Origin of the sequence: Pseudomonas sp. IT-P258 (assembly GCF_949767825.1) — a bacterium.
Lineage (GTDB): Bacteria > Pseudomonadota > Gammaproteobacteria > Pseudomonadales > Pseudomonadaceae > Aquipseudomonas > Aquipseudomonas monachiensis.
Genome location: NZ_CATKPU010000014.1, coordinates 115344 through 228605, shown reverse-complemented (window position 1 = coordinate 228605; position 113262 = coordinate 115344). Strand labels below are relative to the sequence as shown.

107 protein-coding genes, 4 tRNA genes and 1 riboswitch (2 of these 112 running past the window's edge) are annotated in these 113262 nt (G+C 60.1%); of the genes, 49 read left to right on the top strand and 62 right to left on the bottom strand.

Going from position 1 to position 113262, the window contains the following annotated elements; translation table 11 throughout:
• The 6 genes from alc to ACM6G4_RS04665 all read left to right on the top strand — a co-directional run.
• Positions 1-695, top strand: the 3' portion of a protein-coding gene (gene alc, locus ACM6G4_RS04690) for an allantoicase (protein WP_409078466.1). Its footprint begins 301 nt before the window's first position; only the last 695 of its 996 coding nucleotides appear in the window; its start codon lies beyond the left edge, outside the window; it ends in the stop codon at positions 693-695.
• A 140-nt stretch (positions 696-835) separates the two neighbouring features.
• A complete protein-coding gene (locus tag ACM6G4_RS04685; RefSeq protein WP_007993087.1) occupies positions 836-1339 on the top strand; it encodes an ureidoglycolate lyase in 504 nt (167 codons plus the stop codon).
• Positions 1340-1389: 50 nt separating this feature from the next.
• Positions 1390-2694, top strand: a complete 1305-nt coding sequence (locus ACM6G4_RS04680; RefSeq protein WP_414913146.1) for a urate hydroxylase PuuD — start codon at positions 1390-1392, stop codon at positions 2692-2694.
• Between the two features lie 214 nt (positions 2695-2908).
• Positions 2909-4267 carry a nucleobase:cation symporter-2 family protein gene (locus ACM6G4_RS04675; RefSeq protein WP_414913145.1) on the top strand — a complete coding sequence of 453 codons (1359 nt, stop codon included), beginning with the start codon at positions 2909-2911 and terminating at the stop codon, positions 4265-4267.
• Between the two features lie 87 nt (positions 4268-4354).
• Positions 4355-5140 (top strand): DUF5020 family protein, encoded by a 786-nt coding sequence (locus ACM6G4_RS04670; RefSeq protein WP_056721798.1) that lies wholly within the window; start codon positions 4355-4357, stop codon positions 5138-5140.
• 375 nt (positions 5141-5515) lie between these two features.
• Positions 5516-6301 (top strand): outer membrane protein OmpK, encoded by a 786-nt coding sequence (locus ACM6G4_RS04665; RefSeq protein WP_056721796.1) that lies wholly within the window; start codon positions 5516-5518, stop codon positions 6299-6301.
• A 116-nt stretch (positions 6302-6417) separates the two neighbouring features.
• On the opposite strand, the gene ACM6G4_RS04660 is transcribed toward ACM6G4_RS04665, so the two are convergent.
• On the bottom strand, positions 6418-7590 hold the full coding sequence (locus ACM6G4_RS04660) for a patatin-like phospholipase family protein (RefSeq protein ID WP_056721794.1): 1173 nt from the start codon (positions 7588-7590) through the stop codon (positions 6418-6420).
• A 34-nt stretch (positions 7591-7624) separates the two neighbouring features.
• On the bottom strand, positions 7625-8557 hold the full coding sequence (locus ACM6G4_RS04655) for a lipid A biosynthesis lauroyl acyltransferase (RefSeq protein ID WP_056721793.1): 933 nt from the start codon (positions 8555-8557) through the stop codon (positions 7625-7627).
• 118 nt (positions 8558-8675) lie between these two features.
• On the opposite strand from ACM6G4_RS04655, the gene minC reads away from it, so the two are divergent.
• The 7 genes from minC to ACM6G4_RS04620 all read left to right on the top strand — a co-directional run bounded on the left by minC (position 8676) and on the right by ACM6G4_RS04620 (position 15493).
• On the top strand, positions 8676-9413 hold the full coding sequence (minC, locus tag ACM6G4_RS04650; protein ID WP_056722299.1) for a septum site-determining protein MinC: 738 nt from the start codon (positions 8676-8678) through the stop codon (positions 9411-9413).
• 202 nt (positions 9414-9615) lie between these two features.
• On the top strand, positions 9616-10428 hold the full coding sequence (gene minD, locus ACM6G4_RS04645) for a septum site-determining protein MinD (protein WP_007974946.1): 813 nt from the start codon (positions 9616-9618) through the stop codon (positions 10426-10428).
• 3 nt (positions 10429-10431) lie between these two features.
• On the top strand, positions 10432-10686 hold the full coding sequence (minE, locus tag ACM6G4_RS04640; protein WP_007974947.1) for a cell division topological specificity factor MinE: 255 nt from the start codon (positions 10432-10434) through the stop codon (positions 10684-10686).
• A gap of 91 nt (positions 10687-10777) precedes the next feature.
• Positions 10778-11413 (top strand): RluA family pseudouridine synthase, encoded by a 636-nt coding sequence (locus tag ACM6G4_RS04635; RefSeq protein ID WP_046037585.1) that lies wholly within the window; start codon positions 10778-10780, stop codon positions 11411-11413.
• 215 nt (positions 11414-11628) lie between these two features.
• A complete protein-coding gene (locus ACM6G4_RS04630) occupies positions 11629-12918 on the top strand; it encodes a M18 family aminopeptidase (protein ID WP_223532888.1) in 1290 nt (429 codons plus the stop codon).
• 52 nt (positions 12919-12970) lie between these two features.
• On the top strand, positions 12971-13261 hold the full coding sequence (locus ACM6G4_RS04625; protein WP_056721789.1) for a hypothetical protein: 291 nt from the start codon (positions 12971-12973) through the stop codon (positions 13259-13261).
• 126 nt (positions 13262-13387) lie between these two features.
• On the top strand, positions 13388-15493 hold the full coding sequence (locus tag ACM6G4_RS04620; RefSeq protein WP_414913144.1) for a mechanosensitive ion channel family protein: 2106 nt from the start codon (positions 13388-13390) through the stop codon (positions 15491-15493).
• Between the two features lie 77 nt (positions 15494-15570).
• Here the strand turns inward: ACM6G4_RS04620 and ACM6G4_RS04615 are convergent, their stop codons facing one another.
• Positions 15571-16284 carry a UTRA domain-containing protein gene (locus ACM6G4_RS04615; protein WP_414913143.1) on the bottom strand — a complete coding sequence of 238 codons (714 nt, stop codon included), beginning with the start codon at positions 16282-16284 and terminating at the stop codon, positions 15571-15573.
• A gap of 363 nt (positions 16285-16647) precedes the next feature.
• Here ACM6G4_RS04615 and ACM6G4_RS04610 point away from each other — a divergent pair, with 363 nt between their 5' ends.
• From ACM6G4_RS04610 to ACM6G4_RS04585, 6 genes are all read left to right on the top strand, one after another.
• On the top strand, positions 16648-17715 hold the full coding sequence (locus tag ACM6G4_RS04610; RefSeq protein WP_056721783.1) for an ABC transporter substrate-binding protein: 1068 nt from the start codon (positions 16648-16650) through the stop codon (positions 17713-17715).
• Positions 17716-17847: 132 nt separating this feature from the next.
• Positions 17848-18654: an alkaline phosphatase family protein gene (locus ACM6G4_RS04605; protein ID WP_414913142.1), complete on the top strand. Its 807-nt coding sequence runs from the start codon at positions 17848-17850 to the stop codon at positions 18652-18654.
• A 5-nt stretch (positions 18655-18659) separates the two neighbouring features.
• Positions 18660-19496, top strand: coding sequence for an ABC transporter permease (locus ACM6G4_RS04600; RefSeq protein WP_162252402.1), 837 nt, complete (start codon positions 18660-18662; stop codon positions 19494-19496).
• Complete coding sequence (locus ACM6G4_RS04595) at positions 19483-20283, top strand: ABC transporter permease (protein WP_056721777.1); 801 nt, start codon at positions 19483-19485, stop codon at positions 20281-20283. The genes ACM6G4_RS04600 and ACM6G4_RS04595 overlap by 14 nt, the downstream gene beginning before the upstream one ends.
• Positions 20280-21269 (top strand): ABC transporter ATP-binding protein, encoded by a 990-nt coding sequence (locus ACM6G4_RS04590; RefSeq protein ID WP_056721775.1) that lies wholly within the window; start codon positions 20280-20282, stop codon positions 21267-21269. Before ACM6G4_RS04595 ends, ACM6G4_RS04590 begins: the two co-directional genes overlap by 4 nt.
• Before the next feature lie 34 nt (positions 21270-21303).
• Positions 21304-21957, top strand: coding sequence for an HAD family hydrolase (locus ACM6G4_RS04585; protein WP_056721773.1), 654 nt, complete (start codon positions 21304-21306; stop codon positions 21955-21957).
• A gap of 95 nt (positions 21958-22052) precedes the next feature.
• Here the strand turns inward: ACM6G4_RS04585 and ACM6G4_RS04580 are convergent, their stop codons facing one another.
• On the bottom strand, positions 22053-23015 hold the full coding sequence (locus tag ACM6G4_RS04580) for a zinc-binding dehydrogenase (protein ID WP_056721772.1): 963 nt from the start codon (positions 23013-23015) through the stop codon (positions 22053-22055).
• Between the two features lie 138 nt (positions 23016-23153).
• On the opposite strand from ACM6G4_RS04580, the gene ACM6G4_RS04575 reads away from it, so the two are divergent.
• Positions 23154-25235, top strand: coding sequence for a carboxy terminal-processing peptidase (locus ACM6G4_RS04575; protein WP_223542399.1), 2082 nt, complete (start codon positions 23154-23156; stop codon positions 25233-25235).
• Positions 25236-25380: 145 nt separating this feature from the next.
• Positions 25381-27147 (top strand): bifunctional diguanylate cyclase/phosphodiesterase, encoded by a 1767-nt coding sequence (locus ACM6G4_RS04570; protein ID WP_414913141.1) that lies wholly within the window; start codon positions 25381-25383, stop codon positions 27145-27147.
• 24 nt (positions 27148-27171) lie between these two features.
• On the opposite strand, the gene ACM6G4_RS04565 is transcribed toward ACM6G4_RS04570, so the two are convergent.
• From ACM6G4_RS04565 to ACM6G4_RS04545, 5 genes are all read right to left on the bottom strand, one after another.
• On the bottom strand, positions 27172-27579 hold the full coding sequence (locus tag ACM6G4_RS04565) for a hypothetical protein (RefSeq protein WP_056721766.1): 408 nt from the start codon (positions 27577-27579) through the stop codon (positions 27172-27174).
• The gene (locus tag ACM6G4_RS04560) at positions 27580-27951 is read right to left on the bottom strand and encodes a hypothetical protein (protein WP_007898892.1); all 372 of its coding nucleotides are present in this window, start codon (positions 27949-27951) and stop codon (positions 27580-27582) included. It lies immediately after the preceding gene.
• Positions 27948-28289, bottom strand: a complete 342-nt coding sequence (locus tag ACM6G4_RS04555; RefSeq protein WP_056722297.1) for a helix-turn-helix domain-containing protein — start codon at positions 28287-28289, stop codon at positions 27948-27950. Before ACM6G4_RS04555 ends, ACM6G4_RS04560 begins: the two co-directional genes overlap by 4 nt.
• Before the next feature lie 114 nt (positions 28290-28403).
• Positions 28404-28859 (bottom strand): YkvA family protein, encoded by a 456-nt coding sequence (locus ACM6G4_RS04550; RefSeq protein ID WP_056721765.1) that lies wholly within the window; start codon positions 28857-28859, stop codon positions 28404-28406.
• A gap of 292 nt (positions 28860-29151) precedes the next feature.
• Positions 29152-29868: an FKBP-type peptidyl-prolyl cis-trans isomerase gene (locus ACM6G4_RS04545; protein ID WP_056721763.1), complete on the bottom strand. Its 717-nt coding sequence runs from the start codon at positions 29866-29868 to the stop codon at positions 29152-29154.
• A gap of 268 nt (positions 29869-30136) precedes the next feature.
• On the opposite strand from ACM6G4_RS04545, the gene ACM6G4_RS04540 reads away from it, so the two are divergent.
• Both ACM6G4_RS04540 and ACM6G4_RS04535 read left to right on the top strand, forming a co-directional pair.
• Positions 30137-31939: a di-heme-cytochrome C peroxidase gene (locus ACM6G4_RS04540; RefSeq protein ID WP_414913140.1), complete on the top strand. Its 1803-nt coding sequence runs from the start codon at positions 30137-30139 to the stop codon at positions 31937-31939.
• Between the two features lie 28 nt (positions 31940-31967).
• Positions 31968-33104, top strand: coding sequence for a catalase family protein (locus tag ACM6G4_RS04535; RefSeq protein WP_414913139.1), 1137 nt, complete (start codon positions 31968-31970; stop codon positions 33102-33104).
• 128 nt (positions 33105-33232) lie between these two features.
• Here ACM6G4_RS04535 and ACM6G4_RS04530 read toward each other — a convergent pair.
• The 4 genes from ACM6G4_RS04530 to ACM6G4_RS04515 form a co-directional block, all read right to left on the bottom strand.
• Positions 33233-33309, bottom strand: a tRNA-Asp gene (locus ACM6G4_RS04530).
• 19 nt (positions 33310-33328) lie between these two features.
• Positions 33329-33404: transfer RNA gene (locus ACM6G4_RS04525), tRNA-Val, on the bottom strand.
• Positions 33405-33604: 200 nt separating this feature from the next.
• Positions 33605-33681: transfer RNA gene (locus tag ACM6G4_RS04520), tRNA-Asp, on the bottom strand.
• A 19-nt stretch (positions 33682-33700) separates the two neighbouring features.
• Positions 33701-33776: transfer RNA gene (locus tag ACM6G4_RS04515), tRNA-Val, on the bottom strand.
• Between the two features lie 159 nt (positions 33777-33935).
• Here ACM6G4_RS04515 and rdgC point away from each other — a divergent pair.
• From rdgC to sugE, 3 genes are all read left to right on the top strand, one after another.
• Positions 33936-34856 (top strand): recombination-associated protein RdgC, encoded by a 921-nt coding sequence (gene rdgC, locus ACM6G4_RS04510; RefSeq protein WP_414913138.1) that lies wholly within the window; start codon positions 33936-33938, stop codon positions 34854-34856.
• Between the two features lie 148 nt (positions 34857-35004).
• The gene (locus ACM6G4_RS04505; protein ID WP_414913137.1) at positions 35005-35970 is read left to right on the top strand and encodes a bile acid:sodium symporter family protein; all 966 of its coding nucleotides are present in this window, start codon (positions 35005-35007) and stop codon (positions 35968-35970) included.
• Between the two features lie 118 nt (positions 35971-36088).
• On the top strand, positions 36089-36403 hold the full coding sequence (sugE, locus tag ACM6G4_RS04500) for a quaternary ammonium compound efflux SMR transporter SugE (RefSeq protein ID WP_007977599.1): 315 nt from the start codon (positions 36089-36091) through the stop codon (positions 36401-36403).
• Between the two features lie 65 nt (positions 36404-36468).
• On the opposite strand, the gene ACM6G4_RS04495 is transcribed toward sugE, so the two are convergent.
• From ACM6G4_RS04495 to ACM6G4_RS04480, 4 genes are all read right to left on the bottom strand, one after another.
• Complete coding sequence (locus tag ACM6G4_RS04495) at positions 36469-38343, bottom strand: MFS transporter (protein WP_414913136.1); 1875 nt, start codon at positions 38341-38343, stop codon at positions 36469-36471.
• Positions 38344-38440: 97 nt separating this feature from the next.
• The gene (locus ACM6G4_RS04490; RefSeq protein WP_414913135.1) at positions 38441-39592 is read right to left on the bottom strand and encodes a TDT family transporter; all 1152 of its coding nucleotides are present in this window, start codon (positions 39590-39592) and stop codon (positions 38441-38443) included.
• A gap of 103 nt (positions 39593-39695) precedes the next feature.
• Positions 39696-40007 (bottom strand): cupin domain-containing protein, encoded by a 312-nt coding sequence (locus tag ACM6G4_RS04485; RefSeq protein ID WP_056721754.1) that lies wholly within the window; start codon positions 40005-40007, stop codon positions 39696-39698.
• A 48-nt stretch (positions 40008-40055) separates the two neighbouring features.
• Positions 40056-41246: an MFS transporter gene (locus tag ACM6G4_RS04480; protein WP_414913134.1), complete on the bottom strand. Its 1191-nt coding sequence runs from the start codon at positions 41244-41246 to the stop codon at positions 40056-40058.
• A gap of 148 nt (positions 41247-41394) precedes the next feature.
• Between ACM6G4_RS04480 and ACM6G4_RS04475 the strand changes: the two genes are divergently transcribed.
• Positions 41395-41931: a TetR/AcrR family transcriptional regulator gene (locus tag ACM6G4_RS04475; RefSeq protein ID WP_056721750.1), complete on the top strand. Its 537-nt coding sequence runs from the start codon at positions 41395-41397 to the stop codon at positions 41929-41931.
• Between the two features lie 215 nt (positions 41932-42146).
• Positions 42147-45617: a NahK/ErcS family hybrid sensor histidine kinase/response regulator gene (locus tag ACM6G4_RS04470; protein ID WP_414913133.1), complete on the top strand. Its 3471-nt coding sequence runs from the start codon at positions 42147-42149 to the stop codon at positions 45615-45617.
• Positions 45618-45659: 42 nt separating this feature from the next.
• On the opposite strand, the gene rmuC is transcribed toward ACM6G4_RS04470, so the two are convergent.
• On the bottom strand, positions 45660-47024 hold the full coding sequence (gene rmuC, locus ACM6G4_RS04465; protein WP_162252406.1) for a DNA recombination protein RmuC: 1365 nt from the start codon (positions 47022-47024) through the stop codon (positions 45660-45662).
• A 175-nt stretch (positions 47025-47199) separates the two neighbouring features.
• A complete protein-coding gene (locus ACM6G4_RS04460) occupies positions 47200-47523 on the bottom strand; it encodes a hypothetical protein (RefSeq protein WP_080925238.1) in 324 nt (107 codons plus the stop codon).
• A gap of 1007 nt (positions 47524-48530) precedes the next feature.
• Here ACM6G4_RS04460 and ACM6G4_RS04455 point away from each other — a divergent pair.
• The 3 genes from ACM6G4_RS04455 (at position 48531) to ACM6G4_RS04445 (ending at position 50931) form a co-directional block, all read left to right on the top strand.
• On the top strand, positions 48531-48755 hold the full coding sequence (locus ACM6G4_RS04455; protein WP_414913132.1) for a hypothetical protein: 225 nt from the start codon (positions 48531-48533) through the stop codon (positions 48753-48755).
• 275 nt (positions 48756-49030) lie between these two features.
• Positions 49031-49513, top strand: a complete 483-nt coding sequence (locus ACM6G4_RS04450) for a hypothetical protein (RefSeq protein ID WP_056721742.1) — start codon at positions 49031-49033, stop codon at positions 49511-49513.
• A gap of 146 nt (positions 49514-49659) precedes the next feature.
• Positions 49660-50931 carry an OmpP1/FadL family transporter gene (locus ACM6G4_RS04445; RefSeq protein WP_056721740.1) on the top strand — a complete coding sequence of 424 codons (1272 nt, stop codon included), beginning with the start codon at positions 49660-49662 and terminating at the stop codon, positions 50929-50931.
• Positions 50932-51018: 87 nt separating this feature from the next.
• Here ACM6G4_RS04445 and ACM6G4_RS04440 read toward each other — a convergent pair whose 3' ends face one another.
• The 14 genes from ACM6G4_RS04440 to cobO all read right to left on the bottom strand — a co-directional run bounded on the left by ACM6G4_RS04440 (position 51019) and on the right by cobO (position 62492).
• Entirely contained in the window at positions 51019-51570 is a 552-nt protein-coding gene (locus ACM6G4_RS04440) for a glutathione peroxidase (protein ID WP_056721738.1), read from the bottom strand.
• A 55-nt stretch (positions 51571-51625) separates the two neighbouring features.
• A complete protein-coding gene (locus ACM6G4_RS04435) occupies positions 51626-51748 on the bottom strand; it encodes a hypothetical protein (protein ID WP_007977581.1) in 123 nt (40 codons plus the stop codon).
• Complete coding sequence (locus ACM6G4_RS04430) at positions 51745-52953, bottom strand: MFS transporter (protein WP_409078470.1); 1209 nt, start codon at positions 52951-52953, stop codon at positions 51745-51747. The genes ACM6G4_RS04435 and ACM6G4_RS04430 overlap by 4 nt, the downstream gene beginning before the upstream one ends.
• 52 nt (positions 52954-53005) lie before the next feature.
• Positions 53006-53410: a MarR family winged helix-turn-helix transcriptional regulator gene (locus ACM6G4_RS04425; RefSeq protein ID WP_046037619.1), complete on the bottom strand. Its 405-nt coding sequence runs from the start codon at positions 53408-53410 to the stop codon at positions 53006-53008.
• 56 nt (positions 53411-53466) lie between these two features.
• Entirely contained in the window at positions 53467-54198 is a 732-nt protein-coding gene (locus tag ACM6G4_RS04420) for an adenosylcobinamide-GDP ribazoletransferase (protein ID WP_409078471.1), read from the bottom strand.
• A 2-nt stretch (positions 54199-54200) separates the two neighbouring features.
• The gene (cobC, locus tag ACM6G4_RS04415) at positions 54201-54776 is read right to left on the bottom strand and encodes an alpha-ribazole phosphatase family protein (protein ID WP_409078472.1); all 576 of its coding nucleotides are present in this window, start codon (positions 54774-54776) and stop codon (positions 54201-54203) included.
• Positions 54773-55828, bottom strand: a complete 1056-nt coding sequence (cobT, locus tag ACM6G4_RS04410; protein WP_414913131.1) for a nicotinate-nucleotide--dimethylbenzimidazole phosphoribosyltransferase — start codon at positions 55826-55828, stop codon at positions 54773-54775. The genes cobC and cobT overlap by 4 nt, the downstream gene beginning before the upstream one ends.
• Positions 55825-56346 (bottom strand): bifunctional adenosylcobinamide kinase/adenosylcobinamide-phosphate guanylyltransferase, encoded by a 522-nt coding sequence (gene cobU, locus ACM6G4_RS04405; protein ID WP_414913130.1) that lies wholly within the window; start codon positions 56344-56346, stop codon positions 55825-55827. Before cobU ends, cobT begins: the two co-directional genes overlap by 4 nt.
• A 137-nt stretch (positions 56347-56483) precedes the next feature.
• A complete protein-coding gene (locus ACM6G4_RS04400) occupies positions 56484-57935 on the bottom strand; it encodes a cobyric acid synthase (protein ID WP_414913129.1) in 1452 nt (483 codons plus the stop codon).
• The gene (gene cobD / locus ACM6G4_RS04395) at positions 57932-58924 is read right to left on the bottom strand and encodes a threonine-phosphate decarboxylase CobD (protein WP_414913128.1); all 993 of its coding nucleotides are present in this window, start codon (positions 58922-58924) and stop codon (positions 57932-57934) included. The genes ACM6G4_RS04400 and cobD overlap by 4 nt, the downstream gene beginning before the upstream one ends.
• The gene (gene cbiB / locus ACM6G4_RS04390) at positions 58917-59825 is read right to left on the bottom strand and encodes an adenosylcobinamide-phosphate synthase CbiB (protein ID WP_056721722.1); all 909 of its coding nucleotides are present in this window, start codon (positions 59823-59825) and stop codon (positions 58917-58919) included. Before cbiB ends, cobD begins: the two co-directional genes overlap by 8 nt.
• Entirely contained in the window at positions 59822-60472 is a 651-nt protein-coding gene (gene bluB / locus ACM6G4_RS04385; RefSeq protein WP_223542086.1) for a 5,6-dimethylbenzimidazole synthase, read from the bottom strand. The genes cbiB and bluB overlap by 4 nt, the downstream gene beginning before the upstream one ends.
• Entirely contained in the window at positions 60469-61884 is a 1416-nt protein-coding gene (locus tag ACM6G4_RS04380) for a cobyrinate a,c-diamide synthase (protein WP_414913127.1), read from the bottom strand. Before ACM6G4_RS04380 ends, bluB begins: the two co-directional genes overlap by 4 nt.
• Positions 61881-62492, bottom strand: coding sequence for a cob(I)yrinic acid a,c-diamide adenosyltransferase (gene cobO, locus ACM6G4_RS04375; RefSeq protein ID WP_056721717.1), 612 nt, complete (start codon positions 62490-62492; stop codon positions 61881-61883). Before cobO ends, ACM6G4_RS04380 begins: the two co-directional genes overlap by 4 nt.
• Before the next feature lie 82 nt (positions 62493-62574).
• Positions 62575-62808: riboswitch (cobalamin riboswitch) on the bottom strand.
• Positions 62809-62961: 153 nt separating this feature from the next.
• Between cobO and ACM6G4_RS04370 the strand changes: the two genes are divergently transcribed.
• The gene (locus ACM6G4_RS04370) at positions 62962-63546 is read left to right on the top strand and encodes a hypothetical protein (protein WP_414913126.1); all 585 of its coding nucleotides are present in this window, start codon (positions 62962-62964) and stop codon (positions 63544-63546) included.
• Positions 63547-63612: 66 nt separating this feature from the next.
• Positions 63613-64926, top strand: coding sequence for a PQQ-dependent sugar dehydrogenase (locus tag ACM6G4_RS04365; RefSeq protein ID WP_414913125.1), 1314 nt, complete (start codon positions 63613-63615; stop codon positions 64924-64926).
• Between the two features lie 24 nt (positions 64927-64950).
• Here ACM6G4_RS04365 and ACM6G4_RS04360 read toward each other — a convergent pair whose 3' ends face one another.
• The 6 genes from ACM6G4_RS04360 to ACM6G4_RS04335 form a co-directional block, all read right to left on the bottom strand.
• Positions 64951-65613 carry a class I SAM-dependent methyltransferase gene (locus ACM6G4_RS04360; protein WP_414913124.1) on the bottom strand — a complete coding sequence of 221 codons (663 nt, stop codon included), beginning with the start codon at positions 65611-65613 and terminating at the stop codon, positions 64951-64953.
• 18 nt (positions 65614-65631) lie between these two features.
• Positions 65632-66168 (bottom strand): C40 family peptidase, encoded by a 537-nt coding sequence (locus ACM6G4_RS04355; RefSeq protein WP_008049713.1) that lies wholly within the window; start codon positions 66166-66168, stop codon positions 65632-65634.
• A 165-nt stretch (positions 66169-66333) separates the two neighbouring features.
• On the bottom strand, positions 66334-66966 hold the full coding sequence (locus ACM6G4_RS04350) for a C40 family peptidase (protein ID WP_056721709.1): 633 nt from the start codon (positions 66964-66966) through the stop codon (positions 66334-66336).
• A gap of 222 nt (positions 66967-67188) precedes the next feature.
• A complete protein-coding gene (hda, locus tag ACM6G4_RS04345; RefSeq protein WP_007984552.1) occupies positions 67189-67893 on the bottom strand; it encodes a DnaA regulatory inactivator Hda in 705 nt (234 codons plus the stop codon).
• 231 nt (positions 67894-68124) lie between these two features.
• Positions 68125-69198 carry an AI-2E family transporter gene (locus ACM6G4_RS04340; RefSeq protein WP_056721707.1) on the bottom strand — a complete coding sequence of 358 codons (1074 nt, stop codon included), beginning with the start codon at positions 69196-69198 and terminating at the stop codon, positions 68125-68127.
• A 36-nt stretch (positions 69199-69234) separates the two neighbouring features.
• Entirely contained in the window at positions 69235-70287 is a 1053-nt protein-coding gene (locus ACM6G4_RS04335) for a DUF2066 domain-containing protein (protein ID WP_056721705.1), read from the bottom strand.
• Positions 70288-70673: 386 nt separating this feature from the next.
• Here ACM6G4_RS04335 and purM point away from each other — a divergent pair, with 386 nt between their 5' ends.
• The 5 genes from purM to ACM6G4_RS04310 all read left to right on the top strand — a co-directional run bounded on the left by purM (position 70674) and on the right by ACM6G4_RS04310 (position 74586).
• A complete protein-coding gene (gene purM, locus ACM6G4_RS04330; protein WP_007984558.1) occupies positions 70674-71732 on the top strand; it encodes a phosphoribosylformylglycinamidine cyclo-ligase in 1059 nt (352 codons plus the stop codon).
• A complete protein-coding gene (gene purN, locus ACM6G4_RS04325) occupies positions 71732-72382 on the top strand; it encodes a phosphoribosylglycinamide formyltransferase (protein ID WP_056721703.1) in 651 nt (216 codons plus the stop codon). The genes purM and purN overlap by 1 nt, the downstream gene beginning before the upstream one ends.
• Positions 72383-72390: 8 nt before the next feature.
• Positions 72391-73104 (top strand): DUF3108 domain-containing protein, encoded by a 714-nt coding sequence (locus ACM6G4_RS04320; protein ID WP_056721701.1) that lies wholly within the window; start codon positions 72391-72393, stop codon positions 73102-73104.
• A 142-nt stretch (positions 73105-73246) separates the two neighbouring features.
• Entirely contained in the window at positions 73247-73663 is a 417-nt protein-coding gene (locus tag ACM6G4_RS04315) for an OsmC family protein (RefSeq protein WP_414913123.1), read from the top strand.
• 62 nt (positions 73664-73725) lie between these two features.
• Positions 73726-74586, top strand: coding sequence for a pirin family protein (locus ACM6G4_RS04310; RefSeq protein ID WP_414913122.1), 861 nt, complete (start codon positions 73726-73728; stop codon positions 74584-74586).
• Between the two features lie 147 nt (positions 74587-74733).
• On the opposite strand, the gene ACM6G4_RS04305 is transcribed toward ACM6G4_RS04310, so the two are convergent.
• The 4 genes from ACM6G4_RS04305 to ACM6G4_RS04290 all read right to left on the bottom strand — a co-directional run bounded on the left by ACM6G4_RS04305 (position 74734) and on the right by ACM6G4_RS04290 (position 78441).
• Positions 74734-75462, bottom strand: a complete 729-nt coding sequence (locus ACM6G4_RS04305; protein ID WP_414913121.1) for a dienelactone hydrolase family protein — start codon at positions 75460-75462, stop codon at positions 74734-74736.
• Positions 75463-75529: 67 nt separating this feature from the next.
• The gene (gene htpG, locus ACM6G4_RS04300; RefSeq protein WP_414913120.1) at positions 75530-77434 is read right to left on the bottom strand and encodes a molecular chaperone HtpG; all 1905 of its coding nucleotides are present in this window, start codon (positions 77432-77434) and stop codon (positions 75530-75532) included.
• An 81-nt stretch (positions 77435-77515) separates the two neighbouring features.
• The gene (locus ACM6G4_RS04295; RefSeq protein WP_414913119.1) at positions 77516-77968 is read right to left on the bottom strand and encodes a PaaI family thioesterase; all 453 of its coding nucleotides are present in this window, start codon (positions 77966-77968) and stop codon (positions 77516-77518) included.
• Positions 77965-78441: a PaaI family thioesterase gene (locus tag ACM6G4_RS04290; RefSeq protein WP_056721692.1), complete on the bottom strand. Its 477-nt coding sequence runs from the start codon at positions 78439-78441 to the stop codon at positions 77965-77967. Before ACM6G4_RS04290 ends, ACM6G4_RS04295 begins: the two co-directional genes overlap by 4 nt.
• Before the next feature lie 157 nt (positions 78442-78598).
• On the opposite strand from ACM6G4_RS04290, the gene ACM6G4_RS04285 reads away from it, so the two are divergent.
• Entirely contained in the window at positions 78599-78871 is a 273-nt protein-coding gene (locus tag ACM6G4_RS04285) for a hypothetical protein (RefSeq protein ID WP_056722291.1), read from the top strand.
• 67 nt (positions 78872-78938) lie between these two features.
• On the opposite strand, the gene ACM6G4_RS04280 is transcribed toward ACM6G4_RS04285, so the two are convergent.
• The 12 genes from ACM6G4_RS04280 to sdhC all read right to left on the bottom strand — a co-directional run bounded on the left by ACM6G4_RS04280 (position 78939) and on the right by sdhC (position 93343).
• Positions 78939-79340 carry an MAPEG family protein gene (locus tag ACM6G4_RS04280; protein ID WP_056721690.1) on the bottom strand — a complete coding sequence of 134 codons (402 nt, stop codon included), beginning with the start codon at positions 79338-79340 and terminating at the stop codon, positions 78939-78941.
• Positions 79340-80077: a DUF599 domain-containing protein gene (locus tag ACM6G4_RS04275; protein ID WP_056721688.1), complete on the bottom strand. Its 738-nt coding sequence runs from the start codon at positions 80075-80077 to the stop codon at positions 79340-79342. Before ACM6G4_RS04275 ends, ACM6G4_RS04280 begins: the two co-directional genes overlap by 1 nt.
• 194 nt (positions 80078-80271) lie before the next feature.
• Positions 80272-81585: a branched-chain amino acid transport system II carrier protein gene (gene brnQ / locus ACM6G4_RS04270; protein ID WP_056721686.1), complete on the bottom strand. Its 1314-nt coding sequence runs from the start codon at positions 81583-81585 to the stop codon at positions 80272-80274.
• 400 nt (positions 81586-81985) lie between these two features.
• Positions 81986-82867: a succinate--CoA ligase subunit alpha gene (gene sucD / locus ACM6G4_RS04265; protein ID WP_007919877.1), complete on the bottom strand. Its 882-nt coding sequence runs from the start codon at positions 82865-82867 to the stop codon at positions 81986-81988.
• Positions 82867-84033: an ADP-forming succinate--CoA ligase subunit beta gene (gene sucC / locus ACM6G4_RS04260; RefSeq protein WP_007919879.1), complete on the bottom strand. Its 1167-nt coding sequence runs from the start codon at positions 84031-84033 to the stop codon at positions 82867-82869. Before sucC ends, sucD begins: the two co-directional genes overlap by 1 nt.
• 198 nt (positions 84034-84231) lie before the next feature.
• Positions 84232-85668: a dihydrolipoyl dehydrogenase gene (gene lpdA, locus ACM6G4_RS04255; protein ID WP_007998079.1), complete on the bottom strand. Its 1437-nt coding sequence runs from the start codon at positions 85666-85668 to the stop codon at positions 84232-84234.
• A gap of 98 nt (positions 85669-85766) precedes the next feature.
• Positions 85767-86987 (bottom strand): 2-oxoglutarate dehydrogenase complex dihydrolipoyllysine-residue succinyltransferase, encoded by a 1221-nt coding sequence (odhB, locus tag ACM6G4_RS04250; protein WP_056721685.1) that lies wholly within the window; start codon positions 86985-86987, stop codon positions 85767-85769.
• Positions 86988-87029: 42 nt separating this feature from the next.
• Complete coding sequence (locus ACM6G4_RS04245) at positions 87030-89861, bottom strand: 2-oxoglutarate dehydrogenase E1 component (protein ID WP_223542121.1); 2832 nt, start codon at positions 89859-89861, stop codon at positions 87030-87032.
• Positions 89862-90114: 253 nt separating this feature from the next.
• Positions 90115-90819 (bottom strand): succinate dehydrogenase iron-sulfur subunit, encoded by a 705-nt coding sequence (locus tag ACM6G4_RS04240; RefSeq protein WP_008063297.1) that lies wholly within the window; start codon positions 90817-90819, stop codon positions 90115-90117.
• Between the two features lie 11 nt (positions 90820-90830).
• A complete protein-coding gene (gene sdhA / locus ACM6G4_RS04235) occupies positions 90831-92603 on the bottom strand; it encodes a succinate dehydrogenase flavoprotein subunit (protein WP_414913118.1) in 1773 nt (590 codons plus the stop codon).
• Between the two features lie 3 nt (positions 92604-92606).
• On the bottom strand, positions 92607-92975 hold the full coding sequence (sdhD, locus tag ACM6G4_RS04230; protein ID WP_056721678.1) for a succinate dehydrogenase, hydrophobic membrane anchor protein: 369 nt from the start codon (positions 92973-92975) through the stop codon (positions 92607-92609).
• Positions 92969-93343 (bottom strand): succinate dehydrogenase, cytochrome b556 subunit, encoded by a 375-nt coding sequence (gene sdhC / locus ACM6G4_RS04225; protein WP_032829628.1) that lies wholly within the window; start codon positions 93341-93343, stop codon positions 92969-92971. The genes sdhD and sdhC overlap by 7 nt, the downstream gene beginning before the upstream one ends.
• A 364-nt stretch (positions 93344-93707) precedes the next feature.
• Here sdhC and gltA point away from each other — a divergent pair, with 364 nt between their 5' ends.
• Entirely contained in the window at positions 93708-94997 is a 1290-nt protein-coding gene (gene gltA / locus ACM6G4_RS04220) for a citrate synthase (RefSeq protein WP_056721677.1), read from the top strand.
• A 1083-nt stretch (positions 94998-96080) separates the two neighbouring features.
• Here gltA and ACM6G4_RS04215 read toward each other — a convergent pair.
• The 3 genes from ACM6G4_RS04215 to ACM6G4_RS04205 form a co-directional block, all read right to left on the bottom strand.
• Positions 96081-97739, bottom strand: coding sequence for a cation acetate symporter (locus ACM6G4_RS04215; protein ID WP_414913117.1), 1659 nt, complete (start codon positions 97737-97739; stop codon positions 96081-96083).
• On the bottom strand, positions 97736-98047 hold the full coding sequence (locus ACM6G4_RS04210) for a DUF485 domain-containing protein (protein ID WP_056721673.1): 312 nt from the start codon (positions 98045-98047) through the stop codon (positions 97736-97738). The genes ACM6G4_RS04215 and ACM6G4_RS04210 overlap by 4 nt, the downstream gene beginning before the upstream one ends.
• A 239-nt stretch (positions 98048-98286) precedes the next feature.
• Positions 98287-99138, bottom strand: coding sequence for a glycine betaine ABC transporter substrate-binding protein (locus ACM6G4_RS04205; protein WP_056721670.1), 852 nt, complete (start codon positions 99136-99138; stop codon positions 98287-98289).
• Positions 99139-99427: 289 nt separating this feature from the next.
• Here ACM6G4_RS04205 and ACM6G4_RS04200 point away from each other — a divergent pair, with 289 nt between their 5' ends.
• Entirely contained in the window at positions 99428-101023 is a 1596-nt protein-coding gene (locus ACM6G4_RS04200) for a beta (1-6) glucans synthase (RefSeq protein ID WP_414913116.1), read from the top strand.
• An 82-nt stretch (positions 101024-101105) separates the two neighbouring features.
• Here ACM6G4_RS04200 and ACM6G4_RS04195 read toward each other — a convergent pair whose 3' ends face one another.
• Entirely contained in the window at positions 101106-101474 is a 369-nt protein-coding gene (locus ACM6G4_RS04195; protein ID WP_414913115.1) for a hypothetical protein, read from the bottom strand.
• 225 nt (positions 101475-101699) lie between these two features.
• On the opposite strand from ACM6G4_RS04195, the gene ACM6G4_RS04190 reads away from it, so the two are divergent.
• Together ACM6G4_RS04190 and ACM6G4_RS04185 are read left to right on the top strand one after the other, a co-directional pair.
• A complete protein-coding gene (locus ACM6G4_RS04190; RefSeq protein ID WP_414913114.1) occupies positions 101700-102998 on the top strand; it encodes a serine/threonine protein kinase in 1299 nt (432 codons plus the stop codon).
• Positions 102991-103779: a VacJ family lipoprotein gene (locus ACM6G4_RS04185; RefSeq protein WP_056721662.1), complete on the top strand. Its 789-nt coding sequence runs from the start codon at positions 102991-102993 to the stop codon at positions 103777-103779. Before ACM6G4_RS04190 ends, ACM6G4_RS04185 begins: the two co-directional genes overlap by 8 nt.
• A gap of 156 nt (positions 103780-103935) precedes the next feature.
• Here the strand turns inward: ACM6G4_RS04185 and ACM6G4_RS04180 are convergent, their stop codons facing one another.
• Positions 103936-104850 (bottom strand): DUF808 domain-containing protein, encoded by a 915-nt coding sequence (locus tag ACM6G4_RS04180; protein ID WP_056721659.1) that lies wholly within the window; start codon positions 104848-104850, stop codon positions 103936-103938.
• A 134-nt stretch (positions 104851-104984) separates the two neighbouring features.
• Between ACM6G4_RS04180 and ACM6G4_RS04175 the strand changes: the two genes are divergently transcribed.
• Positions 104985-105593, top strand: coding sequence for a TetR/AcrR family transcriptional regulator (locus tag ACM6G4_RS04175; RefSeq protein WP_015096199.1), 609 nt, complete (start codon positions 104985-104987; stop codon positions 105591-105593).
• 119 nt (positions 105594-105712) lie between these two features.
• Here the strand turns inward: ACM6G4_RS04175 and ACM6G4_RS04170 are convergent, their stop codons facing one another.
• Together ACM6G4_RS04170 and ACM6G4_RS04165 are read right to left on the bottom strand one after the other, a co-directional pair.
• Positions 105713-106171: an REP-associated tyrosine transposase gene (locus ACM6G4_RS04170; RefSeq protein WP_414913113.1), complete on the bottom strand. Its 459-nt coding sequence runs from the start codon at positions 106169-106171 to the stop codon at positions 105713-105715.
• Positions 106172-106398: 227 nt separating this feature from the next.
• Positions 106399-106839: a GlcG/HbpS family heme-binding protein gene (locus tag ACM6G4_RS04165; RefSeq protein WP_056721658.1), complete on the bottom strand. Its 441-nt coding sequence runs from the start codon at positions 106837-106839 to the stop codon at positions 106399-106401.
• A gap of 281 nt (positions 106840-107120) precedes the next feature.
• Between ACM6G4_RS04165 and gcl the strand changes: the two genes are divergently transcribed.
• From gcl to pyk, 5 genes are all read left to right on the top strand, one after another.
• Positions 107121-108896, top strand: coding sequence for a glyoxylate carboligase (gene gcl / locus ACM6G4_RS04160; protein WP_056721656.1), 1776 nt, complete (start codon positions 107121-107123; stop codon positions 108894-108896).
• 137 nt (positions 108897-109033) lie between these two features.
• Positions 109034-109816 carry a hydroxypyruvate isomerase gene (gene hyi / locus ACM6G4_RS04155; protein WP_046037664.1) on the top strand — a complete coding sequence of 261 codons (783 nt, stop codon included), beginning with the start codon at positions 109034-109036 and terminating at the stop codon, positions 109814-109816.
• 131 nt (positions 109817-109947) lie between these two features.
• Entirely contained in the window at positions 109948-110838 is an 891-nt protein-coding gene (locus tag ACM6G4_RS04150) for a 2-hydroxy-3-oxopropionate reductase (RefSeq protein WP_056721654.1), read from the top strand.
• 180 nt (positions 110839-111018) lie between these two features.
• Positions 111019-112299, top strand: coding sequence for a glycerate kinase (locus ACM6G4_RS04145; RefSeq protein ID WP_056721652.1), 1281 nt, complete (start codon positions 111019-111021; stop codon positions 112297-112299).
• Positions 112289-113262: the 5' portion of a pyruvate kinase gene (gene pyk, locus ACM6G4_RS04140; RefSeq protein ID WP_056721650.1), read on the top strand. It continues 442 nt past the right edge of the window; 974 of the gene's 1416 nt are visible here — the first part of the coding sequence; it begins with the start codon at positions 112289-112291; the stop codon falls past the right edge of the window. The genes ACM6G4_RS04145 and pyk overlap by 11 nt, the downstream gene beginning before the upstream one ends.

Sequence of the window (113262 nt, the reverse complement as noted above, 5' to 3'; positions counted from 1 at the left end):
CGTCCCTGGAAGCCTGCTTCCTGGCTTCGGGCGAGCCAGATGACAACACCCAGTGGACTGAAGTGCTGTCCGCCGTCGAGCTGCAAGGCAACAGCCACCACTTCCACGAAATCAACAACGACCAGGCGTTCAGCCACCTGCGTTTCAACATCTATCCGGACGGTGGTGTTGCCCGTCTGCGCGTGTACGGTATTCCGTTCCGCGACTGGTCCGCTGTCGGCGACAACGAGCAAGTCGACCTGGCCGCTGCCCTCAACGGTGGCCGCGCCCTCGCCTGCTCCGACGAACACTTCGGCCGCATGAGCAACATCCTCAACCCGGGCCGTGGCATCAACATGGGCGATGGCTGGGAAACCGCACGTCGTCGTACTCCGGGCAATGACTGGGTCATCGTCGCGTTGGGCCACCCGGGCGAGATCGAGAAAATCATCGTCGACACCCTGCACTTCAAGGGTAACTACCCGGACACTTGCTCGATCCAGGGCGCGTTCGTGAAGGGCGGCACCGACAGCCAGATCGAAACCCAGTCGCTGTTCTGGCGCGAACTGCTGCCAAGCCAGAAGCTGGAAATGCACGCCGAGCACACCTTCGCCGAGCAGATCAAGGCGCTGGGCCCGATCACCCACATCCGCCTGAACGTGTTCCCGGATGGTGGTGTGAGCCGCCTGCGTGTACTGGGCAAGGTCGCGAAGTAATGCTGAGCCTGTAGGAGCTGCCGCAGCCTGCGATCTTTTGATCTTGATCTTACAAAGCAAAGTCAAAAGATCGCAGGCTGCGCCAGCTCCTACAGGTAATGCGGTAAACCGAACATACATTTGAAGAAAAGAAGAACAGCATGCGCACACTGACGATTGAACCGCTGACCAAAGAAGCCTTCGCCCCTTTCGGTGACGTGATCGAAACCGACGGCAGCGATCACTTCATGATCAACAACGGTTCGACCATGCGCTTCCATAAACTGGCTGTGGTCGAAACCGCAAAGCCTGAGGACAACGCGATCATCAGCATCTTCCGCGCCGACGCGCAGGACATGCCGCTGACCGTGAGCATGCTGGAACGCCATCCGCTGGGCAGCCAGGCTTTCATACCGCTGCTCGGCAACCCCTTTCTGATCGTGGTCGCGCCACTTGGCGATGAACCTGTATCAGGCTTGGTCCGCGCCTTCGTCACCAACGGCAGGCAGGGCATTAATTACCATCGCGGCGTTTGGCACCACCCGGTGCTGACGATCGAAAAGCGGGATGACTTCCTGGTGGTTGATCGCAGTGGCACAGGCAATAACTGCGATGAGCATTTTTTCAAAGAGGATGAGCGTTTGATCCTCGCCCCCCACCAATAAGAGAAGGTCTGATCACTCGACAACAGAGTGACAGGCGAGAGGTAAAGACTGTGGAAGCACATCTGTTGGAATGGCTGAACCTGAGCGTGCGCTGGGTTCACATGATTACTGGCGTGGCCTGGATCGGTGCGTCGTTCTATTTCGTATGGCTGGAAAACAACCTCAACCGGGTCAACCCGAAAAGCGGTCTGGCTGGCGACTTGTGGGCAATCCACGGTGGCGGTATCTACCACCTGGAAAAATACAAGCTGGCTCCACCGACCATGCCGGACAACCTGCACTGGTTCAAATGGGAAGCCTACTTCACCTGGATGTCGGGTATCGCACTGCTGTGCGTGGTGTTCTATTCCAACCCGACGCTTTACCTGCTGGCTCCGGGCAGCTCCCTGAGCGGTCCTGAAGGCGTACTGTTGGGCATCGGCTCGCTGTTCGTCGGCTGGTTCGTCTACTCCTTCCTGTGCGACTCGGCCCTGGGCAAACGCCCTGCCCTGCTAGGTGGAATCCTGTTCGTCCTGATCATCGCCGCGGCCTACGGCTTCAGCAAAGTGTTCAGCGGTCGGGGTGCGTACCTGCACGTTGGCGCGATCATCGGCACCATCATGGTCGGCAACGTGTTCCGCATCATCATGCCGGCGCAACGCGCACTGGTAGCGGCGATTGCCGAGAACCGCACGCCGGATCCGGCGCTGCCGGCCAAAGGCCTGCTGCGTTCGCGCCACAACAACTACTTCACCTTGCCGGTGCTGTTCATCATGATCAGCAACCACTTCCCGAGCACCTACGGCAGCCAGTACAACTGGTTGATCCTGGCCGGGATCGCGGTACTGGCGGTGTTGGTGCGTCACTACTTCAACACCCGTCACGACAGCCACAAGTTTGCCTGGACCCTGCCGGTGGCAGCGGTGGGCATGATCTGCCTGGCTTATGTGACCGGTCCGAAGCCGATGTCCAGTGCCCCTGAAGTGGCCAAGGCACCCGCTGCAATCGAATACCAGCCGCTGCCGGAAACCGCAGTGGGCGGTGGATTGAAACCTGCTGAAGCCAAACCTGCACAAGCGCCAGCCGCCGCTCCGGCTCAGGCATCCAATGCCGGCCCGGGTTTCGACAAGGTGCACAGCGTGATTCAGGAGCGTTGCGCGGTCTGCCATTCGGCCAAACCGACCAGCCCGCTGTTCAGCGCGGCCCCGGCCGGTGTGATGCTGGACACTCCCGAGCAAATCCGCCAGAACGCACCGCGGATTCAGGCGCAAGCCGTCACCAGCCAGATCATGCCACTGGGCAACATCACGCAGATGACCCAGCAGGAACGTGACCTGATCGGTGCCTGGATTGTGCAGGGAGCCCAGACCAACTAAGCAACACAAAAGCCTGTGTCTAGCGGGCTTTTGTGGCGAGGGAACTTGCTCCCGCTGGACTGCGCAGCAGTCCCCTGCTCTTAAGGTAAAGAGCGGGGCCGCTTCGCGCCCCAGCGGGAGCAAGCTCCCTCGCCACAGATCCACCTGATTCGAATACAGCTGCCGGTAGCACTGCAGCTGTAAATCACAAGAATAAAAAGATCTGAGGTGTTGCATGTCCGAGCTATCCGCAGCGCGCATCCCCGACGCACCCGCCATTCAGCGTTTGCCCCTCTTACAACTGATCCTGGTCGGTTTGCAGCATGTTCTGCTGATGTACGGTGGTGCCATCGCGGTACCGCTGATCATCGGACAGGCCGCTGGCCTGAGTCGTGAAGAAATCGCCTTCCTGATCAACGCCGATCTGCTGGTGGCGGGTATTGCCACTATCGTCCAGTCCCTCGGCATCGGCCCCATGGGCATTCGCATGCCGGTGATGATGGGCGCCAGCTTCGCCGCCGTCGGCAGCATGGTCGCCATGGCCGGCATGCCCGGTATCGGCCTGCAAGGGATCTTCGGCGCGACCATCGCCGCCGGGTTCTTCGGCATGCTCATCGCCCCGTTCATGTCCAAGGTCGTGCGCTTCTTCCCGCCGTTGGTGACCGGCACGGTCATCACCTCGATCGGTTTGTCGCTGTTCCCCGTGGCCGTGAACTGGGCCGGCGGCGGTGCCAGCGCCGCTCAATTCGGTTCACCGATCTATCTGGCCATCGCCGCACTGGTGCTGGGTACCATTTTGTTGGTGCATCGCTTCATGCGGGGTTTCTGGGTCAACATCTCTGTCCTGATCGGCATGTGCCTGGGCTACGTGCTCTGCGGCCTGATCGGCATGGTTGACCTCAGTGGCATGGCCCAGGCGCCATGGCTGCAATTCGTCACACCGCTACACTTCGGCATGCCGAAATTCGAACTCGCGCCGATCCTGTCCATGTGCCTGGTGGTGGTGATCATTTTCGTCGAGTCCACCGGGATGTTTCTGGCGCTGGGCAAGATCACCGGCCAGGAAGTCTGCCCACGGATGTTGCGTCGCGGCTTGCTGTGCGATGCCGGCGCCTCGTTCTTCGCCGGTTTCTTCAACACCTTCACCCACTCCTCCTTCGCCCAGAACATCGGCCTGGTGCAAATGACCGGCGTGCGCTGCCGTTCGGTGACCATCGTTGCCGGCGGGTTGCTGATCGTGTTGAGCCTGCTGCCCAAAGCCGCGTTTTTGGTGGCGTCGATTCCTCCGGCAGTACTGGGCGGCGCAGCAATTGCGATGTTCGGCATGGTCGCCGCCACCGGGATCAAGATTCTCCAGGAAGCCGACATCGGTGACCGTCGCAACCAACTGCTGGTGGCGGTGAGCATCGGCATGGGGCTGATCCCGGTTGTACGCCCGGAGTTTTTCGCCCACCTGCCCGTGTGGATGAGCCCGATCACCCACAGCGGCATCGCCATGGCCACCCTCAGCGCGCTGACGCTGAACTTGCTGTTCAACATCCTTGGTGGCGCCGAACGCGCGGCCATCAACGACTGCCACGCTCACACCCATTGATCTGACGGATAACCAAGGGGGCCTGCCTGTGGCCAGCCCCCTGGCCACAACCTGCGCCTCAAAAATAAAAACAAGAGGGAGCAACAGATGATTCGGACACAAACCAACCTGCTGTTGAGCGCTGGCCTGCTGGCCGCGAGCCAGGCCATGGCCGGCGATCTACTGCTGTGGCAGACCAACAGCCTGAGCTACCTGTATGGCAAGGATTTCGTGGTCAACCCGCGCATCCAGCAGACGATAACTTTCGAGCACGCCGACCGCTGGAAATACGGCGACAACTTCATGTTCATCGACAGCACCTACTACAACGGCGAGCAGGACCGAAACAAAGGCGTTCATGCCTATTACGGCGAGCTCAGTCCGCGCCTGTCTTTCGGCAAGATCCTCGACCGCCGTTTCGAATTCGGCCCGATCAAGGACGTGTTGCTGGCCATGACCTACGAGAACGGCGAAGACGACACCGAGGCCTACCTGATCGGGCCCGGTTTCGACCTCGCGGTTCCAGGCTTCAACTTCTTCACCTTGAACTTTTATTACCGCCAGACCGAAGGCTCGCGCCCCGGCGATGACGTCTGGCAGATCACGCCGGCCTGGTCCTACACCCTTCCATTGGGCAACTCGAACCTGCTGATCGACGGCTACATGGACTGGGTCGTAGATAACGACCAGAACTCGCACGGCACTTATCACGCCAACCTGCACTTCAACCCGCAAATCAAGTACGACCTGGGCAAGGCCATGGGCTGGCGGGAAAAACAGGTATACGTCGGCGTCGAATACAGCTACTGGAAAGACAAGTACGGCATCGAAAACAGCTCCAACTTCGACACCAACGAAAACACCACCAGCCTGCTGGTGAAGGTGCATTTCTGATGCTGCCCCGCAACCGTGCCCCAAGCCTGTCGTCGGTGCGCCGTTGCGGAGCACTTGAGACCTGGCCGAGGAGTCAGTATTCTCCGCGGCCGCCCGAATCCGGTTTAAAAAAAAGCCCGGATTTAAAACCTGACCAAAAAGCCAACTTATCCCGGCTCTGGCAGGCACCAAGGCACTCCAAAACCCCTCTCAATCGACCGCTCTTGAGCCGCCGAGCGGGAGTTTTTTTGCTTTCTGAAAGCCTTGGCCCAGCTCTTGCTAACAGCATCAAAGCTGACCGAATGGATGATTTTTACCGCTACAGAAAAAGGCGCCACACCAGAGCGCCGACCTTAAAAAATAACGTGGAACCACCTACTTTTTGGGAGCAACCGAATGAAACGTACGTGCACTAGCCTGATGCTGGCGGGATCGATGCTGGCCGGGGGCCAGGCCATGGCCGGCGATTTGCTGCAGTGGCAGACCAACAGCCTGACCTACCTCTATGGCAAGGACTTCCAGGTCAACCCGCGCATCCAGCAGACGGTGACCTTCGAACACGCCGATGGCTGGAAGTACGGCGACAACTTCTTCTTCATCGACAAAATCTTCTACAACGGCAAGGAAGACCACTTCGCGGGCGAGAACACCCATTACGGCGAACTCAGCCCGCGCCTGTCGTTCAACAAGATCTTCGACCAGAAGTTCGAATTCGGCCCGATCAAGGACGTGCTGCTGGCCATGACCTACGAGTTCGGTGAAGACGATACCGAGTCCTACCTGATCGGCCCTGGTTTCGACCTGGCCATCCCGGGCTTCGATTACTTCCAGCTGAACTTCTACAACCGCCACACTGAAGGCGACCGCCCGGGCGACAACATCTGGCAGGTCTCGCCGGTCTGGTCCTACACCATTCCGGTGGGTGGCTCGGACGTGCTGATCGACGGCTTCATGGATTGGGTGGTCGACAACGACGTCAACAGCAAAGGCGAGTACCACGCCAACCTGCACTTCAACCCGCAGGTCAAATACGACCTGGGCAAGGCGCTGAATCTGGGTGCCAAGCAGCTGTACGTCGGTGTCGAGTATGACTACTGGAAAAACAAGTACGGGATTGAAGACAGCCAGGGCTTCAAGACTGATCAGAGTGTGACCAGTTTCCTGGTCAAGGTTCACTTCTGATTTAAGAAGCTTCGCGAGCAGGCTCGCTCACAGTGGAACCTTGTCGAACACAAACTTTGTATACGACGAAAATCCCCGTGGGAGCGAGCCTGCTCGCGAAAGCCTTACTACAAGTCTCAAACCGAAAGCACGGGCTCTTCCAACCCCAGAAACCGGCACAATTCCCCGCGCTTGGCCAACGCATCCCGTCGCCCCAGTTCGATCAACTCGCTGCAATACCCCGCCTCGAACAGCAGGTAACTCAGCACCCCCGCCCCGCTGGTCTTGGTCGCACCCGGCCCGCGCAGAAACAGGCGCAATGCCGCCGGCAATTCCTGGCGATGGCGCGCGGCAATCTCGTCGATCGGCTGGCTCGGTGAAATCACCAATACGTCCACCGGTGCCACGCCCAATGCACGGGTCGGCGTGCCGTCGGGCATCAGGTGACTGAACTGGTTCAGGCGCTGCAACAGCTCGATATCGCTTTCCAGGCTGTCAATGAACGTACTGTTGAGCATGTGCCCGCCGATCTGCGCCAGGGTCGGCTGCTGACCGGTGTAGCTGCGCAACAAGGGTTGTTGCGGGTCGACTCCGCGGGGGTTGCCACTGACGCCCACCACCAGCACCCGACTGGCGCCCAGATGCAGCGCCGGACTGATCGGCGCCGACTGACGCACCGCGCCATCACCGAAATACTCTTCGTCGATTTTCACCGGGGCGAACAGCAGCGGAATAGCCGAACTGGCGAGCAGGTGTTCAACGGACAACCGCGTGGGAATGCCGATGCGTCGATGGCGCAACCAGGCATCGATCTTGCCGCCGCCCTCATAGAAGGTGACTGCCTGGCCGGACTCATAGCCGAAAGCTGTGACCGCCACCGCATGCAATTGCTTCTGCGCGATCGCTTCGGCGATGCCACCCATATGCAGCTTGTCGTTGAGCAGATCGCGCAACGGAGAACTGTTGAGCAGCGCCACCGGCACCTGGGCACCAATGCCGAGCAAACTGTGGCTGACAAAGCGACTGGCCTGGCGGATCACCCCGGGCCAGTCGCTGCGCAACACCAGATGACTGCGAAAGCCCTGCCAGAAGGCCGTCAGGCGTTCGATGGCGTTACGAAAGTCCATTGCCCCGCTGGCGAGGCTGACGGCGTTGATCGCGCCCGCCGAGGTGCCGACAATCACCGGAAACGGATTGCGGGCCCCCGGTGGCAGCAATTCGGCAATCGCCGCCAGCACCCCGACCTGATAGGCCGCCCGAGCCCCGCCACCGGAAAGAATCAACCCTGTTACCGGCTCAACTGGACTCATCGCAACACTCCATGGTGCTTGGGAAAACGGTTACTCAACCGCGCTTGGCGTACAACTTCGCCTCGCCCGGTGGACGGCTCTTGAAGCGGCGGTGGGCCCACAGGTATTGCTCGGGATGCTCTCGCAGAACGCTTTCGATCCATTGGTTGATGCGCAGGCAATCCTCTTCTTCGGTTTCGCCGGGGAAGCCTTCGAGCGGCGCATGGATCACCAGGCGATATCCGCTGCCGTCCGCCAGACGCTCCTGGGTGAACGGCACCACCAGCGCCTTGCCCAGCCGCGCAAACTTGCTCGTGGCGGTGACGGTCGCGGCCTGAATACCGAACAGCGGCACGAAGATGCTTTGCTTGGCGCCGTAGTCCTGATCCGGTGCGTACCAGATCGCCCGGCCCGAGCGCAGCAACTTGAGCATGCCGCGCACGTCTTCGCGTTCCACCGCCAGCGAATCGAGGTTGTGCCGCTCGCGGCCCTGGCGCTGGATGTAGTCGAACAGCGGATTCTTGTGCTCGCGGTACATGCCGTCGATAGTGTGCTGCTGACCGAGCAACGCCGCGCCGATTTCCAGCGTCGTGAAGTGCAGGGCCATCAGGATCACGCCCTTGCCTTCGCGCTGGGCCTGCTGCAAATGCTCCAGCCCTTCGATATGAGCGAGACTCGCCAGGCGCTTGCGCGACCACCACCAGCTCATCGCCATTTCAAAGAAAGCGATGCCGGTGGAGGCGAAGTTTTCCTTGAGCAGGCGTTTGCGTTCGGCGGCGGTCTTTTCAGGAAAACACAGTTCCAGGTTGCGCTTGGCAATGCGCCGTCTGTCGCCGGCGACCCGATACATCAAGACGCCCAGGACACGACCAATCCACAGCAGTGCCGGATACGGCAGCTGGACGATCAGCCACAACAGCCCCAGGCCACACCACAACGGCCAGAAACGTGGAGATAGAAATGCTTTTCGAAAACGCGGGCGGTCCATTAATGCTTCCGGAATGACAATGGCCGCGCATTCTACATCGTTCGACCCGGCTTGCGGCCCGCGGGCGTTCTCGTTATAAGTCTCGGCACTTTTAGTGACAAGTCGTTGTATGCCGACCATGAGCCAAACCGAACCGCTAGACCAAGATCCCGTGTTCCAGTTGAAGGGCAGCATGCTGGCCATTACGGTGCTGGAGCTGGCCCGTAACGACCTCGAAAGCCTTGATCGGCAACTGGCCGCCAAGGTCGCCCTGGCGCCGAACTTCTTCAGCAACGCGCCGCTGGTACTGGCCCTGGACAAACTCCCGGCCAACGAAGGCGCGGTCGACCTGCCAGGGCTGATGCGCGTCTGCCGCCAGCATGGCCTGCGTACCCTGGCGATCCGTGCCAGCCGTATCGAAGACATTGCCGCCGCCATCGCGGTCGACCTGCCGGTGCTGCCACCGTCCGGCGCCCGGGAGCGTCCACTGGACCTGACCGAAGGCGAACCGAAGAAAAAACCGGAAAAACCGCCCGAGCCGACCATCAAGCCGACGAAAATCATCACCTCGCCAGTACGTGGTGGCCAGCAGATTTATGCCCAGGGCAGCGATCTGGTGGTGATCTCCTCGGTGAGCCCGGGGGCGGAACTTCTCGCCGATGGCAACATCCATGTATACGGCCCGATGCGTGGTCGCGTGTTGGCCGGCGTCAAGGGCGACACCAAGGCGCGGATTTTCTGTCAGCAAATGAGTGCTGAACTGATTTCCATCGCCGGGCATTACAAGGTTTCCGAAGATCTGCGCCGCGACCCTCTATGGGGTTCGGGTGTGCAGGTCAGCCTGTCCGGCGACGTGTTGAACATCATTCGGCTTTAACGGATACTGCCGCATTTTCCAAGCATCTCTAAAACGTAGCGAAAACGGCTCAAACGAAGTAGGAAAAAGGCCGAAAGCAGTGTTTACCGGGGGTAAACGCCGCTCAAAACCGGATTCCAGCCAAGGCTGTCCGACTGCAGTAGTTTTTCAGGAGATGTTTTTCAGGGACTGAAAAGTCCTTCTTCCTTAGGGGTGAAACACCTTGGCCAAGATTCTCGTGGTTACATCCGGCAAGGGTGGTGTGGGTAAGACCACCACCAGCGCCGCTATCGGTACCGGCCTCGCTCTGCGCGGCCACAAAACAGTGATCGTCGACTTCGACGTGGGCCTGCGTAACCTCGACCTGATCATGGGTTGCGAGCGTCGCGTGGTGTATGACTTCGTCAACGTGGTCAACGGCGAAGCCAATCTGCAACAGGCCCTGATCAAAGACAAGCGCCTGGAAAACCTCTACGTGCTGGCCGCCAGCCAGACCCGCGACAAAGACGCGCTGACCGTCGAAGGCGTGGAAAAAGTCCTGATGCAACTCAAGGAAGACTTTGAGTTCGTGGTCTGCGACTCCCCGGCGGGCATCGAGAAAGGCGCCCACCTGGCCATGTACTTCGCCGATGAAGCGATCGTCGTGACCAACCCGGAAGTCTCCTCGGTACGTGACTCCGACCGCATGCTTGGCCTGCTGGCCAGCAAGTCCCGTCGCGCCGAGCGTGGCGAAGACCCGATCAAGGAACACCTGCTGATTACCCGTTATCACCCGGAACGTGTGAGCAAAGGCGAAATGCTCGGCGTAGAAGACGTCAAGGAGATCCTTTCGGTGACCCTGCTCGGCGTGATCCCTGAATCCCAGGCGGTGCTCAAGGCATCCAACCAGGGTGTTCCGGTGATTCTCGACGACCAGAGCGATGCCGGCCAGGCCTACAGCGATACCGTTGACCGCCTGCTGGGCAAGACCGTGGATCATCGATTCCTTGATGTACAGAAGAAGGGATTCTTCGAGCGCCTGTTTGGAGGCAACTAAGCAATGAACCTTTTTGACTTCTTTCGTGCCAACAAAAAGCAAAGCACCGCGTCGGTAGCGAAAGAGCGTCTACAGATCATCGTGGCGCACGAACGCGGCCAACGCAGTACCCCGGACTACCTGCCAGCCTTGCAGAAGGAACTGGTCGAGGTGATCCGCAAGTACGTCAATATCGGGTCCGATGACGTGCATGTCGCACTGGAAAGCCAGGGCAGCTGCTCGATTCTGGAACTCAATATCACCCTGCCAGATCGCTGAGTCGATCCGCCAGGAGCCACGGCGGCTCAGGCCCCTTCTGCAACCGGAAGGGACCTGAGCCGCCGTTGGCGTTTGTTACGAGGCTGTTTTAATGCCGTTGTCCAATATCCACATCATCCATCAGGATGCCGCCGTACTGGTGGTGAACAAGCCGACCCTGTTGCTCTCTGTCCCTGGCCGGGCCGATGACAACAAGGACTGCCTGATTACCCGCCTGCAGGAAAACGGCTACCCGGAAGCGCGAATCGTCCACCGGCTGGACTGGGAGACGTCCGGCATCATCCTGCTGGCCCGCGACCCGGATACCCATCGCGAACTGTCCCGGCAATTTCACGACCGCGAAACCGAAAAGGCCTACACCGCCCTGTGCTGGGGTCAGCCGGAACTGGACAGCGGCAGCATCGACCTGCCGTTGCGCTACGACCCGCCGACAAAGCCTCGGCATGTGGTCGACCATGAGTTTGGCAAACATGCGCTGACTTTCTGGCGCGTGCTCGAGCGTTGCGGCGACTGGTGCCGCGTCGAGCTGACACCGATCACCGGCCGTTCCCACCAGTTGCGCGTGCACATGCTCTCGATTGGCCATCCGTTGCTGGGTGACGGGCTCTATGCCCACGAGCAGGCGCTGGCGGCCTGGCCGCGATTGTGCCTGCACGCGAGCATGCTCAGCTTCACCCACCCGCAAAGTGGCGAGCGCCTGCGCTTCGAGTGCCCGGCACCGTTTTAGGCGCAAGTACACAAAACCCTGTGGGAGCGAGCTTGCTCGCGATGAGGCAGGCACATCCAACATTGATGCTGGCTGACACTCCGCCATCGCGAGCAAGCTCGCTCCCACAGGGATCTCCTCCAGATTCAATTTCGATGACCAGCCCCACATTCAGTGCGACGCCATTTACCAAGCCAATACGTTAAACTGGCGCCACTGCTGTCTGGAGCTACTTTATGCGCGAAGAGTTGAACCAAGGCCTGATCGATTTCCTCAAGGCCTCCCCTACCCCGTTCCATGCCACCGCCAGCCTTGTCCAGCGTCTGGAAGCGGCGGGCTATCAACGCCTCGACGAGCGTGAGCCCTGGAATACCGAAGCCAACGGTCGCTACTACGTCACCCGCAACGACTCTTCGATTGTCGCGATCAAGATGGGCCGTCATTCACCGCTGCACGGTGGCATTCGCCTGGTCGGCGCCCACACCGACAGCCCGTGCCTGCGTGTCAAGCCGCAACCGGAGCTGCAACGCCAGGGCTTCTGGCAACTGGGCGTCGAAGTCTATGGCGGCGCACTGCTGGCGCCGTGGTTCGACCGTGACCTGTCCCTGGCGGGGCGCGTAACCTTCCGTCGAGATGGCAAGGTCGAAAGCCAATTGATCGACTTCAAGGCACCGGTCGCGATCATTCCGAACCTGGCGATTCACCTCAATCGTGAAGCCAACATGGGCTGGGCCATCAACGCCCAGACCGAACTGCCGCCGATCCTCGCGCAATTTGCCGGTGACGAGCGCGTGGACTTCCGCGCAGTACTCACCGACCAGCTCGCCCGCGAACACGGCCTGAATGCCGACGTGGTGCTCGATTACGAGCTGAGTTTCTACGACACCCAAAGCGCGGCGGTCATTGGCCTGCATGGCGATTTCATCGCCGGCGCGCGTCTGGACAACCTGCTGTCGTGCTACGCCGGCCTGCAAGCGCTGCTGACGACCGACACCGACGAAACCTGCGTGCTGGTTTGCAACGACCACGAAGAAGTCGGTTCCTGCTCGGCCTGTGGTGCCGACGGCCCGATGCTTGAGCAAACCTTGCGACGCCTGTTGCCTGAAGGTGATGAATTCGTACGCACCATCCAGAAATCCCTGCTGGTTTCGGCTGACAACGCCCACGGCGTGCATCCGAACTACGCCGACAAGCACGATGCCAACCACGGCCCGAAACTCAACGCCGGCCCGGTGATCAAGGTCAACAGCAACCAGCGCTACGCCACCAACAGCGAAACCGCCGGGTTCTTCCGCCACCTGTGCATGGCTGAAGAAGTGCCGGTGCAGAGCTTCGTGGTGCGCAGCGACATGGGCTGTGGTTCGACCATCGGCCCGATCACCGCCAGCCACCTGGGCGTGCGCACCGTGGACATCGGCCTGCCGACGTTCGCCATGCACTCGATCCGCGAGCTGTGCGGCAGCCATGACCTGGCGCATCTGGTCAAGGTGCTGAGCGCGTTCTACGCCTGCCGCGAATTGCCGTAACGCCGGTAGGAACTGCCGCAGGCTGCGATCTTTTGATTCTGATTTTGACGCCATGATTGTCGCCGAAGATCAAAGGATCGCAGCCTTCGGCAGCTCCTACACACATCACACCAGCCGCATCAAAAGCGGCCTAGACTTCAAGTATCCCTACGACAAGGCTGTCTCCATGATTTCGATGTCTACCTTCCACGCCATGCTGATTCCGATTCTTGCCGGGATGCTCCTGCTGGCCGTCGGCTTCAACTTTCGCGATAAAAATGCCGGCGTGTTTGCCATGTGGATCGGCATGCTGACCATTCTCGCGACCGTGGTGATCAAGATCCTCGCCAAACTCAACGAATAATTCATCGTCCCTGGCTCGCATTGATTTTGACGGGCTCGTACACTCGGTCGATCCGCTCCCTGCGAGGTTGACCGCCTAGTGTTCGCTCGTCTTTTTGCCCTCCCTTGTTTTTTCCTTGTCTGCCTGATGACACTGCTGTCAGTGGCGCCTGCCCAGGCCGCCGGCCTGCCGGGCCTGCTCACCAACCAGGCCAAGGCCCAGCCCGAAGCACAGGAACCGCTGGGGCAATCCCTGGACGAAGTGATCAAGTCGCTGGAAAACGACCAGCAACGCAGCAAGCTGCTGGCCGACCTGAAAAAGCTCCGCGACACCACCAAACAGGCCCAGCCGATTACCGAAGAAGGCGTGCTGGGCCTGATTGGCGGAACCCTGACCACTATCGAGAAGAAATTTACCGGCGACGACAGTCCGCTCACGCGCTGGTCCAGTGAGCTCGATCAGGCCAGGGAAGAACTGGTGGCGCTGGCGCTGCCGGCCAATGAATGGCTGCCCATGCTGTTCGCCTTCGCCATGATCCTGATGGTCTGGAGCCTGCTGGCCGCCGCGCTGATCTGGATCAGCCACCGCGTGCGGATGCGTTTCGGCCTGACCGAAGAACTGCCACAGCACCCCCGGGCCCTGGACATGCTGCGTTTTGCCCTGCGCAAACTCGGGCCATGGCTGATTGCCCTGGTGATCACGGTCTACATGAGCTACGCCCTGCCCTCGTCCCTGGGCAAGAGCCTGGCGATGGTGCTGGCCTATGCACTGGTGGTCGGCACCTGCTTCTCGGCCATCTGCGTGATTGCCTTTTCCCTGCTCGATGGCCCACACCGCCACCGCGCCCTGTACATACTGCGGCACCAGGCGTTTCGGCCGCTGTGGCTGATCGGCAGCTTCGCCGCATTTGGCGAAGCCCTGAGCGATCCGCAGCTGGTCGCCAGCCTCGGCAGCCATCTGGCCCATACTGCCGCGACTGTTGCCAATGTCCTGGCCGCGCTTTCCACGGGGCGCTTCATCCTGCGCTTCCGCCGGCCGATCGCCCACCTGATCCGCAACCAGCCGCTGTCCCGGCGCCTGACCCGCCGTGCGCTCAACGACACCCTGTCAATTCTTGGCACCTTCTGGTACGTACCGGCACTGGTACTGGTGGCAATCTCCCTGTTCGCGACGTTCATTTCCGCCGGCGACACCAGCACCGCCCTGCGCCAGTCGCTGATCTGCACCGTCTTGCTGGTGTTGTGCATGGTCATCAACGGCCTGGTACGCCGCCAAGGCCTCAAACCCCAACGCGGTATCCGGCGCTACGCGGTGTATTCGGAACGGCTGAAAAACTTCTTCTACACCATTGTTCACCTGTTGGTGTGGCTGGCCTTTATCGAACTTGGCCTGCGGGTCTGGGGCATGTCATTGATCCGCTTTACCGAAGGCGACGGCCACGAAGTCAGTGTCAAACTGTTCAGCCTCGCCGGCACATTGCTGTTCGCCTGGCTGATCTGGATTCTCAGCGATACCGCGGTGCATCACGCGCTGACCCGCTCGCGCAAAGGCCTGGCCAATGCCCGCGCGCAGACGATGATGCCGCTGATCCGCAATGTGCTGTTCATAGCGATTTTTATCATCGCGCTGATTGTCGCCCTGGCGAACATGGGCATGAACGTCACCCCCCTGCTGGCCGGTGCCGGCGTGATCGGCCTGGCCATCGGTTTTGGTGCGCAGTCGCTGGTAGCCGACCTGATTACCGGGTTGTTCATCATCATCGAAGACTCCCTGGCCATCGACGACTACGTGGATGTCGGCGGCCACCTCGGTACGGTCGAAGGGCTGACCATCCGCACCGTGCGCCTGCGGGACATCGACGGCATCGTCCACACCATTCCGTTCAGTGAAATCAAAAGCATCAAGAACTACTCCCGTGAATTCGGCTACGCCATCTTCCGGGTAGCGGTGCCGGCCAACATGGACATCGACAACGCCATCAAACTGATGCGCGAAGTCGGCCAGAAAATGCGCACCGATCCGCTACAACGACGCAATATCTGGTCGCCGCTGGAGTTCCAGGGGGTGGAAAGCTTCGAATCGGGCAACGCCATCCTGCGCGCCCGGTTCAAGACTGCGCCGATCAAGCAGTGGGAAGTGTCGCGAGCGTTCAACCTGTCACTCAAGCGACACATGGATGAAGCCGGACTGGATCTGGCGACACCGCGGATGAGCATTCAGGTGATTACCGCCGGCGGTGGCCCGCAGGAGTAGGAGCTGCCGCAGGCTGCGATCTTTTGATTTTGGCCTTTAAAGGATCGCAGCCTGCGGCAGCTCCTACAAAGGCAGCGTCAGACAACATCCACCCCGACATGAATCGCATCATGCCGCCAGAACTCCAGATCACAATCGATCAGCCGTTCATGCTGGTCATAGTTGACCCGGGCAATCCGCAAGCCCGGGCTGCCTGTTGACACCTTTAACGCTGCCGCCGCATCCACCGACAACGCCGTGGGCACAATCTCGAAGCGCACCCGTCCGTAGTGCAAATCGTAATGCCGCGCATACAACTCGGTGATCGACTGATTCAAATCGAAATCGAGGATCCCGGGAAAGTACCGCGGGTTCAGATAGTGCTCCACATACAGCACCAGTCGCCCGTCGATCCGCCGTGCGCGGCAGATCTGAATCACGCTCGACAGCGCCGGCAATTGCAGCCAGGCACACACCGCCGCCGATGCCGGTTGCAATCGCGCCGAAATCACCTCGGTGGACGGCACTCGCCCTTGGGCGCTGACCATCGCGTGAAAGTGGCTGCGCTGCATGAGGTTGTAGGCCAGGCGCGGCGGCGAGACGAACCAGCCGCGACGCTCCTCGCGATAAATCTGCCCCTGTGACTCCAACTGCAACAACGCTTCACGCAAAGTGATCCGCGTGGTACCGAACAATTCACTGAGCTTGCGCTCGGCCGGCAATTTGCTGCCCGGGGTCAACAGTCCATGGTCGATCTGCTCCTGAAGCACCTGGCCGATGGCTGTTACCGCTTTTGTTGCCTCTTCACGCATCAACGTTTCCTTTCTGGACTAGACCAGCACCATTTCAGGGCTGAACCACAGCGTAAACCGGCTCATTCAATAGTCCTGCAAGCGTAGGCAGCGCAGATGACCAAGATGTGACAAAGCCGCCCAACGGTCGCCATTCTCTGGCCTCAACAACCTGCAATTCATCGGCCAAGCCCCTTTCCCTCCGGGGCCTTGACCATGGTCTACGCTTAGCAGGCCAGTCGCGATACCGCTGAACAAAAAGACATTCCGGGCGACGAACGACATCAAAGTGTCATCCAGTCCCCTTAAATTGGCTCAGGTATTGCTGACCTAGACCAACACAACCGCAATCGCAGCGTAGAACACGACCCAAGGAGCTTCGGAATGAAAAAGCTTTTCCTGGCATCACTGTTAGGCTCGACCATCGCTATGTGCACCGCCGCCATGGCGGCCGACACCGATTTGAAAACCCTCGAAGCCGCCGCAAAAGCGGAAGGCGCCGTCAACAGCGTCGGCATGCCCAATGACTGGGCCAACTGGGCCGGCACCTGGAAAGACCTGAGCGACAAGTACGGCCTCAAGCACATCGACACCGACATGAGCTCGGCCCAGGAAATCGCCAAGTTCGCCGCGGAAAAAGACAACGCCAGCGCCGACATCGGCGACGTCGGTGCAGCGTTCGGCCCGATCGCGGTCAAGCAAGGTGTGGTCCAGCCTTACAAGCCTTCGACCTGGGATCAGATTCCAGCCTGGGCCAAGGACAAGGACGGCAACTGGGCACTGGCTTACACCGGCACCATCGCTTTCATCGTCAACAAGAAGTTGCTGCACGGTTCCGAAGTGCCGACCAAGTGGGCTGACCTCAAGACCGGCAAGTACAAGGTTTCCATCGGCGACGTGAGCACTGCTGCCCAGGCTGCGAACGGCGTACTGGCCGCGGCTCTGGCCAACGGTGGCGACGAGAAAAACCTCAAGCCTGCCCTGGATCTGTTCGCCGACATCGCCAAGCAGGGTCGCCTGTCGATGTCCAACCCGGTCATTGGTGCCATGGAAAAAGGCGAAATCGAAGTCGGCGTGGTCTGGGACTTCAACGGCCTGAGCTACAAGGCCAAGATGGCCAATCCGGATGACTACGTGGTGCTGATCCCGTCCGACGGCTCGGTGATCTCCGGCTACACCACCATCATCAACAAGTACGCGAAAAACCCGAACGCCGCCAAGCTGACCCGCGAATACATCTTCAGCGACGCGGGCCAGATCAACCTGGCCAAGGGCAACGCCCGGCCGATCCGCGCCGACCACCTGACCCTGCCAGCCGAGGTGCAGGCCAAGCTGCTGCCTAACGAGCAGTACAAGAAGGTTACGCCGATCAAGGACGCGGACGCCTGGGAAAAGACCTCCAAGGCCCTTCCTCAGAAGTGGCAGGAAGAAGTCATCATCAATATGCAGTAATGCTGCATCTGTAGGAGCTGCCGCAGGCTGCGATCTTTTGATTTTGCTTTTCATAGGCAAGGTCCAAAGATCGCAGGCTTCGCCAGCTCCTACGACGATCTGATCAGATTTGATTTCGGAGTCATCGCCCCTATGAAACACAACGTCATCCTTGTCGTGCTCGACGGCCTCAACCACCAGGTTGCCCGCCACGCCATGGGGCACCTGCAGGCGTACGTCGGCGCCGGACGCGCCGCACTCTACAGACTGGAGTGCGAGTTGCCGTCCCTGTCCCGCCCGCTGTACGAATGCATCCTGACCGGCGTTGCGCCCATCGACAGCGGCATCGTCCATAACAATGTCTCGCGTCTGTCCAACCAGCGCAGCATCTATCACTACGCCACCGACGCAGGTCTTGTCACTGCTGCGGCGGCCTATCACTGGGTCAGCGAGCTGTACAACCGTTCGCCCTTCGTCGCGGCCCGGGACCGTCACACCGATGACCCGCAACTGCCGATTCAGCACGGGCATTTCTACTGGAACGATCACTATCCGGATTCGCACCTGTTCGCCGACGCCGAAAACCTGCGCCTGCGTCATGCGCCGAACTTCCTGTTGATCCACCCGATGAACATCGACGATGCCGGGCACAAGCACGGCCTCGACACCCCGCAGTACCGCAACAGCGCCCGCTCGGCCGACATCATCCTGGCCGACTACCTGCAAGGCTGGCTCGATGCCGGCTACCAGGTGCTGGTCACCGCGGACCACGGCATGAACAACGACCGCTCCCACAACGGCCTGCTGCCGGAAGAACGTGAGGTGCCGCTGTTCGTGCTCGGTGACGCATTCAGCCTCGACGCCGGTGCCGCGCCGAAACAGACCGAAATCTGCGGCATTGTCTGTGAGTTGCTCGGCGTCCCCCACGACAAACCGGTCTGCCGGGAGCTGTTGAAGTGAATGCCATGACCCGCAGTAAATGGCTGGCAGCCTTATGCCTGGTCCCGTTCGCGCTGTTCTTCATCGTATTCGAGATCGCACCGCTGACCTGGGTGATGATCAACAGCCTGCAATCGGAAGAATTCGGCTGGGGCCTGGCCAACTTCAGCAAAATCTTCAGCTCGAAGTTTTACCTGCAAGCCATCCAGTACAGCCTTGAGATCAGCTTCTGGTCCAGCGTGTTCGGGATCATCATCGCCATACTGGGCGCCTACTCCCTGCGCCGGGTCGATTCGAAACTGCGCAACTTCGTCAACGCCTTCGCCAACATGACCAGCAACTTCGCCGGTGTCCCCCTGGCCTTCGCATTCATCATTTTGCTCGGTTTCAACGGCAGCTTCACCATCATGCTCAAGCAAGCCGGCATCATTCAGGATTTCAACCTGTACTCGAAAACCGGGTTGATCATTCTCTACACCTACTTCCAGATTCCCCTCGGCGTGCTGCTGCTGTACCCGGCCTTCGATGCGCTGCGCGAAGACTGGCGCGAGTCGGCTTCACTGCTCGGCGCCGACGGTTGGCAGTACTGGCGGCACATCGGCCTGCCGGTGTTGACGCCGGCACTGCTGGGCACCTTCGTGATCCTGCTGGCAAACGCCCTCGGTGCCTACGCCACGGTGTACGCCCTGACCACCGGCAATTTCAACGTGCTGCCGATCCGCATCGCGGCAATGGTGTCCGGTGACATTTCCCTGGACCCGAACCTGGCCAGCGCCCTGGCCGTAGTGCTGGTGGCCTTGATGACCCTGGTGACCATCGTGCATCAGTTGCTGCTGAAGAGGAGCTACCATGTCTCGCGTTGAACTGGGGCCCGTCGGTGTCTACCACCGCGTCGTGGTGTACCTGCTGTTTGCCATCCTGCTGTTGCCGCTGGCCGGCACGCTGATCTACTCGATCGCCAGCAGTTGGTCGGCGACCATTCTGCCCAGCGGTTTCACCCTCAAGTGGTACATCCAGTTGTGGAGCGATCCGCGCTTCCTGAATGCGTTCGGGCAATCGTTGCTGGTCTGCGTCGGTTCGTTGATTCTTTCGGTCGTGCTGATTCTGCCGCTGCTGTTCGTGGTGCATTACCACTTCCCGAAACTCGACGCGCTGATGAACATCCTGATCCTGCTGCCCTTCGCCGTGCCACCGGTGGTGTCGTCGGTGGGGCTGTTGCAGCTCTACGGCTCCGGACCGTTCGCCATGGTCGGGACGCCGTGGATCCTGATCGGTTGCTACTTCACCGTGGCGCTGCCGTTCATGTACCGGGCCATCACCAACAACCTGCAGGCGATCAACCTGCGCGACCTGATGGACGCCGCCCAGTTGCTCGGCGCCAGCACCTTTCAAGCGGCGCTCCTGGTGGTACTGCCGAACCTGCGCAAGGGCCTGATGGTGGCGTTGCTGCTGTCGTTCTCGTTCCTGTTCGGTGAGTTCGTGTTCGCCAACATCCTGGTCGGTACCCGCTACGAAACCCTGCAGGTCTATCTCAACAACATGCGCAACAGCAGCGGTCATTTCACCAGTGCGCTGGTGATTTCCTACTTCTTCTTTGTGCTGGTTCTGACCTGGATTGCCAATATCTTGAACAGGGACAAAAGCGAATGAGCTATGTCAGCGTCCAACATCTTCAGAAAAGCTTCGCCGGAACCACGGTGTTCAGCGACATCAATTGCGAAATCCAGAAAGGCGAGTTCGTCACCCTGCTCGGCCCGTCCGGTTGCGGCAAATCCACCCTGCTGCGCTGCATCGCCGGCCTGACCTCCGTGGATGGTGGCAAAATCCTGCTCGACGGCCAGGACATCGTGCCGGCGAGCCCGCAGAAACGCGGGATCGGCATGGTGTTCCAGAGTTATGCGCTGTTCCCCAACATGACCGTGGAACAAAACGTCGCCTTCGGCCTGCGCATGCAAAAGGTCAATGCCGATGACAGCCGCAAACGCGTCGCCGAAGTGCTGAAACTGGTGGAGCTCAATGACTTTGCCGCGCGTTACCCGCATCAGCTCTCGGGAGGGCAGTGCCAGCGCGTTGCCCTCGCCCGCTCCCTGGTGACCCGGCCACGCCTGTTGCTGCTCGACGAGCCGTTGTCGGCCCTGGATGCGCGCATTCGCAAGCATCTACGTGAACAGATTCGCCAGATCCAGCGCGAACTGGGTCTGACCACGATTTTCGTCACACACGATCAGGAAGAAGCCCTGACCATGTCTGACCGGATTTTCCTGATGAATCAGGGAAAAATCGTACAAAGCGGCGACGCCGAAACCCTCTACACCGCACCGGTGGATGTGTTCGCCGCCGGTTTCATCGGCAACTACAACCTGCTGGATGCCGACAGCGCCTCGAAGCTGCTGCAGCGTCCGATCAGCAAGCGCATCGCCATTCGCCCGGAAGCCATCGAACTGAGCCTCAATGGCGAACTGGACGCGCAGGTACGCAGCCACAGCTTGCTGGGCAACGTGATTCGCTACCGGGTCGAGGCCCGGGGCGTGGAATTGGTGGTGGATGTGCTGAACCGCTCGGCGGCCGACCTGCATCCCGATGGTCAGCGCCTGGCGCTTTCCATCGATCCGACGGCCCTGTGTGAGGTAGCCTGATGCCTTTGCTGACGCTGAAGAGAGAACTGCACTGATGGCCCTGGCAATTTTTGATCTGGACGAAACCCTGATCCACGGCGACTGCGCCTCACTGTGGAGCGAGCAAATGGTCCGCCTCGGCTGGGTCGATGGCGAATCGTTCCTGCGTCGCGACAAGGAGTTGATGGATGCCTACGGAAGGGGCCATCTGGCCATGGAAGACTACATGGCCTTCAGCCTGGAACCCTTGATTGGTCGTACACCTGAAGAGGTCGCGCACCTGGTTGGCCCATGGGTGGAAGACTGCATCGAGCCGATCATTTTCAGTGACGCCACCAAGACCATCGCCGCCCATCGCAAGGCCGGCGACCGGATCCTGGTGATCTCGGCCTCGGGCACCCACCTGGTCGGCCCCATTGCCGAGCGCCTGGGCATCGACGAGATTCTCGGCATCGAACTGGAAGTGGCTCATGGCGTTTACAGCGGCCATACCGTTGGCACCCTGACCTACCGCGAAGGCAAGATCACCCGCTTGCTGGAGTGGCTGGATGCGGAAGAGGAAAACCTCGAAGGCGCGAGTTTCTATTCCGACTCGCGCAATGACTTGCCGCTGTTGCTGAAAGTGGATTACCCCCACGTGGTCAACCCGGATCCGGTGTTGCTTGAACACGCTGAAAAGGCTGGCTGGCCGATCCATCTCTGGAAGTAACCGGAAAGATCGCAGCCTGCGGCAGCTCCTACATGGGAATGCGAACCCCTGTAGGAGCTGCCGCAGGCTGCGATCTTTTCAAAGCCAACCCGATATCAGCTCAGGCTTTCATCAATCACCAACACCACCTTCCCCGCCACGGTATTACTCGCCAGCTCGGCAAACGCCGCCTCGGCATCCTTGATCGGGAATGCCCTGGCCAGCTGCGGACTCAACCGCCCTTCGGCGAACAACGGCCACACGTGCTGGCTCAAATCACTGAACAGATCTGCCTTGAACTGATCATCACGACTGCGCAGTGTCGAACCCAGCAACTGCACACGCTTGGCCAATACCTGAGCCAGATCCAGCTTGGCCTCACGGCCACCCATCAGACCGATCAACACCCAACGGCCATCCTGGGCCAGCAGCTTGAGGTTCAAAGCCGCGTAATTACCGCCCACCGGGTCGAGAATCACGTCGAACGGCCCCAGATCCCGCAGGCTCTCCAGATCGCCATTACGCACCACGCCGCCCTGGGCACCGAGCGCTTCGCAATACGCCAGTCGCTCGGCGGAGCCGACGCTGACCCAGCACGGATTACCGAACGCCTTGCACAGCTGAATGGCCGCTGAACCGATTCCACTTGCCCCGGCATGCAGAAGCACTTTCTGACCCGGTTTGAGCGCAGCCAGTTGAAACAAATTCAGCCAGACTGTTGCATAAACTTCGGGCAATGCAGCTGCTTCGACCAGTGACATTCCGTCGGGAACCGGCAGCACATGCCGCCCGTCGACAACCACCTCTTCAGCCATCCCGCCCCCGGCCAGCAAGGCGCAAACCCGATCGCCAACCTGCCAGGAGGACCCTGCGCCAACCTCGCTGATGACCCCCGAGCACTCTAGACCGAGCACTTGACTGGCCCCCGGTGGCGGCGGGTAAAGGCCGGCTTTCTGCAATAAATCGGCGCGATTGAGACCTGCTGCCGACACTCGGATGCGAACTTGCCCTACATCGCATGTAGGACTCGGCTCATCAACCCACACCACTTGACCGTCAACGCCTTGCAATGCTTTCACAGTGCCTCCATAGTGAGTCTGGACTGAGCCCGAAGCTATAGCGCCGGGCTTTTTGCATTATGCGACCGGCTCCCAAAGAACCGGCGACTTCAAAGACGGCCTAATATGCGTTATCAATTGTCCCCGCGTCGAATCAGCATGAAGCATCTGTTCCCCAGCACTGCCCTCGCCTTGTTCATCGGTATCGGCTTGCTGCCGATGTCGAGCAATACATTCGCAGCCAATAGCTGGGACAAGCTTCAACCCGATCGTGACGAAGTGATCGCCAGCCTGAACGTCGTGGAGTTGCTCAAGCGCCACCACTACAGCAAGCCGCCACTCGATGACGCACGCTCGGTGATCATCTACGACAGCTACCTCAAGCTGCTGGATCCGTCGCGCAGCTACTTCATGGCCAGCGACATTGCCGAATTCGACAAGTGGAAAACGCAGTTCGACGATTTCCTCAAGAGCGGCGACCTGAACGCCGGGTTCACCATCTACAAGCGCTATCTGGACCGCGTAAAGGCGCGTCTGGACTTCGCCCTTGCCGAGTTGAACAAGGGCGTCGACAAGATCGACTTCACCGCCAAGGAAACCTTGCTGATCGACCGCAAGGACGCCCCTTGGCTCAAATCCACCGCAGAACTCGACGACCTGTGGCGCAAACGCGTCAAGGACGAAGTCCTGCGCCAGAAGATCGCCGGCAAGGATTCCAAGCAGATCCAGGAAACCCTGACCAAGCGCTACAAGAACCAGTTGGCGCGCCTGGACCAGACCCGCGCGGAAGACATCTTCCAGGCGTACATCAACACCTTCGCCATGTCCTACGACCCGCACACCAACTATCTGTCGCCGGATAACGCGGAGAACTTCGACATCAACATGAGCCTGTCCCTCGAGGGTATCGGTGCCGTGTTGCAGAGCGATAACGACCAGGTGAAAGTCGTGCGCCTGGTGCCGGCAGGTCCGGCGGACAAGACCAAGCAGGTTGCACCGGCCGACAAGATCATCGGCGTTGCCCAAGGCAACAAGGAAATGGTCGACGTCGTGGGCTGGCGCCTGGACGAAGTGGTCAAGCTGATCCGTGGTCCGAAGGGCACCGTGGTACGCCTGGAAGTCATCCCGGCCAGCAATGCGCCGAACGACCAGACCACCAAGATCGTGCCGATCACCCGTGAAGCGGTGAAGCTTGAAGATCAGGCCGTAAAGAAATCGGTCTTGAACCTCAAGCAGGACGGCAAGGACTACAAGCTCGGCGTCATCGAGATCCCGGCGTTCTATCTGGACTTCAAGGCCTTCCGTGCCGGCGACCCGGATTACAAGAGCACCACCCGTGACGTCAAGAAACTGCTGACCGAACTGCAGAAAGAGAAAGTCGACGGCGTGGTCATCGACCTGCGCAACAACGGCGGCGGCTCCTTGCAAGAGGCCACCGAGCTGACCAGCCTGTTCATCGACAAAGGTCCGACCGTGCTCGTGCGTAACGCCGATGGCCGGGTCGATGTACTGGAAGATGAAAACCCGGGTGCATTCTACAAGGGCCCGATGGCGTTGCTGGTCAACCGCCTGTCGGCCTCGGCTTCGGAGATTTTTGCCGGCGCCATGCAGGACTACCACCGCGCGCTGATCATCGGCGGCCAGACCTTCGGCAAAGGCACCGTGCAGACCATTCAGCCGCTCAACCATGGCGAACTGAAACTGACCCTGGCCAAGTTCTACCGGGTTTCCGGGCAGAGCACCCAGCATCAGGGCGTCTTGCCGGACATCGATTACCCGTCGATCATCGACACCAAGGAAATCGGTGAAAGCGCCCTGCCGGAAGCCATGCCGTGGGACACCATCAAGGCGGCGATCAAGCCTGCGCTCGACCCGTTCAAGCCGTACATTTCTCAACTCCAGTCCGAGCATGACGTGCGTACGGCCAAAGATGCAGAGTTCGTGTTCATCCGCGACAAGCTGGCCCTGGCGCAGAAACTGATGGCCGAGAAAACCGTCAGCCTCAATGAAGTCGACCGTCGTGCCCAGCACGCCGACATCGAAGCCAAACAGCTGGCCATGGAAAACATCCGTCGCAAGGCCAAGGGCGAAGAACCGCTCAAAGAGCTGAAGAAAGAAGACGAGGACGCCATTGCGGCCGAGGATGACAAGACCAAACCGGAAGATGACGCCTACCTCAGCGAAACCGGGCGGATTCTGCTGGACTACCTGAAACTCAACACGGCAGTGGCCAAGCACTGAGTTTGTACAAACAAATGATGGCAATTTAATGCTGACGCCCCTACGGGGTCATCAAACAGTCATCATTCTGTCGTGAAATAAAGGACCGGGCGTGCTCTTTTTACCAAGGACACGCCCGGTCCTTTTTTTATTGCCAGAGACCGCCATGACCACAACCGAACAGCTGAGTGCCTTGAACTCGATCCTGAGTCAAAGCGGTTTACACAGTCTGTTCCAACCGATCATCAGCCTCTCTGAGCGACGCATCCTCGGTTATGAAGCCCTCAGTCGCGGCCCCTCCAACAGCCCTCTGCACTCCCCTGTCGCCCTGTTCGCCGTCGCCCGCCAGACCGGACGCCTGAGCGAGCTGGAAATTGCCTGCCGCCAAAGCGCTTGCCGACGCTTCAATGAGCAACAACTGCCTGGCATGTTGTTCCTGAACGTGTCCCCGGAGTCCCTGCTCGAAGCGGCCCATCAACCCGGGCGTACCCTGCAATTGCTGCAGGACTTCGGCATCCCGCCGAGCCAGGTGGTCATCGAGCTCACGGAACAGACGCCGACCGACGATTTCCAGTTGCTGCAAACCGCCCTGCATCACTATCGGGCGATGGGGTTTTCGATTGCGCTGGATGATCTGGGAGCGGGCTATTCAAGTTTGCGCCTGTGGTCCGAGCTGCGGCCCGATTACGTGAAAATCGACCGGCATTTCATTGATGGCATTCATCAGGATGCGCTCAAGCGCGAGTTCGTCGGCTCGATCCTGCAAATCGCCAAGGCCTCGCGTGCACAAGTCATCGCCGAAGGTATCGAGCTGGCCGAAGAACTCACGGTGCTGACCGAAATGGGCGTAGACCTGGTACAGGGCTATCTGCTCTGCCGCCCCCAGGAACACCCGCCACGGGATGCCCGGGCATTGATGCCCCGACAGGACAGCACCGCCGTTGTACTGAGCGAAGACGCCAGCGACCTCAGCGCCCTGCTCAACGAACTACCCGCGGTGAACCGGGACACCCCGACCGCCACAGTGCTCGAAGCCTTTCGTCGCCAGGCCAACCTGAACTCGCTGGCGGTCCTGGATGAACAGGGTCAACCCTGTGGCATTGTCCATCGTCATTCGCTCTCCGACGCCCTGCTCAAGCCCTTTGCCACCGACCTGTTTGCCCGCAAACCCATCAGCCGGTTGATGAATGATGACTTCCTCGCCGTCGAACTGAGCCAGTCCCTGCAACAGGTCAGCCGCCTGATCACCAGCCGTGCCCGCCAGCGCATCGAAGAAGATTTCATCATCACCCTCAACGGCGGTTATCTGGGCCTGGGCCGGGTGATCGACGTGCTCAAGCTGATCACGGAACTGAAGATCCAGCAGGCCCGCTACGCCAACCCGCTGACCTTGCTTCCGGGCAACGTGCCGATCCAGCAATGCCTGACGCGGCTGCTGCAACAGCGACGGGAATCGGTGATCTGCTACGTGGACATTGATAGCTTCAAGCCCTTCAACGACATCTACGGCTATGGTCGCGGCGACGAAGTCCTGCTGTGCCTGGCGCAATGCCTGAACGAGCGCGTCGATCCGTCCCGCGACTTCGTCGGCCACATCGGCGGCGATGATTTCCTGCTGGTGCTCGGTCCGCAAGACTGGCGCAAACGCTTGAACCAGTTGCTCGACGACTTCCAGAGCCAGTGTCGGCGCTTCTACCGCAGCGAACACCTGGAAGCCGGCTGCTTCATCGCACCCAATCGCCAGGGTCAGCGCCAGGAGTTTGCGTTGTTGTCACTGTCGATCGGCGTGGTGCATTTGCATCCACAGGCCTGTGGACAACTCGATGCGAGCCAGCTGGCGGAAATGGCATCACAGGCCAAGCACCATGCGAAGAACGTGCAGGGCTATAGCGTGCATGTGATTGATAGCCTGGTGGTTTCCGGGCATCGATAAGGGAGCTTTCCGGCATCAGTCCAATCAACGAGGCGCCGAGGAAGACTTCAGCTCTTCGAGCTTGATCGGCGCCAACGGATGCCCGGCCTTCGCCGCTATCTCCCAGAACCGTGCGGCCTCAACCGGATCCGGAGCCTTGCTCGCTGTCCCGGCCAAGGTGATCACGCCCACTTGATACGCCGCCTTGGCATCGCCCGCCAACGCCGCCAGGCGCAACAAACGCACGCCCTCCTCACGAGCACCGAGGCCGACGCCGCGAAACGCCAGGATGTGCCCATAGAAGCTCTGGGCGCCGACATTGCCCAGGTTGGCCATGCGTGCGAACTGACCTTCGAGCCAGCGCCAGCCTCGTGGCTGACGGACAAACCATGACCAGTGAAACAATCGGCGCGCGAGCCAGTAACCGGCCCGCGCCTTGAGTTGCAAGAACACTCAGGCCTCGGCCGATTCCGGGTATTCATACTCGAACACCCGCACCACTTCCGAAGCATGCCAGGACGCGGCGGCAACGCCGTCCGACGGCCCGGAGAAACGCCCGAGACGCTCGACACATTCAAAGAATCCGGTGCGCGGCAAGCGGCTGGCACCCTGACTGATCACCAGTGAACTGCGCAATGGCTGCTCCGCCCTGGCATCCAGGGCCGCCAGATGCTCAAGGGCCGCCGTCAGGGTTTGCATGGCCGGGGTCGGCAGCTGCAAACGCTCCAGCAATGCTCGATACGTCAACAGATGGCGCTGGCGACGCGCCTGATCCAGTTCGCCGAGCAACCCGTCCCAATGTTGACGACTGATGCGTACGCTCACGATTCATCCCTCCACCCTGGCACCGTCAATTCCCAGGCCAGGCTGCGACGAATCGCAGCGTCGGGCAGACGCTCGCCGCTTTCGATCATGGCCAGGTAAGACGGGCTGATGCCTACCGTGCGGGCCAACGCCTCGATGGCGATGCCCTTCCCCTCGCGCAAACTGCGTAGTTGATCCAGACCCGGAAGAATCGTGTCTGGTGTTGCCGCCTGAGGCTTCGTGGCTTGAGGCGACGCTTGCTCCTTGATACCCGCTGCTTTCAGTAACGCCTGATACTGAGCCCATGGCAGAACCGCATATTCGGGCTCGCCTTCGCGTGTAATTATCTGAATATCCATCACTACCCCGTAGGACAACAACACTTAGCGAGTCAGTACTTTTCCCTAGAAGTGTAATCCTAACAGCGGCCAAGGTCGCGGGGGACATCAATCTGTGAACAGGCCGAAATCGACTCAGTGTTTTTTCGGGCCTTGAAGTTGAAGTTGCTCGGGGGTAGCAGGCAGACGCTCAACCACCGCGAGCTTCTCCGGCACCTGCCGCTTGCGCCAGGTGCGGAAGGCATTGAGCTCGTCGTCGAGCACTTTCATCAGCCATGCCAGTACTGCGATGTCATCGAACATGCCAAACAATGGAATGAAATCCGGAATCGCATCCACCGGGCTGAGGAAGTACATCAGGCCCGCGACCACCGAAACCAGCGCCTTGGGGCTGATAGCGCGATACTCACCACGCCAGTAGGCCAGGCAGAGTGCCTGCAACAGCTTCAAGTCGTCCTTGATCTTGCCCAACCGGTTGCCCTGGCTTACGCCTTTGCTGGCGACCGCGAACAACAGGCTCGGCAATCGACCCCGTGCCAGCAGGCGTCCGGCCAGTGGCAGGAAACGAGCGAAATTCCAGGGTGCTTTCATCATTCCTCCCGTTGAAATGTTATCCACACAAATTGTGGATAACCTTGTGAACAGAGCAGCTTTTCGCCGCTGTAAGCCCCGTGTTACAAGGCCTGCGTTCAGATCGGGCGTTTTTTACTCATCAAAAAAAACCCATAATTTCATTGACTTGGCGGCCTTGTGCGACTACCGCCAACACCACTATGCCTGAGACTCCGGCCTAGAGCGTCTGTTCGATTTGTTTACCCCTGCCGAACGCCAGATGCAACAACGCCCCGCATGAGCGAGGCGTTGTTATCGAAGCAGGCGCTGGTTACTTGGCAGCGGCGTCTTCTTTTGCCGGATCCTTGATGGCCAGCAGTTCCAGGTCGAATACCAGCACCGAGTTGGCTGGAATCGCCGGGCTTGGGCTTTGAGCGCCGTAAGCCAGGTCAGCAGGGATGTACAGCTTGTACTTCTCGCCAACGTGCATCAGTTGCAAGCCTTCGACCCAACCCGGGATCACACCGCTGACCGGCAGATCGATCGGGCTGCCGCGCTCGACGGAGCTGTCGAATACGGTGCCATTGGTCAGCTTGCCGGTGTAGTGAACGGTCACTACATCAGTCGGCTTTGGCTGAGGGCCATCGGCTTTCTGCACGACTTCGTACTGCAAGCCCGAAGCGGTGGTGGTCACGCCAGGTTTCTTGGCGTTTTCCTCGAGGAATTTCTTGCCGGCAGCGGCCGACTCTTCGCTCATCTTGGCCATGCGCTCTTCGGCACGCTTTTGCAGCGCGGCGAATGCCTCGACCAGTTCTTCGTCTTTGAGCTTCTGCTCTTTCTTGCCGACGGCGTCTTCGATGCCCTGGGCTACAGCCTTGGAATCCAGGTCATCCATGCCTTCCTGAGCCAGGCTCTTGCCCATGTTCAGGCCAATGCCGTAGGAAGCTTTTTGCGCCGGAGTTTTCAGCTCTACGCTGGTCTGCGAATCACAACCCGCAAGTACCAGGCCAACCAGGGCTACCGCCGCCGCCAACCGATGCTGTTTCATGCTATTTCCTTGTTCATGCGCCTAAAGGGCAATCGAGTAAAGCCGCGAGCTTATCAGGCCGCCACGACCAATGGCTACCGGCATGAGAGCCGGAAACAATTGATAAGTTCAGGTGTTTAAACGCTTTTCACTATTCGGCTGATGAAGCTTCTTTCACTTTGCGCCGACGCAGGCTGATTCCGGAACTACAACATATGGCGTAATGGCCTCTTGCCGCACCCTGCGTACTCGGGCATAACCGCATGATAATTCGACAAGGAAGTTTATCTTGCGCCTCTTCTTTCGCTTGCTGGCTCTCGTCGCAGTACTGCTCGGACTGGTCATGGCCGTGGTGCTTTACTACGTTGCCGACCCGAAATTGCCGGCCTGGTCGCCTGCGCAACAAGTGCATTACCTGGAGCAATGGAGCGCCGCCGATCGCGAGACCTATTACTTCACTCCCCAGGGCACTCAGGTCAAAGGCTTGCGCTACGACTGGTTCACCGCCCTCGAACTGCCCTTCTCCCGACAACGCTTCGCCGCCCCCGAATACCTCGCCCGCTTCGGTTTCCTGGTGGACCCCGGCCAGAAGCCGACACCGAACAACCCCGGCAACCTCCCCGCAGGCTTTACGCGGCACCAGAATGCGGGGAGCACGGATATGTTTCTGGATATCACCTGCGCGGCCTGCCACACCGGTGAACTGCGATTCAAGGGCCAGGCCGTGCGTATCGATGGCGGCTCGGCGCAACATGTACTGCCATCCAGTGTTCCCACACTCAAAGGCGGCAGTTTCGGACAGGCCCTGGTGGCCAGCCTCGCCTCCACTTACTACAACCCGTGGAAATTCGAGCGCTTCGCACGCAACGTGCTCGGCCAGGACTACGAAACGCGCCACCAACAGTTGCGTAAAGATTTCAAATCTTCACTGGATACCTTCCTCAAAGTGGCCTGGAACGACACCCATCGCGGGCTCTATCCGACCGAGGAAGGCCCGGGGCGCACAGACGCCTTCGGGCGCATCGCCAACGCCAGCTTCGGTGATGCGATATCCCCCGACAACTACCGCGTGGCCAATGCCCCGGTCGATTATCCGCAGTTGTGGGACATGTGGACGTTCGAATGGGTGCAGTGGAACGGCTCGGCGAAACAACCGATGGCTCGCAACATCGGCGAGGCGCTGGGCGTGGGCGCCACGCTGAACTTCTTCGACAAGAGCGGCCAGCCGCTGACGGGTGATGCCCGCTACCCCTCCAGCGTCCGCGTGCGCGATCTGCACCTGATCGAACAAACCCTGCAACGACTTTCACCTCCGGCCTGGCCTGAAGAACTGTTTGGCCAGGTCGACAAAACCCTGGCAGCCAAGGGCCGTGCCTTGTTCGCCGAAAACTGCGCAGGTTGCCATGTGCCGCGCACCAGCCAGAGCGAGGGACGATACGTCCAGCACCTGAAAATGCTCCCGGTGGATTACATCGGCACAGACCCCGGCGCGGCCAACAACATCGCCGACCACCGCTTCGACCTCACAGCTTTGCAATGGAAGCAGGCGGAACTGGAAAAACTCGATGTCGAGCCAAAGCCCACCGAACCACTGGACCTGAGCAAAATGTCCGTGGCCAAGGGGCTGGCCTATGTCACCGCTTTTGTCCAGGACCGCGCCTATCAAGACGCCAACGTCACCCCTGCCGAGCGCCCTGACATGGACGGTTTCGGCCTGCCGATCGGTGTGCGCGAATTGCGTTCGTACAAGGCCAGGCCATTGGCGGGTGTATGGGCGACAGCGCCGTACCTGCACAACGGTTCGGTCCCGAGCCTTTATCAATTGCTGTCGCCTCAGGATGAGCGTGCGACCACCTTCTATAAAGGCACGTTCGAATACGACCCGGGACACCTGGGTTACCGCACCGAAGCCTTTGCCAACGGGTTCCTGTTCGACACACGAATCACCGGCAACCACAACAGCGGCCATGAATTCCGGGCCGGCAAACTCGGCAATGGTGTGATCGGCCGCGGATTGCAACCACAAGAACGCTGGGCACTGCTGGAATATCTGAAAGTGCTGGGCGGCCCGCTGGAAGCGCAATTGCCATGACCACAACCGCAGTTAAAAGGACATTCCCATGCTGATAACTCTCTGGCTGCGCCTGGGCGCCGTCCTCGCCAGCCTGTTGCTGTGGTTGCTGGGTCTCGGCGTGCTGGGCTGGGCCCTGGCCGGCGCCTGGTTTGCCTGGCAGCATCGCGGGCCGGTTTCGGCGCAGGAGTTGATGGCGGACGACGAAGCCGCGATGACCCGGGACATCATCCAGACCGCCGTGCGCATCGTCGATCAGCACCGTGAAAGCACCCGCTACCTGCGCGACGCCCATGCCAAGGCCCACGGCTGTGTGAAGGCCGAGGTTCAGGTGCTGCCGGAACTGCCAGGCGAACTGCGTCAGGGCGTATTCAGCGAGCCGGGCAAAACCTGGCAAGCGACGATGCGCCTGTCCAACGGCAATGCCTACCCGCAGTTCGATAGCATCCGCGACGCCCGGGGCATGGCGATCAAACTGTTCGATGTGCCGGGCAAGCAACTGTTGAGCGACCGGCAGGGGCGAGGCGAACAGGACTTTGTGATGTTCAGCCACCCGAACTTCTTTGTCAGTGATGTCGCCGAATACCGTCAGAACGTCGCCGCCCAGGCCGACGGTAAAAAGCTGATGGCCTTCTTCCCCGGTCGGGATCCACGCGCCTGGCAGGTTCGCCACCTGTTCATTGCCCTGGCGACACTGGCCCCTGCCCCGTCGAGCCCGACCCAGACGACGTACTTTTCGGTTTCACCCTACAAATTCGGTGAAGCCAATGCGAAATTCCGGGTCATGCCCGATCCGGATAACTGCCCGGCCTACAACCTGCCGGAACAGAATCGCAAGTTGCCGAACTTCCTGCGCAATGCGCTGAACCAACAGCTGTCGACCGACCGGGTGCCCGCGTGTTTCGCCTTGCAAATCCAGCGACAGGACGCCAACCAGTACATGCCGATCGAAGACACCAGCATTGAGTGGCGCGAGAGCGATGCGCCCTTCGAGACGGTGGCACGGATCAAGGTGCCGGCGCAGGACTTCGATACGCCGGCGCTAAACCTGCAATGCGACAACCAGTCGTTCAATCCCTGGTTCGGCGTCGAGGCGCACCGCCCCATCGGCGGGATCAATCGCCTGCGCAAGGCCGTGTATGAAGCCGTCAGCGACTACCGACACAGTCGCAACGCCGAGCAATAATCGAGCAGGCACAAAAAAAGCGATCCTCGGATCGCTTTATGGTCTGGCCAAACGCCAGACAGCAAAAAGCCCGCACTAGGCGGGCTTTCTGTGGTGACCTGGCGTTCAGTGTTCCAGGTTACCGAATATGGCGCAGCGGACGGGACTCGAACCCGCGACCCCCGGCGTGACAGGCCGGTATTCTAACCGACTGAACTACCGCTGCGCGTAGCGTTGAAAGTAAGTGGTGGGTGATGACGGGATCGAACCGCCGACATTCTGCTTGTAAGGCAGACGCTCTCCCAGCTGAGCTAATCACCCTTTACCTTCGTTGCGGGGCACATTATGCCACAGGTTTTTATAAAGTGTTGATTTATTTGAAGTTTTTTTTCAAAAAATCTACAAACCGGTGAAACGATGCAACCCACAGGAACAACAGACAAACTTGAGGCAGAAAAAAACCCGCCTAAGCGGGCTTTTTCCGTGGTGACCTGGCGTTCAGTGTTCCAGGTTACCGAATATGGCGCAGCGGACGGGACTCGAACCCGCGACCCCCGGCGTGACAGGCCGGTATTCTAACCGACTGAACTACCGCTGCGCGTAACACTTGAAACGAATGGTGGGTGATGACGGGATCGAACCGCCGACATTCTGCTTGTAAGGCAGACGCTCTCCCAGCTGAGCTAATCACCCTTCGCTTCGGTGTGGCGCGCATTCTACGGAGCGACCCAACCTCTGGCAAGCACTTTTTAAAATAATTTTCTCAGCCCTTCCAAAGGCTTAGAGAAAGGTTGGCCTATGGCACGGCGAAGACAATAATGCCCCCCTTTGTATAAAGGAGAGACTCACCCCATGTGGTTCAAAAACCTGCTTATCTATCGCCTGACCCAAGATCTGCCTGTTGATGCCAAGGCGTTGGAAACTGCACTGGCCACCAAACTGGCGCGCCCATGTGCAAGCCAGGAGTTGACCACCTACGGTTTCGTCGCGCCGTTCGGCAAAGGCGAAGATGCGCCACTGGTGCACGTCAGCGGTGACTTCCTGCTGGTGTCCGCGCGCAAGGAAGAACGTATTTTGCCGGGTAGCGTCGTGCGTGACGCGGTCAAGGAAAAGGTCGAAGAGATCGAAGCCGAGCAAATGCGCAAGGTCTATAAGAAGGAACGCGATCAGATCAAGGATGAAATCATCCAGGCCTTCCTGCCCCGCGCCTTTATCCGCCGCTCGTCGACCTTCGCCGCCATCGCGCCGAAACAGGGCCTGATCCTGGTCAACTCGGCCAGCCCGAAACGCGCCGAAGACTTGCTGTCCACCCTGCGCGAAGTGATCGGCACCTTGCCGGTGCGCCCGTTGACCGTGAAGATGTCCCCGACCGCGACCATGACCGAGTGGGTCACCACCCAGAAAGCCGCGGACGATTTCTTTGTGCTGGACGAGTGCGAACTGCGCGACACCCACGAAGACGGCGGCATCGTGCGTTGCAAGCGCCAGGACCTGACCAGCGAAGAAATCCAGCTGCACCTGAGCACCGGCAAAGTGGTCACTCAACTGTCCCTGGCCTGGCAGGACAAACTGTCGTTCGTCCTCGACGACAAAATGGTGGTCAAGCGCCTGAAGTTCGAAGACCTGCTGCAAGACCAGGCGGAACAGGACGGCGGCGACGAAGCCCTGGGCCAACTGGACGCCAGCTTCACCCTGATGATGCTGACCTTCGGCGACTTCCTGCCGGCGCTGGTTGAAGCGCTGGGTGGTGAAGAGACTCCGCAGGGAATCTAAAAGCTTGTGATCTCAAACTGTGGGAGCGGGCTTGCTCGCGAAAGCGGAGCGTCAGTCGACATTGATACTGACTGATACTCCGCTTTCGCGAGCAAGCCCGCTCCCACATTTGGTTTTGTGGTGCTACTGAATAAAAAAGGATCAAGCCATGCGCGCACTGGCTGCATTGAGTCGTTTTGTCGGCAACACCTTCGCTTACTGGGTACTGATTTTCGCTGTCGTGGCGTTTCTGCAGCCGGCATGGTTCATCGGCCTCAAGGGCGCCATCGTGCCCTTGCTGGGGCTGGTGATGTTCGGCATGGGCCTGACCCTCAAACTCGAAGACTTCGCCGAAGTCGCTCGGCATCCATGGCGCGTGGCCCTGGGCGTGGTGGCCCATTTCGTGATCATGCCGGGCGTGGCGTGGTTGCTCTGCCAGGCGTTCCACTTGCCACCGGAAATCGCCGTCGGCGTGATTCTGGTCGGCTGCTGCCCGAGCGGCACCTCGTCGAACGTGATGACCTGGCTGGCCCGTGGCGACCTGGCGCTGTCGGTGGCCATCGCCGCCGTCACCACCCTCCTCGCCCCGCTGCTGACCCCGGCGTTGATCTGGCTGCTGGCCTCGGCCTGGTTGCCGGTGTCGTTCATGGAGTTGTTCTGGTCGATCCTGCAGGTGGTGCTGTTGCCGATCGTGCTGGGCGTGGTTGCCCAACGAGTGCTCGGCGACAAGGTTCGCCACGCCGTGGACGTATTGCCGCTGGTATCGGTGGTCAGCATTGTGATCATCGTCACGGCAGTCGTCGCCGCCAGCCAGGCGAAGATCGCAGAGTCCGGTCTGTTGATCATGGCCGTGGTCATGCTGCACAACAGCTTCGGCTACCTGCTGGGTTACTTCACCGGGCGCCTGTTCAAGCTGCCTCTGGCCCAGCGCAAGTCCCTGGCCTTGGAAGTCGGCATGCAGAACTCCGGGTTGGGCGCCGCGTTGGCGAGCGCACACTTCTCGCCGTTGGCGGCAGTGCCAAGTGCACTGTTCAGTGTGTGGCACAACATTTCCGGGGCATTGCTCTCCACGTATTTCCGCCGCATGAGCGAGAAACAGAACCGGGAATTGGCGGCGCAACAGGTCAGTGACTGAGTTGAAAACTTGATCCCCGGGTTAATGCTGGGCACTATATTGCGCAACGCGAGGACGACCTCGCGGCTCGATCGAGTCATTAATCAGGGGACGACCCCGTCAGACGATGGAGGTCTTCATGTCCTGGATCATTCTGTTTTTCGCCGGCCTGTTCGAAGTCGGCTGGGCCGTCGGCCTCAAGTACACCGACGGCTTCACCCGCCCGCTCCCCACCGTGTTGACCGTCGCGGCCATGGCGATCAGCCTTGGCTTGCTCGGCCTTGCAATGAAAGAATTGCCGCTGGGTACGGCCTATGCGATCTGGACCGGTGTCGGCGCCGTTGGCACGGTGATCGCCGGGATCATCCTGTTTGGCGAATCCATGGCGCTGGTGCGGTTGGCGAGTGTGGCGTTGATTATTTCCGGGCTTGTTGGCCTGAAGGTCAGCGCTTAACTTTCAGACCGCCATCGTCGGATCGCCGCCCGGAGATCCGACGATGAGGCCCGTTCAAACAACCATTATCTGACAGGCCCGCGCAACTCCCCCACCAACGCCTGCAACTTCGCCGGCTCCGCCACTTCAACCGCCACCGCCGGCCCCGCCACCAATGTCACTCGCGACCACAGGCGATGAAACAGTCCCTTGCCCGGATCGCGGCTGAAGAAACTCCCCCACAACCCCTGCAAGGCCAGCGGAATCACCGGTACCGGCGTCTCTTCGAGAATCCGCGTCAACCCGCCCTTGAATTCATTGATCTGGCCATCGGCGGTCAATTTACCCTCGGGGAAGATGCACACCAGCTCACCGTCCTTCAGGTACCGGGCAATGCGCGTGAAGGCTTGTTCATATATCTGGATGTCTTCCTGGCGCCCTGCAATCGGAATCGTCCCCGCGGTACGGAAGATGAAGTTCAGCACCGGCAGGTTGTAGATCTTGTAGTACATGACAAAGCGAATCGGCCGACGCACCGCGCCGCCAATCAGCAAGGCGTCGACGAATGACACGTGATTGCACACCAGCAACGCCGCGCCTTCATCGGGGATCAAATCCAGATTGCGATGCTCGACGCGGTACATGGAATGGCTGAGCAGCCAGATCATGAAACGCATGGTGAACTCGGGGACGATCTTGAAGATGTAGGCGTTGACGCCGATGTTCAGCAACGACACCACCAGGAACAGCTGCGGGATCGACAGCTCGGCCACACTCAGCAAGATGATCGAGACAATCGCCGACACCACCATGAACAAGGCATTGAGGATATTGTTGGCGGCAATCACCCGCGCCCGTTCGTTCTCCGCCGTACGTGACTGGATCAGCGCGTACAGCGGCACGATGTAGAAACCGCCAAAGACGCCCAGGCCGAGGATGTCGAGCAACACCAGCCAGGTGTGGCCGAAACCGAGGATCTCGATCCAGCCATGGCCAGTGGCGCTGTCCGGGATTCCACCAGAATGCCACCACAGCAGCAGACCAAAAACGGTCAGGCCGAACGATCCGAACGGCACCAGTCCGATCTCGACTTTGCGCCCGGAGAGCTTCTCGCACAGCAGCGAACCCAATGCGATGCCGACCGAGAACACCGTCAGAATCAGCGTCACCACGGTTTCGTCGCCGTGCATCCACTCCTTGGCATAGGCCGGGATCTGCGTCAGGTAAATCGCCCCGACAAACCAGAACCACGAGTTGCCGACAATCGAGCGTGACACCGCCGGCGTTTGCCCCAGGCCCAGCTTCAACGTGGCCCAGGACTGGCTGAAGATGTTCCAGTTCAGGCGCATTTGCGGCGTGGCGGCCGCCGCCCGGGGAATGCTGCGACTGGCCAGGTAGCCGAGCACGGCAGTGCCGATGATTGCCACGGACACCACCGGTGCGTAATGCGCCGAAGACATCATGATCCCGGCACCAATGGTGCCGGCAAGGATCGCCAGGAAGGTGCCCATTTCCACCAGGCCGTTGCCGCCTACCAGCTCATCTTCATGCAGGGCTTGCGGCAGGATCGAGTACTTCACCGGCCCGAACAACGCCGAGTGGGTGCCCATGGCGAACAGCGCCAGCAGCATCAACGACAAGTGATCGAACATGAAGCCGACGGCACCGACCGCCATGATGGCGATTTCCCCAAGCTTGATCAGGCGGATCAACGCGTCCTTGGCGAACTTTTCCCCGAATTGCCCGGCCAGGGCCGAGAACAGGAAGAACGGCAGGATAAACAGCAGCGCACACAGGTTGACCCATATCGAGCGGTCACCCTCGATGGTCAGCTTGTACAAAATGGCCAGGATCAACGACTGCTTGAACACGTTGTCGTTGAACGCCCCGAGGGACTGGGTGACGAAGAACGGCAGGAAGCGCCGGGTGCGTAGCAAGGTGAACTGTGAGGGGTGACTCATCTTCCATGTGTCCCTGATGATAGGTAACGAGTGGCCTGGATTCTTATTGGATTATCAAAAGTCGATCCAGGCCACACCTTACCTAATTCTTTGCCGGTTATTTCTTCAATCCGGCAATGCACGGCGAGACAAACAGCTCGCCACGCCAGGCGCCCAGCACCGTGCGCTTGCCGACGATCAGCCACATCACCGCCAGCAATGCCACCAGCACACAGCCAAAGACACCGAAGAATGTCAGGTTCAAGGTACTGGCCAGCTTCAACGTCGCCAGAGAATAGACGCCCAACGGGAAAGTGAAACCCCACCAGCCGAGATTGAAAGGAATGCCGGCCCGCAGGTAGCGCACAGTGATCAGCAACGCCATCAGCATCCACCACAGACCGAAGCCCCACAGGGTGATGCCGGCCACCAGACCCAATCCAGAGGCAATCTCACCGACTCCCGGCATACCGTTGGCCGCGAAAATCAACGGTGCGTCGCCGCCCAGTACCAGCATGCCCAGCGCACCGGTGCCGATCGGGCCAAGGGCCAGCCAGCTCGAGGCGGCCATGTTTTCGTGGGGCAGTTTATGCAGGGCCATGCGCAGCATCAGAATGGTCAGGATGCTGAAGGCCACCGGCAGGGAAAAAGCCCAGAGCACGTAGCTGGTCACCAGCACCACCAGTTGCGAATGAGCGTCGGCCAAGTGCGGCGCCAACAACCCCCCGCTCACGGCCGCCACTTCAGCCGCGACCACCGGCAACAACCAGACTGCAGTCATCTGGTCAATGCTGTGCTCCTGACGGGTGAACATCATGTAGGGAATCAGCACGCCACAGGCCAGCGACATCGCCACATCCAGCCACCACAGCACCTCGGCGAGGTGAATCACCCCTTCGCCCCAGCGCGGCAGGCCAAACACCAGGAAGCCATTGATGATGGTCGCCAGGCCCATGGGAATGGTGCCGAAAAACATCGAAACCGTGGAGTGGCCGAAAATACGTCGCGCTTCGTCGAAAAACAGCACCCAACGCGCCGTGTATAGCGCGGTAAACAGCAGGAACAGAGCGATATTGAACAGCCAGAGGGCTTCGGCAAAGGCGTGCAAGGCAGGTGTGGCGACCGGCAATTGCGCCAGTGCCAACGCCAGCACGCCGGTGCCCATAGTGGCCGCGAACCAGTTGGGGGTGAACTGGCGGATCACCTCGCGGGGATGCTGCAAGTGACTGAAAGGTTTGATTCCGGGCTTGATGCTATTGGCGCATGTCATGGCGAACTCCTGTCCTCTCGTGAGGTAGAGCCCATGTTAGATCCGAATAGAATATCTATATAACGGGTAATATCTCTATATCTTATCGATATCACTTATATATTCAGACACTCCCTTCCGATTCGATCACCAATATCCGGGCCGGTCCTAGCGGATGTGCCACATGCTCAGTGCCAACCGAGGCATGGAAAATGTCACCGACCTCCAGCAAGGCCTCCCGCTCCAGCCCCTCTTCGCGATAACGCATCCGCACCTGGCCATCGAGCACCACGAACACTTCCTCGCCATCGTTGACGTGCCACTTGTAGGGTTGATCAGTCCAGTGCAGGCGCGTGGTGATGCCGTTCATGCTGGCGATGTCCAGCGCGGCCCAGGCACGCTCGCCAGTGAATGATTTGCTGCGGATGATCTTCATGGTCCGATCCTTCGAGTGAGCTGAGTGGGTGCCAAGGCTAACTCAATTTTACCGGTTGGCCTCGCAGGCCCTGGCCGAACGTGATCGCAGTAAACCCGCCATTGCACTGAGGGCCAGCACCATCAGCACCGCACCATAGCCATCGGTGGTTGCCACCAGACCAAAGGTCCGCGCCAGGTTCCCGGCCAGCAGCGCCGGCAGGCAAAACGCCAGATAACTCAGCACGTAATACGCCGACATCAACCCGGCGCGCTCATGGGGCAAGGCCAGCGGCACCAGACTGCGCACCGCCCCGAGGAAACCGGCGCCGAAGCCACAACCGGCGACCAGCGTGCCGAGGAAAAACAGCGGCAAACTGGCGCTGTGCACGCCCAGTAGAATCAGTGCGACGCCCGTCGGCAGCGAACAGGCACCCAATTGCAGCGCCTTGGTCGCCGCCTGATTGCGTAGTGTGTAAATCATCAGGGCACCGGTCACCGTCAATGCGGCGACGGTCGCCCCGCCAATCAGGTTCGACGTTGAACCGGTTGCCGTGCGCACCAATGAAGGTGCCAGCGACGCGTAAAAACCGCCGAGCGCCCAGGTCGCCGTGTTAATCGGTAAAACACGCCATAACGTCGCACGCGCCTGGACCGGCACATGCAGGGTCGGTCGCAATGATGCCCAAGCCCCGGACTGGCGCGTGACGCTCTCCGGCAAACGCCAGACCCATACAGCCTGCATCACGAACAGGACAAGTAGCAGCCAATAGGTCAGGTGTAACGGCGCCGGAGCAAATTCGGCCAGCAAACCGCAGCCCATTCCACCCAGAGCCATGCCGATCAAGGGCGCGACGCTATTGACCAGTGGGCCATGCTGGCGATCGGTGTCCAGCAAGGTTGCACTCAACACGGCAGTTGCCATGCCGGTGGCAAACCCCTGCAGGACCCGGGCACTGATCAGCCACGCAACGCTGTCGGCGTAGATAAACAGCAACATCGCCAGGGTGTTCAGCAGCACCGCCGTAAAGATCACCGGTTTGCGTCCCAGGTAATCCGACATCGAGCCGACCGTCAGCAACGCCGCCAACAGGCTGAGGGCGTAAACGCCGAAAATAAGGGTCAGGGTCGCGGCCGAAAACTGCATCTGCTCCTGATACAGGTGATACAGCGGCGTCGGCGCAGTGGAAGCCGCCAGGAAGCTAAGCAAGGTAATTGCCAGAAACCACAGGCTGGCGCGATTTGAAGAAGAACCGGGCATGGACACACTCCACAAAAGCTAATTATTTGCTTTTGCGGAGTGTGCTACTGGATCTCTCTTAAAGCAAATTCTTTGTGTTAAGGTCCGATGCATGGCTTTCAGGACCGGGTGCCTGCCGCAAGACCCGGTGCAATACAGGAAACACAAGATGACCGCTCCCACATTACGCCCCGGCGGCCGCAGCGCCCGGGTACAAGAGTCGATTCATTCGGCCGTGCGCCAACTCCTTGAGGAGCAGGATCGCGCCAGCGTGACGGTACCGCAAATTGCGGCGCGCGCGGGTGTCACACCGTCCACCATCTATCGACGCTGGGGCGATGTGTCGGCGCTGCTGGCCGACGTCGCCCTCGCCCGCATGCAGCCCGACAACGAGCCGGCCAATACCGGCAGCCTTCACGGCGACGTGCGGGCCTGGGCCGAGCAGTACCTGGACGAGATGAGCTCCGAACCTGGCCGCAACATGCTGTACGACGTGCAGGCAGCATTGAAGCCGAGTTATTGCGCGACCATCATTGGCGGGCAACTGCAGACGATTCTGGATCGCTATCCGGATCAGCCCAAGCCCAGTGTCGATCGCCTGATCAACCTGATCGCGGCGCCGACGGTGTTTCGCATCCTGTTTGCCGAGGCGCCGCTTGAGGTTGAACAATTGCACCGATTGATCGAGATCGCGTTGAATCAGTGAAACCCATTCGCGAGCAGGCTCGCTCCCACAGGGAATGTGTGCGGCAGGCCAATTGTGGGAGCGAGCCTGCTCGCGATGGGGCCGGTCCAGACACTGAAAATCCTCCTGCGACACCCCGCCACGCCACGACCTTGGTCGACACTGACTAACGCTGGCGGTCGTGCGAGACTGTCTGTCCGGGCGGGAGGTCCGGATGTCTTTTGTCTGGAGTCCCCATGTCGCTGTCCACCGGGCTGATTGCCGTCGTCGCCCTGGCCTATATGGCCATCATGTTCGCTATCGCCTTCTATGGCGACCGTCGCAGCGCGCCCTTGCCGCCGCGTGTGCGGGCGTGGGTGTACAGCCTGTCGCTGGCGGTCTACTGCACCAGCTGGACCTTCTTCGGTGCCGTGGGCCAGGCCGCCGAACAGCTCTGGTCGTTCCTGCCGATCTACCTCGGGCCGATCCTGTTGCTGGTCGGCGCGCCGTGGGTCCTGCAAAAAATGGTGATGATCAGCAAACAGGAAAACATCACCTCGATCGCCGACTTCATCGCCGCACGCTATGGCAAATCCCAGTCGCTGGCGGTGGTGGTGGCGCTGATTTGCCTGGTCGGTGTGTTGCCCTATATCGCACTGCAGCTCAAAGGCATCGTGCTCGGCGTGAACCTGCTGATCGGCGCCGGTGCCGACGCCATGGGCACTCGCGCCCAGGACACCGCGCTGATCGTATCGTTGGTGCTGGCGCTGTTCACCATCGTCTTCGGCACCCGCAACCTCGACGCCACGGAGCACCACCGCGGCATGGTGCTTGCGATTGCCTTCGAATCATTGGTGAAGCTGTTCGCGTTCCTCGCTGTCGGCGCCTTCGTGACCTACGGCCTGTACGACGGATTCGACGACCTGTTCGACCAGGCCATGCTCGCGCCGCGCCTGGAGCAGTACTGGAAGGAAACCATCAACTGGCCGTCGATGGTGGTGCAGACCGGTGTGGCGATGATGGCGATCATTTGCCTGCCACGGCAGTTCCACGTGACCGTTGTCGAGAACATCGACCCTCAGGATCTGCGCCTGGCCAAGTGGGTGTTCCCGGCCTACCTCGCCCTCGCCGCCTTGTTTGTCGTGCCGATCGCCCTGGCCGGCCAGATGATGCTGCCCAGCTCGGTGCTGCCGGACTCGTTCGTCATCAGCCTGCCCCTGGCCCAGGCGCATCCGGCGCTGGCCCTGCTGGCGTTTATCGGTGGCGCATCGGCGGCCACCGGCATGGTGATCGTGGCCAGCGTGGCGCTGTCGACCATGGTCTCCAACGACATGCTGCTGCCCTGGCTGCTGCGGCGCAACAACGCCGAGCGCCCGTTCGAAGTGTTCCGCCAGTGGATGCTGTCGGTACGCCGCGTCAGCATCGTGGTGATTCTGCTGCTGGCCTACGTCAGTTATCGCCTGCTGGGCTCGACCGCCAGCCTGGCGACCATCGGCCAGATCGCCTTCGCCGCCGTGACCCAACTGGCCCCCGCCATGCTCGGTGCGCTGTACTGGAAACAGGCCAACCGCCGCGGCGTTTTCGCCGGCCTCGCCGCAGGCACCTTCCTGTGGTTCTACACCTTGGTCCTGCCGATTGCCGCCCTCAGCCTCGGCCTGTCCTTAAGCACCTTCCCGGGGCTGGCCTGGTTGCACAGCAACCCACTGAACCTGCCGATCACCCCGCTGACCCAAGGCGTGGTGCTGTCGCTGGCAGGCAACTTCACGCTGTTCGCCTGGGTTTCGGTACTGTCGCGCACCCGTGTGTCCGAGCACTGGCAGGCAGGCCGCTTCATCGGCCAGGAAATCAGCGCCCGCCCCAGCGCACGTTCGATGCTGGCGGTGCAGATCGACGACCTGCTGCAACTGGCGGCGCGCTTCGTCGGCGAAGAACGTGCCCGTCAAAGCTTCATCCGTTTTGCCTATCGCCAGGGCAAGGGCTTCAACCCGAACCAGAACGCTGACAATGAATGGATCGCCCATACCGAACGCTTGCTGGCCGGTGTGCTCGGCGCTTCCTCGACCCGCGCGGTGGTAAAAGCCGCCATTGAAGGCCGCGAGATGCAACTGGAGGACGTCGTGCGCATCGCCGACGAAGCCTCGGAGGTGCTGCAGTTCAACCGTGCCTTGCTGCAAGGCGCGATCGAGAACATCACCCAGGGCATCAGCGTGGTCGACCAGTCACTGAAACTGGTGGCCTGGAACCGTCGATACCTGGATTTGTTCAACTACCCGGATGGCCTGATCAGAGTTGGCCGGCCCATCGCTGACATCATTCGCCACAATGCCGAGCGCGGCCTGTGCGGCCCGGGCGAAGCCGAAGTGCACGTCGCGCGTCGCCTGCACTGGATGCGCCAGGGCCGCGCACACACCTCCGAGCGCCTGTTCCCCAACGGCCGGGTGATCGAGCTGATCGGCAACCCGATGCCGGGCGGTGGATTCGTCATGAGCTTCACCGACATCACCGCGTTCCGCGAAGCCGAGCAAGCGCTGACCGAAGCCAACGAAGGGCTGGAGCGACGGGTCACCGAACGGACCCACGAATTGTCACAACTCAACATTGCCCTGACCGAGGCCAAGGGCACCGCCGAGGCCGCCAACCAGTCCAAGACCCGTTTCCTCGCGGCCGTCAGCCATGACTTGATGCAACCCTTGAATGCGGCGCGGCTGTTCTCCGCCGCCCTCTCCCATCAGGGCGATAGTCTGTCTGGCGAAGCACAGAAACTGGTCGAGCACCTGGACAGTTCGCTGCGCTCGGCCGAGGACTTGATCAGCGACCTGCTGGACATTTCCCGCCTGGAAAACGGCAAGATCAACCCCAATCGCCAGCCATTCGCCCTCAACGAACTGTTCGATACCCTCGGTACAGAGTTCAAGGCGCTGGCGCGAGAACAAAAACTGGAGTTCCGGGTTCGCGCCAGCACGTTGCGGGTCGACAGCGACGTCAAACTGCTGCGGCGGATCTTGCAGAACTTCCTGACTAACGCTTTCCGCTACGGCAAAGGGCCGGTGCTGCTGGGGGTTCGCCGACACAAGGAGCACCTGAGCCTGGAAGTCTGGGACCGAGGGCCAGGCATCCCGGAAGATAAGCTGCAGGTGATTTTCGAAGAGTTCAAGCGCCTCGACAGCCACCAGACCCAGGCCGAAAAAGGCCTCGGCCTGGGGCTGGCGATTGCCGACGGGCTATGTCGCGTGCTCGGTCATACCTTGCGCGTACGCTCCTGGCCGGGACGCGGTAGCGTGTTCAGCGTCAGCGTGCCGCTGGCCCGAGCGCAAACCGCAGCGCCGCTCAAGGTCGCCGAGCTCAACGGCAAGTTGCTCAATGGCGCGCAGGTGCTGTGTATCGACAACGAGGACAGCATCCTGATCGGCATGAACAGCCTGCTCAGCCGCTGGGGTTGCCAGGTCTGGACCGCGCGCAATCGCGAGGAATGTGCCGTGTTGCTTGGCGAAGGCATGCGTCCGCAATTGGCCCTGGTGGATTACCACCTCGATCATGGCGAGACCGGAACCGATTTGATGGCCTGGTTGCGCACGCAGATGGGCGAGCCGGTTCCGGGGGTGGTGATCAGCGCCGATGGCCGGCCGGAGACGGTCGACCTGGTGCATGCCGCAGGGCTGGATTACCTGGCCAAACCGGTGAAGCCGGCGGCGTTGCGCGCGTTGTTGAGCCGGTACATACCGTTGTAGCGAGGATCAGCTCGCCACAATGGTTAATGTTTCGCTGCCGGTTTATTCCGGCAACTCGACCAACCCATCGACATCGGTCATCGCCCGCTCCAGCAAATCCGCCGGCAAGCTCTTGCTCGCCCGCGCGCCCAACAGCTTGAGCTGTTCACTGCGGCTGACCAGGTTGCCGCGTCCCTCTGTCAGCTTGTTGCGTGCCGAACTGTAGGCCTTGTCCAGTTGCTGCAGGCGATTGCCGACCTCGTCCAGATCCTGGATGAACAGCACGAACTTGTCGTACAGCCAGCCGGCCCGCTCGGCGATTTCCCGGGCATTCTGGCTCTGGCGCTCCTGCTTCCACAGGCTGTCGATGACGCGCAGGGTCGCCAGCAAGGTGGTGGGGCTGACGATCACGATGTTGCGGTCGAATGCCTCCTGGAACAGCGTCGGTTCAGCCTGCAGCGCGGCCGAAAACGCCGCCTCGATCGGCACGAAGAGCAACACGAAATCCAGGCTGTGCAAGCCATCGAGGCGCTTGTAATCCTTGCCGGCCAGGCCTTTGACGTGATTGCGCAACGACAGCACGTGCTGCTTGATCGCGATCTGGCCGATAGCCTCGTCTTCAGCCGCGACGTATTGCTGATAGGCCGTCAGGCTGACCTTGGAGTCGACCACCACCTGCTTGTCGCCCGGCAGATAAATGATCACGTCCGGCTGGAAGCGCTCGCCGTCCGGTCCCTTGAGATTGACCTGGGTTTGGTACTCGCGGCCCTTCTCCAGCCCCGCATGCTCGAGCACGCGCTCAAGAATCAGCTCGCCCCAATTGCCTTGGGTCTTCTGCCCTTTCAAGGCGCGAGTCAGGTTGGTGGCCTCATCGCTCAGGCGCAAATTCAGCTGTTGCAGGCGCTCCAGCTCCTTGGCCAGGGAGAAACGCTCACGGGCCTCGTTCTGATAGCTTTCCTCGACACGCTTTTCGAAGGACTGGATGCGTTCCTTGAGCGGATCGAGCAACTGCCCCAGGCGCTGCTGGCTGGTTTCGGCAAAACGCTGCTCGCGCTCATCGAAAATTTTCCCCGCCAGCTCGGCGAATTGCGCGCGCAACTCGTCCCGCGAACCTTGCAGATCGTTGAGGCGCTGCTGATGACTGTCCTGTTGCTCGCGCAATTCGGCGTTGAGCGACGCGGCCTGGGCGTCCAGGCGGCGCAACTCGGCTTCTTTGCCGGCGCGTTCGATATTCCACGCATGGGCGGCGTCCCGGGCGTCGTCGCGCTCGATCTGCAACAGCTCGACTTCACGACGCAGCGCAGCCAGATCAGCCTGTTTGGCGGCGTTGGCCTGGGTCAGATCAGCCGCTTCATCGCGGCTGGACTCGAGCTGGGCGTTCAATCCGTCCTGCGCCAGTTGCGCCATGGCCAGGCGTTCTTGCAGCAGCGCGACATCGGCTTGCGTGGTGCTGGCCCGACGTTGCAGTTGCCAGGCCAATACCAGCAATGGCAACCCAGCCCCTGCCAGACCCAGCAATAAGCTGGTCAAGTCCATTGCCATAGCCACTCCTGCCATTCGGATAAAGCCTGAAGGTTAACCAAGAGGTCCGGTCTTGGACAGCTCAGTCTTCGATCAGCCCCAGTTCCTGTTGCGCGCGGTGATCACCCGCCCGAGCGGCCTGGCGCAACAGGTCCTGACCGATCCGGCGGTCCCGGGCATTCCCGCATTCGCGACACATCAACTGGCCAAGGCGACTTTGCGCCGCCACCACACCTTCACGGGCCGGTTGCTTGAGCAAACGTCCGGCGATGTGTTTGACGTTACGGTTTTCGCCCAGATGCGGACTGTCCAACAGCCACTCCGCCACACGCATGGAAAAGCGCTTGGTAGGGGCAACAGAAGGCGGTGTGGAGGAAGAGGAAACAGAGGCCGAGCGAAACTTCATAAAGCACTGTGGGGCAGATCAGAAGGCGCGCAACTTTACTCTCTTTTTCTTACAGGTAAAGCTGAAAATATCCCGGCACGCCCGTCCTAGAGCAAGCGCTCGGGACAATCCACAGAAGCTGTGGATAACTCAGTGGACAACCGCCCTCGAACTCTCTCAAAGCCCTGTGGAATGGGGCTCGCAGTCAAACTGACGATTTTTTCACCAGTAAAAAAAAGCGATGTTTTTCATTGACTTAAATTTTGGTTACAGGCAGCCATTACGCTTGAACGTGAGATGACAGCGGGGTGACAGACCGCGCAACTAATGTGCACAAGTGCCTTTGCGATGGTTATATCGACGCCCTTTTTCGGCGCATTTTTTTGTCGTGCCTGGGGACAAACCCTGGCAAACCCGGTTTCCAGACGGCTGCGCCGCTTCAAACTTCGATGACCGGCGGTCGGATTCTGTCTCGAAACAGGGCGTATCAATCCCGGACCGCGCAGCTTTATCCGCGCCTCCACAAGGAGAAACAGCCCGATCAGGCACCCGCCGGGAAATTCTTTTCACTATCACACTTCCCTTGGCCAGTTCAATCCGTTAGTATCCGCGGCGTTAGTACCAAGCTGAAAGTCAATTCTGGTCGAACAAATCCCCCCGGTCAGCCTTCCCAACGGAAGCCTCCACCGAACAAGCGGGATCGACCACCTCGATGGTTTCCAGGTAAATCTTGCGCCAACACAACCTTTGAATCAAAAGCAAAGGGTGTTGCTCCGCCTGCCTACTCTGCTCGAACCAACCTGCAAATTGATCAGGATCTTCACCCCGGGCCCAGAACCTTTGCCCTTGATGTGTTGCCTGCCCTCCTAAGTACCTACCTGCCAGCCCAAGCGCGCCAACTTATCAGCGCTTCAAACTGGCTGCTTTGTTCCAGTCGGGTTCTTCGTTCGATCAATGGTGATCGACGTTACTGGAACGTTTTAACGTTGCACGGTTCTTATCCGTGTCATTTGTAGGAACACCCAATAATGTCTACTCAAATCCACACTCAGGATGCCATTCGCACCCTAACCAACGCTTTTGCACCAATGAACTGCCTGATCATGGCCGCTCGCAAAGACTGCTTCAGCTTCACCCTGGTTAACGAACACGGTATCGCTCGTCACAGCGAACGCCTGTACCCCGATCAATACTCCAGCGCCGAGCCGCTGCAGGCCGTGATCGAGCGTACCCGTCAGGCACTGGTTGCCTGAAACGCCAGTCAGGCTGAAAAACCCAAAAGCCCTGCCCGAAAAGCGGGGCTTTTTATTGCCCGATATTTCCTTGCCCTCGAATCACGAATAAGCACGATCCGATATAAGGGTTATAACTGGTCGCTGGAAATATTTTAAAAACAGGCCTTTACAGCGCGAATATGACACTACACTTCAACTCAAGCGGCTTGACCCGCTTGCGGCGAGCCTGAGCCGATCCACTGCTGCCAAGCCCCTTTCAGGTATCGCCGTCCATTTCAGGTTTCGAGGGTTTTATGGGTATCGCTGCCAGCGAACTGTGCCGTTATGTGATTCGTCCGACCTTGATCTACCTCGGACGCCATAGCGCTACTGCCGAATCCTTGCTGCTGGGCATTGCCGCCAGCCAGTCCGCCCTTGGTTCCGCCCTGCATGACCGCCGTGGGCACGGCCTGTACCGCATTGCCGAGCCCCGCCACCAAGCCCTATGGGATCACTACCTGGCCCTTGATCCGGACCGTGCAAGCCTGGTCCGCGGCCTGGCCAGCCAGCATGCGTTTCTCAGTGGCCCGCACCTCGAATTGACCGTCAACCTGCGTTACGCCACAGCCATCGCCTGGCTGCTGGTGGAAGAACAGAACACCCCCCTCCCCGCCCCTGATGATTTGTTGGGCATGGCCAGGATCTGGCGCCAGACATTTCAGCCCCAGGGACGCCTGCGTGATTTCACCAGCGCCTGGCAAACCTGTGTTTCACCGCTGAATCAGGTAGCCTGCTGACACACCTGGATCCAAAGATCGCGCAACACGCCGCGATTTTGGTCGGATTGTCCTACAAAACCGCTCTAAATCAAGGCATACAGCCTATGGCGCCGGAACGAAAATGTTGGTAATTTTCGCCCCGGTGATCACCAGGAGTTCTAATAATGAAAAAAGTAATGCTCAAAACCACCATCAGTCTCGCCGTTGCCATGGCATCCACCCAGATCTTTGCAAGTGGCTTTGCCATCAACGAACAAAGCATCAGCGGGATGGGTACAGGTTTTGCCGGGCGATCTTCCTCTGCCGATGACGCAAGCACCATTTTTGGCAACCCTGCCGGCATGTCGCGCATCAAGCGCGAACAAGTCACCGGCGGTATTGCGATGCTCGACGCACACACTGACATCAGCCACGCAAGCTCCAGCCCGAACGGCGGCAGCAACGACGGCGACATGGTTCCGTTCATCGCCGTCCCTATGGGCTACTACGTCAAGCCAATCGACGACAAGTGGGCCTTCGGTGTGGGCGTATACGCACCATTCGGTCTGGTAACCGATTACGAAAACGGCTTTGCCGGCCGCTATTTCGGCAGCAAGAGCGAAGTCAAGATCGTCACCCTGCAACCGACGGTCAGCTACGCCTTCAACGACAAGGTTTCCATCGGTTTTGGCCCGACCATCAACCGCATCGACGGCACCCTGGAATCGAACCTGTCGATCACCCAGTCCCAGCCCGATGGCAAGGTCAAGATCAAGGGTGACGACACCGCGCTGGGCTACAACATCGGCGTGCTGGTGCAAGCCACCGACAGCACTCGCGTCGGCCTGACCTACCACTCGAAAGTGAAGTACAAGCTCGACGGTGACACCAAGGTCAACTACAACGTGCTGGGCCTGATCGGCCAGAACCCAAGCCAGAAATACGACGCTTCGCTGGACCTGACCACACCTGAATCGGTGGACTTCTCGGTCACTCACCAGCTCGACGACAAGTGGACTCTTTACGCAGGCAGCACCTGGACCCGCTGGAGCCGCCTGAAAGAAATCACCGTTGAAAACAAAGGCGTTCCGGCTGTTCTGAACGGCCAGTTCGGCACCATCACCGAAGAACAGAACTGGCACGACACCTGGGCTCACGCCATCGGCGCGTCCTACCAGTTGAACAAGCAATGGGTACTGCGTACCGGCCTGTCCATTGACCAGGCACCGACCAACAACGTCGACCGCTCCCCACGCATCCCGACTGGCGATCGCAAGATTTTCAGCGTGGGCGCCGGCTGGAGCCCGACCGACGACCTGACCATCGACCTGGCGTATTCGTACCTGCGCGAAGAGTCGGTCAAGGTCAACAACAGCAACGACCGTGGCCAGACCTACAACGCCAAGTATGAAAACTACGCGAACGGTTTCGGTCTCGGTGCGACCTACCGCTTCTGATGATTCCCGGCGAGCCTGAACGCTCGCCAACGGAATCAAAAAAGCCCCGCTCTCTTCACAGAGGCGGGGCTTTTCAGTGGGTGCAAATCAAGGTTGTGAAGCCAGGGCTTGCTCCACCGCCGCAATGAACTCGGGATCATCGGGCTTGGTCAGGCTGGAAAAGCTGGCGATCACCTTACCCTTGCGATCGACCACGTATTTGTAGAAATTCCATTTTGGCGCACTGCTTTGTTCGGCCAGCACCTTGAACAGATGGGTTGCGTCGGCGCCACGTACCGGCTGCGGCTCGGTCATAGTGAAAGTCACGCCATAGTTGACGTAACAAACCTTGGCGGTCTCGGCACCGTCCCTGGACTCCTGCTTGAAGTCATTGGACGGAACACCCAGTACTTCCAGCCCCTGCCCTTTGTAACGCTGATTCAGCGCCTCAAGACTCTTGAACTGCGGGGCGAAACCGCAGAAGCTCGCAGTATTGACCACCACCAGCGGCTTACCTTCATACCGTTGGCACAGGTCGATGGATTCCTTGGCGCGCAGCTTTTGCAGTGATCCTTGCAACAGTTCCGGGCACTCGGCCGCGCAGGCCAGCCCGGTAAACGTCACCAGCAACGCGGGGACTGCAATCCAGCGCATCAGCATGTCGGTGCATCCTTGATAACTCGTCAAAAGTGACGTTACTCGCCCTCGCCGCTCACTAGCAAGCACCCATGCCCAACTGCATCAGCGCCAGTCCGCCTTGATGCCAGCCCCACCACGACAATGCCAGCAATAAGGCGCAGACGGCGGCTACGGCGATCCGCGGCCAAAGACTGTTCATATCGCACTCATTTGTGATTGCAGACGCTCTACCGGCCGCTCACGCACCGGCCAGTTGAGGGCAGCGGCCAACAGGCTCAAGAGAATTGCCACTTGCCAGATCAAGTCATAACTCCCGGTTCGGTCATACACCACCCCGCCCAACCAGCCACCCAGGAATGAACCGAGCTGGTGAAACAGGAAAACAATCCCACCGAGCATGGACAGGTTTCGTACACCAAACAAGGTCGCCACCGTGCCGTTGGTCAACGGTACCGTCGACAACCACAGGAAGCCCATGGCCATGCCGAACAGGTAGGCCGTGGTAGTCGTCACCGGCGCCCACAGGAACAACGCAATGACCACCGCCCTCAGCAAGTACAGACCGGTGAGCAGACGCGGCTTGGACATGCGCCCGCCGAGCCATCCGGCGGTATAGGTGCCGAAGATGTTGAACAGGCCGATCAGCGCCAGCACCGTGGTGCCGACCGTCGCCGGAAGGTGTTGATCCACCAGATAGGCCGGCAAGTGCACGCCGATGAACACCACCTGGAATCCGCACACGAAAAAACCGAACGCCAGCAGCCAGAATCCGGAATGGGAGCAGGCTTCGTGCAGCGCTTCGCCAAGGGTCTGTTCGTGGCCCAGGACGGGCAGCGGTTTGTCCTTGAGCATGCTCACCAGCGGCACGATCAGCGCCACCAGCAAGCCCAGCGCCAGCAGCGCCGCGGACCAGCCAAGCCATCCGATCAGACCGAGTGTGCCGGGCAACATCGCGAACTGGCCGAACGAACCGGCCGCACTGGCGATCCCCATGCCCATGCTGCGTTTTTCCGGCGGCACCGCACGGCCGACCACGCCGAGGATCACCGAGAACGATGTACCAGACAGTCCGATACCGATCAGCAGGCCGGCGCTCAGTGACAGGGTCATCGCCGAGTCGGAGAGCCCCATGCAAATCAGCCCGGCCGCGTACAGGACACCACCGATCAGCACCACTTTCGCCGCGCCGAAGCGGTCGGCCAGGGCGCCGGTGAACGGCTGAGCAAGGCCCCAGATCAGGTTCTGCAAGGCGATGGCGAAGGCAAAGACTTCACGGCCCCAGCCGAACTCGGCGCTCATCGGCGCCAGAAACAGCCCGAAGCCATGGCGAACGCCCAGCGACAACGCAAGGATCAGCGCACTCCCCAACAGAACCCAACCGCATGTACGCCACATCGATGTCATTGTTGTTCTCCGGTAGCGGGTATATACCCGCTTATGATCGGAAAAACCGGCATCACGCCAGTTCGTCCAGCAGCTTCAATAAGGTTTCGCGCTTCTCGGCACCCAGGCGATCGATCAAGCGTTGCTGTGCGGCTTCCCAGGCTGGCAAGGCAGCCTTGAGGCGCTCTGCCCCGGCCTCGGTCAGCAGGACGATGCGGTTGCGCATGTCCTCGCCCTCGACCAGCGTCACCAGGCCATCGCCCTCCAGCACCCGCAAATTGCGCCCCAGGGTGCTGCGATCCAGGCCCATGGCCTCGGCCAGGGTCGAAATGCTCGGCTGATCCAGACGCTGCAAATTGCACAGCAAAGAATACTGCGCAACGTTGATCCCGAAGCCATCGAGAGCGCCGTCGTAGTGCCTGCTGACGCCACGGGCGGCGCGACGCAGGTTGATGCATAAACATTGGGAATCGAGCATGGTGCGTGTATATACCCGCGAGTCGGTTAAATCAAGTTACAGAGCCGGAATAACAGTTAAAACAGCGCCAAGCCTACCAGCACTGCAACTTCCAGCAACTCCAGCATCGCACCCGCCGTGTCCCCCGTCGTGCCGCCCAGGCGCCGCAACATCACCTGGCGCAGCCAGACAAACCCCAGCGCCGCCAACACCACTGCCACCACACCACTCAAACCGGCGATCAACACACAGGCCAGCGCGCTGACCGCCAGCACCTGCTTGCCCGCCGAACGCGGAAGATGGTCGGCCAATGCCTGGCCCAGGCCACCGGCACGCACGTACGGCGTGGTCAGGAACAAGCCGAGCAATGCACTGCGACCGATCAACGGCACGATGATCAATGCCAGTGAATGCGGCTGTTCGATCAGCGCCAGCAGCGCAGTGAACTTGAGCAGCAACACCAGCACCAGCGTCACCACGGCGATCGGCCCGCTGCGCGGGTCTTTCATGATGGTCAACGTGCGCTCACGATCGCCAAAACCACCGAGCCAGGCATCGGCGCTGTCCGCCAGGCCATCCAGATGCAAGCCGCCGCTGAGCAGCACCCAAAGGCTCAGCAACAGCGCCGCGTGCAGTAACGTCGGCGTAACCGGCAACAGCCAGTTGACTGCCCACAGAATCGCGCCAAAGAGCAATCCCACCAGCGGATAAAACAGCAGCGAGCGCCCCAGGTCCCGGGGCTCAGGCATACCGGACAAGCGAATCGGCAGGCTGCTGAGAAATTGCAGGGCGATCCAGAATGGCAGCATGGTCAGAGCACTTCCTTCAACACGCCCGCAGGCTCCACCGTCAGCGAAAACATCGCACCATGCCCGACCTCAACGTTGAGCAGTTGCTCCCGTGGCAGCCCGCGCGCTTGTGCCAGCAGCAGACGCATCACACCGCCATGGCTGATCAGCAGAATGCGCTCACCGGCACAGCTCGCATGCAAACGCTCCAGCGCGGCCAGCACCCGTGCCGAAAAGTCTGCAACCGGCTCACCCTGAGGCGGCGTGAACGAATAAGGATCGGCCCAGAACAAACCCAGGGCCTGCTCATCGGTTTCCATCAACGCCGCCGCGCTCTGCCCTTCCCAGGCGCCGAAATGCAACTCTTGCAGGTCTTTATCCAGTTGCACCGGCACACCCAGTTGCGCAGCGAGTCCCTCGGCAAAGCGTGCACAACGCTGCAAAGGCGAACTGACCAGCCGATCCCACGGCCCTTGCCCGATCACGGCGGCGCGCATCTGCGCCCAGCCCGTGTCGGTCAACGCATCATCGATGCTGCCGCGCAAGCCGCCGCCGAGTTCGGTTTCACCGTGACGCAACAGATCCACGCGCAAGGTCATGCCGGACGATCTGCCACGGCGGCTTCGGCGAAGGTCGCCATCTGCCCGTGCAGGTCGCACGCCAGGCGCAGCAGCGGCACTGCCAACGCCGCGCCACTGCCTTCGCCCAGCCGCAGGCCGAGATCGAGCAAGGGTTGAGCGTCCAGGGTTTCCAGCACGTGACGATGCCCCGGTTCGGCACCGCGATGGCCGAACAACAACCACTGACGGCAATCAGGATTCAAACGCACAGCAACCAGCGCCGCGACACTGCAAATGAAGCCATCCACCAACACCGCGACACCGTCCTGGGCACAGGCGAGATAGGCACCGACCAGCGCGGCGATCTCAAAACCGCCGAGGTTGAACAGGGTCTGCAAGGCATCGCCACGCTGCGCGCCATGCAATGCCAGGGCGCGCCCGATGACCTGGGCCTTGTGGCTGACACCTTCAGCATTGAGCCCGGTACCAGGCCCGGTCAAATGCACCACCGGGCAATCGAGCAGCGCGCACGCCAGGGCGCTGGCGGCGGTGGTGTTACCGATGCCCATCTCGCCACCGATAAACAACTGCGCACCGCTGGCGATTGCCCGCTGCACGCTGTCACGGCCGGCCTGCAAGGCGAGTTGCCCCTGAGCCTGGGTCATGGCCGGTCCCTGTACAAAATTTGCCGTGCCCGGGCCGACGTTCAGGTGGCGCACCCCCGGCAGGTCCAGCGACGGCGTGACCGTGCCAAGGTCAACCACCTCGAGGGAAGCGCCCAGTTGCCGCGCCAATACGCTGATCGCCGCACCACCGCTGACGAAATTGAGCAGCATCTGCCCGGTCACTTCCTGGGGAAACGCCGACACACCCTCGGCGACGACGCCGTGGTCACCGGCAAAAATCGCGATCCACACCTGCTCCAGACTCGGCTTGACCCGCCCCTGCATACCCGCCAGCTGCACCGCCAGCGCTTCCAGCTGGCCGAGGGAGCCGGCCGGCTTGGTCAGTTGCCGTTGCCGTGCCTGGGCCTGTTCGACTACTTGATTATCGACCGGCTTGCACGGGTTCAGCCACCAGGATTGAGTCATAACGCAGTTCCTTTCAAAGTCAGGGGCAGGCCGGCGACGGTCAGGACGACACGCTGACAACGCTCAGCCAGAGCTTGATGCAGCCAACCGGCTTCATCGACATAGCGGCGAGTCAATTCGCCCAGCGGCACGACACCCATTCCGGTCTCGTTGCTGACAAAAATGATTTCACCCGGCAGCGATGCCAGGCAGTCCAGCAAGGCATCACGCTCGGCTTTCAAGCGCCCGGCATCGTCGAGCATCAGCAGATTGGTCAGCCACAGGGTCAGGCAATCCACCAGCAGGCAACGATCGGCACGGGCGGATTCGCGCAGCACCCGGGCCAGCTCCACCGGCTCTTCGATCAACGCCCATTCGGCAGGACGACGGGCGCGGTGATGGGCCACCCGCTCGCTCATTTCTCCGTCCAGTGGCTGGCTGGTGGCGATATAGGTCACGGCCAGGGCGCTGTCGCTGGCGAGTTTTTCAGCCAGGCGACTCTTGCCGGAGCGGGCGCCGCCGAGGATCAGTTGGAGCATGGTTACATCCTTTCAAATGGGCGGTGTGGCCACTTCAGTCTTCGCGAGCAAGTCGGATCGCCGCACCGCCGCTCCCACAGTTGACCGCGTTCTAATGTGGGAGCGGGCTTGCTCGCGAAGAGGCCAGAGCTTTCACCTCAGATTCCACAGAGCTGCCGCAACAGTCCGGTATCCAGATGCTTCTCCACCAGATCCGCCAGCCGCTCGATATCACGCTCGCGCAAGCCGTGATAATCCACGTCCTGCACCTCCTGCAAACCCGCCCAGCGCAGCAGTGCACTGCACGCCGCCGGCGATTCGAACAGCCCGTGCAGGTAGGTACCGAAAATCTGCCCGTCCGCACTTTGCGCACCATCACAGCGGCCGTCATCCAGCTGCACGGCGGCGTTTTCCAGAGCAGGTCCGGTGGTCACGCCGGCATGAATTTCATAACCCGCCACCGGCGCGTCTTCCAGCGCCAGGCGACCACGCACATTGCGCAACTGCTTCTCTTGTTCGAGCCGGGTCTGGAATGCCAACAGTCCCAAACCAGCACTGGAACCCGGCGCACCTTCCAGCCCCAGCGGATCATGCACCTGCTCACCGAGCATCTGCAGGCCGCCACAGATCCCCAGCAGTTTCCCGCCGTAACGCAGGTGCCGGGCGATGGCGGTGTCCCAACCGTTGGCTCGCAGGTACGCGAGGTCGCTGCGCACACTTTTCGAGCCGGGAAGAATGATCAGGTCGGCGGGAGGAATCGCCTGGCCGGGGCCGATGAATTGCAGGTCCACTTGCGGATGCAGGCGCAGCGGATCGAAATCGGTGTGATTGCTGATGCGCGGCAGCACCGGTAGCACCACCTTCAGCACCTGCTCGGCTTTATCGGCCTGGCGTTGATCGATGCCATCCTCGGCCTCCAGGTGCAGATCCATCACGTACGGCAACACGCCGACCACCGGTTTGCCGGTGCGCTCTTCGAGCCAGTCGAGACCGGGTTGCAGCAACGCGATGTCGCCTCGGAAACGATTGATGACGAAGCCTTTGACCCGTGCCTGTTCGCTCGGTGACAGCAATTCGAGGGTGCCTACCAGGTGGGCGAAAACCCCGCCGCGATTGATATCGGCGATCAGCAGCACCGGGCAATCCACCGCTTCGGCAAAACCCATGTTGGCAATATCGCCGGCCCGCAGATTGATTTCCGCAGGCGAGCCCGCGCCCTCGACCATCACCAGCGGATACGCCGCGCTCAAGCGCTCGTGGGAGGCCAGCACCGCTTGCATGGCGATGGTTTTGTAGTCGTGATAGGCGACGGCATTCATGGTCGTGACGGCACGGCCATGGATGATCACTTGAGCACCGGTGTCACTGTTGGGCTTGAGCAACACCGGGTTCATGTCGGTGTGCGGTTCAAGGTTCGCGGCCTGGGCCTGGACCGCCTGGGCCCGGCCGATCTCGCCACCGTCGGCGGTCACCGCACTGTTGAGGGCCATGTTCTGTGGCTTGAACGGCACCACCCTGACGCCCTGGCGCGTGGCCCAACGGCACAGCGCGGTCACCAGCGTGCTTTTACCGGCATCCGATGTGGTGCCCTGCACCATCAGCGTGGTCATTGGTTTTCCTTGGCAAAATCGTCGAACGCCTGCGCCAGCCGTACCCAGGCGATCTCGTCACCGGGCAAGCCGAATCGCAGGCTGCTGTTGTGCGTGAACAACCGCAGGAGAATGCCGCGCCGGGCCATGAACTCATGCAGTGCTTCGGCGCGCTCGGTGATCAGCCACTGGAACAGCGCGCAACCACCCTGGGGCTCCAAGTCGTGTTGCGCCAGCAACGACGCAAGGCGCTCGCTGGCCACTTCGGTGCGCAGCCGTTGCGCCGTTTGCGCCTCGGTATCGCGCAGGCAGGCCTGGCCCACGACCCGGGTTGCCCCGCTCACGGCCCAGGGTCCCACTTGTTCTGCCAGCAACTTGAGCAACTTGCGCTCGGCCAGCACAAACCCCAGGCGCACACCGGCCAGGCCGAAAAACTTGCCGAAGGAACGCAAGACAATCAGCCCGACTTGATGGGCAAACGGCGCCAGGCTCAGTTGCGGCGTGTTATCCATGAACGCTTCGTCCACCACCAGCCAGCCACCGCGCTGGGCCAGTCGCGTGTGCCAGTCGAGCAGGCGACTGGGGGTGAGGCTCAGGCCCGTGGGGTTATTCGGATTGACCACCACCAGCACGTCGAAACTGTCGATAAAGAAGTCGACTTCCTGCTCCAGCACTTCACGCACGATGTAGCCGTTGCGACGCCACGCTTCGGCGTGCTCGGCGTAACACGGCGACAACACGCCGACCTTGCCCGCCCGACGCAAGCGCGGCAGCAGTTGAATCGCCATTTGCGAGCCGGCCACCGGCAACGCCTGCAAGGTGCCGTAGTAATCACAGGCGGCCTGCTCCAGGCCATCGTCCGCCTCCGGCAAACGGGCCCAGGCTCGCAGCGGAATATCCGGCACCGGGAACGACCAGGGCGCAAGGCCCGTGGACAGGTCCAGCCAGTCGGCTTCATCTATGCCGTATTCGAGCGCCGCCTTGCGCAGTCGCCCACCGTGCTCAAGCATAAAATTCGGCCCCCAGGCAGAGAATCAGCAGCCACAACCATACCCCGCGCTGGACCAATTGCCAGCCCCGGTCGATGGAGTCGGCATCCGCCGGCACGCCTTCGCCCAACTGCGGACGCTGATGCAGTTCGCCGTGATAAATCGCCGCCCCACCCAACTCGACGCCAAGGGCACCCGCCCCTGCCGCCATCACCGGGCCGGCGTTCGGGCTGTCCCAGGTCGGGCCCTGGCTGCGCCAGCATTTCAACGCCAGCCGGGTTTTGCCCAGCAGCGCGTAAGTCAGCGCCACCAGGCGCGCAGGAATATAATTGAGCAGGTCGTCGACCTTCGCCGCCGCCCAGCCGAAGCGTTCGAAGCGCTCATTGCGATAACCCCACATCGCATCCAGCGTATTACTCAGGCGGTAGAGCACCACGCCCGGCGCACCCGCCACGGCAAACCAGAACAACGCCGCGAATACCGCATCGCTACCGTTCTCCAGCACCGACTCGGTAGCGGCACGGGCGACTTCGGTTTCATCCAGATCACTGGTTTTACGGCTGACCAGATAACTCACGCGCTTGCGAGCTTCATCAAGATCACCGCCACGCAGGGCCCTGGCCACAGGCTCGACGTGCTCACCGAGGCTGCGCATGCCGAGGGCGCAATAGAGCGCGAGAATCTCGACGATCCAGCCGACATAAGGCGCCCAGGAAAAGGCCGTGGCCAACAGCGTCAGCGGCACCACGGCGATCACCCACGCGGTGACGCCATGACTGCGCCAGCCGCGACCGCCACCGTTGAAACGTTGCTCGATGCGCTCGGCAAAACGGCCGAACGCCACCAGCGGATGCCAGCGTTTGGGTTCACCCAGCAGCGCATCCAGCGCAACCGCGGCGACGCTCAACAACGCCACACTCATTGACTCACTCCCCAATAATTTTCGTACAGCAATTCATGTAGCGGACGCGCCTGTGCCCAGCCTTCGAGCACCAGCATCGGCGCCGGGTAAAACTCCTTCACCGGTCCCAGGCACAGCACCGCCAGCGGCTTGGCACCAGGAGGCAACCTCAACAGGTCCGCCAGCGCCCGGGGTTCGAACAGCGACACCCAGCCCATGCCCAGCCCTTCGGCACGGGACGCCAACCACAGGTTCTGGATCGCGCAGGACAACGAAGCCATGTCCATTTCCGGTAGCGTGCGGCGGCCGAAGATATGCTGCTCACGGTCGTCCATCAGTGCGGCGACCAGTACCTCGGCGCAATCGTTGATGCCTTCGACCTTGAGCTTCATGAACTCATCGCTGCGCTCGCCGAGGGCTTCGGCGGTGCGGATGCGCTCTTCTTCCACCAGGGCCTGGATTTGCCCGCGCAAGGCACGATCGCTGATGCGAATGAAGCGCCAGGGCTGCATCAGGCCGACACTGGGTGCCTGGTGTGCGGCCTCGAGCAGGTGCCGCAGCAATTCGGGCTCGACGGTGCCGCCGCTGAAGTGGCGCATGTCGCGGCGCTCGGCGATGGCACGATAGACCGCCGCGCGTTCGGCTTCAGAGAATGCGTTGTCGCTCATGGCCTCTTCGCGAGCAAGCCCGCTCCCACATTTGAAAGTGACCGGCCTGAAGAAACGCAATCCCCTGTGGGAGCGGCGGTGCGACGATTCGACTTGCTCGCGAAGGCGGCTTCAAGGTCCGGCGCAAACAACGCGGCAATCGCCGAGGGATTGGACGGAAAATAAAAATGCACATAAGAGGCTGTCATCCGCCCTTCACGGTAGACCGCCTCCGCTCCGCGCCCGCCGTTAGGGCTCGAGCCACGGGCAATCGGCGTCAGTTCAGTGGTGGTCAGCGAATGGTGATAGGTATGCCCGCGCAGCGAACCCTCCGGCAATTCCACCGCCTGCAACGCCAGCGCCGCCAGACGCTTTTGCATGACCGCATCACCGGCCAGCAAGCCAACCAGTTCGGCGCGAGTGCCCTCGACATCGGTCAGGGAATCGAGCAGGTACAGCATGCCGCCACACTCGGCGAGCAAAGGCTTGCCAGCTCGGTGATGGGCGCGGATCGCGTCGAGCATCGCGGTGTTTTGCGCCAGCGCAACATGGTGCAGTTCCGGGTAACCACCCGGCAGATACAGGCTGTCCGCCTCCGGCAACACTCGGTCGCGGATCGGCGAGAAGAACGACAACTCGGCGCCCATCGCCCGCAGCAGATCCAGGCTCGCGCCGTAGGTGAACGCAAAGGCTTCATCCCGGGCGACGGCAATGCGCACACCAGCGAGCAGCGGTTCGGCCGCGATGACATCAGGAGCAGCGAACTCGACCGCCGGCGGCAGCGCGACCTCGCAACTGCTGGCCAGGGCATCGGCGGCCGCATCCAGACGCAGATCAAGATCGTTCAGCTCACTGGCCTGCACCAGCCCCAGGTGCCGGCTCGGCAATTCGATCCCGGTTTCCCGGGACAGCGCGCCGTACCAGCGCAAACCTTCAGTCAGGCTACCTTCGAGCAGTTGCGCGTGGCGCAGCGTGCCGACACGATTGGCCAGCACGCCGGCGAACGGCAAGTCCGGCTGATAACGCGCCAGCCCCAGGGCCAATGCGCCAAAGGTCTGGGCCATGGCGGTGCCATCGATCACCCCCAGCACCGGCACACCGAAATGCCGCGCCAGATCGGCGCTCGACGGCGTACCGTCGAACAGCCCCATGACGCCTTCGATCAGGATCAGGTCGGCTTCAGCGGCGGCTTCCCACAGCAACCGGCGACTCTCCTGCTCGCCGACCATCCACATGTCCAGCTGATACACCGGCGCACCGCTGGCGCGTTCGAGGATCATCGGATCGAGAAAGTCGGGGCCGCACTTGAACACACGGACCTTGCGCCCCTGATTGCGATGCAATCGGGCCAGTGCCGCGGTGACGGTGGTCTTGCCCTGGCCAGAGGCCGGCGCGGCAATCAGTACCGCCGGACAGTGTCGAGGCTGACTCACAATTCGACGCCTTTCTGCGCTTTGATCCCGGCCTGAAAGGCGTGCTTGATCACGCCCATTTCGGTGACGGTGTCAGCCATTTCGATCATTTCCGGCTTCGCGGCGCGACCGGTGACCACCACGTGTTGCATCGGTGGTCGGGCCTGCAAGTCACTGAGCACTTGATCGAGATCGAGGTAGCCGTGCTTGAGGGCGATGTTCAGCTCATCGAGCACCACCAGGCCGATGGACGGATCGCGCAGCAATTGCTGCGACACCGACCAGGCGGCTTCGGCGGCGGCGATGTCACGCTGGCGATCCTGGGTTTCCCAGGTAAAGCCTTCGCCCATCACATGAAAGCGCACCTGCTCGGGAAAGCGCCGGAAGAACAACTCTTCGCCCGTGCTGTTGCGGCCCTTGATGAATTGCACCACGCCGCATTGCATGCCGTGCCCCATGGCGCGGGCAAGCATGCCGAAAGCCGAACTGCTCTTGCCCTTGCCGTTGCCGGTCAGCACCAGCAGCAGGCCACACTCGTTCGGGGAATTGGCGATGCGCTCGTCGATCACGGCTTTTTTGCGCTGCATGCGCGCCAGGTGGCGTTCGTCACGATCGGGGGTATCAGTCATGGGGGAGCTCTCCGTTGAGGCAGGAATAACGGCGGGCAGGCACAAGAATAGAAGGCAACAAAGCCTGGCATCGCCCACCGTGATGCCGCTGGATGAATCAGGCCGGTCTCCGGGCTCATGAGTGGCGCGGGGCCGGACTGTGCGCCTTCCCGCATCGATTCGACACAGTGGCATCACACACAGTTTTCACTCATTTACCGTTGCGGGGGCAGCGCCGGAATTGCGCGCCTTCGACCAACAGAAGGACCCACTCACCGGCTTCCCTGTTTCACTCTGTCGACCCAAGCCACAGAGCACCTGAAACAAGCCGCGAAGGTTAGAGGGTTGGGGGTGGAGCGTCAATTAAAGCCGGGAGGCCATCGGCTGAATAACTGCCATCAATCAATAAACTGACGTCAATCTTGTGCCACGCTCCCAGCAGTGATATCAAAGAGCCACAACCTCACAACACAACAACAAGGGTGAGCCCATGCAAGGCATGATCATCAGTAATCCAAAGCTGGAATTCCTGCGTCCAGTGCTCGAACACTGGTTCGAATGCATCGACCGTTACAACGCCGTCCGCGGCGATGGCGACACACCGTACTGGCACGACGAAAAGGCCAATCTCGGACTGCTGTCCGCCGCCGCCTGGATGGCCGAGATGGTCACGCTGCAACAGACGCCCACCCGCAAGCAGACAGAAGAAGGCGAACGCAACAACCGCGCCGACCTGCTCCTGGCCTCCTCCGAAACCCGCGCCTACATCCAGACCAGCCAGCGCTGGCCACGGGTCAACAGCCTCAACCTGTCCCAGGCCCTGCTCGATATCGCCAGCGATGCGAAGCGCCTGAGCCACGCCAGCGACCTGAAACTCGGCTGCCTGTTCGTCGCCCCGCAAAAAGCCCAGCAAGGCGCCACGCCGGAAGAACTCCAGGACATGGTCGACGACCTGCAAAAGGAACACAGCTGCGCTGTCGCCTGGTATTTCCCTTATGCCTATCGCAAGTTGCGCAACGAAGCCGGCAACTATCACCCCGGCATTGCGGTGCTGTTCAAGGAGGCTCGCGGCTGAGGGTTGAACCATCGCACAACAATGCTTCTCTATGATTAGAACAAGGCATTCATAGGGAAGACCAGCATGCGCACGCCCCCGCTCGCTCTCGTTATCGCGCTCTGCGGAGGGCTCGCCGCTTGTGGCGAGACCTCCCGCCTGCAAGTCTCCGATGGCACCGGCCCATCACCCCGACTACCAGAACCCAACAAGACACTGGTTCCGACCGTGAACATCGCCCCGGCCATCGGCTGGCCACAGGGTGCGAAACCCATCGCCGCCACGGGCACGCAAGTGGCCGCTTTTGCCGAGGACCTGGATCACCCCCGCTGGCTTTATGTGCTGCCCAATGGCGATGTGCTGGTGGCGGAAACCAATGCACCACCCAAACCCGAAGACGGCAAAGGCATTCGCGGCTGGGTCATGAAGAAAGTCATGGGCCGCGCCGGGGCCAGGGTGCCCAGCGCCAACCGCATTACCTTGCTGCGCGACAAGGACCACGATGGCGTCGCGGAAACCCGCACGGTGTTTCTGCAGAACCTCAACTCGCCCTTCGGCATGACCCTGGTCGGTAATGACCTGTATGTGGCCGACACTGATCGCCTGCTGCGCTTTCACTATGAAAGTGGCGATACGCAGATCAAGTCGCCGCCGATCAAGGTGGTCGACCTGCCGGGTGGCCCGCTGAACCACCACTGGACGAAAAACGTCATCGCCAGCATGGATGGCAGCAAGCTGTACGTCACCGTGGGCTCCAACAGCAACGTCGCCGAAAACGGTATGGACAAGGAAGAAGGTCGCGCGGCGATCTGGGAAGTGGATCGCGCCACCGGCCAGCAGCGGATCTTCGCCTCCGGTCTGCGCAACCCCAACGGCATGGCCTGGGAACCGCACAGTGGCGCGCTGTGGACCGCGGTCAACGAACGGGATGAAATCGGCAGCGACCTGGTTCCGGACTACATCACTTCGGTGAAAGACGGCGCATTCTATGGCTGGCCGTACAGCTACTACGGCCAGCATGTCGATATTCGCGTTGAGCCGCAAAACCCCGACCTGGTGGCCAAGGCGATCGCCCCGGACTACGCCGTCGGCCCGCACACGGCATCACTGGGCCTGACCTTCGCCGAAAACAGCAAGCTGCCACCGCCCTTCACTCAAGGGGCATTCATCGGGCAGCACGGCTCATGGAACCGCAACCCCCACAGCGGCTACAAAGTGATTTTCGTGCCGTTCAGCGCTGGCAAACCTGCCGGAAAGCCCGTTGAAGTGCTCACAGGTTTTCTCAACGACAAGGACCAAGCCATGGGCCGCCCGGTGGGCGTGGTGATCGACCGACAGGGTGACCTGTTGGTGGCTGATGATGTGGGGAACAAGGTGTGGCGGGTTTCGGCAGTCAAGTAAGTCACTTGACCTGTGGGAGCGGGCTCAGCGTTTGCGACAGAGTGTGAGCCCGTCACCCAACGGCAACAACGACAGATCCACCCGCACATCGTCTTTCAACGCCCGATTGAGTGCCTGGATCGCCCGGGTGTCCGCGCTCTCGGGGCTGGCCTCGAGCACGCGCCCGCTCCATAACGTGTTATCGAACACTGCCAGCCCACCGCCCCGCAGCAAACGCAGGGCGTGTTCCAGATAAGCCGGGTAGCTGGCCTTGTCGGCATCGATGAACACCAGGTCGTACTGCCCGCCCTGCCCTTGCCGCTCAAGCTCGGCGAGGGTGTCCAGCGCCGGGGCCAGTCGCAGGTCAATCCGTTCGGCTAGCCCCGCTTCCTGCCAATAGCGCCGTGCAATGGCGTTGTAGTTGCCAGGGATGTCACAGCAAATCAGCGAACCGCCAGCAGGCAATGCCGCCGCCATGCACAGTGCGCTGTAGCCGGTAAAAGTGCCGACTTCGAGCAAGCGCCTGGCCCCCGTCAGCTTTACCAGCAAAGCTAGAAACTGCCCCTGCTCGGGTGCCACCTGCCAGCGTGCCATCGGCAGCGCCTGGGTCTCATCGCGCAAGCGCTTGAGCAGCGGCGTTTCGCGCAGGGAAACATCGAGCAGGTATTGGTACAGATCGTCGTCGAGATTGAGCGTGCGAGCAGTCATGACCACCGGCTCCGGAAGTTATGGATTGCGCGCCAAATGTTCAGGCTGCAGCACACGCTTGGCGCTCAGGTAAGCCTTTTGCCAATACGCCTTGGACAGGCTGTCGAGCTTCACGGTGCCACCGGTGGCCGGCGCGTGGACGAAACGCCCTTCTCCCACGTAGATGCCGGCATGACTGACCTGGGAACCGCCATTGGTGGCGAAGAACAGCAGGTCGCCGGTCTGCAAGCCTTCCTTGCCCACATTCGCCGCTTGCATGGAGATCATCTCGCGCGTGGTGCGCGGCAAGGCAATGCCGGCGACATCGCGGTACACGTAAGCGATCAGGCCGCTGCAATCAAACCCGGAATCCGGTGTGTTGCCACCCCAGCGATAAGGCGTGCCCACCAGCCCAAGGGCGCGAAACAGCACGTCTTCCGCTTCGGGCGAAAACGCTTGTGACGAGCCAAATACGATGGGAGCACGAACCACCGGCGCAGGAGGCGGTGTGCGACTGGCGCAGGCACTGAGCAGCGCTGCGAAGAACATGATTGCGAGGCGGGCCGACGTCGTCATAAGCAGAACATCCTGATCTGGCTGCGGCTTTTTCTGCGGGGAGCGCAGAAAAGAAAACCGCCTGCGTTGGACGCAGGCGGTTTGCCATCATTTGTAGATCAAGATTCTAGCGGCTACACGACAAACTTCAAGTAAGACTTTAAGTTCGCCTTACAAATTGTCCGCTTATTTGCGTGCAGTGACGATTGGCGATGCGTTAGGTGCCATTGCCAGGGCGCGCTTGGCTTCGATGAAGGTCTTGCTCCAGTAGCTGTCGCCCAGGCTATCGATGCGCACACCACCGCTGCGGCGGCTGCTGGAGTGGATGAACTGGTTGTCGCCCAGGTAGATCCCGGCGTGACTGACGCGACCACGACGACCGTTGGTTGCGAAGAACAGCAGGTCGCCCGGCTCAAGCTTGCTGCGCGAGACCAGCGGAGCGTCCACGTTGATCATTTCGCGGGTGGAGCGTGGCAGGTTCATGCCCGCTTCTTCGCGGAACAGGTAACCGATGAAACCACTGCAATCGAAGCCGGCTTCAGAAGTACCGCCGAAACGGTAACGGGTACCGATCAGGGACATGCCACGTTCGAGGATGCTGTCGGCCAGGACTGGAAGCTGGTAGGACTTGCCGCCAGCGAAGTCTGCGAGTTCTTTTTCGGTAGCCAGCTCTTCCTGAAAGAGAGCGGAAGACTGGGCAGTGGCCGAGTGTTGAACCTGCTGTTGCGGAGCTTGCTGGGCCACTGGAGTGTGGGCAGCGCAACCGAACAACAGGGTGACGAGTGCGAGAGGCACGAGGGGTGCGAAGCGATTTAGCATGGGCACGACCGTGGCTGATAGTTGTAAAGAAGCCGAGACTATGCCCGCTATCAACCTCATTTGCAAATTCAATCGATGTTTTTGTGACTTATCCGTTTCTCGTTTACATCTAAGCGCTTAAGCCCATTTTAAACATGCACGCGGCCTGCAACCTTGCAGGAAAGCGGGATATCTGGCGCCTGAAAGATGCCGAACCGCCTAAAAGCTCCGGTTTCAGCGGGTTTACCAGCCGAGGGTTTCTTTCAAAAACGGGATTGTCAGCTTGCGCTGAGCCTGGAGGGAGGCCTGGTCGAGACGCTCGAGCAACTCGAACAGCGCACTCATGCTGCGGGTACCGCGAGTCAGAATGAAATGCCCGACTTCATCGGTCAGATGCAGGCCGCGACGGGATGCGCGCAATTGCAGGGCACGCAGTTTGTCCTCATCGGACAGCGGACGCATCTGGAAGATCAAGGCCAGGGTCAGGCGGGATTTGAGATCCGCCAGCTTCACCGGCAGCTCACGCGGGGATGTCGATGCGGCAATCAGCAAGCGTCGACCGCTGTCACGCAAGCGATTGAACAGATGGAACAGCGCCTCTTCCCAGTCCGCTCGCCCGGCAACCACTTGCAAATCATCCAGGCAGACCAGTTCGTACTGTTCCAGGTTGTCGAGGATTTCGATGCCGCGATCGAGCAACTCGGCCAACGGCAGGTACACCGCCGGCTCGCCCAATTGCTCGAAGCGCAGGCAAGCGGCCTGCAACAGGTGCGTACGCCCTACCCCGTCCTTGCCCCAAAGATAGATCAGGCTTTCGGTCCAGCCGGCGTCGGCTTCGCACAGCCGCTCGACATAGCCGAGTGCAGCGGCATTGGCGCCTGGGTAGTAGTTGATAAAGGTGGCGTCGTCACGCAGACGCACACCTAGGGGCAGCTGAATCGGTTTCATGCTGACTGAACAGTTCCAAAGGAACCGTTAGTGGCCTCTATGTAAAGTTTGCGAAGTTTATACCCGTGAAGCGGGCCGCACAATGCGACAGACCACAAGCAAAATCAAAGGTTTGCGTTAATGCACCGGTTTTGTGACAGATTCTTTGGCGGTGCATGTGACAGTCGGGCGAAGCCAGCAGACTGATCCGGTACGAACCCGGGCAGCCCGCCATCGCCTATTGCCCCCCCCTTAAACCTGCGGCTCGTCGCCCCTTCTATAGATCTCAGAATCCTTATACAAATCATTCACATGGCGCACCAGCACCATGATCACCGCGGCGACCGGCAATGCCAGTAGCACACCGGTAAAGCCAAACAGTTCACCACCGGCCAGGATCGAGAAAATCACCGCCACCGGGTGCAGGCCAATCCGGTCACCGACCAGCAAAGGGGTCAGCACCATACCCTCCAGCGCCTGACCGACCATGAACACCGCGACAATGCCGAGCATGGGGTAAAGATCACCACCGAACTGGAACAACCCAGCAAGCAGCGCCGCGCCAATGCCGATGATAAACCCCATGTACGGCACGATCGCCGCCAGGCCGGCAATCAGGCCGATCAGCAGGCCCAGTTCCAACCCGACCAGCATCAGGCCGGCTGCGTAGATCACACCCAGGGCCACCATCACCAGCAACTGCCCGCGCACGAACGCTCCGAGCACTTCATGGCATTCACCCGCCAGCGACACCGCGCGCGCCTCACGATCACGGGGCAACAGGCTGCGGACCTTGGCCATCATCAGGTCCCAATCGCGCAACAGGTAGAAGCTCACCACCGGAATCAGCACCAGGTTCGCCAGCCAGCCAATCAACGCCAGCCCCGAGGCCGTGGCATGGCTCAACACTACGCCGACAACATCAGTGGTCTGACTCATATGCTCGCTGATGGCGGCCTTGAGCTTGTCAAACTTCCAGAAACCGTCCGACAGGCCGAACTTCGATTGCGCCCAGGGCAACGCCGTGTGCTGCAGCCAGTCGAGCATCTGCGGAGCCAGTTCATATAAACGAAACAACTGCCTGGCGAGCAACGGCACCAACACCAACAGCAGCGCGGTGAAGATCAAGGTAAACAGGGTAAATACCGCCACGACACCCCAGGTTCGGGACAGGCCTGCCTTCTCCAGCCGATCCACCAGCGGGTCGAACAGGTAGGCCAACAGCAGCGCCACCAGGAACGGCGTGAGGATCGGATGCAACAACCAGACAAACACACACAGCAGGACCACCCCACCGAGCCAGAACCAACGCCGCGTATCGGCCATGAACCACTCCATTGCTTCTATATAAAGAAAGAAAAACTACCAGCGAAAACGCAATTGCGGGATCGGGGCCGGCGCGGCGGCTGGCGCCGGGCTGCCGGCGGCTGGCTGAACGGGCGCTACCGGGGCCGGAACCTGACCCGCCGGCGCTTCCTGCAGCCTCGCCAGCGACAGTTGCGCACGCAGTTGATCGACGCTGCCGTTGACCCGATAGAGAATCCGGTCGCCCTCGACACTTTGCACACGCCCGCCAAACGGTTCCAGCAAACGTCCGAGTGACGCGTAGTGCTCAAGATTCATGCCTTGCACTTCCAGCAGTTGCTCGCTCGAAGCACCGGGTTTGGCGACAAACCGCGGCGCCAGGCGCTCGTTGACCGCCAGCATCACCGCATCGGCCACGGCGGCCTGATCGGCGCCTTGCACGCTGCCCGCCTCTTTTTTATCCCCCAGCCACAATTGCCACTTGGCTTGCCACTGCCCGCCCTCCTCCTTGGCGTGTACCGCGAGCAGGGCGTCGGCGTTGTAGCGTTCCGATGCCGCAAGCAAAGGCGCGGGATCTGCGCCTTCCAGATTCGGCGCAGTGGCGACGATCTGTTCGTTCAGGTCCGCCAACGGCAAGCGCAATGGCAAGCCACGGTGCTGGGCAGCCCGACGCAACGGCATCGCGCTGGCCTGGCCGTCGCCCACCAGGCTTGAACCCTCGGTGGAATCATTCAACCACCAGCCGAGGATCGACGGTCGATTGGCGCCCCACATGGCCAGGCCGGCACGACGCAAGGCCTGCTCGGTGGTGCCCGGGTCGAAATCGACCTTCAGGACTTCCGGCGGCCCGGCCTCAAAACCGTATTGGCTGATGATCTGTTGCGGGTCTTTGCGAATTGCCGCCAGCCCCGGGCTTTGCGCGGCCTTGGGGTCGCCGGTCAGGCGCAACACGAGCGTGTCCAACGCACGCTGGGTCGCCTGGTCGCGCTCCTCGGGCGACTGGCCATTCACCGGCTCGCGCACCAGGTAAAGGCCTTTGACGGTTTCGGCTTGACTGACCAGGCTGACCACTGACAAACAACTCACAAGCAAGAATTTACAAAAACGCATGGAAGATTCCTGATGACAAGAGCGGCTGGAACAGACCGCATGAAGACGATCGAGCAAGACTGTGACCGTTGCCCGACGCAAAACATTCACACGCTCCGGGTAAGTTTTCGCACTGTCATAACGATAGACGGTTAATCGCGATACCTTATACAGCCATGCAGGATGCCACCGACACCGCGCATCAACGGTTTTTTTTGACCGGATATGGCCCTGCTGTCGGCCTGAGGATGGCCGCTGCGCCTCAAGCCTGATAAAATCGCGCGCCTTCGCAGACCGGCAACAGCCGGGTAGTGTCCGAATAGCGCGCATGGTTCTCGCCTACGCAGTTTCGGCGCTCCCGACGGACTCGGTCGTTACCCAGAAATCCCCCCCTAAAGGCCTGGATCATGAGCAAGCAACCCTCCCTGAGCTACAAGGACGCCGGTGTAGACATCGACGCCGGTGAAGCATTGGTCGAACGCATCAAGAGCGTCGCCAAGCGCACTGCGCGCCCGGAAGTCATGGGCGGCCTGGGCGGTTTCGGCGCCCTCTGCGAAATCCCGGCCGGCTACAAGCAGCCTGTGCTGGTTTCCGGTACTGACGGCGTCGGCACCAAGCTGCGCCTGGCACTGAACCTGAACAAACACGACAGCATCGGTATCGATCTGGTTGCCATGTGCGTCAACGACCTGGTGGTGTGCGGCGCCGAGCCGCTGTTCTTCCTCGACTACTACGCCACCGGCAAACTGAACGTCGACACCGCCGCCCAGGTTGTGACTGGCATCGGCGCTGGCTGCGAACTGTCGGGCTGCTCGCTGGTTGGCGGCGAAACCGCTGAAATGCCGGGCATGTACGAAGGTGAAGACTACGACCTGGCCGGTTTCTGCGTCGGCGTCGTGGAAAAATCCGAAATTATCGACGGCTCCAAGGTCGCTGCCGGCGATGCCCTGCTCGCCCTGCCATCTTCCGGCCCGCACTCCAACGGCTACTCGCTGATCCGCAAGATCATCGAAGTGTCCGGTGCCGACATCGAGAACACCCAGCTCGACGGCAAGCCGCTGACCGACCTGCTGATGGCCCCGACCCGTATCTACGTGAAGCCGCTGCTCAAGCTGATCAAGGAAACCGGCGCAGTCAAAGCCATGGCCCACATCACCGGTGGCGGCCTGCTGGACAACATCCCGCGCGTTCTGCCAAAAGGCGCTCAGGCCGTGGTTGACGTGGCCAGCTGGAACCGCCCTGCAGTGTTCGACTGGCTGCAAGAGAAAGGCAACGTTGACGAGAACGAAATGCACCGCGTGCTGAACTGCGGCGTGGGCATGGTCATCTGCGTCGCTCAGGAGCACGTGGAAACTGCCCTGAACGTTCTGCGCGAAGCGGGCGAACAGCCTTGGGTCATCGGCCAGATCTCCACCGCTGCCGAAGGCGCGGCTCAGGTTGAACTGAAGAACCTCAAGGCTCACTGATGCCTAAGACCTGTGATGTCGTGGTGCTGTTGTCCGGCACCGGCAGTAACTTGCAGGCCTTGATCGACAGCACGCGGACCGGCGACAGCCCGGCCCGCATCGCTGCGGTGATTTCCAACCGCGCCGACGCCTACGGCCTGCAGCGCGCCAGTGACGCGGGTATCGATACCCGCGCCCTGGATCACAAGGCTTTCGAAGGTCGCGAGGCCTTCGACGCCGCGCTGATCGAACTGATCGACGCCTTCAACCCCAAACTCGTGGTTCTGGCCGGATTCATGCGCATTCTCAGCGCTGGTTTCGTACGCCATTATCAGGGTCGCCTGCTCAATATCCATCCGTCGCTGCTACCCAAATACAAAGGGTTACACACTCATGAGCGCGCGCTGGAGGCCGGCGACACCGAGCACGGCTGCTCCGTGCACTTCGTCACCGAGGAACTCGATGGCGGACCACTGGTCGTACAGGCTGTAATACCGGTAGAGTTACAGGATTCGCCGCAGAGTCTGGCGCAGCGGGTCCATGTTCAGGAACACCTGATCTACCCGATGGCCGTACGCTGGTTCGCCGAAGGTCGTCTGGCCCTCGGCGAGCAAGGTGCTTTACTGGATGGACAGCTACTCGCGGCCAGCGGCCACTTGATTCGAAACTAGGAGATTTTATGCGTCGCGCCCTGCTCTTCGCTTGCGCTCTGCTCGCCTTGCCCTTGACCCAGGCGGCAGACCTTCAACCTTTCTCCGCCAGCTACACCGCCGACTGGAAACAGCTGCCCATGAGTGGCACTGCCGAGCGCAACCTCGAAAAAACCAGCGATGGCAAATGGAAACTGAGTTTCAAGGCATCGATGATGATCGCCAGCCTGTCCGAGGAAAGTACCCTCACCATGGACAAGGACACGCTTCTTCCAGAGTCGTATCACTTTGAACGTGGCGGCTTGGGCAAGGCCAAGAAAGCGGATCTGGATTTCGACTGGAACACCAAGATGGTCACCGGCACCGATCGCGGCGACGCGGTCAAGGTTCCGCTGAACCGCGGCATGCTCGACAAATCCAGCTACCAACTGGCTCTGCAGCACGACGTCGCCGCCGGCAAAAAAAGCATGAGTTATCAGGTGGTCGACGGCGGTGAAGTCGATACCTATGACTTCCGCGTGCTGGGCGCTGAAAAGGTCGACACCAAGGCCGGCAAGATCGATGCGATCAAGGTTGAACGTGTACGCGACCCGACACAAAACAAACGCATCACCGTGATGTGGTTCGCCAAGGATTGGGATTACCTGCTGGTCCGCCTGCAACAAGTCGAAACCGACGGCAAGGAATACAACATCATGCTCCTGGACGGTACGGTCAACGGCAAGCCGGTCAAAGGCAGCTGATCCGGATCGATACAAAAAGCCCCGCAGTCGCGGGGCTTTTTTGTGGGTTCTGAAAATTGGAACACCCGACAAGCGCGATGGCTCTATACCTTCAAGGTCTTTTTTGATCGAATGAGTTTTCCTGTCGCCTGCGAGGTTTGCCATGACTGTTACCGTCAATACCGTCTCCGCCGAAGGTTTGCGCCACAGCGTCCAGATCGATGACCACGAACTCTTCGCCGACGCGCCCGTCACGGCTGGCGGAGAGGGCTCGGCTCCGGAACCGCACGATTATTTCGATGCCGCGCTGGGTGCCTGCAAAGCCCTCACCCTGAAGCTGTATGCCAGGAAGAAAGACATCCCGCTGACCGGTGTCGGCGTCGAGGTCAAGCGCGACAACAACCTGGAACAGAAAGGCCAGTACGCGCTGCACGTCAAACTGACCCTCAAGGGCGTACTCACCGACGCCCAGCGCGATGAACTGCACCGCGTGGCCGATCGCTGCCCGATCCACAAGCTGATGACCACCTCTGAAGTCAGCATCGAAACGCACTTGTCCGAAGGCGCGTTCAGCCAATAGCGGCAAGGGCTGCCCAAGCGGGTTATGCTCGAACGCATTACCCGCTCAGCCTGGAACGCACCATGAACACTCCGCTAGTGATCCGCCCCCGCACCGAAGATGTCGAAGGCCAGCCGATTCTTCGCCCGCTGCCATCAGCCAAGTGCCGCAGCGTCGGGCCATTCGTGTTTTTCGACCACATGCTGGAAACCCGTTATCCACCGGGCAAAGGCATGAACATCCGCCAGCATCCGCACATTGGCCTGTCCACCCTCACCTACTTGTTCCAGGGGCAGATCCAGCACAAGGACAGTCTCGGTTCCGATCAAGTGGTCGGGACTGGCGACGTCAGCTGGATGACGGCCGGCAGTGCCATCGCCCACGTCGAACGCACACCCGAGGCTCTGAAAGAAAGCGGTTTCACGATGCACGGCCTGCAGATCTGGCTGGCTTCACCCAAGGACAAAGAGCAAGGTCCGGGGCATTACAGCCACCATCCGGCGTCCACATTGCCGGTCAGCGAAAACCTGGGAGTGAAGATTCGCATGATTGCCGGGTCAGGCTTTTGCCTGGAATCGCCCGTGCCGGTGCTTTCTCCTACGCTGTATGCGGAACTGCACCTGCAAACGGCGACCACATTGCTGATTCCCACCGAGCATGAAGAACGCGCGCTGTATGTGTTGAGCGGTGATGTGCAACTCGATGGCGAGTCGATAGAGCCGTACTCGCTGGTGGTACTGCCTGCGGGGGAGGAGATGACTCTGTTTGCTGAAAGCGACAGTCACGCCATGTTGTTCGGCGGTGCTCCGCTGGACGGGCCACGACGGATCAACTGGAATTTTGTCGCGAGCGATCCGGCGGCGATTGATGAGGCACGCCGGCGTTGGGCGGCCGGGGACTGGCCGACGGTGCCGGGGGAAGTTGAGCGGATCGAATTGCCCTGAGATTTTAGTTGCCTGTGGAACCGCCTTCGCGAGCAAGCCCGCTCCCACATTGGAACGCGGTTAAATGTGGGAGCGGCGGTGCGACGATTCGACTTGCTCGCGAAGGGGCCGGTTCAGGCTCTGACAAAGTCGGTGTCAGGCAACAGATCAGCCCTTGAACACTTCATCCAGCAGATTGTGCATCGACGTGAACGCCCGGGCAGCCACCTTGGCGTCATACATCATCATCCCCGGCACGTTGGCGTGCGGGTCGGTGAACGAGTGGAACGCACCGCCGTAGCTCAGCAACTGCCAATCCACACCCGCCGCGTTCATTTCATCTTCGAACGCCGGCAACTGCTCCTTCGGCACCAGCGGATCGGCGGCACCGTGCAGCACCAGGACCTTACCCTTGATGTTCTTCGCATCAGCAGGGTTCGGCGTGTCCAGCGTGCCGTGGAACGACACCGCGGCCTTCACCGGCGCGCCGGTACGGGCGAATTCCAGGGCGCAGCAGCCGCCGAAGCAGAAACCGAAAGTGGCCAGTTTCGAAGTATCGACAGCCACCTCGCCCTGCCCCTGCAGCTGCTCGAACGCCACTTGCATGCGCTTGCGCAGCAATGGGCGGTCATTCTTCAACGGCATCATGGCCGCGCCGGCCTCGTCATTGTTCGTCGGACGAACCGATTGACCGTAAAGGTCAGCGATCAACACCACATAACCCTTGGATGCCACTGCTTTGGCGATCTCTTCGGCACCGGCGCTGACACCCATCCAGTTCGGCGCCATCAACAACCCCGGGCGCGGGCCTTTATGGTCGGCATCAAAGGCCAGACGGCTTTCGTAAGCCTGGCCGTCAATCTGATAGGCAACGGAACGTACAGTGATTTGGCTCATTTCTGACTCCTGATTATTGAACACCAGAATGAAAAAACCCGCCGAAGCGGGTTTTTCTGCAACGCGGTTAAACCGAACGTTCAACCAGAAACTTGGTCAGCCGGCGCACAGAGGTGGCCGGGTCTTTCAAGCTGTCGCCGACAGCCAGAACCGCCTGATCGAAGAGGATGTGCAACAGGTCGCCAAAACGCTCTTCGCTCTGCTCACCGTCGAGCTTCTCGATCAGCGGGTGAGCCGGGTTGAATTCGAAGATCGGCTTGGAATCCGGTACCTTCTGGCCGCTGGCTTCCAGGATCTGACGCATCTGCATGCCCAGTTCCTGCTCGCCGATGGCCAGAATCGCCGGGGAATCGGTCAGACGATGGGAAACCCGTACTTCGCTGACAGCATCGCCCAAGGCAGACTTGATTCGCTCGACCAGACCTTCTTTGGCCTTGGCGACTTCTTCCGCGGCCTTCTTGTCCTCTTCCGAGTCCAGGTTGCCCAGGTCCAGGTCACCGCGTGCCACGTCGACAAAGCTCTTGCTGTCGAAATCGCTGAGGTAGCTCATCAACCACTCGTCGATGCGGTCGGTCAACAGCAGCACTTCGATGCCTTTCTTGCGGAAGACTTCCAGGTGCGGGCTGTTTTTGACCTGGGCGTAGGTTTCGCCAGTCAGGTAGTAGATCTTGTCCTGACCTTCCTTGGCACGCGCCAGATACTCGGCCAGGCCAACAACCTGCTCGCCATCGTCGCCATGGGTCGATGCGAAACGCAGCAGGCCGGCGATTTTTTCCTTGTTGGCGAAATCTTCTGCCGGGCCTTCTTTCATGACCTGACCGAAGTTTTTCCAGAAGCCCTTGTATTGCTCAGGCTCGTTCTTCGCCAGTTTTTCCAGCATGTCCAGGACGCGCTTGGTCAGCGCCGACTTCATCGAGTCGATGATCGGGTCTTTCTGCAGGATTTCCCGCGACACGTTCAGCGACAGGTCGTTGGAGTCGACCACACCCTTGATGAAGCGCAGGTACAGTGGCAGGAAGGACTCGGCCTGATCCATGACGAACACGCGCTGCACGTACAGCTTCAGGCCTTTCGGCGCTTCACGCTGGTACAGGTCGAACGGCGCACGGGTCGGCACGTACAACAGCGAGCTGTATTCGAGCTTGCCTTCGACCTTGTTGTGGCTCCAGCTCAGCGGGTTTTCGAAATCGTGAGCGATGTGCTTGTAGAACTCCTGGTATTCCTCGTCCTTGATCTCGGTACGCGGACGGGTCCACAGGGCGCTGGCGCGGTTGACGGTTTCCCACTCAACGGCCGGCTGCTCTTCGCCTTCGGCAGCGGCCACTTCTTTCGGCAGCTCGATCGGCAAGGCGATGTGGTCGGAGTACTTCTTGATGATGTTGCGCAGGCGCCAGCCATCGGCGAACTCGTCTTCACCGGATTTCAGGTGCAGGACGATGCGAGTTCCGCGCTCGGCCTTGTCGATGGTCGCCACTTCGAAGTCACCTTCGCCCCTGGACGACCAGTGCACACCTTCGCTGGCAGCGCTGCCGGCACGACGGCTGTACACATCGACTTTGTCAGCAACGATGAATGCGGAATAGAAACCGACACCGAACTGGCCGATCAGGTGCGAGTCTTTCTTCTGGTCGCCGCTCAGGTGCTTCATGAAATCGGCGGTGCCGGACTTGGCGATGGTACCCAGGTGGGTGATCGCGTCTTCGCGGCTCATGCCGATACCGTTGTCTTCGAGGGTGACGGTTTTAGCGTCCTTGTCGAAGCTCACACGGATTTTCAGTTCGGTGCCGCCTTCCAGCAGCTCTGGCTTGGCCAGGGCTTCGAAACGTAATTTGTCGACAGCGTCAGAGGCGTTCGAGATCAATTCGCGAAGGAAAATTTCCTTGTTGGAATACAGCGAATGGATCATGAGATGCAGCAGTTGCTTCACCTCGGTCTGGAAGCCCAGGGTTTCCTTTTGAGTTTCCACACTCATGGTCATCAAACTCCAATCAGATGGCATAAGCCGCGACCATGAGGGTCGACGGCGGGTTGTCCTCAGAGTTTGGGGCTGAGTTCAGGATTTCAAGGGCTCTTCGAGTTTGAAATGTGCACGGGCCGTGGCAATGGGTTCGGCTTCGGTGCTTTGCCAGGCGGTAATCGCCACATTGGCGACCCGGCGTCCCTGGCGCCAGACCTGGCATCGGGCCCAGGTATCGCGAAATTGCCCGGCTCGCAGGTAATCCAGGGAGAAGTCGATGATCTTCGGCACCCCGGGCGATCCGGCAAACACCAACAGGTGCAGCGCCGCGGCCAATTCCATGAAACCGGCGATCACACCGCCATGAATCGCCGGCAACAAAGGGTTGCCAATGTTGTCCTTGTTCGCAGGCAGCTTGAACAGCAACTCATCCCCCACCCGCGAACATTCGACGCCGATCAGCCGAGCATAGGGAATCAAATCCAGCAGCGCGGCGTAATCGCCCTGCTCGTGGGCCTTTTGCAATTGATCCTTGATCGACTCGTTCATTGCGCACCTCCGGTAACCGCGCCACCAAAACCCTTGGTGCCCTTGATGTGCTTGCCCATGCGCATGAAAGTGCCCATCACATGGGCAATGGGTTGCCCGGGGTCATCCTGATAGGCGAAGCCACGGGCAAAAATCACGTCGGTGGTGACCCGATAGCACTGGGCAAAGCCATAGACATCCTTATGCGGCTCGGCGGCGTGCATGTAGTCGATGCGCAGGTCGAGGGTCGGGCAGACTTCGAATTCCGGGAGCACGCAGAGGGTCGCCATGCCACAGGCGGTATCCATCAACGAGGTCAGCGCTCCGCCATGAATCACGCCGGTTTCGGGATTGCCGACGATCTGCGGGCTGTAAGGCAGTACAATCGTCAGCCCTTCGTTGCTGGCGCTGTGAACGCTTAGTCCAAGTACCTGGCAATGTCGCAGCGCTGACAAAAAGCGCTTCGCACGCTCAAAAACGGGGTTTTCAGCCATTTGATAAAGCCCTTGTTTATGTCCGTACAGTGCGGTGGCGGCCCGGGTAAAAGTTCCGCGCTAGAGCAAACTTATATATCTGAAAGAATTATGGAACTTAACCCTGATGCGTGGGCTCTTAATGCCAGTAGATGCTTTTCATCAGGAGAAACACCCCATGCGTAAGACTTTAGCTATTGCCTTGATGTTGACCGCTTCCCTCGGTCTCGCGGCCTGCGATAAAAAATCCGAGGACAAAGCTCAAGATGCTGCCAAACATGCTGAGCAAGCTCAGCAAGACATGAGCAAAGCTCAGGATAAAGTGAACGACGCTGCGAAAGAAAACGCCGAAGCCGCCAAAGATCAGGCTGAATCGAACGCTGAAGCGGCAAAAGAGGCTGCTCCGGCTGCTCCAGCCACTCCAGCCGCTCCGGAAGCACCTAAGAACTAATACGGTTTTTAGCGTGGCAAAAGAAAACCCGCCAAGTGCGGGTTTTCTTTTGCCTTGAAAAAAGTGGTTAGAGCAAAAACGTTCGAAAAGTCGGACTAATCATCAACAACAGCGAACAGATTAATCCCAGTAGCCAAACCAGACTGCGCTGCCAGGCCAGGTCCTTCCAGTAACACACCAGATAAATAACCCGCGTGATCACGAAGATGATCGCCAGACAGTCGATCAGCCAGCCCGCCGTCTGCGTGGTATGCGCCATCAACACACCCACCGCAAACAACATGAAGGCTTCGAAACTGTTCTGATGCGCTGCCACCGCCCGGGCACCCAGCCCCGTGAGTTGCATCTGCTGTTGGCGCGGCAGGTGGTTATCGTAACCACCCTGCTCTTTCATGGCCCTGGTCACGGGCATTCGCGCCAGATAAATCAACACCGCACTGATAAACACGCACCAGAATGGAATACTCATCAAGCAGCCTCTTTGATTACCTCCGGCAACGGCGCCTCTGTAGGGGTATAGACCATCACGTCGAGTACGTCGGAATGAAACTCGCGGTGGTACAACACGAATACGACACCGGCACTCATCAACATGAACAGCCACGGGCTGACGAACCAGGCCAGCATGGTCATGCCGAAGTAGTAGGAACGCAATCCGAAGTTGAACTGGTTGGCGGCCATGGAGATGACGCGGGCGGCGCGGGAAGCGAATGCCTTGCGTTCCTGCTCCGACACATGGCGCTCGCCGACCATCGGCGCCGAACCCACCAGTACCGCGGCAAAGTTGTACTGGCGCATGCACCAACTGAAGGTGAAGAACGCATAGACAAACACCAGCGCCAGGCACAGCAACTTGATTTCCGACATGCCCTGAGACGCCTGTTGCACCATCGGGATATCCGCCAGCAACGATACCGCCCGTTCCGAAGCCCCCAATACCGTGAGAATACCGGCCAGGATAATCAACGTACTGGAGGCAAAGAACGAAGCATTGCGTTCCAGATTGCCGATCACGCTGGCATCGGCGATTCGGTTGTCGCGCAGCAGCATGCGGCGCATCCAGTCTTCTCGATACAGGTGCAGCACACTGGCCAGGCACGCGGTGTCACGGCCTTTCCATGTGGCATAGCGGGTGTACCCGCCCCAGCAGATAACGAACCAGACGGCGGCAAGAAGGTGGATCAGGTTGGCTTGGATGAACGACATGCAGGTCCTTGTGAAGTAAATGCGGATTACACAGACCCTGTGGGAGCGAGTTCCCACAAAGGGTGTTGCAGTGCTTCGACGTTAGCTCAACGGAAAAGACACCGCATCCCTCACAAAAAAAATGCCCCGTATCGATTGATACGGGGCATTTCTGTTTTTGCTCAAGACCCGCTTGTGGCGGGTCGTGAAGCGACTTAAGCCAAGGCTTCGGCGCGCTTGCCCAGCAGGCGATCGCAGACCACCGCGACCACCAGTGTCATCACCGACGGCACCAGCCAGGCCAGGCCCTGCTCGCTCAGCGGCAGGTGGGCCATTTGCGTTGGCATCCAGTCCGCCAGGCCTGCACCCTTGAGGGCATCGATCAGGCCGAAGATGAACGACACCAGCATCACCGGGCCGAGGATACGACCCTGCTCATGCCAGAAGTCCTTGCAGAAGCTCAACGCCACCAGAACGATGCACGGCGGGTAGATCGCGGTCAGCACCGGGATCGAGAACGCAATCAGCTTGGTCAGGCCCAGGTTGGACACCAGCAGCGAGAACGCGGCGAGGATGATCACCAGCGTCTTGTAGGACAGTGGCACCACACGGCTGAAGTACTCGGCGCAAGCACAGGTCAGGCCGACCGCGGTCACCAGGCACGCCAGGGAGATCAGCACGGCCAGGAAGCCGCTGCCCAGCGAACCGAAGGTGTGCTGCACGTAAGCATGCAATACCGCCGCGCCATTGGTAGCGCCAGCGGCCACTTCATGGCTGCCCGAACCGAGACGGAACAGGCTGACATACACCAGTGCCAGGCCCACGCCGGCGATCAAACCGGCGATGATCGCATAACGGGTGATCAGTGCTGGCGACTCGACGCCGCGGGAACGGATGGCGTTGACGATGACGATGCCGAACACTAGCGCGCCCAGGGTATCCATGGTCAGGTAACCATTGATGAAGCCTTGGGAGAACGGCGCCGCCACGTATTCAGGCGTGGCCTGGCCAATGTCACCGGCCGGCAAGGCGAAAGCTGCAATGCCCAGCACGGCCAGGGCGATGATCTTCAGCGGCGCGAGGAAGCGCCCTACGGTATCGAGCAAACGGCCCGGATACAGCGAGATGAAGAACACCAGCAGGAAGTACACCGAGCTGTACAGGAACAGCGCCAGCGGGCTCTCGCCGGTCAGCGGCGCCAGGCCCACTTCGAAGGATACCGTCGCGGTACGTGGCGTCGCGAACAGCGGGCCAACAGCGAGGTAACAAGCCGCTGCCAGCAGGCCACCGGCGACTTTACCGATCGGGCTGCTCAAGGCATCCATTGCACCGCCGACCTTGGCCAGCGCCACAACGGTGATCACCGGCAGACCGACCGCCGTGACCAGGAAACCCAGCGCCGCCATCCAGACATTGGGCCCGGACTGCAAACCGACGATAGGCGGGAAGATGATGTTGCCAGCCCCGACGAACAGGGCAAACGTCATAAAACCAAGTGCCAGGATGTCCTGGCCTTTCAACACTTTCATTAAGGAAATACCACACTACTGAATCGGAATTTAGAGAGGGATTTCCCTATGGGTGAGGGAAATGCTGTCAGTCCGTATAAGACCGACCCTTTTAGCGCGTTGCCGCCTTGTGGGCCGCAGACGCAAAAATGGCGCGTAGCCTAACGAATTTGGACCAGAAACGCACTGTTAGAGGGCGAACATTCCGATGCACGACATCTTTGTGTCGCGTTTTCGCATGTTAATGGTTGTCGCCAGTAAGTCCGCCATCGCGAGCAGTCTCGTTCCACATTGGAATGCGTCCACCTGTGGGAGCGGGCTTGCCCGCGAAGAGGCCAGCACAGCCAACACAAATGCCGGAAACGACAAAGGCCACCCGAAGGTGGCCTTTGTCAGCAGAGTTGCAAGCTAAGCGCGAGGCTTACTTGACAGCCCAACCGGTCAGCTCGGCCAGGGCCTTGCCGATGTCTGCCAGCGAACGCACGGTTTTAACGCCTGCGTCTTGCAGAGCAGCGAATTTCTCGTCTGCAGTGCCTTTGCCGCCAGAGATGATTGCGCCAGCATGGCCCATGCGCTTGCCCGGAGGAGCAGTCACACCAGCGATGTAGGAAACAACCGGCTTGGTCACGTGTGCCTTGATGTAGGCAGCCGCTTCTTCTTCAGCCGAACCGCCGATCTCACCGATCATCACGATCGCTTCGGTCTTCGGGTCTTCCTGGAACAGCTTCAGGATGTCGATGAAGTTCGAACCCGGGATCGGATCACCACCGATGCCGACGCAAGTCGACTGACCGAAACCGGCGTCAGTAGTCTGCTTCACAGCTTCGTAGGTCAGGGTGCCGGAACGGGAAACGATACCGACCTTGCCTGGCAAGTGAATGTGACCTGGCATGATGCCGATCTTGCATTCGCCTGGGGTGATCACGCCTGGGCAGTTAGGGCCGATCAGGACTACGCCCAGCTCGTCGCACTTAACTTTGGCGTCCAGCATGTCCAGGGTAGGAATGCCTTCGGTGATGCACACGATCAGCTTGATGCCGCCGAAGGCAGCTTCCAGGATCGAGTCCTTGCAGAAAGGAGCCGGAACGTAGATCACGCTGGCGGTGGCGCCAGTGGCAGCTACAGCGTCTTTCACGGTGTTGAACACTGGCAGGCCCAGGTGCTCGGTGCCGCCTTTGCCTGGAGTTACACCACCAACCATCTTGGTGCCGTACTCGATGGCTTGCTGGGTGTGGAAACTACCTTGCGAACCGGTAATACCCTGGCAGATAACTTTGGTGTCTTTATTGATCAGGACGCTCATTATTTGCCCTCCGCAGCTTTGACAACTTGTTGAGCAGCGTCGGTCAGGCTGGTAGCAGCGATGATGTTCAAACCGCTTTCTGCCAGTACTTTAGCGCCCAGCTCAGCGTTGTTGCCTTCAAGGCGAACAACAACCGGGATTTTCACGCCGACTTCTTTCACAGCGCCGATGATGCCTTCGGCAATCATGTCGCAACGAACGATGCCGCCGAAGATGTTGACCAGTACTGCAGCGACGTTAGTGTCGGACAGGATGATCTTGAACGCTTCGGTAACGCGTTCCTTGGTAGCACCGCCGCCCACGTCGAGGAAGTTGGCTGGCTTGCCGCCATGCAGGTTGACGATGTCCATGGTACCCATGGCCAGGCCAGCACCGTTGACCATGCAACCGATGTTGCCTTCCAGCGCTACGTAGTTCAGTTCGAACTTGGCAGCGTGCGCTTCGCGCGGATCGTCCTGCGACGGATCGTGGAAAGTCTTCAGCTTAGGCTGACGGTACATGGCGTTGGCGTCGATGTTGATCTTGGCGTCCAGGCAATGCAGATCGCCGTCAGCCTTGATCACCAGCGGGTTCACTTCCAGCAGGGCCAGGTCGTGATCCTTGAACAGTTTGGCCAGACCTACGAAGATCTTGGCGAACTGGGCAACTTGCTTGCCTTCCAGACCCAGCTGGAATGCCAGCTCGCGACCCTGGAATGGCTGAGCGCCAACCAGTGGATCGATAGTGGCTTTCAGAATTTTTTCTGGAGTGTCGTGAGCGATTTTCTCGATGTCCACGCCACCTTCGGTGGAAGCCATGAACACGATGCGACGGCTCGAACGGTCAACGACAGCGCCCAGGTACAGCTCTTTAGCGATATCAGTGCACGATTCAACCAGGATCTTGGTGACTGGCTGGCCATTGGCGTCAGTCTGGTAAGTCACCAGACGCTTGCCCAGCCACTGCTGTGCGAAGGCTTTGGCGTCTTCTTTGCTGCGAACCAGCTTTACGCCGCCCGCTTTACCGCGACCACCGGCGTGGACCTGGGCTTTGACAACCCACTCGCTGCCGCCGATTTTGTCGCAAGCTTCTGCTGCTGCTTCCGGGGTGTCTACTGCATAACCAGTGGAAACTGGCAGGCCGTATTCAGCGAACAGCTGCTTACCCTGATACTCGTGAAGATTCATGCTTTTTACCGTCTTCGTTAGGTACTGCGCATTCGGTGCTGCACTCATTCAAGTGCCGCACCACCTGTGACTGCTGCTTGCATAGCCTTTCCGGGTACCCGGTGCAGCTATGCAAGACTGCGTCCAGCGGATATTCCGCGGTGAGTCTTGCATGCAAGGCTCACGACGGGCCAAACCGCCGTGGTTTCTTATTATGTCTTAACGCTTCTTGCGGTTGGCGATGTGAATAGCGCCGCCATTCACTGCCAAAGCAGCTTCGTGCAAGGCTTCAGACAGGGTCGGATGGGAGAAAACCATCATGCCCAGGTCTTCAGCGCTGGTGCCGAATTCCATACCGATCGCGCCCTGCTGAACCAGTTCTGCAGCGCTTGGGCCAATCACGTGGACGCCCAGTACGCGGTCTGTCTTGGCATCTGCGATGACCTTGACGAAACCACCGGTGTCGTTGGCAGCCATGGCACGGCCGGAGGCTGCGAACGGGAAGGTGCCGACGTTAACTTCAACGCCTTCAGCTTTCAAGGCCTGCTCGGTTTTACCGACCCACGCGATTTCCGGGTGAGTATAAATAACCGAAGGGATCAGGTCATAGTTCATCTGGGCCTTGTGGCCCTTGATGCGCTCGACAACCATGATGCCCTCTTCCGAGGCCTTGTGCGCCAGCATCATGCCGCGAACCACGTCACCGATGGCGTAGACGCCCGGTACGGTGGTGGCGCAGTGATCGTCAACGTGCACGAAACCGCGCTCGTCCAGGGTCACGCCGCAGTCGGCTGCCAGCAGATCAGTGGTCACCGGACGGCGACCAACGGCTACGATCAGCTTGTCGAAAGTGATGTTCTGTTCGCCCTTGGCATCGGTGTAGTTCACCACGACTTCGTCGCCGTTCACTTTGGAACCGGTTACGCGAGCGCCCAGCTTGATGTCCAGACCCTGCTTGGTCAGGGTTTTCAGCGCTTCCTTGGAAACAGCGGTATCCGCTGCCATCAGGAAGGTGTCCAGGGCTTCCAGGACAGTCACTTCCGCGCCCAGACGCGACCAGACCGAACCCAATTCCAGACCGATCACGCCAGCGCCGATCACGCCCAGACGCTTAGGCACGGACTGGAATTCCAGGGCGCCAGTCGAATCGACGATCACATTCTGGTCAACCGGAGCTGGCGGAATGTCGATCGGACGCGAACCTGGAGCCAGGATGACGTTTTCGGCTTCGATGATTTCTACCGAGCCATCAGGCTTGGTGACTTCGACTTTCTTGCCGGCCAGCAGCTTGCCGTGACCCTGGATAGAGGTCACACCGTTGGCTTTGAACAGGGTCGCAACGCCGGAGGTCAGGCCTTTGACGATGTTGGCCTTGCGGCCGACCATCGCTGGCACGTCCATGGTCACGCCAGCGTGATTGATACCGTGGATCGCGAAACCGTCCTGGGCTTCGTGGAATTTCCACGAGCTGTCCAGCAGGGCCTTGGATGGAATGCAGCCGACGTTCAGGCAAGTACCGCCCAGAGCCAGTTTGCCTTCCTTGTCGGTGTACTTCTCGATGCAGGCAGTGCTGAGGCCCAGCTGAGCGGCCTTGATGGCAGCCACGTAACCGCCAGGGCCCGCGCCGATCACTACTACGTCAAATTTCTGCGACATTCAAAAAATCCTCTTTAGCGAAAAGCTTCAAGCCGCGAGCGGCAAGCCAGGCTGCGGGTTTTCCGACAGCACGGGCTTGCAGCTCATGGCTGCTTCTATCAGATATCCAGCAACAGACGAGCCGGATCTTCCAGCAGGTTCTTGATGGTCACCAGGAAGGTCACAGCTTCTTTGCCATCGATCAGACGGTGATCGTAGGACAGTGCCAGGTACATCATCGGACGGATAACGACCTGACCGTTGATGGCCATCGGACGCTGGATGATGTTGTGCATGCCCAGGATGGCGGCTTGTGGCGGGTTGACGATCGGGGTCGACATCATCGAACCGAAAGTACCACCGTTGGTGATGGTGAAAGTACCACCGGTCATTTCGTCCATCGACAGTTTGCCGTCGCGGGCTTTCTTGCCGAAGGTGGCGATGCCGCCTTCGATTTCAGCCAGGCTCATCAGTTCGGCGTTACGCAGAACCGGTACAACCAGGCCGCGATCGCTGGAAACTGCAACGCCGACGTCAGCGTAGCCGTGGTAAACGATGTCGCCACCGTCGATCGAGGCGTTGACAGCCGGGAAGCGTTTCAGCGCTTCGGTGGCCGCTTTCACGAAGAACGACATGAAGCCCAGGCGCACGCCGTTGTGGGACTTCTCGAACAGGTCCTTGTACTTCGAACGCAGTGCCATGACTTCAGTCATGTCGACTTCGTTGAAAGTGGTCAGCATCGCCATGTTCGATTGAGCTTCAACCAGACGCTTGGCCACGGTGGCACGAACGCGGGTCATCGGTACGCGCTTCTCGATGCGATCGCCAGCGGCAAACACAGGAGCAGCGGCAGCCGGAGCAGCAGCCTTGGCAGGTGCGGCAGCAGGAGCAGCTTTCTTGGCTTCGACAGCGGCAACCACGTCTTCCTTGGTTACACGACCATCTTTGCCGGTGCCTTTGACGGAAGCCAGGTTGATGCCGTTTTCTTCGGCCAGCTTGCGAGCAGCTGGAGCTGCGATAGCGTCTTCGTCAGCGCCGGCAGCTGGAGCAGCGGCAGCAGCGGCCGGAGCAGCAGCGGCAGCCGGAGCGGCAGCAGCAGCGCCGCCTTCAACGATGGAGCCCAGGACTTCGTCGGACAGAACGGTTTCGCCTTCGTTCTTGACGATAGCGCCCAGCACGCCGTCAGCGGTAGCCAGCACTTCCAGCACGACTTTGTCGGTTTCGATGTCGACAATCAGTTCGTCGCGCTTGACCGCGTCGCCCGGTTGCTTGTGCCAGGTGGCAACGGTGCCATCGGCAACCGATTCCGGGAAAGTGGGGGCTTTGATCTCGATAGCCATTGTCTGTGGTTCCTTAAATTCGGTTTCAGGTGCGCGAAGGCGTTAAACAGTAAAGGCGTCTTGCAGCAGTTTTTCCTGCTGTTCGGCGTGCATCGATGCGTAACCGCATGCTGGTGCAGCAGAAGCCTCGCGGCCCGCGTACTCGAGTACGAGAGACTTGTTGAGGTTGCTGATGCTGCGACGCATGTGGTGTTGGCTGCAGTACCACGCACCCTGGTTCATCGGCTCTTCCTGACACCAGACGGCAGCTTTGACGTTGGTGTAAGGCGCCAGGACTTCTTTCAAGTCGTCCTCAGGGAATGGGTACAGCTGCTCGATACGCACGACAGCGATGTCGTCACGACCTTCGGCACGGCGTTTTTCCAGCAGGTCGTAGTAGACCTTGCCGCTACACAGAACAACGCGCTCGACCTTTTTCGGGTCTTGGGCATCGATTTCCGGGATGACGGTCTGGAACGAACCTTCGGCCAGATCTTCCAGCGTCGAGATGGCCAGCTTGTGGCGCAACAGCGACTTCGGAGTCAGAACGATCAAAGGCTTGCGCAGCGGGCGAATCACCTGGCGACGCAGCAAATGATAGATCTGTGCCGGCGTAGTCGGCACGGCTACCTGAATGTTGTGCTCGGCGCACAGCTGCAGGTAACGTTCCAGACGCGCCGAGGAGTGCTCCGGCCCCTGACCTTCGTAACCGTGCGGCAGCAACATGGTCAGACCGCACAGACGGCCCCACTTGTGCTCGCCACTGGTGATGAACTGGTCGATAACTACCTGGGCACCGTTGGCGAAGTCGCCGAACTGGGCTTCCCAGATCACCAGCGCATCAGGCGTGGTGGTCGAGTAACCATATTCGAACGCCAGTACGGCCTCTTCGGACAGGAACGAATCGTACAGGTCGAAACGTGGCTGGCCGTCGTACAGGTTCTGCAACGGGATGTAGGTGCCCGCGTCTTTCTGGTTGTGCAGGACAGCATGACGGTGCGAGAACGTACCGCGACCGATGTCCTGGCCAGTCATGCGAATCGGGTGACCTTCGAACGCCAGGGTCGCGTACGCCATGGTTTCGGCGTAACCCCAGTTGATCGGCAGGCCGCCGGCTTGCATCTTCTGGCGGTCTTCGTAGATCTTGGCAACCTGGCGCTGGACCACGAAGCCTTCCGGGATTTCCAGCAGCTTGGCGGACAGTTCCTGCAAGGTCTTGAGGTCGAAGCGAGTGTCGTGACGTGCGGTCCAGGCGTGGCCCAGATACGGACGCCAGTCCACGAACAGCTCTTTGTTCGGCTCTTTGACCAGGCTTTTCACTACGTGCAGACCGTTGTCCAGCGCATTGCGGTATTCGTCGACTTTCGCCTGAACACGCTCTGCGTCGAGCACACCGCCCTGGGTCAGACGATCGGCATACAGCTCACGGGTGGTGCGCTGCTTGGTGATCTGCTGATACATGATCGGCTGGGTGCCGCTTGGCTCGTCGGCCTCGTTGTGGCCGCGACGACGGTAGCAGACCAGGTCGATCACCACGTCACGCTTGAACTGCATGCGGTAGTCGATGGCCAGCTGGGTCACGAACAATACGGCTTCCGGATCATCACCATTCACATGGAGGATCGGCGCCTGGATCATTTTCGCAACGTCGGTCGCGTACTCGGTGGAACGCGAGTCCAGCGGGTTGCTGATGGTGAAACCGACCTGGTTGTTGATCACGATGTGCACGGTACCGCCGGTCTTGAAACCGCGGGTCTGCGACATCTGGAAGGTTTCCATGACCACGCCCTGACCTGCGAAAGCAGCGTCACCGTGGATGGAGATCGGCAGAACCTTCTCACCGGTCGGGTCGTTACGACGATCCTGACGGGCGCGAACCGAACCCTCGACCACCGGGGAAACAATTTCCAGGTGGGACGGGTTGAACGCCATGGCCAGGTGAACTTCACCGCCGGAGGTCATTACGTTGGACGAGAAGCCCTGGTGGTATTTCACGTCACCGGAACCCAGCTCGACCTTCTTCTTGCCTTCGAACTCGTCGAACAGCTCACGCGGGTTCTTGCCGAAGGTGTTGACCAGCACGTTCAGACGGCCACGGTGGGCCATGCCGATGACGATTTCCTTGGTGCCGTAGGAACCGGAACGCTGGATCAGCTCGTCGAGCATCGGAATCAGGCTTTCGCCGCCTTCCAGACCGAAACGCTTGGTACCCGGGTATTTGGTGCCCAGGTATTTTTCCAGGCCTTCACCGGCGGTCACGCGCTCAAGCAGGTGGCTCTTGATGTCGGCGGAGTACGTCGGACGACCGCGCACGCTTTCCAGACGCTGCTGGAACCACTGGCGCTGCTCGGAATCGGTGATGTGCGTGAACTCAGCGCCGATGGTGCGGCAATATGTCTGCTGCAACGCTTCGTGAATTTCGCGTAGGCTCGCTTCCTCTTTGCCGATGAACAGGTCGCCGGCACGGAAGGTCGTATCAAGATCGGCATTGGTCAAGCCGTAATGATTGATCGACAGGTCTGCAGGTGCAGGACGCTGCCACAGTCCCAGCGGGTCAAGCTGGGCTGCCTGGTGGCCACGCATACGGTAGGCCTGGATCAATCGCAGCACTTCAACTTGCTTCTTCTCGTGCTCACTGCTCACGCTGCCGGCGGAAACCGGTTGGGCGCGGCGCTGGTTCTTTGCCAGCAAGACGAAATGATCGCGAATTGTGGAGTGCGAAACATCGGTGGCAGAGTTGCCGTCAGCAGGCAACTTCTGGAAGTAGGTGCGCCACTCTTCTGGCACAGCGTTAGGGTCGTGCAGGTAGAGCTCGTAAAGCTCTTCCACATAGGCAGCGTTACTACCGGATAGGTAGGCACTGTTCCACATGCGCTGCATCACGCTTTCTTGCATGCTTGGTCACCCTCGGTTAGGGGAACACCATCGGTGTCGACACCGAGCAAACTTGCAGAAGTCCGAATGCAGCGACCAAAACAAGCCACTAGGATCACACTGATAGTCCGGGTACCAGCCCGGATGCCCCTGCTTGTCTCATTTCTTCAAAATAAGAGCCGCAGCCTTTTAGGCTGCTGCTCAGGTTAAAACTACGGCGCCGGTTGAAGCCTGCGCCGCAGCATCTACGGGTACAACGGGTACAGCAGCTGAATCACACGCCGCTTGAGAGCAACATGTTACGGATGTGACCGATGGCCTTAGTCGGGTTCAGGCCTTTCGGACATACGTTGACGCAGTTCATGATCCCGCGGCAGCGGAATACGCTGAACGGGTCATCCAGCGAAGCCAGACGCTCGGACGTCTTGGTATCACGGCTATCTGCCAGGAAGCGGTACGCTTGCAGCAGGGCAGCCGGACCCAGGAACTTGTCCGGGTTCCACCAGAAGGACGGGCAGGAAGTCGAGCAGCAAGCGCACAGGATGCACTCGTACAGACCGTCCAGCTTTTCACGTTCTTCAGGGGACTGCAGACGCTCGATGGCCGGAGCCGGCGTGTCGTTCTGCAGGTATGGCTTAACCTTTTCGTATTGCTTGTAGAAGATGCTCATATCGACGACCAGGTCACGGATAACCGGCAAACCTGGCAGAGGACGAACGATCAACTTGTTACCTTTTACGACAGCGGACAGCGGCGTGACGCATGCCAGGCCGTTTTTGCCGTTGATGTTCATGCCGTCGGAACCGCAAACACCTTCACGGCAAGAGCGACGATAGGAGAAACCCTCGTCCTGCTCTTTGATCAGGGCCAGCACGTCCAGCACCATCAGGTCTTTACCACCGGTATCAACCTGGAATTCCTGCATGAACGGCGCGGCGTCCTGATCAGGGTTGTAACGATAAACGCTGACTTGCAACATGGCGGCCACCCTTAATAAGTCCGAATCTTAGGTTCAAAAGTCGGAACAGTCTTCGGCGAGAAGTTCACGGCACGCTTGGTCACGCGCTTGTCACCCGGGAAGTACAGGGTGTGGCACAGCCAGTTTTCATCGTCACGATCTTCGAAGTCTTCACGGGCGTGAGCACCACGGGACTCCTTACGTACTTCTGCAGCGATGGCGGTGGCTTCGGCCACTTCCAGCAGGTTCTGCAGCTCCAGAGCTTCGATACGTGCAGTGTTGAACGCCTGCGACTTATCGTTGATCTTCACGCTGGCGATGCGCTTGCGCAGGTCAGCCAGCTGGGCAATACCCTTCTGCATGTATTCGCCGGTACGGAATACACCGAAGTAGTTCTGCATGCAGTTCTGCAGCTCGCGACGCAGGGTAGCCACGTCTTCGCCTTCGGTACGGCTGTTCAGAGCGTTCAGGCGCGACAGTGCAGCTTCGATATCGGCTTCGGTAGCGTCGTCGTATTCGATGCCGTCGGTCAGTGCTTTTTCCAGGTGCAGGCCGGCAGCGCGACCGAATACCACCAGGTCGAGCAACGAGTTGCCGCCCAGACGGTTGGCACCGTGAACCGATACGCAAGCCACTTCACCCACTGCGAACAGGCCAGGGATGATTTCGTCGACGCCTTCGCCGTTCTGGGTGATCGCCTGGCCATGAATGTTGGTGGCAACGCCGCCCATCATATAGTGGCAAGTCGGAACAACCGGAACCGGAGCAACAACCGGGTCAACGTGGGCAAAAGTCTTCGACAGTTCGCAGATACCTGGCAGACGGCTGTGCAGCACTTCCTCGCCCAGGTGGTCGAGCTTGAGCATCACGTGGTCGCCATTCGGACCGCAACCATTGCCGGCGATGATCTCTTTAACCATAGAACGGGCAACCACGTCACGACCGGCAAGGTCTTTGGCGTTCGGAGCATAACGCTCCATGAAACGCTCGCCGTGCTTGTTGATCAGGTATCCACCTTCACCACGGCAACCTTCGGTAACCAGTACACCGGCGCCGGCGATACCGGTCGGGTGGAACTGCCACATTTCGATGTCTTGTACCGGTACACCGGCACGCAGCGCCATGCCAACGCCGTCACCGGTGTTGATCAGGGCGTTGGTGGTCGAAGCGTAGATACGACCTGCACCGCCGGTAGCCAGTACGGTGGCCTTGGCACGGATGTAGGTGGTTTCGCCGGTTTCGATGCAGATGGCAATCACGCCGACGAACTCGCCTTCGCCGTTCTTCACCAGATCGACAGCGTAGTACTCGTTCAGGAACACGGTACCGGCTTTCAGGTTGCCCTGATAAAGGGTGTGCAGCAGTGCGTGACCGGTACGGTCGGACGCAGCGCAAGTACGCGCAGCCTGGCCGCCTTTACCGTAGTCCTTGGACTGACCGCCGAATGGGCGCTGGTAGATACGACCTTGCTCGGTACGCGAGAACGGCATACCCATGTGGTCCAGCTCGTAAACGGCAGCCGGGCCTTCCTGACACATGTACTCGATAGCGTCCTGGTCACCGATGTAGTCGGAACCCTTGACGGTATCGTACATGTGCCAGCGCCAGTCATCGTTCGGGTCAGCGGACGCGATGGCGCAGGTGATGCCGCCCTGGGCGGATACAGTGTGCGAACGGGTCGGGAAAACCTTGGTGATCACGGCAGTCTTGTGACCGCCCTGCGCCAGTTGCAGCGCTGCGCGCATGCCGGCACCGCCACCACCAATAATGATGGCGTCGAAAGAAATCGTTGGAATGTTAGCCATGACTCAGATACCCCAGAGAATCTGCACGCCCCAGACGAAGTAAGCGAACATCGCAACGCCGCAGACTGCCTGGAAAAGGAAACGTATAGCCGTCGCGGACTTGCCGAACGCCATTGGCGTTAGGTAGTCGGTCGCGATGGTCCACATGCCGACCCAGGCGTGAGCGCCGAGGGCAACGAGGGCCAGGAGGCTGAAGATACGCATTCCGTTGTGGGCGAACAGTTCATGCCACTGGGCGTAATCGAGGCCAGGGTTGGCCACGATGTATCCGATCAGGAAGATGAAGTAAGCCGCGAGAACGACCGCAGACACACGTTGCGCCATCCAGTCATAGAGGCCCGAACGCGACAGGTTCGTGACGTTAGTTACCATATCCAAACTCCTGCCAGAACGATTACCACCACGGAAACGGCGATAACGATTTTCGAGCCCAGCTTGCCGCCTTCCAGCGTCTCACCGATGCCCATGTCCATGATCAAATGGCGCACACCGGCTACCAGGTGATAAAGCAGAGCGGACAGGATGCCCCATGTCACTAGCTTGGCTAGCGGACTGGTCAGACACGCTTTCACCTGACCGAAGCCTTCCTCGGAACTCAGCGACTTGTCCAATGCGTAAAGCATGATGGCAAGGCACACGAAGAGGATGACACCGGAAATTCGGTGAAGGATGGACGTGTAAGCAGTGACTGGGAGTTTGATGGTCCTTAGGTCTAGGTTTACAGGTCGTTGGCTTTTCACGGCTTTTTTTTCACACTGAAGAGCCCCTAACAATCAGGGCAAAGTTGTTGGGGAGTGCACTGGTCAGGTAACCACCACCCAGGGATGCGACCCCCAATGAAAGCAAGCCCAAAAGCCCTTGGCGGTCGGTGGCCGAGTATAGACAGTTAGGCTACTAATGACAACGCAAACACCTAACCCAAACAGCTGATTGCGCAACCGGCATAAAAGGCGTAAATGGCAGCCAATTTCGAGAAAAAAGTCCGGTTAAAGCCTTCTGGAGCAAGACTTTAGGCAAATTGACATTCGAATTTATCTCACTATAGTGGTGCGGGCCCTGCGTGGGGGGTCTGTCTGATGATTTCAAGCATAAATAGGAGGCCACATGGCTGACAAAAAAGCGCAGTTGATCATCGAGGGCGCAGCCCCCGTCGAGCTGCCCATTTTAACCGGCACCGTTGGTCCCGATGTTATCGATGTTCGGGGCCTGACGGCCACGGGCCGTTTCACCTTTGACCCAGGCTTCATGTCGACCGCCTCGTGCGAGTCGAAGATCACCTATATCGACGGCGACAACGGCATTCTGCTGCACCGCGGCTACCCGATCGAACAGCTGGCTGAAAAGTCGGACTACCTGGAAACCTGCTATCTGCTGCTCAACGGCGAACTGCCGACCGCAGAACAGAAGGCCCAGTTCGTCAGCACCGTGAAGAACCACACCATGGTTCACGAGCAGCTGAAGACCTTCTTCAACGGCTTCCGTCGCGACGCCCACCCAATGGCCGTCATGTGCGGCGTAGTCGGCGCCCTCTCGGCGTTCTACCACGACTCCCTGGACATCAATAACCCGCAGCATCGCGAAATCTCCGCGATCCGCCTGGTTGCCAAGATGCCGACCCTGGCAGCGATGGTTTACAAGTACTCCATGGGCCAACCCATGATGTACCCGCGCAACGACCTGTCGTACGCGGAAAACTTCCTGCACATGATGTTCAACACCCCGTGCGAGATCAAACCGATCAGCCCGGTACTCGCCAAGGCCATGGACCGGATCTTCATCCTCCACGCCGACCACGAGCAGAACGCATCGACTTCCACCGTGCGCCTGGCCGGCTCTTCGGGTGCCAACCCGTTCGCCTGTATCGCCGCCGGTATCGCCGCACTGTGGGGCCCCGCCCATGGCGGTGCGAACGAAGCCGTTCTGACCATGCTCGATGAAATTGGCGATGTCTCGAACATCGACAAGTACATCGCCAAGGCCAAGGACAAGAACGATCCGTTCAAACTGATGGGCTTCGGTCACCGCGTTTACAAAAACCGCGACCCGCGCGCCACGGTAATGAAGCAGACCTGCGACGAAGTGTTGAAGGAACTGGGCATCCAGAACGATCCGCAACTCGAACTGGCCATGCGCCTGGAAGAGATCGCCCTGACCGACCCGTACTTCATCGAGCGCTCGCTGTACCCGAACGTCGACTTCTACTCGGGGATCATCCTCAAGGCAATCGGCATTCCAACCAGCATGTTCACCGTGATCTTCGCCCTGGCGCGGACCGTCGGTTGGATCTCCCACTGGAAGGAAATGCTCTCCAGCCCGTACAAGATCGGCCGTCCGCGCCAGTTGTACACCGGCTACGAGTCGCGAGACATCACCAAGCTGGAAGACCGCAAGTAAGCGCTGTCTTGCTGTAGGGTGTTGAGCTGTACCGGGAACGGCCTCTGCTTTTTATATAAAGAGCAGGAGGCTGTTTTTGTTTGTGGGCTTTTTTTGCTGGTGTACATATCCGTTTTTTGCGGTAGCGGCCACTTACGGTTCCGCCCTTACGGCGGGTCACTTTCGAAAAGCGCGAAAGTAACCAAAGCGCTTTTGCCCCTGACATTCGGTGCCTCGCCTAGGCTCGGCATGCCCTCGCTCCGGTCCTGCTCCGTGGGCCCGCCGCCATCGGCCATCCATGGCCGGGGGCGGCTAACCCGGCATCCATGCCGGGTTGCCCACTGCGCAGAACCTCCACTCGGCCTCACGAGGGGACGTACACCGCAACAGCGCCCGAGGCGGCCTACCGGCCGGCCTGTTTGCTGGGTGCGTTCGTCTGCAGGGTACCTGGTCGACTGGCAGGCCGTCATCGCGAGCAAGCTCGCTCCCACAGTTGATCCGGGTATGTCTGAAAGAAATTGGTCGGCTGGTAGGCCGCCATCGCGAGCAAGCTCGCTCCCACAGAAAAGCAAAGGCAGATCGGCGTACACCCACGCTCTTCACCACTCATCAGGCCGAGCGTTAGCTCGCCTGCAGCTCTTGATCTTGATCCACCCGCCCCCTCGGAAGGCTGAGTGGAGGTGTTTATCCGGGGATTGGCGCGCAGCGCCGTTCGACGCAGTCGAACTCATTGCATGTAGGTCGAAGCGAAGCCGACCGGAGGGCAATGCCCCCGGATGAATACCGCAGCGAAGGAACGCCGAGCCTTAGCGAGGGGCCGTACGTTCGGGGCGAGCGTTTTTTTGGTTACTTTTTTTAGGCGCTTGTAAAAAAAGTGACTCGCCGTAAGGGCGAAACCATAAGTCGCCGCTACCGAAGGAATGGATATGTACACCATCAAAAAGCACTCCGCCTGACACAAAGCCTTCGCGAGCAAGCCCGCTCCCACAGTAAATCGGGTACATCCACGAAATTCGGGTCGATTACCGCCCAATAAAAAAAAACCCCGATCTCTCGACCGGGGCATTACGCGTTAGTGCAATTTATATATAAAGCTTTAAAGCCTTAGTGCGAAACAGCACCACTTGCACCCAGGCCAGTCTGCGAACGAACAAACTGCGGGAAGAACAGCGCACGCTCATTATCAGCCGCAGTGGACTTGTCGGTAACCGAGAAGAACCAGATCCCGACAAAGGCAATCATCATCGAGAACAGCGCCGGGTACTCATACGGGAAGATGGCCTTCTCGTGATGCAGGATCTGCACCCAGATGGTCGGACCAAGCACCATCAGACCCACGGCACTGACCAGCCCCATCCAGCCGCCGATCATCGCACCGCGAGTGGTCAGTTTTTTCCAGTACATGGAAAGCAGCAGCACCGGGAAGTTACAGCTCGCTGCGATGGAGAACGCCAGGCCCACCATGAACGCAATGTTCTGGCTCTCGAACAGGATACCCAGACCAATGGCCAGCACCGCCAAGGCGATGGTGGTGATTTTCGAAACGCGAATCTCGTCCTTCTCGTTGGCCTTGCCCTTCTTGATCACGCTGGCATACAGGTCGTGGGACACCGCCGAAGCACCGGCCAGGGTCAGACCGGCAACCACTGCCAGAATGGTCGCGAACGCCACCGCCGAGATGAAGCCCAGGAAAATGCTGCCACCCACCGCGTTGGCCAGGTGCACCGCCGCCATGTTGTTACCACCCAGCAAGGCGCCAGCAGCGTCTTTGAAGGCAGGGTTGGTACTGACCAGCAGGATCGCGCCGAAGCCGATGATGAAGGTCAGGATGTAGAAGTAGCCAATGAAGCCGGTTGCGTACAACACGCTCTTGCGAGCTTCTTTTGCGTCACTCACGGTGAAGAAGCGCATCAGGATGTGTGGCAGACCAGCAGTACCGAACATCAGCGCCAGACCGAGGGAGAACGCCGAGATCGGATCTTTCACAAGGCCGCCCGGGCTCATGATCGCTTCAGCTTTCGGGTGAACCTTGATTGCCTCGGAGAACAGCATGTTGAAGTCGAAGTTGACGTGCTTCATCACCATCAGCGCCATGAAGGAGGCGCCGGACAGCAGCAAAACTGCCTTGATGATCTGCACCCAGGTGGTCGCCAGCATGCCGCCGAACAGCACGTACATGCACATCAGGATACCAACCAGGATCACCGCAACGTGATAATCGAGACCGAACAGCAGCTGGATCAGCTTGCCGGCGCCGACCATTTGCGCGATCAGGTAGAACGCAACCACCACCAGCGAACCGCAAGCGGACAGCGAGCGGATCTGGGTTTGCCCAAGGCGATAGGACGCCACGTCGGCAAAGGTGTATTTACCCAGGTTACGCAGGCGCTCAGCGATCAGGAACAGGATGATCGGCCAGCCCACCAGGAACCCGATCGAGTAGATCAGGCCGTCGTAGCCGGAAGTGAACACCAGCGCGGAAATACCCAGGAAGGACGCCGCGGACATGTAGTCACCGGCAATCGCCAGGCCGTTCTGGAAACCGGTGATCTTGCCGCCCGCCGCGTAGTAGTCGGAAGCCGACTTGTTTTTCTTGGACGCCCAGTAGGTGATGCACAGGGTCGCGCCAACGAATGCGATGAACATCAGAATCGCGGACACGTTAAGGGGTTGTTTCTGCACAGCGCCGGTCAGGGCATCAGCGGCCCAAGCGCCAGGTGCGAACGCTGCGATGCTCAACAGAGCCATTAGACGCCGGATCATTGCTGAGCCTCCTTGAGAATCGCATTGTTCAGGTCGTCGAACTCGCCGTTGGCGCGCCGTACGTAGATACCGGTCAGGATGAAGGCCGAGAGAATCAGACCGACACCGATCGGAATGCCCCAGGTGATCGATGACTCAGGGCTGATTTTCGCCCCCAGTACATGCGGCCCATAAGCAATCAAAAGGATGAATCCGGAGTAAAGCCCTAGCATGATCGCCGAAAGGATCCAGGCGAATCGTTCCCTCTTGCTAACCAGCTCCTTGAAGCGCGGGCTGTTTTGAATCGAGAGGTAAATGCTGTCGTTCATTGTTTTTATCCTCGCAGCACAGATTTAGTTGGAACGGTCTCCACTCTATGCGGCTGCGGGGCAGGTTCCAGACGACCTTAGTCTTAGAACCCCATGACGGATTCGCCAATTTCAAGCATGAACAAAATAAATGTGGGAGCGGGCTTGCTCGCGAAGGCATCATGTCAGTCAACTTTCAGTCAACTGACAGACAGCCTTCGCGAGCAAGCCCGCTCCCACAGGTAAAAGCGAGGCGACTGTTACTTGACCCAGTCAGCCACACGCTCAGGGTGCTTGGCGATCCAATCCTTCGCCGCGGCTTCAGGCTTGGCACCGTCCTGAATCGCCAGCATGACCTGACCGATTTCGTCCTTGGAGGCCCACTGGAAGTTCTTCAGGAACTTGGCCACTTCCGGCGCCTTGGCTTCCAGGCCCTTGCTACCGATGCTGTTCACGGTTTCAGCCGCGCCGTACACGCCTTTCGGGTCTTCGAGGAAGCGCAGTTTCCACTTGGCGAACATCCAGTGCGGCACCCAGCCGGTCACTGCGATGGATTCGTTCTTCTTCTCGGCACGGGTCAGCTCGGCGATCATGCCGGCGCCGGAACTGGCCTTGAGTTGATAGCCGGTCAGGTCGTAGTCCTTGATCGCCTGGTCGGTCTTGAGCATCACGCCTGAACCGGCGTCGATGCCGACGATGCGGTTCTTGAAGGTGTCGTCGGTCTTGAGGTCCTCAATGGACTTGGCCTTGACGTACTCCGGCACGATCAGGCCGATTTTCGCGTCCTTGAAGTTCGGGCCGTAGTCGACGACCTGATCCTTGTTCTTCGCCCAGTACTCACCGTGGGTCACCGGCAGCCAGGCCGACAACATGGCGTCGAGTTTTCCGGTGGCCACGCCCTGCCACATGATCCCGGTAGCGACGGCTTGCAGCTTCACGTCATAACCGAGTTTCTGCCTGATCACTTCAGCAGCCACGTTGGTCGTGGCGACACTGTCCGACCAGCCATCGACATAACCAAGCGTCACGTCCTTGCCAGCGGCGCTTGCCACGGTCGAACTGATCGCCAGCACCAAAGCCGCACCTGCGCCCAAGAGTCGTCGCATCTTCATCGTTACTTCCCCGAAAGTGCTGCGCTCGACGGATGCCGAGTCGCTTAAACGTATTGTTATGGTGCACAGCGCCCCCATCACGCCCACCGCAAACTCGTTCGAACATCAGCGGAGTACTGACACTTGCGATAATCAACCTGACGCTCATGGCGACCTGCTCTGCCAGCGACCTCAAGGCATCGAGAAACGACATCAGAAAGCCATTAACCCTCTGCGCGACAGACACCCCCCCGCCAATCCGCCCGGACTTTGCATGTCAAAATCATGCAGGCCACCAGACACGCTTTAAATGCAGGTAACATGCGCCGCTTTGTTCCCACACGGCCTGACCATGTCCGCGACCTCCCGCTTCCCTTTTGCTGCTTATCTATTCGCTTGCCTGCTCGGGCTGTTTGCCCTGGGCGGCTTCTGGTACGGCCTCGGCAAACCGGTAATTTTGCCGGACGTGGCCAGCGCGACGCACAAGCTGCAATGCGCCTCCTACACCCCGTTCGACAAGGATCAATCGCCGTTCGACGTGCCATTCAACTTGCGCCCCGAGCGTATGGATGCCGACCTCGCGCTACTGTCCAAAAGCTTCGAATGCATCCGCACCTATTCCATGACCGGCCTGGAAGCCCTGCCGGACCTGGCACGCAAGCATGGCTTGAAGCTGATGATCGGCGCCTGGGTCAACAGCAACCCGGTGGACACCGAGAAAGAAGTCGACCTGCTGATCGCCTCGGCCAACGCCAACCCGGATGTGGTCAGCGCGGTAATCGTCGGCAACGAAACCCTGCTGCGCAAGGAAGTCACCGGCGCGCAACTGGCGAAGCTGATCAACAAGGTCAAGAGCCAGGTCAAACAGCCGGTCACCTACGCCGACGTCTGGGAGTTCTGGCTCAAGCATCCGGAAATCGCCCCCGCCGTGGACTTCCTGACCATTCACTTGCTGCCGTACTGGGAAGACGATCCGTCGAACATCGACGCTGCCCTGCAACATGTGGCCGACATACGCCAGGTATTCGGCAACAAGTTCGCGCCCAAGGATGTGCTGATCGGCGAAACTGGCTGGCCTAGCGAAGGTCGCCAGCGCGAAACGGCCCTGCCGAGCCGCGTCAACGAAGCAAAATTCATTCGCGGTTTTGTTGCCATGGCCGAGCAACAGGGTTGGCATTACAACCTGATCGAAGCCTTCGACCAGCCCTGGAAACGCGCCAGTGAAGGTGCGGTCGGCGGTTACTGGGGGCTATTCGATGCCGATCGCCAGGACAAGGGCGTGCTGGCCGGGCCAGTGACAAACGCCCCGTACTGGACGCAGTGGCTGGCGGTGGGTGGCTTGATCTTCATCGGCACGTTGCTGCTTGGTGGTCGGGTCCGCACGACCCGCTCGGCACTGGTGCTGCCGCTGCTTGGTGCCTTGGCGGCGTGTTCGATCGGCGCCTGGGGTGACCTGGCACGGGTGACCACGCGCTTTACCAGTGAATGGCTATGGGTCGGATTGCTGACCGCTCTGAATCTGCTGGTGCTGGCCCATGCCGCGCTGGCATTGAGCCCTCGCAGCGGATGGCGCGGGCGGGCTTTCGACTTGTTCGAGCGTCGTGCTGGCTGGCTGGTTGCAACAACAGGTTTCGCGGCAGCCGTGATGATGCTGGAACTGGTGCTCGACCCCCGTTATCGCAGCTTCCCGAGCGTCGCGTTCATCGTGCCGGCGTTGGTATATCTGTGCCGCCCGGTGAACGTGCCGCGCCGCGAAATTGCGTTGCTGACCTTCATCATCGGTGCCTGCATTGCGCCGCAGCTGTTCCGCGAAGGCTTGCAGAACCAGCAGGCCTGGGGCTGGGCGCTGGTGTGTGTGTTGATGGTGGCGGCGTTGTGGCGCTGCCTGCGGGTTCGCAAGGGCTAGATCAAAAGATCGCAGCCTGCGGCAGCTCCTCACAGGAATTCGTGTTCCCCTGTAGGAGCTGCCGCAGGCTGCGATCTTTTGATCAACCGATGCGATTCTCCCGAACCAGCCGCAACCCGGCAATCACCACCGCAAACACCGCCAACGTCGTGTTGTACAAGGCCAACGCCGGAAAACCGAGCACTAGCGCCAGCACCGCCAACCACCACCCCGCACGCCCGGACAACACAAAGCCGATCACGGCAGCAGCCAAGGCGCCCCACCCCAGCACCCCGAAGTGAATCATCAGCCCCAGGTTCGAACGCACCTGGCATTCCCAACGACTCGCTTCATCCACGCAAATGCCGACCCACTGCGCATCCTCCATGAAGCCATAACGCACGCCATAACTGGCGGCCAGCCAGGCAGGCAGCAAAACAAGCAGCAGAATCACGGGCAGGCGGCGGGACATGAAATACTCCAATTGGCGAAAAACGGCGGCCAGCTTAATCGCCCCCAAGGGTTTCGCAAGCGATAACAACTGATAACTGGTCATTCAATCGCTGCAAAGTGTATCGTCCAGCTACTATTACTTCGAAATTAAGCCTGTTTGGTGCCGAGGCTTGGCACTTTGGCGCAAATCCGGTGGTCATAGCCTGCGAAATTCATTCGGCACCTTCTTCTAAGGGATTTAGTCATGCTCCGTTCCTTGCGCTTCGCTGCCCTGTTTGGCGGCCTTATATTGAGTGCGTCCGCACTGGCGGTCGACATTGACGCCGCCAGTTACGGCTACCCCCTGACCAACCCGTTCGAGGCGACCATCGCGACCACGCCGCCGGACCTGCGTCCGGAGTTACCCCTGGACGACGATATCGATCAGGAAGTGCGCAGCGTTACCTTGCGTCCGGAACGGGCATTCGAGTTGCCGGACAATTTCTGGGCGGTCAAGAAACTCGACTACCGCATTGCCACGCAGGATCACGCCGCGCCGCTGATTTTCCTGATCGCCGGCACCGGCGCACGCTATGACAGCACCCTGAACGAATACCTGAAGAAGCTCTATTACAAAGCCGGCTACCACGTGGTTCAGTTGTCGTCGCGCACCAGCTATGACTTCATGAGCGCGGCATCACGCTTCGCCACCCCGGGTGTTTCCAAGGAAGACGCCGAAGATCTGTACCGGGTGATGCAGGCCGTGCGGGCACAGAACCCGAAAATGCCGGTTACCGATTACTACCTGACCGGGTACAGCCTGGGTGCCCTGGATGCCGCTTTCGTCGCGCACCTGGACGAAACCCGCCGCAGCTTCAACTTCAAGAAAGTCCTGCTGCTCAACCCGCCGGTCAACCTCTACACCTCGATCACCAACCTCGACAAGCTGGTCCAGACCGAGGTCAAAGGCATCAACACCAGCACCACGTTCTATGAACTGGTACTGGACAAGCTGACCCGCTACTTCCAGCAGAAGGGCTACATCGACCTCAATGACGCCCTGCTCTACGACTTCCAGCAGTCCAAGCAGCACCTGTCCAATGAGCAGATGGCCATGCTGATCGGCACCTCGTTCCGCTTTTCGGCGGCCGACATTGCCTTCACTTCGGACCTGGTCAACCGTCGCGGCCTGATCACCCCACCCAAGTTCCCGATCACCGAGGGCACCAGCCTCACGCCATTCCTCAAGCGAGCGCTGCAATGCGACTTCGACTGCTACATCACCGAACAGGTGATCCCGATGTGGCGCGCCCGCACCGACGGCGGCAGCCTGCTGCAACTGATTGACCAGGTGAGCCTGTATGCGCTGAAGGACTATCTGCACGAAAGCCCGAAAATCGCAGTGATGCACAACGCCGATGACGTGATCCTCGGCCCTGGCGACCTGGGCTTCCTGCGCAAGACTTTCGGTGATCGCCTGACCGTTTACCCGTATGGCGGCCACTGCGGCAACATTAACTACCGCGTCAACAGCGACGCCATGCTGGAGTTTTTCCGTGGCTAAATATCTCCTGCTTTTCGCAGCGTTACTCTGTGCAAGCGTCGCCAATGCCGACAACAGCAAAGCCAACGCCCCCCTGGTCGTCGACAGCGACGGCTTCAAGGAGCCGCTGAGCAAACTCAAATTCAACCCGGGCCTGGATCAGCGCGAGTTCGAACGTTCGACGCTCAACGCGCTGGCCGTCTACGATCCGCTGGAAGAGTGGAATCGGCGCGTCTATCACTTCAACTACCGCTTCGACCAATGGGTGTTCCTGCCGGTGGTCAATGGTTACCGCTACGTCACCCCGAGCTTCCTGCGTACCGGTGTCAGCAACTTCTTCAACAACCTCGGCGACGTGCCGAACCTGATGAACAGCCTGCTGCAACTCAAGGGCCAGCGTTCGCTGGAAATTACCGGGAGACTGCTGCTCAACACCACCATCGGCATCGCCGGCCTGTGGGACCCGGCCACCGCAATGGGCCTGCCCCGCCAGAGCGAAGACTTCGGCCAGACTTTAGGCTTCTACGGCGTGCCGGGCGGCGCTTATTTCGTCCTGCCGATCCTCGGTCCGTCGAACCTGCGTGATACCGGCGGCCTGCTGGTGGATTACTCTGCCGAGAATGCGATCAACTTCCTCAACGTCGCCGAAGTCAGCTCCAATCATCCGGAAGTCTGGATCCTGCGCGGCATCGACAAGCGCCACCAGACCAGCTTCCGCTATGGCCAGATGAACTCGCCATTCGAGTACGATAAAGTGCGTTACGTGTACACCGAAGCGCGCAAGTTGCAGATCGCCGAGTAAACAAGGCTGCCGAAAAACACTGTGGGAGCGGGCTTGCTCCGGGCGGCGTTCCGACGAAAGCGGTGTGTCAGACAACCTTTTTGGTGACTGACACGACCTCTTCGCGAGCAAGTCGGATCGCCGCACCGCCGCTCCCACATTTGTTATGTGCTGTCTTCAGCCTTTCAGGGCTTTCCAGATCCTGCTGACGGCCATCACGCCAACCAACACCACCGCCCCTGCGACAATCCCCGCCACGCCATTGAGCAACACCGGCACGATAAATCCGCCGCCACCCGCCGCCGCACCGACACTTTCGATCCAGTGATGCACCACCGGCACACCGTGCGTGAGGATCCCGCCGCCCACCAGAAACATCGCCGCCGTGCCGATCACCGACAGGCTCTTCATCATGTACGGTGCCGCACGCAAAATCCCGCCGCCGATGCTTTTCGCCACCTGTCCGGGTTTCTGAGTCAACCACAGGCCGAGGTCGTCAAGCTTGACGATACCCGCCACCAATCCGTACACGCCGACAGTCATGACAATGGCAATGCCCGACAGCACGATGATTTGCTGGGTCAATGGCGCACCGGCCACGGTGCCGAGGGTGATGGCGATGATTTCCGCCGAAAGAATGAAATCGGTGCGGATCGCGCCTTTGATCTTGTCCTTCTCGAACGCCACCAGGTCGATGGCAGGATCGGCCACCGCCTCGACCAACTGCGCATGCTCGGCGACATCTTCAGCCTTGCTGTGCAGGAACTTGTGGGCAAGTTTTTCGAAACCTTCGAAGCACAGATAGGCGCCACCGACCATCAACAGCGGTGTGACCAGCCACGGAATGAACGCACTGATGGCCAGCGCCGATGGCACCAGGATCAGTTTATTGATGAACGACCCCTTGGCGACCGCCCAGACCACCGGGATTTCCCGCTCGGCACGCACGCCACTGACCTGCTGGGCATTGAGTGCCAGGTCGTCACCGAGTACGCCGGCCGTTTTCTTGGCGGCCATTTGGGTCATCAAGGACACGTCGTCCAGTACGGTCGCGATGTCATCGATCAGCACCAGCAAACTGCTTCCTGCCATGAATCGGGTTTCCTTCTGCAATGAATGCGCAGCAGCATAGCGCGACATAAGAGCCTACGGTGCATTCTTGAGCGCCGCGCGAGGCCGGTGATACCATGCGCAACCGCCAGAACAGGCAAGGAATCACCCGGTTTATGAGCACTATCCGCGAGCGCAACAAACAACTGATCCTGCGTGCCGCCAGTGAGGAATTCGCCGACAAAGGCTTCGCTGCGACCAAAACCAGCGACATCGCAGCCAAGGCGGGATTGCCCAAGCCCAACGTCTACTACTACTTCAAGTCCAAGGAAAACCTCTACCGCGAGGTTCTGGAAAGTATCATCGAGCCGATCCTGCAGGCTTCGACACCGTTCAATCCGGACGGCGAGCCTGGTGAAGTGCTCAGCGGCTACATTCGCTCGAAGATCCGCATCTCCCGCGACCTGCCTTTCGCCTCCAAGGTGTTCGCCAGCGAAATCATGCACGGCGCCCCCCACCTGAGCAGCGATCTGGTCGAACAGCTCAATGGCCAGGCCAAACACAACATCGAGTGCATCCAGACCTGGATCGACCGCGGCCAAATCGCCCCCATCGACCCCAACCACCTGATGTTCAGCATCTGGGCCGCGACCCAGACCTACGCTGACTTCGACTGGCAAATCACCGCCATCACCGGCAAGGCCAGGCTGGATGAAGAAGATTATGAAGCGGCGGCGCAGACGATTATCCGGTTGGTGTTGAAGGGATGTGAGCCTGAGCGGTAGACCGCATCAAGGCTATTCGCGAGCAAGCCCGCTCCCACATTTGATCTCTATTCTCCTGGCGAAACTCGGTCAAATGTGGGAGCGGGCTTGCTCGCGAATGGGGCAACTCGATTCATTGATCAAAGCCAGATCGCGTCCCACAACGGATAGTCACCAAGCTTCTCGACCAGCCCTCCCCGCAATGGGTTAGCCACAACGTATCGAGCCAGCTTTACCAAATCCTCTTCTTTTCTCAGCGCACGGTCATGAAAACTCTGTTGCCAGAGGCTCCCCGTTCTGCCTGTTGCCCTATTGATTGCACGAGTACTCAAGGATTTCGCCTGGCACATCAGCTGCGCAAGCGATCCCTTTTGCAATTGAATCAGCCAATGGAAATGATCGGGCATGACCACCCAGGCCAACGACTCGGCAAAGCCGTCATCCTGTGCTTGCCTGAATTGGTGAACAACCAGTCTGCCAAGGGTGTAATCCCTGAAAACAGGTTCTCGTTTCAGGGTATTGGCAGTCAGTAGGTAAATGCGGTTTTGCTCGGCGTAGCGGCCGATGCGCAGGCGGTGTGATGCTGACAGCTCAGGCATTCCTTGCCCTCTCTCATGTTGAAGTCATGGAAAGGCTAGTTCAGCGACTACAGGATTATGGGGTAGACCTTTAGCTGGATGTGTCTGGGAGATTGCCTTCGCGAGCAAGCCCGCTCCCACACTTGATCGCTGACGTTCACAAAATTTGTGTACGCAAAAAATCCAATGTGGGAGCGGGCTTGCTCCGGGCGGCGTTCCGACGAAAGCGGTAGTTCAGTCAGCGAAGATCAAGCCGCCACCCCCGCATCCGCCACCAACCCCAACGCCTCGATGGCATTGATTGCGCACTGCTCGTCGACATCCGACAGATCGCCGCTGATCCCCACCGCCCCCAGCACGTTCCCGTCCTGATCGCGAACCAGCACACCACCCGGTGCCGGCACGACGCTGCCCTGCCCCAGGCTGTTCAACGCGGCGATAAATGCCGGGCGTTGCTGGGCGTCCAGCGCCAGCAGGCGCGAACCCTTGCCCAGCGCGATGGCGCCCCAGGCCTTGCCGATGGCGACGTGCGGGCGCAGCAGGCTGGCGCCGTCTTCGCGTTGCAGGGCGATCAGATGCCCGCCGGCATCCAGTACCGCAATGGTCAAGGGTGCCGCAGCGATTGCACGCCCTGCAGTGATGGCCTCGTTGACCAGGTTGACTGCGACTTTCAAGGTTAAAGCGCTCATGGTGCCGTCCTCATTTTGTTTTTCGGAAAGTCGGTGGGCTGCGGCACAAGTGCGCACGCTTGCGTCGCAGCCCGATGCAACAAATAGAACACAATGAATTATTTTTTTGTATACAATAATTATCGAAAGGCGCCACATGCGACGAAAAGCCACAGTAGAACGGGCTTCCGACGAATGAAACAAGCGCTTGAGAAAATGGATTGACCTGCGCCGTCCGCCGTGAATACACTCTGCGCAAAGCCACTTGTATACAATTACAAAACGTAAAGAGGCACAAAACCATGAGCAAAATGAGAGCAATCGAAGCCGCCGTTCTGGTGATGCGCCGTGAAGGGGTCGATACCGCTTTTGGCATCCCGGGTGCCGCCATCAACCCGCTGTACTCCGCCCTGCAAAAGGTCGGCGGCATCGATCACGTACTCGCTCGCCACGTTGAAGGCGCCTCGCACATGGCCGAGGGCTACACCCGCACCAAGGCCGGCAACATCGGCGTGTGCATCGGTACTTCCGGCCCTGCCGGCACCGACATGGTCACCGGGCTCTACAGCGCCTCGGCCGACTCGATTCCAATCCTCTGCATTACCGGCCAGGCACCCCGCGCCCGTATGCACAAGGAAGACTTCCAGGCTGTCGATATCACCACCATCGTCAAGCCAGTCACCAAGTGGTCGACCACCGTCATGGAACCGGGCCAGGTGCCTTATGCGTTCCAGAAGGCTTTCTATGAAATGCGCTCCGGCCGTCCTGGCCCAGTGCTGATCGACCTGCCGTTCGACGTGCAGATGGCCGAAATCGAATTCGACATCGACGCCTACCAGCCACTGCCATTGGCCAAGCCGAGCGCTACCCGCGTTCAGGTGGAAAAAGCCTTGGCGATGCTGGATCAGGCCGAGCGTCCATTGCTGGTGGCCGGTGGCGGTATCATCAACGCCGACGCCGCCGACCTGCTGGTGGAGTTCGCCGAGCTGACCGGTATTCCGGTTATCCCGACCTTGATGGGCTGGGGCGCCATCCCGGACGATCACCCGCTGATGGTGGGCATGGTGGGTCTGCAGACCTCGCACCGCTACGGCAACGCAACCATGCTGAAATCCGACGTGGTTCTGGGCGTGGGTAACCGTTGGGCCAACCGTCACACCGGTTCCGTCGACGTCTACACCGAAGGCCGCAAGTTCATTCACGTTGATATCGAACCGACCCAGATCGGCCGCGTGTTCACCCCGGACCTGGGCATCGTTTCCGACGCCGCTGCCGCGCTGACCGTGTTCATCGAAGTCGCTCGCGAATGGCAAGCCGCCGGCAAGCTGAAGAACCGCAGCGCCTGGCTGCAAGACTGCCAGCAGCGTAAAGCCAGCCTGCAGCGCAAGACTCACTTCGACAACGTTCCGGTCAAGCCGCAACGCGTCTACGAAGAAATGAACCAGGTGTTCGGCAAAGACACCTGCTACGTCAGCACCATCGGTCTGTCGCAGATTGCCGGCGCGCAGTTCCTGCACGTCTACAAGCCGCGCCACTGGATCAACTGCGGCCAGGCAGGCCCGTTGGGCTGGACCATTCCGGCAGCGCTGGGCGTGGTCAAGGCCGATCCGAACCGTAAAGTCGTGGCCCTGTCGGGGGACTATGACTTCCAGTTCATGATCGAGGAATTGGCGGTGGGCGCGCAGTTCAAGCTGCCGTACATCCATGTTGTGGTGAACAACTCGTACCTGGGCCTGATCCGTCAGGCGCAGCGCGGTTTCGACATGGACTACTGCGTGCAGCTGTCCTTCGACAACCTGAACGCGCCGGAACTCAACGGCTACGGTGTCGACCACGTCGCAGTTGCCGAAGGCCTCGGCTGCAAGGCCCTGCGCGTATTCGAACCGTCCCAGATCCAGCCTGCCCTGCGCAAGGCCCAGGAGCTGATCGAAGAGTTCAAGGTTCCGGTGATCGTCGAGATCATCCTGGAACGCGTGACCAACATTTCCATGGGTACCGAGATCAACGCCGTCAACGAATTCGAAGACCTGGCGCTGGTCGGCGACGACGCACCGACTGCGATTTCGTTGCTCGATTAACTGCTGACCGCTCCCCCTGTGGGAGCGGGCTTGCCCGCGAAGAGGGAGTGTCAGTCGACATCAATGTTGACTGAACCACCGCCTTCGCGAGCAAGCCCGCTCCCACAAAGGACATCAAACACATACAGGAGACCACCATGCCGCGTTTCGCAGCCAACCTGTCCATGCTGTTCACCGAACAGGACTTTCTCGCCCGTTTCGAAGCGGCCGCCAAGGCCGGCTTCAGTGGTGTCGAATACCTGTTCCCGTACGACTTCAGCTCCGCCGAAATCAAGGCCCAGCTCGACGCACACGGTCTGACCCAAGTGCTGTTCAACCTGCCGGCCGGTGACTGGGCCAAGGGCGAGCGCGGTATCGCGTGCCTGCCGGACCGGGTCGAAGAGTTCCGTGCCGGTGTCGACCTGGCCATCGCTTACGCGCAAGTGCTGGGCAACACCCAGGTCAACTGCCTGGCCGGTATTCGTCCGCAGGGCTTTGACGATGCCACCGTGGAGAAAACCTTCGTCGCCAACCTCAAGTACGCGGCCGACAAGCTGCAAGCGGCGGGTATCAAGCTGGTGATGGAAGCGATCAACACCCGTGACATCCCGGGTTTCTACCTGAACAACACGGCGCAAGCCCTGTCGATTCGCGAGCAGGTCGGCAGCGCCAACCTGTTCCTGCAATACGACATCTATCACATGCAAATCATGGAAGGCGATCTGGCCCGCACCCTGCAATCGCACCTGGGCGAGATCAACCACGTGCAGCTCGCGGACAACCCGGGGCGCAACGAACCAGGCACCGGTGAAATCAACTACCGCTTCCTGTTCGAACACCTGGACCGCATCGGTTACCAGGGCTGGGTCGGTTGCGAATACAAGCCGCTGACCACCACTGAAGCGGGCCTGGGCTGGTTGAAGACCCATAACGCGATCTGATCAAACACATTTATCACTGTAGGAGCTGCCGAAGGCTGCGATCTTTTGATCTTGACCTTCAAAAGCAAAATCAAAAGATCGCAGCCTGCGGCAGCTCCTACGGCTGTTTATAAAAACAAGAGGACTTTCTCATGGCTAAAATCGGATTTATCGGCACCGGCATCATGGGCCACCCAATGGCGGCGAACCTGCAAAAAGCCGGTCACAGCCTGTTCCTGTCGGCCCACCACGACCCTGCGCCTGCCGACCTGGTCGCCGCTGGCGCCGTTGCCCTGGCGAACCCGAAAGAAGTTGCCCAGGAAGCCGAATTCATCATCGTCATGGTGCCGGATACCCCGCAGGTCGATGACGTGCTGTTCCGTGCCGACGGCATCGCTGCCGGCGTGGGCAAAGGCAAAGTCGTGATCGACATGAGCTCGATCTCGCCGACCGCCACCAAGGCGTTCGCGGCCAAGATCAACGAAAAAGGCGCGCAATATCTCGACGCTCCGGTGTCCGGTGGTGAAGTCGGCGCCAAGGCTGCGACCCTGAGCATCATGGTCGGCGGCGATGCCGATGCCTTCGAACGCGCCCTGCCGTTGTTCCAGGCGATGGGCAAGAACATCACCCTGGTCGGTGGCAACGGCGACGGTCAAACCGCCAAGGTGGCCAACCAGATCATCGTGGCCCTGAACATCCAGGCCGTAGCTGAAGCCCTGCTGTTCGCTTCGAAAAACGGTGCCGATCCAGCCAAGGTGCGTGAAGCACTGATGGGCGGTTTCGCGTCCTCGAAGATCCTCGAAGTGCACGGCGAGCGCATGATCAAGGGCACCTTCGATCCAGGCTTCCGCATCAGCCTGCACCAGAAGGACCTGAACCTGGCCCTGCAAGGCGCCAAGGAGCTGAACATCAACCTGCCGAACACCGCCAACACCCAGCAAGTGTTCAGCACCTGCGCGGCCATCGGCGGCAGCAACTGGGACCACTCGGCGCTGATCAAGGGTCTGGAACACATGGCGAACTTCTCGATTCGCGACAAGTAGGAGCTGCCGAAGGCTGCGATCTTTTGATCCTCAGGCCCGACTCTCCACCGCACTACCCGCTAAAAGATCGCAGCCTGCGGCAGCTCCTACAGGAACAGGTTCATCCAGTTGCAAGGGTGTTCCACCCAGAGCTTGCCCAGGCTGCTTTCCTTCAAATAACAAGAATTCCGGGAGCCCGCCATGTCGGTCGATCCGCAACAATTGCTGCGCGAGCTGTTTGCCACAGCCATCGACGCGGCGCATCCGCAACAAGTCCTCGAAGCCCATCTGCCTGCCGACCGCAGCGGTCGCGTGATCGTCATTGGCGCCGGCAAAGCCGCAGCCGCCATGGCCCAAGTGGTCGAGCGCTGCTGGCAGGGTGAAGTCTGCGGCCTGGTGGTGACCCGTTACGGTCACGGCGCGCCTTGCGAAAAAATCGAAGTGGTCGAAGCCGCGCATCCGGTACCAGATGCCGCTGGCCTGGCCGTGGCCAAGCGTGTGCTGGAACTGGTCAGCGACCTGAACGAATCCGACCGCGTGATCTTCCTGCTCTCCGGTGGTGGCTCTGCCCTGCTGGCACTGCCGGCCGAAGGCATCACCCTGGCCGACAAGCAGTCGATCAACAAAGCCCTGCTCAAATCCGGCGCCTCCATCGGCGAGATGAACTGCGTGCGCAAGCACCTCTCGGCGATCAAGGGCGGTCGCCTGGGCAAAGCCTGCTGGCCTGCCACTGTTTATACCTATGCGATTTCCGATGTACCGGGCGACCTCGCAACGGTCATCGCCTCCGGCCCTACCGTAGCCGACCCGAGCACGTCGGCCGAAGCGCTGGCCATTCTCAAGCGCTACGCCATCGAGGTTCCGGCTTCGGTGCGCACCTGGCTGCAAAGCCCCGAGTCGGAAACCGTCAAACCCGGTGACCCGAGCCTGGCCCGCAATCATTTCCAGTTGATCGCCCGCCCGCAGCAATCCCTTGAAGCGGCGGCGGTGAAATGCCGTCAGGCCGGGTTCAGCCCGCTGATCCTCGGCGACCTCGAAGGCGAATCCCGCGAGGTGGCGAAAGTCCACGCCGGCATCGCCCGACAAATCGTCCTGCACGGCCAGCCGCTGGCGGCGCCCTGCGTGATTCTTTCCGGCGGAGAAACCACCGTGACCGTGCGCGGCAATGGCCGTGGCGGGCGCAATGCCGAATTCCTGCTGAGCCTGACCGACAGCCTCAAGGGCCTGCCCGGCGTCTATGCACTGGCCGGTGACACCGACGGTATCGACGGCTCCGAAGACAACGCCGGCGCGATCATGACCCCGGACAGTTACGCCCGTGCTGCCGCCCTGGGCCTGAGCGCCAGCGACGAGTTGGACAACAACAACGGCTACGGCTACTTCGAGGCGCTGGACGCCCTGATCGTCACCGAACCGACCCGTACCAACGTCAACGACTTCCGCGCCATTCTGATCCTTGAGAGCACTAAACATGACGCCTGATAAAAAGGTCAAAATCCTCGCCACGCTCGGCCCGGCCACCGACGGCATCGACGCCATCCGTGAACTGGTGCTGGCCGGGGTCAACATCTTCCGCCTGAACTTCAGCCATGGCGATCATGCCGACCACGCCCAGCGTTTCCAGTGGATTCGTGAAGTCGAGCGCCAGCTCAATTATCCATTGGGCATCCTGATGGACCTGCAAGGCCCGAAACTGCGGGTCGGCAAGTTCGCCGACGGCAAGGTGCAACTGGTGCGCGGCCAGGCCTTGCGCCTGGACCTCGATACCACGCCGGGCGATGAGCGCCGGGTCAACCTGCCCCACCCGGAAATCATCGCCGCGCTGGAACCGGGCATGGACCTGCTGCTGGACGACGGCAAGCTGCGTCTGCGGGTCGTGACCAAGTACGCCGACGCCATCGACACCACAGTGCTCAATGGCGGCGAACTGTCGGACCGCAAAGGCGTGAACGTACCGCAAGCGGTGCTCGACCTGAGCCCGCTGACCGCCAAGGATCGCCGCGACTTGACCTTCGGCCTGGAACTGGGCGTGGACTGGGTGGCGCTGTCGTTCGTACAACGTCCCGATGACATCCGCGAAGCTCGCTCCCTGATCGGCGACAAGGCGTTCCTGATGGCCAAGATCGAGAAGCCCTCGGCCGTCGAACAACTGCGCGAGATCGCCGAATTGAGCGACGCGATCATGGTCGCCCGGGGTGACCTGGGCGTAGAAGTGCCGGCCGAAAGCGTGCCGCAGATCCAGAAGAACATCATCAGCACCTGCCGCCAACTCGGCAAACCGGTGGTGGTGGCGACCCAGATGCTGGAGTCGATGCGCTTCTCACCGGCGCCAACCCGCGCCGAAGTCACCGATGTCGCCAACGCGGTGGCCGAAGGGGCGGACGCGGTGATGCTGTCGGCGGAAACCGCGTCCGGCGAATACCCGCTCGAAGCCGTGCAGATGAT

Excerpts from the sequence above, each read along its gene's own strand:
- ACM6G4_RS04685 (WP_007993087.1), top strand. The coding sequence starts at position 836 with ATGCGCACACTGACGATTGAACCGCTGACCAAAGAAGCCTTCGCCCCT.
- ACM6G4_RS04675 (WP_414913145.1), top strand. The coding sequence starts at position 2,909 with ATGTCCGAGCTATCCGCAGCGCGCATCCCCGACGCACCCGCCATTCAG.
- ACM6G4_RS04670 (WP_056721798.1), top strand. The coding sequence starts at position 4,355 with ATGATTCGGACACAAACCAACCTGCTGTTGAGCGCTGGCCTGCTGGCC.
- ACM6G4_RS04665 (WP_056721796.1), top strand. The coding sequence starts at position 5,516 with ATGAAACGTACGTGCACTAGCCTGATGCTGGCGGGATCGATGCTGGCC.
- ACM6G4_RS04660 (WP_056721794.1), bottom strand. The coding sequence starts at position 7,590 with ATGAGTCCAGTTGAGCCGGTAACAGGGTTGATTCTTTCCGGTGGCGGG.
- ACM6G4_RS04655 (WP_056721793.1), bottom strand. The coding sequence starts at position 8,557 with ATGGACCGCCCGCGTTTTCGAAAAGCATTTCTATCTCCACGTTTCTGG.
- minC (WP_056722299.1), top strand. The coding sequence starts at position 8,676 with ATGAGCCAAACCGAACCGCTAGACCAAGATCCCGTGTTCCAGTTGAAG.
- minE (WP_007974947.1), top strand. The coding sequence starts at position 10,432 with ATGAACCTTTTTGACTTCTTTCGTGCCAACAAAAAGCAAAGCACCGCG.
- ACM6G4_RS04635 (WP_046037585.1), top strand. The coding sequence starts at position 10,778 with ATGCCGTTGTCCAATATCCACATCATCCATCAGGATGCCGCCGTACTG.
- ACM6G4_RS04630 (WP_223532888.1), top strand. The coding sequence starts at position 11,629 with ATGCGCGAAGAGTTGAACCAAGGCCTGATCGATTTCCTCAAGGCCTCC.
- ACM6G4_RS04625 (WP_056721789.1), top strand. The coding sequence starts at position 12,971 with ATGATTGTCGCCGAAGATCAAAGGATCGCAGCCTTCGGCAGCTCCTAC.
- ACM6G4_RS04620 (WP_414913144.1), top strand. The coding sequence starts at position 13,388 with ATGACACTGCTGTCAGTGGCGCCTGCCCAGGCCGCCGGCCTGCCGGGC.
- ACM6G4_RS04615 (WP_414913143.1), bottom strand. The coding sequence starts at position 16,284 with ATGCGTGAAGAGGCAACAAAAGCGGTAACAGCCATCGGCCAGGTGCTT.
- ACM6G4_RS04610 (WP_056721783.1), top strand. The coding sequence starts at position 16,648 with ATGAAAAAGCTTTTCCTGGCATCACTGTTAGGCTCGACCATCGCTATG.
- ACM6G4_RS04605 (WP_414913142.1), top strand. The coding sequence starts at position 17,848 with ATGAAACACAACGTCATCCTTGTCGTGCTCGACGGCCTCAACCACCAG.
- ACM6G4_RS04600 (WP_162252402.1), top strand. The coding sequence starts at position 18,660 with ATGACCCGCAGTAAATGGCTGGCAGCCTTATGCCTGGTCCCGTTCGCG.
- ACM6G4_RS04595 (WP_056721777.1), top strand. The coding sequence starts at position 19,483 with ATGTCTCGCGTTGAACTGGGGCCCGTCGGTGTCTACCACCGCGTCGTG.
- ACM6G4_RS04590 (WP_056721775.1), top strand. The coding sequence starts at position 20,280 with ATGAGCTATGTCAGCGTCCAACATCTTCAGAAAAGCTTCGCCGGAACC.
- ACM6G4_RS04585 (WP_056721773.1), top strand. The coding sequence starts at position 21,304 with ATGGCCCTGGCAATTTTTGATCTGGACGAAACCCTGATCCACGGCGAC.
- ACM6G4_RS04575 (WP_223542399.1), top strand. The coding sequence starts at position 23,154 with ATGAAGCATCTGTTCCCCAGCACTGCCCTCGCCTTGTTCATCGGTATC.
- ACM6G4_RS04570 (WP_414913141.1), top strand. The coding sequence starts at position 25,381 with ATGACCACAACCGAACAGCTGAGTGCCTTGAACTCGATCCTGAGTCAA.
- ACM6G4_RS04555 (WP_056722297.1), bottom strand. The coding sequence starts at position 28,289 with ATGGATATTCAGATAATTACACGCGAAGGCGAGCCCGAATATGCGGTT.
- ACM6G4_RS04550 (WP_056721765.1), bottom strand. The coding sequence starts at position 28,859 with ATGAAAGCACCCTGGAATTTCGCTCGTTTCCTGCCACTGGCCGGACGC.
- ACM6G4_RS04545 (WP_056721763.1), bottom strand. The coding sequence starts at position 29,868 with ATGAAACAGCATCGGTTGGCGGCGGCGGTAGCCCTGGTTGGCCTGGTA.
- ACM6G4_RS04535 (WP_414913139.1), top strand. The coding sequence starts at position 31,968 with ATGCTGATAACTCTCTGGCTGCGCCTGGGCGCCGTCCTCGCCAGCCTG.
- rdgC (WP_414913138.1), top strand. The coding sequence starts at position 33,936 with ATGTGGTTCAAAAACCTGCTTATCTATCGCCTGACCCAAGATCTGCCT.
- ACM6G4_RS04505 (WP_414913137.1), top strand. The coding sequence starts at position 35,005 with ATGCGCGCACTGGCTGCATTGAGTCGTTTTGTCGGCAACACCTTCGCT.
- sugE (WP_007977599.1), top strand. The coding sequence starts at position 36,089 with ATGTCCTGGATCATTCTGTTTTTCGCCGGCCTGTTCGAAGTCGGCTGG.
- ACM6G4_RS04495 (WP_414913136.1), bottom strand. The coding sequence starts at position 38,343 with ATGAGTCACCCCTCACAGTTCACCTTGCTACGCACCCGGCGCTTCCTG.
- ACM6G4_RS04490 (WP_414913135.1), bottom strand. The coding sequence starts at position 39,592 with ATGACATGCGCCAATAGCATCAAGCCCGGAATCAAACCTTTCAGTCAC.
- ACM6G4_RS04485 (WP_056721754.1), bottom strand. The coding sequence starts at position 40,007 with ATGAAGATCATCCGCAGCAAATCATTCACTGGCGAGCGTGCCTGGGCC.
- ACM6G4_RS04480 (WP_414913134.1), bottom strand. The coding sequence starts at position 41,246 with ATGCCCGGTTCTTCTTCAAATCGCGCCAGCCTGTGGTTTCTGGCAATT.
- ACM6G4_RS04475 (WP_056721750.1), top strand. The coding sequence starts at position 41,395 with ATGACCGCTCCCACATTACGCCCCGGCGGCCGCAGCGCCCGGGTACAA.
- ACM6G4_RS04470 (WP_414913133.1), top strand. The coding sequence starts at position 42,147 with ATGTCGCTGTCCACCGGGCTGATTGCCGTCGTCGCCCTGGCCTATATG.
- ACM6G4_RS04460 (WP_080925238.1), bottom strand. The coding sequence starts at position 47,523 with ATGAAGTTTCGCTCGGCCTCTGTTTCCTCTTCCTCCACACCGCCTTCT.
- ACM6G4_RS04455 (WP_414913132.1), top strand. The coding sequence starts at position 48,531 with ATGTCTACTCAAATCCACACTCAGGATGCCATTCGCACCCTAACCAAC.
- ACM6G4_RS04450 (WP_056721742.1), top strand. The coding sequence starts at position 49,031 with ATGGGTATCGCTGCCAGCGAACTGTGCCGTTATGTGATTCGTCCGACC.
- ACM6G4_RS04445 (WP_056721740.1), top strand. The coding sequence starts at position 49,660 with ATGAAAAAAGTAATGCTCAAAACCACCATCAGTCTCGCCGTTGCCATG.
- ACM6G4_RS04440 (WP_056721738.1), bottom strand. The coding sequence starts at position 51,570 with ATGCTGATGCGCTGGATTGCAGTCCCCGCGTTGCTGGTGACGTTTACC.
- ACM6G4_RS04435 (WP_007977581.1), bottom strand. The coding sequence starts at position 51,748 with ATGAACAGTCTTTGGCCGCGGATCGCCGTAGCCGCCGTCTGCGCCTTA.
- ACM6G4_RS04430 (WP_409078470.1), bottom strand. The coding sequence starts at position 52,953 with ATGACATCGATGTGGCGTACATGCGGTTGGGTTCTGTTGGGGAGTGCG.
- ACM6G4_RS04425 (WP_046037619.1), bottom strand. The coding sequence starts at position 53,410 with ATGCTCGATTCCCAATGTTTATGCATCAACCTGCGTCGCGCCGCCCGT.
- ACM6G4_RS04420 (WP_409078471.1), bottom strand. The coding sequence starts at position 54,198 with ATGCTGCCATTCTGGATCGCCCTGCAATTTCTCAGCAGCCTGCCGATT.
- cobC (WP_409078472.1), bottom strand. The coding sequence starts at position 54,776 with ATGACCTTGCGCGTGGATCTGTTGCGTCACGGTGAAACCGAACTCGGC.
- cobT (WP_414913131.1), bottom strand. The coding sequence starts at position 55,828 with ATGACTCAATCCTGGTGGCTGAACCCGTGCAAGCCGGTCGATAATCAA.
- cobU (WP_414913130.1), bottom strand. The coding sequence starts at position 56,346 with ATGCTCCAACTGATCCTCGGCGGCGCCCGCTCCGGCAAGAGTCGCCTG.
- ACM6G4_RS04400 (WP_414913129.1), bottom strand. The coding sequence starts at position 57,935 with ATGACCACGCTGATGGTGCAGGGCACCACATCGGATGCCGGTAAAAGC.
- cobD (WP_414913128.1), bottom strand. The coding sequence starts at position 58,924 with ATGCTTGAGCACGGTGGGCGACTGCGCAAGGCGGCGCTCGAATACGGC.
- cbiB (WP_056721722.1), bottom strand. The coding sequence starts at position 59,825 with ATGAGTGTGGCGTTGTTGAGCGTCGCCGCGGTTGCGCTGGATGCGCTG.
- bluB (WP_223542086.1), bottom strand. The coding sequence starts at position 60,472 with ATGAGCGACAACGCATTCTCTGAAGCCGAACGCGCGGCGGTCTATCGT.
- cobO (WP_056721717.1), bottom strand. The coding sequence starts at position 62,492 with ATGACTGATACCCCCGATCGTGACGAACGCCACCTGGCGCGCATGCAG.
- ACM6G4_RS04370 (WP_414913126.1), top strand. The coding sequence starts at position 62,962 with ATGCAAGGCATGATCATCAGTAATCCAAAGCTGGAATTCCTGCGTCCA.
- ACM6G4_RS04365 (WP_414913125.1), top strand. The coding sequence starts at position 63,613 with ATGCGCACGCCCCCGCTCGCTCTCGTTATCGCGCTCTGCGGAGGGCTC.
- ACM6G4_RS04360 (WP_414913124.1), bottom strand. The coding sequence starts at position 65,613 with ATGACTGCTCGCACGCTCAATCTCGACGACGATCTGTACCAATACCTG.
- ACM6G4_RS04355 (WP_008049713.1), bottom strand. The coding sequence starts at position 66,168 with ATGACGACGTCGGCCCGCCTCGCAATCATGTTCTTCGCAGCGCTGCTC.
- ACM6G4_RS04350 (WP_056721709.1), bottom strand. The coding sequence starts at position 66,966 with ATGCTAAATCGCTTCGCACCCCTCGTGCCTCTCGCACTCGTCACCCTG.
- hda (WP_007984552.1), bottom strand. The coding sequence starts at position 67,893 with ATGAAACCGATTCAGCTGCCCCTAGGTGTGCGTCTGCGTGACGACGCC.
- ACM6G4_RS04340 (WP_056721707.1), bottom strand. The coding sequence starts at position 69,198 with ATGGCCGATACGCGGCGTTGGTTCTGGCTCGGTGGGGTGGTCCTGCTG.
- ACM6G4_RS04335 (WP_056721705.1), bottom strand. The coding sequence starts at position 70,287 with ATGCGTTTTTGTAAATTCTTGCTTGTGAGTTGTTTGTCAGTGGTCAGC.
- purM (WP_007984558.1), top strand. The coding sequence starts at position 70,674 with ATGAGCAAGCAACCCTCCCTGAGCTACAAGGACGCCGGTGTAGACATC.
- purN (WP_056721703.1), top strand. The coding sequence starts at position 71,732 with ATGCCTAAGACCTGTGATGTCGTGGTGCTGTTGTCCGGCACCGGCAGT.
- ACM6G4_RS04320 (WP_056721701.1), top strand. The coding sequence starts at position 72,391 with ATGCGTCGCGCCCTGCTCTTCGCTTGCGCTCTGCTCGCCTTGCCCTTG.
- ACM6G4_RS04315 (WP_414913123.1), top strand. The coding sequence starts at position 73,247 with ATGACTGTTACCGTCAATACCGTCTCCGCCGAAGGTTTGCGCCACAGC.
- ACM6G4_RS04310 (WP_414913122.1), top strand. The coding sequence starts at position 73,726 with ATGAACACTCCGCTAGTGATCCGCCCCCGCACCGAAGATGTCGAAGGC.
- ACM6G4_RS04305 (WP_414913121.1), bottom strand. The coding sequence starts at position 75,462 with ATGAGCCAAATCACTGTACGTTCCGTTGCCTATCAGATTGACGGCCAG.
- htpG (WP_414913120.1), bottom strand. The coding sequence starts at position 77,434 with ATGAGTGTGGAAACTCAAAAGGAAACCCTGGGCTTCCAGACCGAGGTG.
- ACM6G4_RS04295 (WP_414913119.1), bottom strand. The coding sequence starts at position 77,968 with ATGAACGAGTCGATCAAGGATCAATTGCAAAAGGCCCACGAGCAGGGC.
- ACM6G4_RS04290 (WP_056721692.1), bottom strand. The coding sequence starts at position 78,441 with ATGGCTGAAAACCCCGTTTTTGAGCGTGCGAAGCGCTTTTTGTCAGCG.
- ACM6G4_RS04285 (WP_056722291.1), top strand. The coding sequence starts at position 78,599 with ATGCGTAAGACTTTAGCTATTGCCTTGATGTTGACCGCTTCCCTCGGT.
- ACM6G4_RS04280 (WP_056721690.1), bottom strand. The coding sequence starts at position 79,340 with ATGAGTATTCCATTCTGGTGCGTGTTTATCAGTGCGGTGTTGATTTAT.
- ACM6G4_RS04275 (WP_056721688.1), bottom strand. The coding sequence starts at position 80,077 with ATGTCGTTCATCCAAGCCAACCTGATCCACCTTCTTGCCGCCGTCTGG.
- brnQ (WP_056721686.1), bottom strand. The coding sequence starts at position 81,585 with ATGAAAGTGTTGAAAGGCCAGGACATCCTGGCACTTGGTTTTATGACG.
- sucD (WP_007919877.1), bottom strand. The coding sequence starts at position 82,867 with ATGAGCGTCCTGATCAATAAAGACACCAAAGTTATCTGCCAGGGTATT.
- sucC (WP_007919879.1), bottom strand. The coding sequence starts at position 84,033 with ATGAATCTTCACGAGTATCAGGGTAAGCAGCTGTTCGCTGAATACGGC.
- lpdA (WP_007998079.1), bottom strand. The coding sequence starts at position 85,668 with ATGTCGCAGAAATTTGACGTAGTAGTGATCGGCGCGGGCCCTGGCGGT.
- odhB (WP_056721685.1), bottom strand. The coding sequence starts at position 86,987 with ATGGCTATCGAGATCAAAGCCCCCACTTTCCCGGAATCGGTTGCCGAT.
- ACM6G4_RS04245 (WP_223542121.1), bottom strand. The coding sequence starts at position 89,861 with ATGCAAGAAAGCGTGATGCAGCGCATGTGGAACAGTGCCTACCTATCC.
- ACM6G4_RS04240 (WP_008063297.1), bottom strand. The coding sequence starts at position 90,819 with ATGTTGCAAGTCAGCGTTTATCGTTACAACCCTGATCAGGACGCCGCG.
- sdhA (WP_414913118.1), bottom strand. The coding sequence starts at position 92,603 with ATGGCTAACATTCCAACGATTTCTTTCGACGCCATCATTATTGGTGGT.
- sdhD (WP_056721678.1), bottom strand. The coding sequence starts at position 92,975 with ATGGTAACTAACGTCACGAACCTGTCGCGTTCGGGCCTCTATGACTGG.
- gltA (WP_056721677.1), top strand. The coding sequence starts at position 93,708 with ATGGCTGACAAAAAAGCGCAGTTGATCATCGAGGGCGCAGCCCCCGTC.
- ACM6G4_RS04215 (WP_414913117.1), bottom strand. The coding sequence starts at position 97,739 with ATGATCCGGCGTCTAATGGCTCTGTTGAGCATCGCAGCGTTCGCACCT.
- ACM6G4_RS04210 (WP_056721673.1), bottom strand. The coding sequence starts at position 98,047 with ATGAACGACAGCATTTACCTCTCGATTCAAAACAGCCCGCGCTTCAAG.
- ACM6G4_RS04205 (WP_056721670.1), bottom strand. The coding sequence starts at position 99,138 with ATGAAGATGCGACGACTCTTGGGCGCAGGTGCGGCTTTGGTGCTGGCG.
- ACM6G4_RS04200 (WP_414913116.1), top strand. The coding sequence starts at position 99,428 with ATGCAGGTAACATGCGCCGCTTTGTTCCCACACGGCCTGACCATGTCC.
- ACM6G4_RS04195 (WP_414913115.1), bottom strand. The coding sequence starts at position 101,474 with ATGTCCCGCCGCCTGCCCGTGATTCTGCTGCTTGTTTTGCTGCCTGCC.
- ACM6G4_RS04190 (WP_414913114.1), top strand. The coding sequence starts at position 101,700 with ATGCTCCGTTCCTTGCGCTTCGCTGCCCTGTTTGGCGGCCTTATATTG.
- ACM6G4_RS04180 (WP_056721659.1), bottom strand. The coding sequence starts at position 104,850 with ATGGCAGGAAGCAGTTTGCTGGTGCTGATCGATGACATCGCGACCGTA.
- ACM6G4_RS04175 (WP_015096199.1), top strand. The coding sequence starts at position 104,985 with ATGAGCACTATCCGCGAGCGCAACAAACAACTGATCCTGCGTGCCGCC.
- ACM6G4_RS04170 (WP_414913113.1), bottom strand. The coding sequence starts at position 106,171 with ATGCCTGAGCTGTCAGCATCACACCGCCTGCGCATCGGCCGCTACGCC.
- ACM6G4_RS04165 (WP_056721658.1), bottom strand. The coding sequence starts at position 106,839 with ATGAGCGCTTTAACCTTGAAAGTCGCAGTCAACCTGGTCAACGAGGCC.
- gcl (WP_056721656.1), top strand. The coding sequence starts at position 107,121 with ATGAGCAAAATGAGAGCAATCGAAGCCGCCGTTCTGGTGATGCGCCGT.
- hyi (WP_046037664.1), top strand. The coding sequence starts at position 109,034 with ATGCCGCGTTTCGCAGCCAACCTGTCCATGCTGTTCACCGAACAGGAC.
- ACM6G4_RS04150 (WP_056721654.1), top strand. The coding sequence starts at position 109,948 with ATGGCTAAAATCGGATTTATCGGCACCGGCATCATGGGCCACCCAATG.
- ACM6G4_RS04145 (WP_056721652.1), top strand. The coding sequence starts at position 111,019 with ATGTCGGTCGATCCGCAACAATTGCTGCGCGAGCTGTTTGCCACAGCC.